At 63.9% G+C, this 100044-nt stretch carries 102 protein-coding genes and 3 pseudogenes (1 of these 105 running past the window's edge); 51 read left to right on the top strand and 54 right to left on the bottom strand.

What is annotated here, in order from left to right; genetic code table 11:
- Nucleotides 1-97: 97 nt before the first annotated feature.
- Nucleotides 98-469 (bottom strand): annotated as a pseudogene (locus GRS80_RS20970) (helix-turn-helix domain-containing protein); the annotation flags it as partial.
- Nucleotides 470-551: 82 nt separating this feature from the next.
- Here GRS80_RS20970 and GRS80_RS21120 point away from each other — a divergent pair.
- Together GRS80_RS21120 and GRS80_RS12330 are read left to right on the top strand one after the other, a co-directional pair.
- Nucleotides 552-713 (top strand): annotated as a pseudogene (locus tag GRS80_RS21120) (hypothetical protein); the annotation flags it as partial.
- An 18-nt stretch (nucleotides 714-731) separates the two neighbouring features.
- Nucleotides 732-2126, top strand: coding sequence for an ATP-binding protein (locus GRS80_RS12330; RefSeq protein WP_343161552.1), 1395 nt, complete (start codon nucleotides 732-734; stop codon nucleotides 2124-2126).
- Nucleotides 2127-2461: 335 nt separating this feature from the next.
- On the opposite strand, the gene GRS80_RS12325 is transcribed toward GRS80_RS12330, so the two are convergent.
- The 7 genes from GRS80_RS12325 to GRS80_RS12295 form a co-directional block, all read right to left on the bottom strand.
- Complete coding sequence (locus tag GRS80_RS12325) at nucleotides 2462-3607, bottom strand: ABC transporter permease (protein WP_160047793.1); 1146 nt, start codon at nucleotides 3605-3607, stop codon at nucleotides 2462-2464.
- Nucleotides 3607-4269: an ABC transporter ATP-binding protein gene (locus GRS80_RS12320; protein ID WP_160047792.1), complete on the bottom strand. Its 663-nt coding sequence runs from the start codon at nucleotides 4267-4269 to the stop codon at nucleotides 3607-3609. Before GRS80_RS12320 ends, GRS80_RS12325 begins: the two co-directional genes overlap by 1 nt.
- Nucleotides 4266-5447 (bottom strand): hypothetical protein, encoded by a 1182-nt coding sequence (locus GRS80_RS12315; protein WP_200840375.1) that lies wholly within the window; start codon nucleotides 5445-5447, stop codon nucleotides 4266-4268. The genes GRS80_RS12320 and GRS80_RS12315 overlap by 4 nt, the downstream gene beginning before the upstream one ends.
- A 173-nt stretch (nucleotides 5448-5620) precedes the next feature.
- A complete protein-coding gene (locus GRS80_RS12310; RefSeq protein WP_160047791.1) occupies nucleotides 5621-6709 on the bottom strand; it encodes a hypothetical protein in 1089 nt (362 codons plus the stop codon).
- Nucleotides 6710-6938: 229 nt separating this feature from the next.
- Entirely contained in the window at nucleotides 6939-8624 is a 1686-nt protein-coding gene (locus GRS80_RS12305; RefSeq protein ID WP_160047790.1) for an AarF/ABC1/UbiB kinase family protein, read from the bottom strand.
- 66 nt (nucleotides 8625-8690) lie between these two features.
- The gene (locus tag GRS80_RS12300; RefSeq protein WP_149083125.1) at nucleotides 8691-9083 is read right to left on the bottom strand and encodes an Hsp20/alpha crystallin family protein; all 393 of its coding nucleotides are present in this window, start codon (nucleotides 9081-9083) and stop codon (nucleotides 8691-8693) included.
- Between the two features lie 73 nt (nucleotides 9084-9156).
- Nucleotides 9157-9531 (bottom strand): hypothetical protein, encoded by a 375-nt coding sequence (locus GRS80_RS12295; protein WP_160047789.1) that lies wholly within the window; start codon nucleotides 9529-9531, stop codon nucleotides 9157-9159.
- Nucleotides 9532-9717: 186 nt separating this feature from the next.
- Between GRS80_RS12295 and glp the strand changes: the two genes are divergently transcribed.
- A complete protein-coding gene (gene glp / locus GRS80_RS12290) occupies nucleotides 9718-11043 on the top strand; it encodes a gephyrin-like molybdotransferase Glp (protein ID WP_160047788.1) in 1326 nt (441 codons plus the stop codon).
- A gap of 29 nt (nucleotides 11044-11072) precedes the next feature.
- Here glp and GRS80_RS12285 read toward each other — a convergent pair whose 3' ends face one another.
- The 5 genes from GRS80_RS12285 to GRS80_RS12265 all read right to left on the bottom strand — a co-directional run bounded on the left by GRS80_RS12285 (nucleotide 11073) and on the right by GRS80_RS12265 (nucleotide 14047).
- On the bottom strand, nucleotides 11073-11486 hold the full coding sequence (locus tag GRS80_RS12285) for an SHOCT domain-containing protein (RefSeq protein WP_160047787.1): 414 nt from the start codon (nucleotides 11484-11486) through the stop codon (nucleotides 11073-11075).
- 303 nt (nucleotides 11487-11789) lie between these two features.
- Nucleotides 11790-12134 (bottom strand): hypothetical protein, encoded by a 345-nt coding sequence (locus GRS80_RS12280; RefSeq protein ID WP_160047786.1) that lies wholly within the window; start codon nucleotides 12132-12134, stop codon nucleotides 11790-11792.
- Nucleotides 12127-13029: a hypothetical protein gene (locus tag GRS80_RS12275; protein WP_160047785.1), complete on the bottom strand. Its 903-nt coding sequence runs from the start codon at nucleotides 13027-13029 to the stop codon at nucleotides 12127-12129. The genes GRS80_RS12280 and GRS80_RS12275 overlap by 8 nt, the downstream gene beginning before the upstream one ends.
- Nucleotides 13030-13049: 20 nt before the next feature.
- Nucleotides 13050-13715 carry a TetR/AcrR family transcriptional regulator gene (locus GRS80_RS12270; protein WP_343161551.1) on the bottom strand — a complete coding sequence of 222 codons (666 nt, stop codon included), beginning with the start codon at nucleotides 13713-13715 and terminating at the stop codon, nucleotides 13050-13052.
- Nucleotides 13716-13768: 53 nt separating this feature from the next.
- The gene (locus GRS80_RS12265) at nucleotides 13769-14047 is read right to left on the bottom strand and encodes a hypothetical protein (RefSeq protein ID WP_149083141.1); all 279 of its coding nucleotides are present in this window, start codon (nucleotides 14045-14047) and stop codon (nucleotides 13769-13771) included.
- Nucleotides 14048-14211: 164 nt separating this feature from the next.
- Here GRS80_RS12265 and GRS80_RS12260 point away from each other — a divergent pair, with 164 nt between their 5' ends.
- Together GRS80_RS12260 and GRS80_RS12255 are read left to right on the top strand one after the other, a co-directional pair.
- A complete protein-coding gene (locus GRS80_RS12260) occupies nucleotides 14212-14601 on the top strand; it encodes a 30S ribosomal protein S6e (protein ID WP_149083132.1) in 390 nt (129 codons plus the stop codon).
- An 18-nt stretch (nucleotides 14602-14619) separates the two neighbouring features.
- Nucleotides 14620-15057 (top strand): hypothetical protein, encoded by a 438-nt coding sequence (locus GRS80_RS12255; RefSeq protein ID WP_160047784.1) that lies wholly within the window; start codon nucleotides 14620-14622, stop codon nucleotides 15055-15057.
- Nucleotides 15058-15278: 221 nt separating this feature from the next.
- Here GRS80_RS12255 and GRS80_RS12250 read toward each other — a convergent pair whose 3' ends face one another.
- A complete protein-coding gene (locus GRS80_RS12250; protein ID WP_149083134.1) occupies nucleotides 15279-15767 on the bottom strand; it encodes a helix-turn-helix transcriptional regulator in 489 nt (162 codons plus the stop codon).
- Between the two features lie 477 nt (nucleotides 15768-16244).
- Between GRS80_RS12250 and GRS80_RS12245 the strand changes: the two genes are divergently transcribed.
- From GRS80_RS12245 to solA, 3 genes are all read left to right on the top strand, one after another.
- A complete protein-coding gene (locus tag GRS80_RS12245) occupies nucleotides 16245-16673 on the top strand; it encodes a DUF5807 family protein (protein WP_160047783.1) in 429 nt (142 codons plus the stop codon).
- A gap of 92 nt (nucleotides 16674-16765) precedes the next feature.
- The gene (locus GRS80_RS12240; RefSeq protein WP_343161550.1) at nucleotides 16766-17167 is read left to right on the top strand and encodes a hypothetical protein; all 402 of its coding nucleotides are present in this window, start codon (nucleotides 16766-16768) and stop codon (nucleotides 17165-17167) included.
- A gap of 36 nt (nucleotides 17168-17203) precedes the next feature.
- Nucleotides 17204-18334, top strand: a complete 1131-nt coding sequence (gene solA, locus GRS80_RS12235; RefSeq protein WP_160047782.1) for an N-methyl-L-tryptophan oxidase — start codon at nucleotides 17204-17206, stop codon at nucleotides 18332-18334.
- A 17-nt stretch (nucleotides 18335-18351) separates the two neighbouring features.
- Here solA and GRS80_RS12230 read toward each other — a convergent pair whose 3' ends face one another.
- A complete protein-coding gene (locus GRS80_RS12230) occupies nucleotides 18352-19269 on the bottom strand; it encodes a TIGR03571 family LLM class oxidoreductase (protein ID WP_160047781.1) in 918 nt (305 codons plus the stop codon).
- A 114-nt stretch (nucleotides 19270-19383) separates the two neighbouring features.
- Nucleotides 19384-20040 (bottom strand): helix-turn-helix domain-containing protein, encoded by a 657-nt coding sequence (locus GRS80_RS12225; RefSeq protein ID WP_160047780.1) that lies wholly within the window; start codon nucleotides 20038-20040, stop codon nucleotides 19384-19386.
- A gap of 115 nt (nucleotides 20041-20155) precedes the next feature.
- Here GRS80_RS12225 and GRS80_RS12220 point away from each other — a divergent pair, with 115 nt between their 5' ends.
- Complete coding sequence (locus GRS80_RS12220) at nucleotides 20156-20365, top strand: DUF2892 domain-containing protein (protein WP_160047779.1); 210 nt, start codon at nucleotides 20156-20158, stop codon at nucleotides 20363-20365.
- A gap of 218 nt (nucleotides 20366-20583) precedes the next feature.
- Here the strand turns inward: GRS80_RS12220 and GRS80_RS12215 are convergent, their stop codons facing one another.
- Nucleotides 20584-22551: an aconitate hydratase gene (locus GRS80_RS12215; protein ID WP_160047778.1), complete on the bottom strand. Its 1968-nt coding sequence runs from the start codon at nucleotides 22549-22551 to the stop codon at nucleotides 20584-20586.
- Nucleotides 22552-22771: 220 nt separating this feature from the next.
- Between GRS80_RS12215 and GRS80_RS12210 the strand changes: the two genes are divergently transcribed.
- From GRS80_RS12210 to GRS80_RS12180, 7 genes are all read left to right on the top strand, one after another.
- Nucleotides 22772-23254, top strand: coding sequence for a deoxyuridine 5'-triphosphate nucleotidohydrolase (locus GRS80_RS12210; protein WP_160047777.1), 483 nt, complete (start codon nucleotides 22772-22774; stop codon nucleotides 23252-23254).
- 164 nt (nucleotides 23255-23418) lie between these two features.
- Complete coding sequence (locus GRS80_RS12205) at nucleotides 23419-23973, top strand: metal-dependent hydrolase (protein ID WP_160047776.1); 555 nt, start codon at nucleotides 23419-23421, stop codon at nucleotides 23971-23973.
- Nucleotides 23974-24257: 284 nt separating this feature from the next.
- Nucleotides 24258-24722: a copper resistance protein CopD gene (locus GRS80_RS12200; protein WP_149082306.1), complete on the top strand. Its 465-nt coding sequence runs from the start codon at nucleotides 24258-24260 to the stop codon at nucleotides 24720-24722.
- A gap of 417 nt (nucleotides 24723-25139) precedes the next feature.
- Nucleotides 25140-26306, top strand: a complete 1167-nt coding sequence (locus GRS80_RS12195) for a BMP family ABC transporter substrate-binding protein (protein WP_160047775.1) — start codon at nucleotides 25140-25142, stop codon at nucleotides 26304-26306.
- Between the two features lie 53 nt (nucleotides 26307-26359).
- A complete protein-coding gene (locus GRS80_RS12190; protein ID WP_160047774.1) occupies nucleotides 26360-27937 on the top strand; it encodes an ABC transporter ATP-binding protein in 1578 nt (525 codons plus the stop codon).
- Nucleotides 27934-29064 (top strand): ABC transporter permease, encoded by a 1131-nt coding sequence (locus GRS80_RS12185; protein ID WP_235019722.1) that lies wholly within the window; start codon nucleotides 27934-27936, stop codon nucleotides 29062-29064. The genes GRS80_RS12190 and GRS80_RS12185 overlap by 4 nt, the downstream gene beginning before the upstream one ends.
- Nucleotides 29061-30074 (top strand): ABC transporter permease, encoded by a 1014-nt coding sequence (locus tag GRS80_RS12180; protein ID WP_160047773.1) that lies wholly within the window; start codon nucleotides 29061-29063, stop codon nucleotides 30072-30074. The genes GRS80_RS12185 and GRS80_RS12180 overlap by 4 nt, the downstream gene beginning before the upstream one ends.
- 132 nt (nucleotides 30075-30206) lie before the next feature.
- Here the strand turns inward: GRS80_RS12180 and GRS80_RS12175 are convergent, their stop codons facing one another.
- Nucleotides 30207-32981, bottom strand: coding sequence for an ATP-dependent helicase (locus tag GRS80_RS12175; RefSeq protein ID WP_160047772.1), 2775 nt, complete (start codon nucleotides 32979-32981; stop codon nucleotides 30207-30209).
- Nucleotides 32982-33062: 81 nt separating this feature from the next.
- Nucleotides 33063-33305 (bottom strand): annotated as a pseudogene (locus GRS80_RS12170) (phosphoesterase); the annotation flags it as partial.
- Between the two features lie 184 nt (nucleotides 33306-33489).
- Here GRS80_RS12170 and GRS80_RS12165 point away from each other — a divergent pair.
- From GRS80_RS12165 to GRS80_RS12150, 4 genes are all read left to right on the top strand, one after another.
- Complete coding sequence (locus GRS80_RS12165) at nucleotides 33490-34041, top strand: phosphohydrolase (RefSeq protein ID WP_160047771.1); 552 nt, start codon at nucleotides 33490-33492, stop codon at nucleotides 34039-34041.
- A 154-nt stretch (nucleotides 34042-34195) separates the two neighbouring features.
- A complete protein-coding gene (locus GRS80_RS12160) occupies nucleotides 34196-35875 on the top strand; it encodes a sensory rhodopsin II transducer (protein ID WP_160047770.1) in 1680 nt (559 codons plus the stop codon).
- Nucleotides 35872-36579, top strand: coding sequence for a bacteriorhodopsin (locus GRS80_RS12155; RefSeq protein WP_343161549.1), 708 nt, complete (start codon nucleotides 35872-35874; stop codon nucleotides 36577-36579). The genes GRS80_RS12160 and GRS80_RS12155 overlap by 4 nt, the downstream gene beginning before the upstream one ends.
- A 173-nt stretch (nucleotides 36580-36752) precedes the next feature.
- The gene (locus tag GRS80_RS12150) at nucleotides 36753-37487 is read left to right on the top strand and encodes an MBL fold metallo-hydrolase (RefSeq protein ID WP_160047769.1); all 735 of its coding nucleotides are present in this window, start codon (nucleotides 36753-36755) and stop codon (nucleotides 37485-37487) included.
- A 39-nt stretch (nucleotides 37488-37526) separates the two neighbouring features.
- Here the strand turns inward: GRS80_RS12150 and GRS80_RS12145 are convergent, their stop codons facing one another.
- The gene (locus tag GRS80_RS12145; RefSeq protein ID WP_160047768.1) at nucleotides 37527-37874 is read right to left on the bottom strand and encodes a hypothetical protein; all 348 of its coding nucleotides are present in this window, start codon (nucleotides 37872-37874) and stop codon (nucleotides 37527-37529) included.
- Between the two features lie 248 nt (nucleotides 37875-38122).
- Here GRS80_RS12145 and GRS80_RS12140 point away from each other — a divergent pair, with 248 nt between their 5' ends.
- Both GRS80_RS12140 and GRS80_RS12135 read left to right on the top strand, forming a co-directional pair.
- Nucleotides 38123-38824: a phosphoglycerol geranylgeranyltransferase gene (locus GRS80_RS12140; RefSeq protein ID WP_160047767.1), complete on the top strand. Its 702-nt coding sequence runs from the start codon at nucleotides 38123-38125 to the stop codon at nucleotides 38822-38824.
- A gap of 81 nt (nucleotides 38825-38905) precedes the next feature.
- On the top strand, nucleotides 38906-39547 hold the full coding sequence (locus GRS80_RS12135) for a helix-turn-helix domain-containing protein (protein ID WP_160047766.1): 642 nt from the start codon (nucleotides 38906-38908) through the stop codon (nucleotides 39545-39547).
- An 84-nt stretch (nucleotides 39548-39631) separates the two neighbouring features.
- On the opposite strand, the gene GRS80_RS12130 is transcribed toward GRS80_RS12135, so the two are convergent.
- Nucleotides 39632-40411, bottom strand: a complete 780-nt coding sequence (locus GRS80_RS12130) for a Sir2 family NAD-dependent protein deacetylase (RefSeq protein ID WP_160047765.1) — start codon at nucleotides 40409-40411, stop codon at nucleotides 39632-39634.
- Between the two features lie 74 nt (nucleotides 40412-40485).
- A complete protein-coding gene (locus tag GRS80_RS21115; protein WP_343161548.1) occupies nucleotides 40486-41115 on the bottom strand; it encodes a helix-turn-helix domain-containing protein in 630 nt (209 codons plus the stop codon).
- A 265-nt stretch (nucleotides 41116-41380) separates the two neighbouring features.
- On the opposite strand from GRS80_RS21115, the gene GRS80_RS12120 reads away from it, so the two are divergent.
- The gene (locus GRS80_RS12120; RefSeq protein WP_160047820.1) at nucleotides 41381-42736 is read left to right on the top strand and encodes a cytochrome P450; all 1356 of its coding nucleotides are present in this window, start codon (nucleotides 41381-41383) and stop codon (nucleotides 42734-42736) included.
- 120 nt (nucleotides 42737-42856) lie between these two features.
- On the opposite strand, the gene GRS80_RS12115 is transcribed toward GRS80_RS12120, so the two are convergent.
- Entirely contained in the window at nucleotides 42857-43333 is a 477-nt protein-coding gene (locus GRS80_RS12115) for a cupin domain-containing protein (RefSeq protein WP_160047764.1), read from the bottom strand.
- A 138-nt stretch (nucleotides 43334-43471) separates the two neighbouring features.
- Here GRS80_RS12115 and GRS80_RS12110 point away from each other — a divergent pair, with 138 nt between their 5' ends.
- The 8 genes from GRS80_RS12110 (at nucleotide 43472) to GRS80_RS12075 (ending at nucleotide 53869) form a co-directional block, all read left to right on the top strand.
- Entirely contained in the window at nucleotides 43472-43738 is a 267-nt protein-coding gene (locus GRS80_RS12110; protein WP_149082290.1) for an antitoxin VapB family protein, read from the top strand.
- Nucleotides 43739-44110: a type II toxin-antitoxin system VapC family toxin gene (locus tag GRS80_RS12105; protein ID WP_149082289.1), complete on the top strand. Its 372-nt coding sequence runs from the start codon at nucleotides 43739-43741 to the stop codon at nucleotides 44108-44110.
- 54 nt (nucleotides 44111-44164) lie between these two features.
- The gene (gene aspS / locus GRS80_RS12100) at nucleotides 44165-45469 is read left to right on the top strand and encodes an aspartate--tRNA(Asn) ligase (RefSeq protein ID WP_160047763.1); all 1305 of its coding nucleotides are present in this window, start codon (nucleotides 44165-44167) and stop codon (nucleotides 45467-45469) included.
- A 477-nt stretch (nucleotides 45470-45946) separates the two neighbouring features.
- Complete coding sequence (locus tag GRS80_RS12095; RefSeq protein ID WP_160047762.1) at nucleotides 45947-47935, top strand: AAA family ATPase; 1989 nt, start codon at nucleotides 45947-45949, stop codon at nucleotides 47933-47935.
- Between the two features lie 65 nt (nucleotides 47936-48000).
- Nucleotides 48001-48837, top strand: a complete 837-nt coding sequence (locus tag GRS80_RS12090; RefSeq protein ID WP_160047761.1) for a pantoate kinase — start codon at nucleotides 48001-48003, stop codon at nucleotides 48835-48837.
- 78 nt (nucleotides 48838-48915) lie between these two features.
- Nucleotides 48916-51819, top strand: a complete 2904-nt coding sequence (locus GRS80_RS12085) for a DUF1508 domain-containing protein (protein ID WP_160047760.1) — start codon at nucleotides 48916-48918, stop codon at nucleotides 51817-51819.
- A gap of 131 nt (nucleotides 51820-51950) precedes the next feature.
- Entirely contained in the window at nucleotides 51951-52727 is a 777-nt protein-coding gene (locus GRS80_RS12080; RefSeq protein WP_343161547.1) for a 4-phosphopantoate--beta-alanine ligase, read from the top strand.
- 152 nt (nucleotides 52728-52879) lie between these two features.
- Entirely contained in the window at nucleotides 52880-53869 is a 990-nt protein-coding gene (locus GRS80_RS12075) for a linear amide C-N hydrolase (protein ID WP_160047759.1), read from the top strand.
- Between the two features lie 126 nt (nucleotides 53870-53995).
- On the opposite strand, the gene GRS80_RS12070 is transcribed toward GRS80_RS12075, so the two are convergent.
- Nucleotides 53996-54649, bottom strand: a complete 654-nt coding sequence (locus GRS80_RS12070) for a hypothetical protein (protein ID WP_160047758.1) — start codon at nucleotides 54647-54649, stop codon at nucleotides 53996-53998.
- A gap of 138 nt (nucleotides 54650-54787) precedes the next feature.
- Between GRS80_RS12070 and GRS80_RS12065 the strand changes: the two genes are divergently transcribed.
- From GRS80_RS12065 to GRS80_RS12055, 3 genes are all read left to right on the top strand, one after another.
- On the top strand, nucleotides 54788-54970 hold the full coding sequence (locus GRS80_RS12065) for a hypothetical protein (RefSeq protein WP_160047757.1): 183 nt from the start codon (nucleotides 54788-54790) through the stop codon (nucleotides 54968-54970).
- A 144-nt stretch (nucleotides 54971-55114) separates the two neighbouring features.
- Nucleotides 55115-56095, top strand: a complete 981-nt coding sequence (locus GRS80_RS12060; protein ID WP_160047756.1) for a tyrosine--tRNA ligase — start codon at nucleotides 55115-55117, stop codon at nucleotides 56093-56095.
- Nucleotides 56096-56139: 44 nt separating this feature from the next.
- Nucleotides 56140-57078 carry a biotin--[acetyl-CoA-carboxylase] ligase gene (locus tag GRS80_RS12055; RefSeq protein WP_160047755.1) on the top strand — a complete coding sequence of 313 codons (939 nt, stop codon included), beginning with the start codon at nucleotides 56140-56142 and terminating at the stop codon, nucleotides 57076-57078.
- Between the two features lie 81 nt (nucleotides 57079-57159).
- On the opposite strand, the gene GRS80_RS12050 is transcribed toward GRS80_RS12055, so the two are convergent.
- Both GRS80_RS12050 and GRS80_RS12045 read right to left on the bottom strand, forming a co-directional pair.
- The gene (locus GRS80_RS12050; RefSeq protein ID WP_160047754.1) at nucleotides 57160-57642 is read right to left on the bottom strand and encodes a universal stress protein; all 483 of its coding nucleotides are present in this window, start codon (nucleotides 57640-57642) and stop codon (nucleotides 57160-57162) included.
- 82 nt (nucleotides 57643-57724) lie between these two features.
- Nucleotides 57725-58753: an amidohydrolase family protein gene (locus tag GRS80_RS12045; protein WP_160047753.1), complete on the bottom strand. Its 1029-nt coding sequence runs from the start codon at nucleotides 58751-58753 to the stop codon at nucleotides 57725-57727.
- A gap of 144 nt (nucleotides 58754-58897) precedes the next feature.
- On the opposite strand from GRS80_RS12045, the gene hisH reads away from it, so the two are divergent.
- On the top strand, nucleotides 58898-59560 hold the full coding sequence (gene hisH / locus GRS80_RS12040; protein ID WP_160047752.1) for an imidazole glycerol phosphate synthase subunit HisH: 663 nt from the start codon (nucleotides 58898-58900) through the stop codon (nucleotides 59558-59560).
- 40 nt (nucleotides 59561-59600) lie between these two features.
- Here hisH and GRS80_RS12035 read toward each other — a convergent pair whose 3' ends face one another.
- Nucleotides 59601-60257, bottom strand: a complete 657-nt coding sequence (locus tag GRS80_RS12035; protein ID WP_160047751.1) for a hypothetical protein — start codon at nucleotides 60255-60257, stop codon at nucleotides 59601-59603.
- 255 nt (nucleotides 60258-60512) lie between these two features.
- On the opposite strand from GRS80_RS12035, the gene GRS80_RS12030 reads away from it, so the two are divergent.
- Nucleotides 60513-60920 (top strand): hypothetical protein, encoded by a 408-nt coding sequence (locus GRS80_RS12030; RefSeq protein WP_160047750.1) that lies wholly within the window; start codon nucleotides 60513-60515, stop codon nucleotides 60918-60920.
- A gap of 73 nt (nucleotides 60921-60993) precedes the next feature.
- Here the strand turns inward: GRS80_RS12030 and GRS80_RS12025 are convergent, their stop codons facing one another.
- The 3 genes from GRS80_RS12025 to GRS80_RS12015 form a co-directional block, all read right to left on the bottom strand.
- Nucleotides 60994-61350: a hypothetical protein gene (locus GRS80_RS12025; RefSeq protein WP_149082273.1), complete on the bottom strand. Its 357-nt coding sequence runs from the start codon at nucleotides 61348-61350 to the stop codon at nucleotides 60994-60996.
- Between the two features lie 124 nt (nucleotides 61351-61474).
- Nucleotides 61475-62827: a hypothetical protein gene (locus tag GRS80_RS12020; protein ID WP_160047749.1), complete on the bottom strand. Its 1353-nt coding sequence runs from the start codon at nucleotides 62825-62827 to the stop codon at nucleotides 61475-61477.
- An 89-nt stretch (nucleotides 62828-62916) separates the two neighbouring features.
- Entirely contained in the window at nucleotides 62917-63531 is a 615-nt protein-coding gene (locus GRS80_RS12015) for a hypothetical protein (RefSeq protein WP_160047748.1), read from the bottom strand.
- A gap of 126 nt (nucleotides 63532-63657) precedes the next feature.
- Between GRS80_RS12015 and GRS80_RS12010 the strand changes: the two genes are divergently transcribed.
- A complete protein-coding gene (locus GRS80_RS12010) occupies nucleotides 63658-64779 on the top strand; it encodes a tRNA (guanine(26)-N(2))-dimethyltransferase (protein ID WP_160047747.1) in 1122 nt (373 codons plus the stop codon).
- Between the two features lie 62 nt (nucleotides 64780-64841).
- Nucleotides 64842-66113 carry a YihY/virulence factor BrkB family protein gene (locus GRS80_RS12005; protein ID WP_343161546.1) on the top strand — a complete coding sequence of 424 codons (1272 nt, stop codon included), beginning with the start codon at nucleotides 64842-64844 and terminating at the stop codon, nucleotides 66111-66113.
- A 108-nt stretch (nucleotides 66114-66221) separates the two neighbouring features.
- Here GRS80_RS12005 and glnA read toward each other — a convergent pair whose 3' ends face one another.
- Complete coding sequence (gene glnA, locus GRS80_RS12000; RefSeq protein ID WP_160047746.1) at nucleotides 66222-67577, bottom strand: type I glutamate--ammonia ligase; 1356 nt, start codon at nucleotides 67575-67577, stop codon at nucleotides 66222-66224.
- A gap of 126 nt (nucleotides 67578-67703) precedes the next feature.
- On the opposite strand from glnA, the gene lrp reads away from it, so the two are divergent.
- Nucleotides 67704-68165, top strand: coding sequence for an HTH-type transcriptional regulator Lrp (gene lrp / locus GRS80_RS11995; RefSeq protein WP_149082267.1), 462 nt, complete (start codon nucleotides 67704-67706; stop codon nucleotides 68163-68165).
- A 57-nt stretch (nucleotides 68166-68222) separates the two neighbouring features.
- Here the strand turns inward: lrp and GRS80_RS20420 are convergent, their stop codons facing one another.
- From GRS80_RS20420 to GRS80_RS11985, 3 genes are all read right to left on the bottom strand, one after another.
- Nucleotides 68223-68363: a hypothetical protein gene (locus GRS80_RS20420; RefSeq protein ID WP_200840374.1), complete on the bottom strand. Its 141-nt coding sequence runs from the start codon at nucleotides 68361-68363 to the stop codon at nucleotides 68223-68225.
- Nucleotides 68364-68600: 237 nt separating this feature from the next.
- A complete protein-coding gene (gene thsB, locus GRS80_RS11990) occupies nucleotides 68601-70259 on the bottom strand; it encodes a thermosome subunit beta (RefSeq protein ID WP_200840381.1) in 1659 nt (552 codons plus the stop codon).
- A gap of 218 nt (nucleotides 70260-70477) precedes the next feature.
- Nucleotides 70478-71233, bottom strand: a complete 756-nt coding sequence (locus GRS80_RS11985; RefSeq protein WP_160047744.1) for an SOS response-associated peptidase — start codon at nucleotides 71231-71233, stop codon at nucleotides 70478-70480.
- Between the two features lie 110 nt (nucleotides 71234-71343).
- Between GRS80_RS11985 and GRS80_RS11980 the strand changes: the two genes are divergently transcribed.
- From GRS80_RS11980 to citZ, 5 genes are all read left to right on the top strand, one after another.
- A complete protein-coding gene (locus tag GRS80_RS11980) occupies nucleotides 71344-71814 on the top strand; it encodes an RDD family protein (protein ID WP_160047743.1) in 471 nt (156 codons plus the stop codon).
- Nucleotides 71815-71913: 99 nt separating this feature from the next.
- Nucleotides 71914-73212, top strand: coding sequence for a histidine--tRNA ligase (gene hisS / locus GRS80_RS11975; protein ID WP_160047742.1), 1299 nt, complete (start codon nucleotides 71914-71916; stop codon nucleotides 73210-73212).
- 211 nt (nucleotides 73213-73423) lie between these two features.
- Entirely contained in the window at nucleotides 73424-73786 is a 363-nt protein-coding gene (gene sepF / locus GRS80_RS11970; protein ID WP_149082262.1) for a cell division protein SepF, read from the top strand.
- A gap of 172 nt (nucleotides 73787-73958) precedes the next feature.
- The gene (locus GRS80_RS11965; RefSeq protein ID WP_160047741.1) at nucleotides 73959-74612 is read left to right on the top strand and encodes a helix-turn-helix domain-containing protein; all 654 of its coding nucleotides are present in this window, start codon (nucleotides 73959-73961) and stop codon (nucleotides 74610-74612) included.
- Between the two features lie 169 nt (nucleotides 74613-74781).
- Nucleotides 74782-75930 (top strand): citrate synthase, encoded by a 1149-nt coding sequence (gene citZ / locus GRS80_RS11960; protein ID WP_160047740.1) that lies wholly within the window; start codon nucleotides 74782-74784, stop codon nucleotides 75928-75930.
- 53 nt (nucleotides 75931-75983) lie between these two features.
- On the opposite strand, the gene GRS80_RS11955 is transcribed toward citZ, so the two are convergent.
- Both GRS80_RS11955 and GRS80_RS11950 read right to left on the bottom strand, forming a co-directional pair.
- Entirely contained in the window at nucleotides 75984-76304 is a 321-nt protein-coding gene (locus GRS80_RS11955) for a hypothetical protein (RefSeq protein WP_160047739.1), read from the bottom strand.
- The gene (locus GRS80_RS11950; protein WP_160047738.1) at nucleotides 76301-77359 is read right to left on the bottom strand and encodes a hypothetical protein; all 1059 of its coding nucleotides are present in this window, start codon (nucleotides 77357-77359) and stop codon (nucleotides 76301-76303) included. Before GRS80_RS11950 ends, GRS80_RS11955 begins: the two co-directional genes overlap by 4 nt.
- Nucleotides 77360-77554: 195 nt before the next feature.
- Between GRS80_RS11950 and GRS80_RS11945 the strand changes: the two genes are divergently transcribed.
- Together GRS80_RS11945 and ilvA are read left to right on the top strand one after the other, a co-directional pair.
- Entirely contained in the window at nucleotides 77555-77959 is a 405-nt protein-coding gene (locus tag GRS80_RS11945; RefSeq protein ID WP_343161556.1) for a gamma-glutamylcyclotransferase family protein, read from the top strand.
- Nucleotides 77960-78398: 439 nt separating this feature from the next.
- Complete coding sequence (ilvA, locus tag GRS80_RS11940) at nucleotides 78399-79610, top strand: threonine ammonia-lyase (protein ID WP_160047737.1); 1212 nt, start codon at nucleotides 78399-78401, stop codon at nucleotides 79608-79610.
- Between the two features lie 56 nt (nucleotides 79611-79666).
- Here the strand turns inward: ilvA and GRS80_RS11935 are convergent, their stop codons facing one another.
- The 14 genes from GRS80_RS11935 to GRS80_RS11870 form a co-directional block, all read right to left on the bottom strand.
- Nucleotides 79667-80545: a hypothetical protein gene (locus tag GRS80_RS11935; RefSeq protein WP_160047736.1), complete on the bottom strand. Its 879-nt coding sequence runs from the start codon at nucleotides 80543-80545 to the stop codon at nucleotides 79667-79669.
- Nucleotides 80542-81576: an ABC transporter ATP-binding protein gene (locus GRS80_RS11930; protein WP_200840380.1), complete on the bottom strand. Its 1035-nt coding sequence runs from the start codon at nucleotides 81574-81576 to the stop codon at nucleotides 80542-80544. The genes GRS80_RS11935 and GRS80_RS11930 overlap by 4 nt, the downstream gene beginning before the upstream one ends.
- Nucleotides 81577-81647: 71 nt before the next feature.
- Entirely contained in the window at nucleotides 81648-82538 is an 891-nt protein-coding gene (locus tag GRS80_RS11925) for an ABC transporter permease subunit (protein ID WP_160047735.1), read from the bottom strand.
- A 107-nt stretch (nucleotides 82539-82645) separates the two neighbouring features.
- Nucleotides 82646-83626: a 3-isopropylmalate dehydrogenase gene (leuB, locus tag GRS80_RS11920; RefSeq protein WP_160047734.1), complete on the bottom strand. Its 981-nt coding sequence runs from the start codon at nucleotides 83624-83626 to the stop codon at nucleotides 82646-82648.
- A 204-nt stretch (nucleotides 83627-83830) separates the two neighbouring features.
- Nucleotides 83831-84136, bottom strand: a complete 306-nt coding sequence (locus tag GRS80_RS11915) for a hypothetical protein (protein WP_160047733.1) — start codon at nucleotides 84134-84136, stop codon at nucleotides 83831-83833.
- Between the two features lie 141 nt (nucleotides 84137-84277).
- Nucleotides 84278-85498: a hypothetical protein gene (locus GRS80_RS11910; RefSeq protein ID WP_200840373.1), complete on the bottom strand. Its 1221-nt coding sequence runs from the start codon at nucleotides 85496-85498 to the stop codon at nucleotides 84278-84280.
- 437 nt (nucleotides 85499-85935) lie between these two features.
- Nucleotides 85936-86577, bottom strand: coding sequence for a 3-isopropylmalate dehydratase small subunit (gene leuD, locus GRS80_RS11905; RefSeq protein ID WP_160047732.1), 642 nt, complete (start codon nucleotides 86575-86577; stop codon nucleotides 85936-85938).
- Nucleotides 86574-87995, bottom strand: coding sequence for a 3-isopropylmalate dehydratase large subunit (gene leuC / locus GRS80_RS11900; protein WP_160047731.1), 1422 nt, complete (start codon nucleotides 87993-87995; stop codon nucleotides 86574-86576). The genes leuD and leuC overlap by 4 nt, the downstream gene beginning before the upstream one ends.
- Nucleotides 87992-88291: a hypothetical protein gene (locus GRS80_RS11895; protein WP_160047730.1), complete on the bottom strand. Its 300-nt coding sequence runs from the start codon at nucleotides 88289-88291 to the stop codon at nucleotides 87992-87994. The genes leuC and GRS80_RS11895 overlap by 4 nt, the downstream gene beginning before the upstream one ends.
- Nucleotides 88292-88296: 5 nt before the next feature.
- A complete protein-coding gene (ilvC, locus tag GRS80_RS11890; protein ID WP_160047729.1) occupies nucleotides 88297-89355 on the bottom strand; it encodes a ketol-acid reductoisomerase in 1059 nt (352 codons plus the stop codon).
- A complete protein-coding gene (ilvN, locus tag GRS80_RS11885) occupies nucleotides 89348-90025 on the bottom strand; it encodes an acetolactate synthase small subunit (protein WP_149083098.1) in 678 nt (225 codons plus the stop codon). The genes ilvC and ilvN overlap by 8 nt, the downstream gene beginning before the upstream one ends.
- The gene (gene ilvB, locus GRS80_RS11880; RefSeq protein WP_160047728.1) at nucleotides 90022-91845 is read right to left on the bottom strand and encodes a biosynthetic-type acetolactate synthase large subunit; all 1824 of its coding nucleotides are present in this window, start codon (nucleotides 91843-91845) and stop codon (nucleotides 90022-90024) included. Before ilvB ends, ilvN begins: the two co-directional genes overlap by 4 nt.
- Before the next feature lie 320 nt (nucleotides 91846-92165).
- Nucleotides 92166-93374 carry a 2-isopropylmalate synthase gene (locus GRS80_RS11875; RefSeq protein ID WP_160047814.1) on the bottom strand — a complete coding sequence of 403 codons (1209 nt, stop codon included), beginning with the start codon at nucleotides 93372-93374 and terminating at the stop codon, nucleotides 92166-92168.
- Nucleotides 93375-93741: 367 nt separating this feature from the next.
- Entirely contained in the window at nucleotides 93742-94335 is a 594-nt protein-coding gene (locus GRS80_RS11870) for an AsnC family transcriptional regulator (protein WP_160047727.1), read from the bottom strand.
- 142 nt (nucleotides 94336-94477) lie between these two features.
- Here GRS80_RS11870 and GRS80_RS11865 point away from each other — a divergent pair, with 142 nt between their 5' ends.
- Nucleotides 94478-94933 carry a ferritin-like domain-containing protein gene (locus tag GRS80_RS11865; RefSeq protein ID WP_160047726.1) on the top strand — a complete coding sequence of 152 codons (456 nt, stop codon included), beginning with the start codon at nucleotides 94478-94480 and terminating at the stop codon, nucleotides 94931-94933.
- 262 nt (nucleotides 94934-95195) lie between these two features.
- Entirely contained in the window at nucleotides 95196-95489 is a 294-nt protein-coding gene (locus GRS80_RS11860) for a DUF5779 family protein (RefSeq protein WP_149083093.1), read from the top strand.
- A 32-nt stretch (nucleotides 95490-95521) separates the two neighbouring features.
- Here the strand turns inward: GRS80_RS11860 and GRS80_RS11855 are convergent, their stop codons facing one another.
- A complete protein-coding gene (locus GRS80_RS11855; protein WP_160047725.1) occupies nucleotides 95522-96205 on the bottom strand; it encodes a VOC family protein in 684 nt (227 codons plus the stop codon).
- Nucleotides 96206-96317: 112 nt separating this feature from the next.
- On the opposite strand from GRS80_RS11855, the gene GRS80_RS11850 reads away from it, so the two are divergent.
- Nucleotides 96318-96995 (top strand): hypothetical protein, encoded by a 678-nt coding sequence (locus tag GRS80_RS11850; RefSeq protein WP_160047724.1) that lies wholly within the window; start codon nucleotides 96318-96320, stop codon nucleotides 96993-96995.
- Between the two features lie 165 nt (nucleotides 96996-97160).
- On the top strand, nucleotides 97161-97583 hold the full coding sequence (locus GRS80_RS11845; RefSeq protein ID WP_149083091.1) for a hypothetical protein: 423 nt from the start codon (nucleotides 97161-97163) through the stop codon (nucleotides 97581-97583).
- Nucleotides 97584-98006: 423 nt separating this feature from the next.
- Here the strand turns inward: GRS80_RS11845 and GRS80_RS11840 are convergent, their stop codons facing one another.
- On the bottom strand, nucleotides 98007-98216 hold the full coding sequence (locus tag GRS80_RS11840) for a ribbon-helix-helix domain-containing protein (RefSeq protein ID WP_141466254.1): 210 nt from the start codon (nucleotides 98214-98216) through the stop codon (nucleotides 98007-98009).
- 98 nt (nucleotides 98217-98314) lie between these two features.
- On the opposite strand from GRS80_RS11840, the gene GRS80_RS11835 reads away from it, so the two are divergent.
- The gene (locus GRS80_RS11835) at nucleotides 98315-98644 is read left to right on the top strand and encodes a hypothetical protein (RefSeq protein ID WP_160047723.1); all 330 of its coding nucleotides are present in this window, start codon (nucleotides 98315-98317) and stop codon (nucleotides 98642-98644) included.
- A gap of 6 nt (nucleotides 98645-98650) precedes the next feature.
- On the opposite strand, the gene aglJ is transcribed toward GRS80_RS11835, so the two are convergent.
- Together aglJ and aglM are read right to left on the bottom strand one after the other, a co-directional pair.
- A complete protein-coding gene (gene aglJ / locus GRS80_RS11830) occupies nucleotides 98651-99664 on the bottom strand; it encodes an S-layer glycoprotein N-glycosyltransferase AglJ (protein ID WP_160047722.1) in 1014 nt (337 codons plus the stop codon).
- A gap of 88 nt (nucleotides 99665-99752) precedes the next feature.
- Nucleotides 99753-100044 carry the 3' end of a UDP-glucose 6-dehydrogenase AglM gene (gene aglM / locus GRS80_RS11825; RefSeq protein ID WP_160047721.1) on the bottom strand. 1016 nt of this gene lie beyond the right edge of the window, so the window shows 292 of its 1308 coding nt (coding positions 1017-1308); its start codon lies off the right edge, out of view — the gene reads right to left on this strand; it ends in the stop codon at nucleotides 99753-99755.

Genomic DNA, 100044 nt, shown 5'->3' with positions numbered 1-100044 from the left:
AGATCGTCCTCACTGAGGTGACGGACGATCTCTTTTTCTTGTCCCGCCATTACCCTACCAACTCAAAGCATACCTAAATCTTCTGTGAACCACTAAAGTCGATCTCGTCGAGGGTCACGAGTTCGTCGGCAAGGAGGTGCAGCGTCCAGCGAGCGTGTCCTTCTGGTGGTTCGCTACAGGCGAGTCTGATGAGATGAGCTTCGGCCTTGCCATCCATTTTGACGTCGTACTCGCGGTCGGGCTTGCGGCGATGAATCGCCGCGAGCCCTCGCTCGGCATACGCTTTGCGTGTGTTGTAGGCGGTTTTCCAGTGACAGCCGACGTGCTCACTGATTTCCGAATCAGTGAGCCCGTCATCTGCCTTCAGGAGAATCCGCGCACGGGTGTTGTCCTCAGATTTGCGTTCACCGGTTGAGATGAACCATTCCAGCGTTCTGCGGTCTTCGTCGAAAAGATCGACAACGTGCATCTTCGCGCTCATTCCTGTAGATAGGTGGCAAGAGAGCTTAAACTAGTAGATCAGCGGTTGAAGCTACACTGAGGAGCGGTTCTCTGGCCCAGAGTTGCTCGCCAGCCACAATGTTGTCAGCGGTATCAGCGTTATCATTGGATCAGTTGATGATCCATGGGGCGTTTTCGGAATCCACACAGCCGAGAAGCGGGAGTTTACGGAACACGACGCGAACTTCGTCAAGAGCGTTGCCAACGTGCTTGCCTCGGCTATCGGGAATGTGGAAACACGGAGCGAACTCGAGGAGATGAACAGTCGGATCTCGGACGCCATCTATTCGTTGAACGAAAACTGGGAGTTCACGTATCTCAATGACCGTGCGAAAGAGTTGATCGATTTCACTGGCGAAGGCCTCGTCGGTAATCACGTCTGGGACACGTTCAAGTGGGCGGCCGATTCGACACTCAGAACAGAGTACGAACGAGCGATGGAAACGCAGGAACCGACCTCGTTCGAATTGTACTATCCCGACCCACTCGAGACATGGTTCCAAATTAACGTCTATCCGTCTGAAACGGGACTCTCGGTCTACTTCCGTGACATCACAGAGCGAAAGGTGCGCGAAGCGGAGTTCCGGATGGTCGTAGAGAACATCGAAGAGATTATCTGGATCAGTGATCCCGAGACGATGGAATACCAGTATATTAGCCCGTCATTCGATGATATCTGGGGCGTCAGTCGGCAGCGACTGTACGATGATCCGAGTTCATATGTTCAATGGGTCCATCCGGACGACCGCGAACGCGTCCGCACGAACTTCAATAACCTTCCAGACGAACCGTTTGACGAGACGTTTCGAGTCGTCCGACCGGACGACGAGATTCGGTGGCTCCGCGTCCGCGGGAAACGTGTCGAAAACGACGAGGAAATCGCTCGAGTGATTGGAATCGGTCAGGACCTCACCGAGCGTAAAACATACGAGCGCGAACTCAAAGAATCGAACGAACGACTCGAACAGTTCGCCTACGCAGCCAGCCACGACCTGAAAGAGCCCTTGCGGATGGTTTCGAGTTATTTGCAACTTATCGAGCGCCGGTATGCTGCCGAACTCGACGAGGACGGTGAAGAGTTCCTCGAGTTCGCGATCGATGGGGCCGAACGCATGCGCGGGATGATCGAGGCCCTGCTCGAATACTCGCGGGTGGAGACACAGGGTGATCCGTTAGAACCGGTCGATTTGGATCGTCTTCTCGAGGACGTACAGAAGGACCTCCAGATACAATTCGAAGAGAGTGACACCACTCTCACATCCGATGATCTGCCGTGGGTCAATGGTGACGATAGCCAGCTACGTCAGGTCCTCCAAAATCTGTTGAGTAACGCGATTACGTACAGCGGAGATAATCCACCAGAGATTCACGTTGAGGCCACTCGTCACGGGAAGATGTGGAAGATCTCAGTTCACGATGAGGGTGTCGGCATCGACCCTGCTCGGCAAGATCGCGTCTTCGAAGTATTTCAGCGGCTTCACAGTCAGGAAGAACATTCCGGGACTGGAATCGGCCTGGCACTCTGTCGGCGCATTATCGAACGGCACGGGGGTGAGATATGGGTTGAGTCCGACCCCGGCGAGGGAGCAACGTTCTCGTTCACCCTTCCACCAACCAATTCATGAACGCTGTTTCCAAAGCCCGCCATCCTGCATTCGCGCGTTCTATTTAGCACGTCTCGCTTGATCTATCCTGTAGCTGGGAGAATTAGCGTGCAAGATTCAGAGCGTATCGTGAACGGTTAGTTCAGTCCGAATGGGACGAGCAGAACGAGTCGTTCTACGACACCCTCGATACGGTCTGCTGTCAGTCAGTACTGCCGCACCCGGGACCAGTTTTTCGGCTGTGGCAGGATACAGATACAGCAATCCGTACGACCCAACCCGCTCGCACGCCGTGGGGCGAGTAGCGACGGGAAGCGGGTTTCCGGACTCGAGCGGCGACCTCGGTCGAAATGGGGTCAGCCCCGCAGCGCTTCGACCGGTCTGTCGTTGGCCGCCTTCCAGGCGGGGTAGAGACCGCTCAGCACGCTGGCGACCACCGCGAACAGGAACCCGTACAGGAGATACTGGGAGCTCTCCCAGGCGAAGACCGCCGTCGCGTCGCCGACGAGCACGTGGAAGATCAAGAGCCCGACGGCGAGCGAGCAAAGCGCCCCGAGTGCGCCCCCGAGCACGCCGATCAACAACGCCTCGGCGAGGATCATGCGAAGCACCTCGCCCCGGCGGATGCCGACGGCCCGGAGGACGCCGATCTCGCCCCGGCGCTCGATCGTGCTCATGAGCATCACGTTGAGGATGGCGACGCTCGCGACGACGAGCGAGATTGAACCGATGCCGAGCAACGCCAGGTTGAGCGTGTTCATGAACGAGCCGATCTCCTCCTGGACGCCGGCGTAGCTCGTGACGCTCAGTTCCTCGTCGGTTCCGTCGTTGAACCGGTCCTCGAGGCTCGCCGCGATCTGTTCCGCGTGATCGCCGTCCTCGGCGACGATCGTCACCGAGTCGTAGTTGTCCTGATCGGAGAGCGCCGCCGGTGGTAACACGATCTCGCTCCCTATTCCGCCGAAGCCGCTCCCCGATTCGACGTATCCCAGAATTCGATACAGTTGGCCGTCGAACTCGACGGGATCGCCTTCCTCGAGGTCGAGTTGAGCCGCAGTTTCGGCGTCGATCAACGCCCCGGAGCGAAGTCGATCGGGTGGCTCGCCATCTGCGGTCTCGTAGAGCACGTCGGCCTCCGAGACGGCGGTCACGCTCACGAACGCCTCCTCCCCGCCTCTCGCCTCGAGCGTCGTGTAGTTCGATTTCTGGGGAGCGACCTCGGCGGTGCCGGCGATCGCGCGGATCTCCTCGACCTGAGTGGGGGTTACCCCGTCGGTGTCGCTGTCCTGGCCGTCGGAGACCGTCACTTCGGTCGTCAGATCCTCGAGGTCCGCCGTCGCCTGGTACTGGAGCGCCGCACCGGCCATTCCGAGCGACGCGATCGCGATGACGCCGATGACGATCCCGAGCGTCGCCAGCGCAGTTCGAACCCGGCTTCGGCCGAGGTTTCGCCAGGCCATCAGCGCGCTGGGAAACCGCCACAACAGATCGGCGACGCCCATCACTGGATCACCCCGTCGACGATTCGAACGACGCGATCGGCGTAGTCGACCAGCTGCTCGTCGTGGGTTACCGAGACGATCGCGACGTCTTCTTTCTCTTTCAGCCGGGTCAGTTCGTCGAGGATCGTTCGCCCGGTGTCCTGATCCAGATTTCCGGTCGGCTCGTCGGCCAGCAAGATATCGGGTTCGTTGATCAACGAGCGCGCGATGGCGACGCGCTGGCGCTGCCCGCCGGAGAGCTGGTCGGGCGTGTGATTCAGTCGATCCTCGAGGCCGACCCGGGAGAGCAGGTCGACTGCCCGATCACGCCGGTCGACCGACGTATCCCACATCGAGGGGAGTTCGACGTTCTCGGTGGCGGTGAGCATCGGCAGGAGGTGAAAGTCCTGGAAGACGAAGCCGATGCCCGACCGGCGCTCCTCGGTGAGTTCGTCCTCCGTGAAGTCGGTCACCTCTCTGCCGTCGAGTCTGATCGTTCCCGCCGTCGGCGTATCGAGCAGCCCGATCATGTTGAGCATGGTGCTCTTGCCGGAACCGGAGGGGCCGATCACCGTCACCATCTCGGCCCGGTTGGCCTCGAAGTCGACGCCTTTCAGCGCGTCGACGGTCTCGGTTCCGTTCTCGTAGCGTTTGAGCACGGACTCGAGTTCGATGACGCTCATTCGCGGTTCCAGACGTAGTAGAGGCTGCCACCGACAGCGACGACGATCACCAGCCCGATCCCGAACAGCCCGACGAAGCCGAAGAGGCCGGACGAACCGCCGCCTTCAGCCTGTGGCTCCGACGTCTGTGCGCGTTCGCCCGTCGCCGCCGCCTGGCCGGGATCGACGCCGACCTCCTGGACCGTCGTCACCCGTTCGTCGTCGACGATGTAGGCGATTTCGACGGGAACCGTCGAGGCGTTCGACTCGAGGCTCGCCTGCAGTTCGAACGTCGCGAACTCGCTGGCGTCGATCGAGCCGATGAAGTAATCGCCGCCGCCGGAGCCGGGGCTTACGTCCCCTTCGTCGGGGATCCGAACGAGGACGGATTCGGTGTCCGTGTTGCCGACGTTCGCGGCGTCGCCGCGGATCGTCACGCCCTCAGCGGTCCGCGTCGTTTCGACGCCCGTGAGGTGGATCTCGCCCTCGACTGGCTGGTCTACCGTCCGAGTCGTGGCGGTTTCGTGGTCGTCGCCGGCCGCCACGTAGGCCGCGGTGAACGTCACCTCCTCGTCGGCCAGGTCGTCGGTGTCGAAGCGGACGGTCCTGCTGGATTCGGGATCGATGTCGTGCACCGGCCGCCGGTCGACGACCTCCCCGTCGACGGCTGCCGTCACCTCGACGTCGGAAAACTCGACGTTCCCGTAGTTCGCTAGCTCGACCGTCGTCCCCGACTGGTTCGTCGGCGAGTCGACCGAGAGATCCGCCCTGACCGCCGGATCGGCGACGTCGACCGAGACGGGATACTGGTAGCTCTGTCGGGTCTCGGAGTCGTCTTCGACGACGACGTGGACGGTCAACGTCTTCGTTCCGGGTCGGTCGAAACTGGCTGTCAGTGGGACCGAGACGGATCCGCCGGGGCCGATCGAGCCCACGTTGTCGACCCGTCCGTGGGTCTCCGCACTGCCGTCAGTTCGGACGTAGACGTCGGTCACGTCGACCGGCCCGCTACTGCTCTCTAAGTTCGCAATCTCCGTTTCGAGCGTGACCTGTTCGCCGGTCGTCGGCTCCTCCGGTGAGACGGTTACCGACGAGACCTGGACGTTCGACTGAGCCGCGACGGTCGCGACCGCCGCCCCTGCACCGAGAGCGATCACGAGAACCACGGCGAGAGAGATCGTCGCTCGAGAGTGATTCATCTCAGCGACCTCCACAGATACCGCCAACTGCGATCGAAGTTCGCTTCACGTACTCGTCTACATGAAATTCACCGAACATCAATCTACTGTTCTTCCAACAGCTTTCGGCCGGATCTCGACGGCAGACGTACTCCGGCCGATCCCACCATCGGCCACGAACGTTCGGATTCGCGTCAGTCCGCCGTCCAACGAAAGCCAGCGAGATCAGCAGGCGGCTCGAGCGGGCTCGCCGGCAGTCCGTCCTCGACGCTCGGCTCGTTGTACACCCCTGGTGCAACGTCGTTGGGGCCGTCGGGATAGCACAGCGAGGCGAGCATCTGGAGCTGACCCCGGCCGACGTCGAGTTCGAACTGACCGCCGCCGTAGAGTCGGATGTCGCGCTCGTCACAGTAGGTGATCGTCTCGAGTAACGACTCGACCGAGCCGAATCGAGAGGGTTTGACGTTGAGCCAGTCGGGCTCCCAGGGGAGGTCCTCGACGTCCTCGAGGCCGTGGATCGGAGCGTCCCACGACGTTCGCGACCGCACGTCGGGATCCTCGAACAGCGGTTCCGTCTCGGGGGTCAACGCCGGATCCTCGAGTACGGCGTCGGGAAACGCCTTGATCACCCGCTCGTACAGGTCGGGATCGGCGGGGACGTCGACGTCTGTCCCCTCGTATTGTCCCTTGAGATCGAGGATACGAACGGCATCTGCGCCGACGGTCTCGGCGATCGACTCGATCAGTTCCTCGTCCCACGATGGCGTCGGATCGAGTTTGAACTCGAGGGTCGGAACGCGCTCGGACAGCGCCTCGAGGCGGTCGACCGTCGGCGGATCGCCCAGACGTGTACTCGCGACGAACGTCACGGGCTCGAGCGAGCGCTCGAGACGGCTCGCGAGATCGGTTCCGGCCTGCCGAAGCGCGAGGTCGAGCGCGGCGCTCTCGACGCCCCACCGGCGGTAGTTCCGGAATTCCTCACGGTCGAGTGGCCCCGCCGGGAAGAGGTCGACGTCGGCCAAGTGCGCCGAAAACGACTCGATGGTGTACTCGCCGGTGAGATCGGGGAGACCGGTCGACGCCAGCGCGTCGTGGTGGTCGGCCTCGTAGGTGACGTCCTCGCCGATTCCCGTCGAGCGGTCGTCTGTCGATTCGTCGGCGGGTCCGGAGAGACTGATCACCGTCGTCACGCGAGTGAAGCCGCTCGAGGTGTCGCGCGACCGCCGCTCGGTCGAGACGGACTCGATCTCGAGGGGCAGGTCGGCGATTCGGTCGTAGTCCATGCGACGTCTTCACGGGCCAGCGAAAAGAGCCTTCGTGGACTGTCGGCAGTCGATGCCGGGACGACCACGATCGGAGGGCGGTTGCGTAGGAAACGGACAACGGCGATCCGTATCAGAACAGCGGTGCGTACCCAGCGATCTGTATATAGTACTTCGACAAGCGTCGACTGCAGGGTCGACTCGGACCACACCACCGAATTCGACCCTGCAGTGCAGGCTTGCCAAAGCACTAGTCGTTGCCGCGCTCGCGTTGTCGCATGCTCTGGCGGGTGAACTGCGGTTTCACGCGGGTCGACCGCCTCGCTCGGAAACTCCGGTAGAGCAAGACCACGACGACGAGCGAGAATCCCGCAGCGACGACGACCGCCCGCGGGGCCTCGAGGGCGTAGAGGACGCCCATCGAGAACAGCGACATCGTGAGCAACATGCCGTAGATCAGTCGTTTGGCGAGCTTGTCGAAGACGTTCTCGGAGTCCTCGACGCCGATGCGGACGTAGAGGTCGTCGCGATCGAGCCGGTCGAGTGCACGTTCGGCCTTCGGCGCGATCCGCGTCAGCGACTCGCCTGATCGCCGGATGTTCTCGCCCGTCTCGGAGACGTACTGTCGGATGGACTCCTCTCGGTACCCCTGTTCGGTGAGGTAGTCGGTCGCCGTCGAGATGAAGTCGAAATCGGGATCGAGGGTGACACAGACGCCCTCGACGACGGTGGCGACTCGAAGGACGAGCGCGAGGTTCTTCGGCAGTCGGAACGGGAAGACGTAGATCGAGTCCTCGATCTGGCCGACGATCTGGTTGACGCGGTACTGTTCGACGTCTTCGCCGCGGGCGTCCTGGATCGCGATCTCCATTACTCCGGCCATCGTCGCTCGATCCGCGTCGGGACTCAGCGTACCGATCTCGACCAGGGCATCTAGGATCGCGTCGATGTCCTGGTTCGCGACGGCGACGTAGAACTCGACGATCTTTCCCTGGATGAACTCGTCGACCCGCCCCGACATACCGAAGTCGTAGAAGACGATCGTTCCGTCGTCGGTCACGGCCAGGTTGCCGGGGTGAGGGTCGGCGTGAAAGACGCCGTCGTCGATGATCATCTGGAGGTAGGATCGCTCCAGGTTCTCCGCGACCTTCGTCCGGTCGATCCCCCGGCGCTCGAGTTCTTCGACGTCGTTGATCTTCGTCCCCTCGATGTACTCCATCGTGAGCACGCGCGAGTTCGAGTACCCCTCGACGACTTCTGGGATGAGAAACCGGTCGTCACCGGCGAAATTCGACCGGATCTCTGTCAACATCTCGGCTTCGCGCTCGTAGTCCATCTCCTCGCGGATCGTCTTCGAGAACTCCTCGGCTACGTTCTCGAGCGAGAACGAGCGGGATTCGTCGACGAAGTACAGCAAAATCGGGAGCGACCAGTGGATGACCCGAAGGTCGGCCTCGACGAGTTCCTCGACGTTCGGTCGCCTGACTTTGACCGCGACCTCTCGAGTGCGTTCGCGTTGCTCACGGGTCGCCGTGATCTCGTCCGGTCCCGTGGTCTCGACCGGGTTCCCCGGGACCGCTTGGCTGTCGATTCGCGCGTAGTACACCTGTCCGAGACTGGCACCGCTGATCGGTTCGGTGTCGAACTCGACGAATCGCTCGTCGACGGGACCCAGTTCCGCCTCGAGTACCCGTTTCGCGTCCGGCCAATCGGCCGGCGGCACCTCGTCTTGCAGTGCCGAGAGCACGTCGATGTATTCCGGCGGCAGGACGTCCGGTCTGGCCGAGAGCAACTGGCCGAGTTTGATGAACGTCGGTCCGAGGGTCAGAAGCGACTCGAGCAGGACTTCGGCGCGATGGCGGTGGGTGGCGTGGTCGACCTGGCGCGATCGACCGAACAGCAGGAATCGGCGGCGATCACGGGCGTACGCGAGCAACAACGGGAGAAACTGCCACGCGACGAGGACGAATCGCCTGTACGCGCGAACGAAGACCAGCCTGGGTCACCTCGGTTCGTCTCGGTGGTCGTCGGAATCCTCGTCGCTGTGCTCGACGACGTCGATCGTCGTCTCCGGCGACTCGCATTTGGGGATCGTCACCTCGAGGACGCCCCGTTCGACGGCGACGTCCGTCTCGCCCCCGCGGGCGTCCCGCGGGAGCGGAAGATCGACGTCGACGAACAGCGACCGATTCTCCTCGAGGTAGCGAAACTCCCCGGGGAGGTCTTTCTCCCGGTGAGCGTCGACAGTGAGGCGACGGTTCTCGACCGAGACCTCGAGCGAGTCGGCAGTGATCCCGGGCACGTCGAGAACGACCAGGTACGCGTCCTCGCTCTCGAGCAGATCGAAGAAGACGTCCTCGGAGAGGTCCCGCAACGCGTCGCGGAGCGCTGACATGCGTACACGTTCGAACGCCGATACGAAAAAGGCCGCGGTACCGGCGGATTCGTGAGCGCTCGTCGGACGGCGCTTACAGATCGAGCGTTTCCGTCGCGACCGCACCGAGCAGGGCGAGACAGACGAGGATCATCGCACTTTGGGAGACAGTCGCGACGACGGAGTCGACGCTGCCGCCGGTCATCAGCGCGATCGCGTCCGGGACGACTCGAGCCGAGCCGAGGATGCCGAGGACGGCGAGTGCGCCGATGCCGTAGACGGCGACCTGTCCCCGGCCGAACTGCCGTCCCACGACGCCGAGCACCACGATGAGGACGCCAAAGATCGCGGGGATGAGCGCGGTGACGCTCGCGAAGTCGGTGACGACGTACGCGCCGACGCCGAGGGCGACGAGAACCACACCGAGGGCGATGCCGACGGTAGACGTGAGCTGACCGGACGTATTCATACGACGAGTTTCACACTCGTTGGCGAAATTCTCTTTGGTCGACCCGTCGAAGGCGCTCCGTTCGGACCGCTTCCCCGTGGCTTCGCTCCTCGAGTAGCGGATCGCACCGAGCGTGTGTCTCGAGTCGTGCTCGGCGACGGGGAACGGTCCCCTACGCTTTTGCCGTCGGGCGACTCGAGTGAGCGTATGAAAGGAGCCGACCGCGAGCGCACGGAGGCCGGGTTCAAGGTTCGGACGCCGGTCGACGAGGCTCGCCGGATTCTACGGGACGCGATCGAGAACGGCGGAGCGACCGGCGGCAACGGAGCTGCCTGCCCGGTCGGAACCGAAACCGTCGACGTCGAGCGAGCCGACGGGCGGGTGCTCGCGACGGACGTCGAGTCGTCCCGGAACGTCCCCCACTACCGGCGAGCGGCGATGGACGGCTACGCGGTCCGGGCTGCCGACACCTTCGGCGCGAGCGATCGCTCGCCGGAGATTCTCCGGATCGCCGATGGCACGGGAGCCGACGCCGCCGTCGAACCTGGCACCGCAGCGCGCGTCCACACCGGCAGCGCACTCCCCGAGGAGGCCGATGCCGTCGTGATGATCGAACGGGTGACCGAACTCGAGGCCGCGGGCGAACTCGAGGTCGAAGACGCCGTCGCCGGGGGTGAGAACGTCGCGCCGATCGGCGAGGACGTCGAGGAGGGCCAACCGCTGTACGAGTCCGGACATCGCCTGCGACCCTCGGATCTCGGTCTTCTGCGGTCGGCGGGCTACGCTCGCGTGCCGGTCGCCTGCCGGCCCACCGTCGGCGTCGTCCCGACTGGCGAGGAACTCGTCGCCGGCGACCCCGGTCCGGGCGAGGTGATTGAGACCAACGGCCTCACCGTCTCGCGACTGGTCGACCGGTGGGGCGGTCGGGCGACCTATCGCGACGTCGTCACCGACGACTCCGACTCGCTTCGGGTCGCCATCCAGCGCGACCTGACGAAAGATATCGTCGTCACGACCGGCGGCTCTTCCGTCGGCGAGCGTGACCTTCTGCCCGAAGTAATCGACGATCTGGGCGAAGTGCTCGTCCACGGCGTCGGCCTCAAACCCGGCCATCCCGTCTGTCTCGGGATCGTCAAGGGGACCCCCGTCCTCGCACTCCCCGGCTATCCGGTCGCCTGCATCGTCAACGCCGTCCAGTTCCTTCGGCCCACCGTGCGGTGGCTCGAGGGGACCGTCCCCGATCCCCACCCGACGACCCGGGCTGTTCTCGATCGGAAGATCCCAAGCGAGCCTGGGAGCCGGACATTCGCCCGCGTCCGACTCGAAGGGCGTGCGGACGAACGACGCACAGACGAACACTCGAGCGACGAGGGAGACGAGCCGCTCCACCGCGCGATCCCGACGCGAGCCAGCGGCTCTGGCGTCCTCTCGTCGGTCGCGCTCGCGGACGGCTGGGTCGTCGTCGACGACGAGCGCGAGGGGATCCCCGCGGGGGAGACCGTCGCCGTCGAACACTGGGAGCCGAACACGTAGGCGACAGAGTGTCCTGGATCGCCTCGCGGTCAGCGTCGGTCGAACTCCCGAGAGTCCGACCGGGATCGCTGCCGATCGATGCCGTCGTCCTCCTCGAGCAGGTAGTCGAGTTCGCGCTCGAGTTCCGCCTCGTCGATCTCGCCGTCGACGTAGCGAGACCGGACGCGGGTTTCGGGATCTGGCGGGGCGGCCTCCCGGTCGCGGTCCTCGAGCGATCGGCCGATCGGGGTGGAGTCGACGCTGTGCTGGTCGTCGTCCCCGCTGAGCAACGTGTACAGTCCGTACGCCGCCAGCGCGATCGCACCGAGGACGGCGGCCGTAACGAGCACGGAAACGACGAGGGAGACGACGGTACTGATAATCGTCCAGGCGACGAAGAGGGCGATCACGCCGAGCAGGAACAGACCCAGTCCCTTGAGGAGGAACGTGCTGAGGCGGCCCATACGTCCCGTTCGAGCGGCGGACACAAAAACGCCCCGCGTCTTCGACCGCCGCGGGGGTCGCTCTCGAGCGAAAGCGGCTACTCACCACCGTCTCGATCGAGCGGGTGCTCGGGGTTCGAACCCCGACTCGTCCGGATCGTTGTCGTTCGGTATCGGTGATCGATGACCCCATCCGAGCGATCACCGGTACAACGCGACACCAATCCGTATCCGGTTTGCTGTCCCGGTGGACCGACCCAACCGCGATCCAGATGGCGGTTTCGCCGGCACTGACGGAGAGCAGACCATATCACGGCGTCGGGTTCATGAGCCGTTCGAACGCGGTTCGTCGGGGGAGCCGACGGTCGTCTCCGTTCGTTCGGTCAGACTGATGAGGTAGACGTCGAGCACACAGACCAACAGGACGGCAAGCGGGACGGCGACGTCCACGTACTCGACGCTCTCGAACTGCAAGGCGGTGACGACGAACGGTTCGCCGGGTTCGAACGCGCCGGTGAGGGTGCGCGCGCTCAGAAACGCGAGCGCGAGGACGTAGAGGACGAACCAGATCGCCCCACGCTTCCACCGGCCGAGGTAACAGTGACCCAATCCGGCAGCGATCGCCGTCAGCGGGTACGCGAGCCAGATCGGCCGCGTGAGCTCAGCCATCGACGTCAGCTACGTGCTCGAACGGAATGCGCGTTGCCCTTTCGAGACGATCGATCGGATCGCGGCGCTCGTGGCTACCCGCCGACTCGTCTCTCCCGCGCCGGAGGGACTCGATCGCCGTTCGAGCGGTCTCGAGGTGGTCGATCATCGGCGGCTGTGTCCCGTCGGGGTGGCCGACGTCGTTCCGGTCGTCGCTTCCGTCGGCGCGCCACCGGTCGGTGGAACCGGACAGCGTTCGAACAGCAGCGGTTCGTACCTCGTCGCGAACCGACGGCGTTGCGGTGAGTGCCTCGGTCAGCGACCGGGCGTAGCGTTCGATCGCGGATCGCGTCTCGGCAGTCGCGCCGACGGCCGTCGTTCCGAGCGCCGCCGCGGTTTCGGCGAGTGAAACGTCGGGGTGTCGCGACGCGTCCGACCGAGACGTAGCTGGAGCCTCGATCTCCGGGTTCAGCGAGAAAAACCCCGTCGCGATCGCCGTCGATCCATCGACGAGCGTTCGGTACAGCTCGAGCGCCCGGCGGTCGGAGACCGGTGTTTTCCCGATCGTCGTGTACGCCGAAGCGTGGAGGAAATCACTTGCCAGGATCGCGGCGTCTCGATCGTTCGCAGTCTCGTATCGGTCGTCCACGAGGAGTGCGAATCGAATCGAAACGTATCCGTCGAACGAGTAGATCGCTTCGGAGACGGGCCCGAGGGCGTAGTCGCCCCGATCGTCGACCCTGTCGTCGTCGAAGCTCCGGGCGACCTCGCCGGCGAGCGTACAGAGCGCAACCGAGAGACATCGGTCGCGGGTCGGCAACGAGTCGGCAACGATCGCCCGAACCGATGGCGGGAGATCTCGGAACGATCGCCCGTCGTGATCGGGGCGGTCGTGTATCGTCGTGTAGTCGCTCATGATAGTGGGAACCGTGATAGTCAGGGGTCGTCCCCGGTCGCCTCGGCGTTCGAATCGGAATCGATCTCCGACGGCGATTCCGTCTCGACCGGAAAGTCGGCGCTTTCGGCCAGCAGTTCGTCGAAGATGCGTGCGACGAGCGCGGCGCGGACCTCGTCGAGATACGCCTCGCGCTCGAGCGTGAGCTGTCGGATCCGCGCGCCGTCGATCGCTGCGATCAACAGTGCAGCCGTCCGTTCGGGATCGTGGTCGACGAACGCTTCGGTGGCGATACCGTCCTCGAGGATTCGCTCGAGGGCGACGCGGAGCCGCTCGTCGCTTCGCCGAAGCTGTTCGCGATACCGATCGTTGTGCGGTGCCTGGGTTCGCAACTCGAGCATCGCCGTATGAAACGACTGTAGATCGCCGTCGTCGGCACCATAGAGGTACCAGTCGACGAACAACGCGAGCCGTTCGACGGGATCGGCAGACTGGAATTCGGTGATCCGTTCGTCGACCATTTCGAGCAGATAGTCGAGGAAATCGACGACGAGATCCTCCTTCGAGTCGTAGTGATAGAACAGAAGCGACTTGCTCTTGTCAGTCTTGTCGGCGATATCCTGTGCCGTCAACTCGGTGTAGCCGTGCTCGCACAGCGCCTCGTAAGTCGCGGTCATGATCTCCGCTCGAACGTCCGGATCGGTCACTAGCTGACCCATTGGTCAGGCACGGATAAAAGTCGTTTCGTTTCCCTGGCCTGTCACTTGCGAAACTGACGGATCCCAAACTGCCCGTACTCGCCGTAGGCGACCTCGAGCGACCCAATCCACCAGTTCCACCGCTCGGAGGGGGTGCCGTCGGGCGCATCCGACAGCTCCTGGACGACGATCGCGGTCGTCAGGGGGACGCCGACGTCGTCGGCGTAGGCACCCGAGTCCGCGAGGTCGACGGCCTGACGGACGACGACACGCGCCTCGCCGTCAGTTCCGCCGAACTCCTCGCACAGTCGCCTCTCGAGGCGGTCGGGATCGATGAACACGCTCGTGAGTAGGCGGGCAACGTACTTGACTGTTCGAGTCGCTGGTGTCGGTCTCGAGACGGCCACGCCCGCCGACAAGAGATCGTTCGGCCCGCCAAACGGGGCGTCCCCGACCGTCGAACTGAAACGATGTTCTTTTGAGCGCCGACCGTCTTCCGTCGGTCATGGCAAGTTTCACTGTCGTCGTCGGCGACCCTGAGTCGGGGTCGTCCTACCAGCTCGAGGCGGAAGAACAGGACGCGAATCGCTTCATCGGCCGATCGATCGGCGAAGAGGTCGACGGCGGTGCGGTCGGACTCGACGGGTACACCCTCGAGATCACCGGCGGCTCGGACGACGCCGGCCGTCCGCTCAACGGCGACGTTCAGGGGCCAAACCTGACGGAAATCCTGATGGAAGGGCGCCAGACCGGATACCGCCCACAGCGCGACGGCGAGCGCCGACGAATCACGGTTCGCGGTGGCGAGGTTTCCAACGCCGTTGCACAGATCAACGCCTCGATCGTCGAACGTGGAAGCACCGACGTCGACGAACTCCTCAGCAGCGACGAGTAATCCCCGTTCTCCCCGCTTATGGCAGATCGAATTTCGAGTGACCATCCCGCCGTGCGGACGGTTCGAGCGACGTGTACGGAGACGACGACCGGAGTCCGACTCGACGTCCCGGTCGACGGGCGCGACGCGTTTCCGGTCGACGATGTCGTTCGGTTCGTGATCGATCGTGACCGGCTGTTCGGTCGCGTCGAGCGCGCGCTGACGGGCGAGGAGCTCTCGATTCCCGGCGTCTACGAGACGCCGGATGTGGCCCGCGACCCCAGCGGTGGGGTCGACCGGCTGACCGCGTGGGTCGACGACTCGAGCGTCCGAGTCGGCGGATCGGTCCTGATCGACGTTATCGAGCCGGAGTTTCTCTACGGGCTGCGAGAGCCGGGTGAGACGACCTACTACGACGCCGTCGAACCACCAAGTGATTCGCTAAGCGAGATCGCGAGCAATCTCGAGGACTCCTGATACGGACTGGACGAGTCCGTCCCAGTCGGTCAGCGATCGACCGACAATCAGACGGATTGCTGTACCGATCTACCGGCACGCTCGCAGCCTGTCCCGCGATTGCATCGCAAACGACTGATACGGATTACTGTAGCGATTTACCGGTGAGACCGCCGTCCGGGTCGCGGTCTCACCGGAAATGATCTACAGTAAACCGTATGAGAGCAGTCCGTCCGAGTCGCTTAGTACCGCGAGAGGTACGCATACATCAACAGACCGAACGCCAGGTGCTGGATCATCGACCGCTCGAGCGTCGATCGAACGAACTCCTCGTCGGCGACCGAGTACTCTTTCGTTCGTACTTTCGCGTGCATCGACAGTACGTCTTCTTCCTCTAGGTCGTGCAGGGACGGATAGATCGTGCCAGGACTCAGTTCGGTTTCGAAAAAGCGGGCGACATCCGAGATCAACTGTTCGCCGTGGGACTCCTCCCGAAAGGCGATAAGCATCAGAAGGATCTCCTCGACGTTTTCCTTGACGATCGCATCATCGAACCGAACCTCGTCAGTTGGTAACGCACCGTCAACTTCTGACAGTAGCTCGTCGAACTCACGCTCTACCTGATCGGTCGCACCCGACGCGTCGAGCGAGTTCGATTCCGACGTTCCGTCCGTACTCGCCCTCGAGAGTTCCTCGAGAACGGTTTCCGTAGTAGTTGCATCCTCTCGCATTGACGATCACTGCAGGGGGTTCCGCGAGTGGGCGTTCACCTGCCGCCGATAGCACACCGTCGGCGACCATGTGACATGATCCCATCCACGACTACTGGATTTCTGGACCTGGCAACTATTAAACGACAGGGAACCAACCGTACCGAAATTCGATAAATCAATCGAGTTGCTACGAGACAATAACGAAAGATGGGGTGATGGTCGGACACAGCAGCCGAATCATCTACCAAAATAATTCATACATCTTATATATGCCAATATTATTGCGTGTGTGGCCAATAGTATGCTGGGATTGGGAAACAATATAATACTTTTGGCCGAACGAGATGGTACTTTTCACTCGCAACTCCGAGCGGTAATGGCACTGTGCGTCGAGACCTGACCGAACGTCGGCCGTCGGTTCCGAACCACTCCCGATCTGGTATCGGGGCCGACGCGAACGACGCCCTTTTTCCGCCTCGGCCGGCAACCACGACTATGAGTACACCTCGTGAGGAGTTTCTCGCCGGCGACAGACCCGACGATGTCGCGCTTTTTCTCTCCGAATCGTACGTCTCCGACGACCGATTAGCCCGGTTTGGAACCGACGTCGACGGCGGCGTACTGATCGTCGTCGACGGCGAACGCGGACGAAGCGCCTTTCACGCGGCGACAGGGACCGGGGCGATGGAGTTCGCACAGTCCGCAATGAGCCTCGAGGGTGAGATCGCCGACGACCTCACGGGCGGAGACTGTCCGGAAGCACCGGACGACGACGATCACGTCCCGCAGTTCGTCTTCGCGTTCACAGAGGAGCAAAACGAGGACGTCGGTGGGATCTACGCCGACGGTGACGTGATCCACACCTACGCACAGTGTCGGTGTGGCACGGCGTACTCGGACCGCTGGAACGTCTCCCAGCAGTAGCGGGGAGTGGATCGCCGACGCTCGCCGCTTCTCGAGGGCCGGTGGACGTTGCCGGCCCAGGAATCAGTATCCCGTCGATCGAGGCGACACACGTGAGTCCCAATCCAGACGACCTCGAGTTGAGCGAACCCGAACGGGAAGCCTTACACGACCTACAGGTTGGAATCGAGTACGTCCACCGGTCGTACGGCTCGTTGCTCGAGTTTCATCACCAGCTCGGTCACGCGATGGACCGCATGAGCCACGCCAAGGACGCCCTGCGGGCGGCGGGCCACGAGGAGTGGGCCGACGAACTCAGAGACGACCATCTTCCTGCGGGAGCGGTGAGCGACCAGTGGACGTTCGAACTGGTCGAGGAGTTCTCGACGGAGTTTCTGGCCGACGTCGACGCCTTCGAGGACGAGGTGCGCGAGGAGGTGGCCGACGGAGTTGACCACGTGACCGAACGCCGGCAGAAACGGCGGCTTCGCGAACGCGCTCGCCGGGACGAGTAGGCAAGGGTTTTCGAGGGGCCGGACGTATGCCCCTCCATGAGCGAACGGTACGACGTGATCGTCCTCGGCGTCGGCGGCATGGGGAGCGCGACGGTCGCCCACCTCGCCGACCGCGGTGTCGACGTCCTCGGGCTGGAGCGATACGACATCCCCCACAGTTACGGCTCCTCGCACGGCCTCAGCCGGCTCTTTCGACTCGCGTACTTCGAACACTCGGCGTACGTCCCGTTGCTCCAGCGCGCCGAGGAGCTGTGGCAGGACCTCGAGGCAGATCACGACAGCCAGCTGCTGTACCGAACCGGTTCGATCGACGCTGGCCCCGAGGGCGACGCGCTCGTCGAGGGCTCGAAACGCTCCTGTGAGGAACACGACCTCGAGTACGACCTCCTCTCGAGTTCCGAACTCACCGACCGGTTCCCCGGCTACCGGTTACCCGAAGGGTACGAGGCGGTCTATCAGCCCCAGGGTGGATTTTTGCGCCCCGAGGAGTGTACCGTCGCCCACGTCAACCGCGCCCACCGCGACGGGGCGACGATCCGCGCCCGCGAGCGCGTCGTCGACTGGCGACCGACCGACGGCGGCGTTCGCGTCGAAACCGACCACGGTGCCTACGAGGCCGACCGGCTCGTGATCACCGCGGGCGCGTGGGCGGCGCGGTTCGTCGACGAACTCGAGGGTGTTGCCGTTCCCGAGCGGCAGGTGCTCGCGTGGCTCCACCCGACCGAACCCGACCAGTTCGATCCCGAGCGGTTCCCCGTCTGGAACCTTCAGGTTCCCGAGGGGCGGTTCTACGGCTTCCCCGTCTTCGGCGTTCCGGGGTTCAAGTTCGGCCGCTACAACCACCGCGAGGAGACCGTCGATCCAGACGCCTTCGAACGCGAGGCGACACAGGCCGACGAGCGTCTCCTCCGGGAGTTCGCCGAGGAGTACTTCCCGACCGGGGCCGGACCGACGATGCGCCTCCAAACCTGTCTCTTTACGAACACACCGGACGACCATTTCGTCCTCGATACGCTTCCCGACCACCCCCAGGTCGCAGTCGGCGCGGGCTTTTCGGGCCACGGCTTCAAGTTCGCCAGCGTGATCGGCGAGATTCTCGCCGACCTCGCACTCGAGGGGGAGACCGACCACGACGTCGACCTGTTCTCGCTCGACCGGTTCGACTGATCGCGGTGAACTGACGCTCAGAACTCCCCGACGATGTCGTCGGCAAACGTGGACAGCGCCCGTTCGCTATCCTCGTCCTCGAGTCCGACGATGACGTGATCGAGCCCGTAGCCCTCGAGTCGGGCGAAGTACTCTCGGAACCACTCGACGCCCGCCCGATAGCCGAGATGCAGGTGTTCGGGCTCGGCGGTCGGATCGTCCGCAAACGCCACCCTGACCGCGATGACGAACGGCTTCGCCCCTGCGAGCTCGCGCCAGTCGGCGATGTAGGACTCGAGTGTCGATTCGGGGAGGTGATAGAACAGCCACCCGTCGCCGTTGTTCGCGATCCACTCCCGGCTCTGGCGGGCGTTGCCCGTCGGCAACATCGGGAGGGTTTCGGTCGTCGGCTTCGGAACGACGTCGAGGTCGCCCTCGAGCGATCCCCACTCGCCCTCACGTTCGGGATACTCTTCGCGCCAGCACGCGCGTATCGCCTCGAATCGCTGGCGAAACGCCTCGCCCCGAGAATCGGGGTCGACGCCGAAGGCCGAATACTCGGGGTCACGGTCGCCGGAGGCGACGCCGAGGACGAGCCGACCCCCGGAGAGCCGGTCGACGGTCGCCGCCGACTTCGCGACGTGGATCGGATGCCGGAGTGGAAGGACGACGCTCGAGGTGCCCAGAGCGACGTCCTCGGTGTTCGCCGCGACGTGGGTGAGCCATGGCCAGGTATCGAACGTCTGGCCCGCGTCGCCGAATCGCGGCCAGTAGGTCGGGACGTCCCGCGCCCACAGCGCGTCGAAGCCGACCGACTCGGCGTGTTTCGCGAGCCGAACTTCGGCGTCGACGGCCGGCCTCGAGCGATTCGCGTCAGTCAGCGGAAACCCCGCGCCGAAGGTCAGTTCGTCCGGCTCGAACAGGCGGCGGTAACCGGCATTCGCGTGACTCGACATTCGCTCGAGCTATCGGCTCCGTTCACATGACGCTGTCCGTTCGTCCGATTGACGACGTAACCGAAAACACATCGTCCTCAGAGACAGCGATACAGGGGACGCGCTCGGAACACGTCACTGCTCGAAGAGCATCGAAAATACCCGCGACTCGGCTTTCTGTAAGTGTTCCGCGGCGGTCGATGTCGCACAGTCCAGTTCGTTCGCGACGTCTTCGATAGTCGCACCGCGAGGAGTATCGAAGTACCCGACAGCCAGCGCGACTCGTGCGGCCTCGCGTTGTCTCGCCGAGAGCGTCCCGACGACGGTATCCTCGACCACCGGCCCCGTTCCGACGGCTTCGACCGTGACGTCTACTCCCTCGGGGACACCCTCGATCGCGGCCTGAATCGCGCCGTCCGTCCCGACCAACGTGAACGTGCTGCTTCCATCGTCGTGACACTGGATCGGAGGAATCGTCAGGACGTTCTCGCGGATGAAGTTCTCGAACAACAGCCGGGCAGGAGTGGACCGATCGGCGGCCAGGAAACAGTACGCCTCGTCGTCACCGTTCGGGAACAACTCGGCGTCACGGACGTTCGCGCCGTCCTCGAGTGCACGGCCGAGCCGCCGATAGTCGCCACGAACCCAGAGTAAGAAACCGGCAGGTGGATCTGCCACGTTCCAGTTGACGATCCGCACGTACGAAAGATACGACGCCTCCCGGGTGAGAAGACGGTAAACGGGTGGCAAATACTCGTCCGGCGGCGATATCGTGATTCGAACCCGTTTCATATTCGAGACAATTCGGTGATGGCACAAAAGCTCCCGGGAGCATTCAACGGAGGGTATAAATCCGGCAGAAGTATTCGGCAGAATCGACTCTTCCTCGTGGAACGAATCGCCACCCATGCGAACGAATCTGGACGAAATCGGACGAATTACTCGTGGAGCCGTCGGAATCTGGCTCGTCGCTGTCGCAATCTCGGCGTACCGGGCAAAGCGACGAACCACTGCAGCGATCGCGGGGATCGCTGGACTGGGATTACTGCAAAACGCCGTCACTGGGTACTGTGGTGGAAATCGACTGTTCGGAATCGATACGACGGAGGACGAATAACGGGACGACGGAGATTTGCGTACCGTTCGCTACGCTCGCGGCACGTTCGACAGACCGCGGAGGACGCGCTACCGTGTATTGAACGCCGTTCAACCGGAGCGGACACCGCGAGAACAACGAACCGATTGCGGGAGTTGAACCGCTCATCGAGAGCGCTACTGTCAGAAAAGTCGCAATCGGAAGTCAACCGGGTCGTCCCGATCGACGTTCGTCGACGGTCAGTCGTCGGCGGTCGCGGCGCCGCTCTCTTCGGCCTGGTCTTTCGTCCAGGCGAGTTTGCCACCGGCCGCGAGGATGTCGCGTTCGCGCTCGGAGGCGTCGAGCGTTGCGGTGTACTCGTCGCCGTTGACGCGGACCGTGAACTCCTCCTGGCCGGAGGTGACGGCGTCGTAGACGTCGTCGACGATCTCGATCTCGTCGCCCTGGTCGATGTTCTCGTAGGTGTCCTCGTCGATCGTCAGCGGGACGATCCCGAAGTTAAAGAGGTTCGCGCGGTGGATCCGGGCGAAGCTCTGGGCGAGGACGCCCTCGATACCGAGGTACATCGGACAGAGCGCCGCGTGCTCTCGCGAGGAGCCCTGGCCGTAGTTCTCGCCGGCGACGAGGAAGCCACCGTCGGCCTCGAGTGCGCGCTCGGCGAACGTGTCGTCGACGCGAGAGAGGGTGAACTCGGAGAGTTTGGGGACGTTCGACCGGTACATCAGGATGTCCTGGGTCGCGGGGATGATGTGGTCGGTCGTGATGTTGTCCTCCATCTTGAGCAGCGCCTCGCCCGCGACGTCGTCGCCGAGCTGGTCTTTCAGCGGGACGTCGCCGATGTTCGGGCCCTTGATGAGTTCGTCGTCGACGGCCTCGTCGGGTGCGATGAGGTCGGTCTTCGAACCGTCGTACTCGTCGGGGAGTTCGACGCCGGGGTCCTCTAAGTCGCCGAGTTCCTCGGCGAGGTCACGCGGATCGACGATTTCGCCTTTGATCGCCGCGGCGGCGGCGACCTCCGGCGAACAGAGGTAGACGTTGTCGTCTTCGATACCCGACCGGCCCTCGAAGTTACGGTTGAAGGTTCGAAGCGAGACGGAGTCCGAAGCGGGCACGTGACCGATGCCGATACACGCACCGCAGGTGGCTTCGGAGAAGTTGACGCCGGCGGCCATCATCTCGGCGACCCACCCCTCGCGGGCGAGCATCTCGGAGGCCTGCTTGGAGCCGGGCGCGACGATCGTCTCGGTCTCCATCGAGGTTTCACGGCCCTCGAGCATCTTCGCGACGGGGAGGATGTCCTCGTAGCCGCCGTTGGTACAGGAGCCGACGATGACCTGCTGGACGTCCTCGCCTGCGACCTCGCTGACGGGGACGACGTTGTCGGGCATCGACGGCTGGGCGATCAGTGGCTCGAGATCGGAGAGGTCGACGACGATCTCGTCGTCGTACTCCGCGTCGTCGTCCGGCTGAATCTCGACGTACTCGTCGCCGCGACCGACGCGCTGTAAGTAGTCTTCGGTCTGCTCGTCGGTCGGGAAGATCGAGGTCGTCGCACCGAGTTCGGTCCCCATGTTGGTGATCGTCATCCGCTCGGGTGCGGTGAGCGTCTCGACGCCTGGGCCCGTGTATTCTAAGATCTTGCCGACGCCGCCTTTCACGGAGAGCCGTCGGAGCAACTCGAGAATGACGTCCTTCGCGGTGGCCCACTCGGGGAGTTCGCCCTCGAGGCGGACGTTGACGATCTCTGGCATCTCGATGTAGTAGGGGGCACCGCCCATCGCGACGGTGACGTCGATCCCGCCAGCGCCGATGGCGAGTTCGCCGAGGCCGCCGGGGGTCGGCGTGTGGCTGTCCGAACCCAGCAGCGTCTTGCCGGGAGCTGCAAAGTTCTCGCGGTGAACGTTGTGGCAGATGCCATTTCCGGGGCGAGAGAAATGTGCCCCGTACGTTCCGGCTGCAGAGCGGAGGAAGCGGTGGTCGTCCGTGTTCTTAAAGTCGAACTGATACGTTTGGTGGTCACAGTATTGAGCTGCGATTTCGGTCTGGACTTCGTCCAGTCCCATCGCTTCGAACTGGAGCCAGACCATCGTTCCGGTCGTGTCCTGTGTGAGCACCTGGTCGATCTCGATTCCGATCTCCTCGCCGGTCTCGAGTTCTCCTTCGACGAGGTGATCGTCGAGAATCTTTTCGGTGAGAGTCTGTCCCATAGCGTCCGAGACTCGGCCGTCCGTCCTGATAAATCCAGCGTGTTACTGTGGGGATCAACCGTGTTAATTCCGCCGAGGGCGATAATTGTCGCGGAAATTTCGTCATCGATCCAGACAGTTGTCGAGCGATTCACTACATTCGTTATCGATTACCAAACAGCCCGCGTTCGCGGCGAAGCGGTTGCTTTTTCTCCGTCCATCCGGTCTGAGGAATACGATTATGTTTCGCTCCGGTGCGTTCGTCGCCGATCACGTCTCGTCGATCGAGGAAAACCAGCTCCAGCCAAACGGCGTCGACCTCACCCTCGATGTCGTTTTCGAGCAACTCGAGCCGGGACGAATCGGTCGCGACGGCAAGGAGATCGGCGACCGCGTCGCCCGCCCACTCGAGGAGCTCGAGCAGAAAGATCCTGACACCTACTACCTGCCGAAGGGGGCGTATATCGCCCGCTACAGCGAACGGATCGAGATTCCGGAGGGGCACGTCGGCTTCGTCTATCCCCGGTCGTCGCTGATGCGTAACTCCTGTATGTTGAACACGGCAGTCTGGGACGCCGGCTACGAGGGTCGCGGCGAAGGCTTGCTGCAGGTCCACCACGACATCCAGATCGAACGCGGGGCCCGGATCGCCCAGCTCGTGTTCGCCGAGGCGAATCACGAGGGCATCTACGACGGGAGTTACCAGGGCGAGAACCTCGAGTAGGCGGTTCTCGCTCCTAAACGATCGGTCTCGGAGTCGCCTGCAACCTGTTCGTGACGAGGATCCGCGAGCGAAGCTCGGAGGTGACGGCCTTCCTGACCGATCGCGGCGGGTGAGACCGTTTTTGTATCCCGGCGACGAGGAGTCGATATGACCGGTGACTGGCTATGATGGCGACTACTCACGTCTTTGCCGCGCTCGTAGTCGTCGCGCCGGTCGCCTACGCCCATCCCGAACTCGGAACCGCGCTCGCAGCCGGGGCGATCCTCGGCGGACTCGCACCGGATCTCGACCTCGTCCTGGAGCACCGCCGGAGCTTCCATTTCCCAATTTCCGGCCTCGCCGTTGCCGTTCCCGCGGTTATGATCGCTGCTGTCTCTCCCTCGAGTCTCGCCGTCGGCGTCGGGGCGTTTGTCGTCGCAGCCTGGCTCCACGCCGTATCCGACGCGATCGGCGGCGGTCCCGAGATGGACCCGTGGAACGATCGATCGGAACGAGCAGTCTACGATCACGTCCGCGACCGGTGGATCCGACCTCGCCGCTGGATCAGGTACGACGGCGCACCCGAAGACGCCGCCGTCGCAGTCGCCCTCGCGATTCCGACGCTGATCGTCTTCGACGGCTGGACTCGGACACTCGTCGCCGCCGGGATCGCAGTCTCGCTCGTCTACGCCCTCCTCCGGCGGCGTCTGGTTGCGTGGACGCCGGACTGGCTCGAGTGACTGATACGGATTGCTGTCACGATGTACCGGCGAACCCGCAGACTGATCGCGGGTTCGGCGGTACTGACTGATACGGTCTGCTGTAAACCGTATGACACGGATCGGTGGAGCGTTGTACCCGTAATCGACCGGACGGGATCGACGATCACCGATACCGAACGACCGCGGTCGGTATGACTCTCTCGACCGGGACTCGAGGCGACCGCGAACGGTCGTAAACGTGGCTCGTTCTCACTCGAGTGAAAGTCGGAACTCTGATACCATCCCTCTCCAAGCCAACCCGTATGGTCGATACGTTCCTCGCGCAGACGGCACACCTCGTGTTCGCCGCGATCTGGGCCGGTAGCGTGTTCTACGTGGCGTTCGTCGTGTTACCGCTCGCTCGAGACGGCGCGTTCAACACCACGCGTCCGCTCGAGGGTATTTCGAGGAAACTGACGACGATTTCACGCGTGAGCGCGCTCGTGTCGTTGCTCACTGGGGGTCACCTCGCTGGCACGAGGTACACCAGCGAGAGCCTCCTCAATACCACGAACGGCCAGCTCGTCATCGCGATGGTCGTTCTCTGGCTCGTTCTCGCGGCGCTCGTCGAGATCGGCGCGAAGCGACTCGAGGCCGGACTCAACGGAAAGAAGCTCCGTGAACCGGCGAGTGACGTGCTGGGACTGTACCGGGCGGCCGCAGTCGTCGCGATCGCGTTACTCGTCGTCGCGGGCGCGATTACGACGAATCTCGCGGCGACGATCTAAACGGCAAGGCGAGTTCCCCGTCCCACCGCGGATCCGGGTAAAGCGCGTCACTCGGCCCGAAGCGCGTTCGGATTATCGGAGTATATGCTCTCGTTACTGCTACTTGATCGCTCCGTTTCTCGTGTTGCTCCTGGGGGAGAAGACAGACTGCCTGTAATTAGTTAATCACATACTGGAATCAGTATGTAGCGAGCGGATAACTAAAAATAGAGAATACTATCGTGAGCAGAATGTAACGGAGTAATGAACACCGAAAGGAATTGAGTTCTATTTGTAGAGAGTTCAAAAGCTGTATTTTTCCACAGTTCTAAACTGAGTAGCCACAACCAACAACTGACAGAATTGGGTCATATAGTAGAAAAGATTGCAATTATATGAGTAAATTTATAGTGTAATAGGTCTTCTGATGAGAACGTAATGACACCAGACCACAAGGGTGCGAAGTCGTCGCGTGGGGAACGGACGAGTCTGAACCGACGGACGGTACTCGCGTCCGGCATAACGGTCATCGCTGGGACGACGGTCGCTGGCTGTGTTGGCAACGGCAACGGTGACGGTAACGGTGACGGTAACGGCGACGGCAACGGTGACGGCAATGGCAACGGCAACGGTGACGACGCCGAGACGAACGTCGCGATCATCTCGAGTCCGGCGGGATTCGACGACAACGCGTTCAACGACAACGCCGTCGAGGGGCTCGAGGAGGCGTCGAACGATTTCGACCTCGAGTACACGACGATCGAAGAGACCGAGGAAGCCCAGTACGAGTCGATCCAGGCCGACGCGGCCCAAAGCGGCTACGACCTCATCGTCTGTGTCGGTGACAACCACACGGACCCGCTTCACACCAACGCCGAACAGTATCCGGACCAGAACTGGATGCTGATCAACAACGTGATCGACGGCGCGGACAACGTCTCGGGCTGGATCGAGATGAACAACGAGATGTCGTTTCTCGCCGGCGTCGTCGCGGGCGTGATGACTCAGGAGGAGTTCGCACACGAGGACAGCGAGACCAACCCGGACGAGTCGGTCGTCGGATTCGTCGGCGGCGAGGACATCCCGCTGATCAACGCCTTCGAGCAGTCCTACATCGAGGGCGTCGAGTGGGTTAACGACGACGCGGAGGTGTTGACCGGTTACGGTGGAAGCTTCTCCGACACCGGTGCGGCGAGCGACGTTGCCGAATCCCAGATCGACGACGGTGCGGACATCGTCTGGCACGCGGCGTCGGCCGCGGGTGCCGGTGCGTTCTCGGCGGCACAGGACAACGACCGGTTCGCACTCGGGGTCGACGTCGACCAGTCGGTCACCGAAGAGCAGTACCAGGACGTCATCCTCGGCTCCGCGGTCAAAGCGCTCAACGAGGCGACGTACGACGTCTCCGAGGCCGTCGTCAACGGCGACTTCGAGAGCGTCGTCGGTGAACAGAACCTGAGCATCGCCCAGGGGAGTATCGACTTCGTCGTCGGCCAGGCGTTCGACGGCGAACTGCCCGACGCGGTCGAGCAGAACTTAGAGGACGCGAAAGACGGGTTCGAGAACGACGAGATCGAACTCACCTGCGGCCCGACCAGCTGCTGAGGGCGTCGCCGTCTTCAGTTTCGTATTTATGAGTATACTTCCGACGGAGGACAATGACGACGAGTAACGTACCGCCAGCGGTTAGACTCGAGGGAATCACGAAGCGATTCGGCGACGTGGTCGCCAACGACGACGTCGGCTTCACCCTCGAGAAGGGGTCGATTCACGCCGTCCTGGGCGAGAATGGATCGGGGAAGACCACCCTGATGAGCGTACTCTACGGCCTGTACGATCAGGACGAGGGCGAGATCGTGATCGACGGCGAACCGAAAACGGTCGAGTCGCCTCGCGACGCGATGGCGGCGGGGATCGGGATGATCCACCAGCATTTCCAGCTCGTCGAGACGATGACCGTGCTCCAGAACATCGTCCTCGGCCACGAGCCGACCGAGAACGGGCTGGTCGACGAGTCGGCCGCCAGAGATGACGTCGAAGAGATCTGTTCGCGATACGACTTCGATGTCGATGAGTTCCTCGACACACGCGTCGAGGAGCTCGATCTCGGCGCCCAACAGCGCGTCGAGATCGTCAAAAGTCTCTACCGGGGTGCCGAAATCCTCATTCTCGACGAGCCGACGGCGGTGCTCACCCCCCAGGAAGTCGAGAGCCTAATGGCCGTCATGAACGATCTTCGGGACGACGGCCGCTCGTTGATCTTCATCTCACACAAACTCGACGAAGCCCTGGGAATCGCCGACGATATCACCGTTTTACGGGACGGGGAGGCGATCGGCACGGTGCGGGCCGAGGACACCGACGAACAGGAACTCGCACGGATGATGGTCGGTCGGGAAGTGCTGTTCGACCGACTCTCCCGGGAGGCGGAGCCGGGCGATCCCGCACTCGAGGTCGAGGATCTGTGGATGTCCGGTGACCGCGGCCGCGAGCAGGTCCGCGGCGTCGACCTCACCGTCCGCGAGGGCGAGATTCTCGGCATCGCCGGCGTACAGGGCAACGGCCAGAGCGAACTCGTCGAGGGAATCACCGGCCTCAGATCGGTCGACGACGGCTCGATCCGACTCGGCAACGAGGAGATCACCGACCGAAGCCGACGGGCTCGGATCGAATCCGGAATCGCCTACATTCCCGAGGATCGCCAGACGGAGGGGCTGGTCCAGGAGTACTCGCTCGTCCGGAACGCGTTGCTCGGAAACCAGACCGTCGAACCGTACGCGACCGGCGGGCGGATCGACTGGTCGGCAGTCAAAGACCACGCCGAGGAGATAATCGAGGAGTTCGACGTCCAGCCACCCACGGCCGAAAACGACGCGGAATCGCTCTCCGGCGGCAACCAACAGAAGTTCATCGTCGGCCGAGAGATCGGACACGATCCAGACGTGATGATCGCCGCTCATCCGACTCGAGGCGTCGACATCGGCTCGATCGAGTTCATCCACAACCGGCTGATCGAACTCCGCGAAGAGGGGCTCGCGATCCTCGTCGTCTCCTCGAAACTCGAGGAGATCCAGAAACTCTCCGATCGGATCGCGGTCATGTACGAAGGTGAGTTCGTCGACGTCGTCGATCCCGAACGCATCACCGAGGAGGAACTCGGTCTCCTGATGACTGGCGGGAGCCTCGAGGACGATACGACCGAGGAAACTGAAACCGATACGGAGGCACAGGCATGAGTAGCGGGGTCGGCCGACTCCGCACAGGACTCGACCGTGCCGCCGCGAAGATGCTCGATGCGACCGTTCTCGAGCGGATCGGGATAGCGATCGGATCGACGGCACTAGCGTTACTCATCGGGTTGGTCATCGTCGCAGCCTCTGGATACGATCCGATTCAGTTCGCCAACCAGCTCGTCGTCGGCTCGTTCGGCAGCGAGCGAGCGATCGCACGGACGCTTCGGTACTCGACGCTGTTCGTGCTCGCTGGCGTCTCAGTTGCCATCGCGTTCCGTGCGGGCGTGTTCAACATCGGCGTCCAAGGACAGTTCATCGTGGGCGGCTTCGCGACCGTCGTCTCGATCGTCTCGCTCGCCCCGTATCTGCCCGACGGGACGATCGGTGGGGTCGCGTTGATGGTGATTGGAACGATCGCCGCCATCGTCGCCGGTGGCCTGTATGCGGCGCTTCCTGGCGTGTTGAAAGCCTACGGTGGCGCAAACGAGATCATCACCACGATCATGCTGAACTTCATCGCCATCGGCTTCGTCGGCTGGCTCGTTGCGGGTCGATTCGGCGATCCCGAGGCGACTGCAACCAGAACCGAGCGCATGCCCGATACCGTCGGCTTCCCATCGGTCGTCTTCGACGATCCCAACCTCTCGATCGTCGGTATCCTCGTTACGGTCGTCGTCGTCGTCGTCGTCGCCGCCGTGATGACCCGGACGAGTTTTGGCTACGACATGGTGACCAGCGGCTATCAGGAGTCGGCCGCGACGTACTCCGGCGTCGACGCCAAACGGATGATTGTCTCGACGATGACGTTCTCCGGAATGGTCGCCGGACTCGGCGGTGCGATCTTCGCGATCATGATTCAGGGCTACTTCACCGACCCGTCCGGCATCGGCAACTACGGCTTCGACGCCATCGCCGTCAGCCTGCTCGCGGCGAACAATCCCCTCGGGGTCGTTCCGGCGGGCCTGCTGTTCGGCGGCCTCGAGTCCTCGAGTTCACACATCCAGATCAACAGCGACGTTCCCGTCCAGCTCATCGACGGTATCGTCGGGCTGGTGGTCCTGTTCGTCGCCGTTCCCGAACTGTTCCGGATGATCGCCCGGCGAACCGGGCTCGGGGGTGAGTCGCGATGAGCGTCGCCGACTACGCCCAGCGGGAGCGCGTTCAGCTGGCCGGTGCCACGGTCGTCGCACTGCTCATCGCCGCCGCGGTGTTCACTTTCGTCTTCGACATCGCCCTCGAGCGACTGCTTACGGTCGGCTTCCTGACCCGATCGCTCGAGATGGCGACGCCGATCGCACTCGCCGCGATCGGTGGTCTCTACGCCGAGAAAAGCGGCGTCTTCAACATCGGCCTCGAGGGGTTCATGATCTTCGGGGCGTTCAGCGCCGCGGCGACGATGTACCTTCTCGGCGGAACCTCGCCGAGCCAGCTCGACGTCTGGCTCGCGATCGCGATCGCTGTCCTGATCTCGGCGATCCTGACGGTGTTTTTCGCCGTCCTCCTGATCCACTTCAAGGCGGATCAGATCGTCGCCGGCCTCGCGGTCTGGTTCCTCGGCCTCGGATTCGCCCCGTTTACCGCGGCGATCATCTGGGGGAGTCGCTCGAGTCCGGGCCTCGAGAGCATCAACCCGCTGGCGTTCGGCCAGTCGCCGCTGGTCGTGCTCACGGTGATCGTCGTCCTGGCGTCGTGGGTGTTCCTCTACCGAACGAAGTACGGGTACTGGATCCAGGCCGCCGGCGAGAATCCCGAGGCGCTGGATACCGCGGGCGTCGACGTCAACCGGGTTCGGTACGCGACCGTGATCTTCTCCGGCGCGATGGCCGGCCTCGGCGGCGCGGTGTTGCTCGCTCACGCCGGCAACTTCGTCGGGACCGGCGAGACGATGGTCGACGGACGGGGCTGGATCGGCATCGTCGCCTACCTGTTCGGCAACTACAACCCGATCGGCGCGGCGGCCGCAGCGTTGCTGTTCGGCGGGCTCGACATGTTGAACGTCCAGTTCCAGACGGTCGGCATCGAAGTCTCCGCGCGACTGGTCAACCTCCTGCCGTACGTCGCTGTCATCGTCGTGCTCACGGCGTGGGGGAAGACCCGGATGCCTTCGTCGGTCGGCGAGCCGTACGAGAGCGAGGACTAGCCTCCTTTTTCTCCGAATCGACTCTTTCTGTCCGTCCGAGGTGGGCGTCCATTCGGTTGACGGTCCGGCGGCTGAACCAGAATCCGATTCACCGAGGGCCTCGAATCGAGAGAGGCAACGATCGGCCCACCGTCACTCGAGGGACTCGGAGCTGAGTCCCCGTAGCGAATCCTCGCCGATCTCCTCGAGAACGTGATCGTGAAGCGCCTGTAACGCGGCGCTTTCGTCCTCGGCGAGCACCACGTCGCTGGCCGACAGCGTCGCGAGGCCGAACGCTCGCGGGGTCGGCGAGTCGAGTAGCCGGCGCTCGAGGTCGAGCTCGCCCGCCTCCAGCGCGGCGACGATCCCCTCTATCTCGGCGACGTTGAGCTTGTCCTCGAGAATCTCGCGGTAGGTCTCCTCGATCACGGCGAACTCCTCGAGATCCTCCGCGAAGCCGAGTAACATCTCACTCGAAACCTGCTGTTCGCTCGCGGACTTCTCGTAGCCCTTGTACCGTTTGAGGATCATCAGCGATCGGGTCGCGTTGATCCGAAAGTACCGCTGGAGGAGGTCGGTTCCCGACAGCGCCGCCCGAAGCTGATCGCGGATGTCCTCGGCGTCCAGGTCCTCGAGAATCCCCTCGAGGTCGACTTTTCGATTCAGCGGCATCGAGAGCACGAAGCCGTTGTCGGCGACGGCGACCTGAACGTTTGCGGTCGCCTCCTGGGCACACCGGTAGGCGAGCAGTCGGGAGAGACCGTCGTTGACCCTGCGTCCGTACGTCGAGTGGACGTAGTACCGGCGTTCGTACTCCTCGCGGTCGCGTTCGACCTCGATCGCCAGCCGATTGAGTGTGCTCACGCTCTCGGGGCCGGCGTACCGGAGCTGGTACTCGAAGAGGCGGGCGATCGCCCGCACGCTGTCGTCGTCCAGCGGGAACTCCCGGAGCCAGGCGCGAACCCGTGGCGGGCCACCGTCCTCGTAGTGGGCGAGGAGTTCGTCCTGGAAGGCGAGGATCTCACACGCGAGGTCGTACGATAGGGGCAGGCGCTCGGAGTACCACGATGGCACGGTGGGCCGGGCGCTCGTGCGGTCGACGTACACCTTCGAGCCACGGCGATAGCAGTACTCGAAGTGGTCGCCGCCGAGGACGAAGACGTCTCCCTTCTCGATCGTGTCGAGGTACTCCTCGTCGAGCTGGCCGACCCACTCGTCGCCCGCCCGGGTGTAGACGTCACAGCTGAACGAGTCCGGAATCGTCCCGATGTTCGTCATGTATATTACCCGCGCGAGCCGTCCACGCTTGCCGATCAGGGGCTCACCCACCGGAAACTCCTCGTAGTGGTACTCGCCGTCGGGTGGGTCGTTCTCGTCTCGCCAGATCTTCGCGTAGACGTTTTTCTCCTCCAGTCCGGCGTACTCGGCTGTGAGATAGCGCGCGAGCGACTCCCACTCCGCCTCGCCGTACTCGCGGTATGGGTACGCACGCCGGAGAACACCCGTGACCTCGGACTCGGGACGGATCTCGGCGATCGCCATCCCGTAGACGTGCTGGGCCGCCACATCCTGGGCGTTCTCGGGGATCGAGACGCTATCGACGAACCCCTCCTCAGCCTTCTTCATCATGACGGCACACTCGAGGAGTTCGTCCCGATCGAGGGCGATCACGCGACCGGTCACCGTCTGACCGACCCGGTGGCCGGCGCGGCCGACCCGTTGGAGCATCGCGGCGACCGATTTCGGGGAGCCGACCTGGACGACGAGATCGACGTGGGGCATGTCGATCCCCAACTCGAGGCTCGTCGACGTCGTCACGACGTCGAGATCACCGTCCTTGAGTCGGCTCTCGACGTCCTGACGGACGTCCTTCGAGAGGCTGCCGTGGTGACAGCCGGAGTTCGTCTCGTCGTAGGCGTCGAACCGGTCGCGGAGGTTGTGCAACACGCGTTCTGCGCCCGATCGCGTGTTCGTGAAGACGATGGTGTTGGTGTGGTCCTGAACGTGGTCGTGGAGCATCCGATAGAAGTGCTCCTGGACGACGTCACGAGGCGTGTTGACGAGGTCGTCGGTCGGACACTCGAGTCGGAGATCGAACTCGCGGGCGAAGCGGGCGTCGACGATCTCGTACTCTCTTGGCTCACCGCTTGGCTCCGTTCGCCCAACCAGGAACTCCGCGATCTCCGAGAGGGGTTCGATCGTCGCCGAACAGCCGATCCGCGTGATCTCGCCGTCGGCCATCGCCTCGAGTCGCTCTAAACTCACCGACAGGTGGGTGCCCCGCTTCCCGGAAGCAAGGGAGTGGATCTCGTCGACGATGACGTACTCCACCGTGCGAAGTTTCTCGCGGAATTTGGGAGAGTTGAGCAAGATTGCGAGCGTCTCGGGCGTCGTATTCAGGATATGAGGCGTCTCCTCGAGCATCTTCTGGCGGTCGCTCTTTGCGGTATCGCCGTGACGGATGGCGTGGCGAATCTCTCCCATCTCCGCGTCGTCGTCCCGGTTCGAGACGATCGACTCGATCCCCTCGAGTGGCATCTCGAGGTTCCGGTGGATGTCGTTCGCGAGCGATTTCAGCGGCGAGACGTAGAGACAGTACACCGAGTTCTCGAGGCCGTCCTCGTTCGCTCGATCCTTTCGATGCAGATTATTTATAATTGAATTGAAACTTGCGAGCGTCTTCCCGCTGCCAGTCGGCGCACAGATGAGCGTGTTCTGTCCCTCATGGATCGTCGGGATCGCACCCCGCTGTGGCGGCGTGAAAAAGCCGCCGTTCTCGGGAACGAACTCGCCGAACTCCTCGAGCCACCACTCCCGGACCGCGGGTTCGAGCAGGGAGAAGACGTCGCCGTCTTCGATCTCGACGGCGGCCGGATCGAACGGGAGGTCGTCCGAATCCGGCAACTCGAGGTCCTCGATCCCGGTCATCGTCCCCGTCTGGGCACCCGGCGGGTAAGAGGGTTTGGACAGCGTGGTGAAAGTGGACGAGGCGAGACAGGGCGGGGATCACTCACCCGTCGCGCGCAACTGCCTGAACAGGTCGGGATAGCGCTCCGTCAGGAACTCGAACTTCGCAGGGCCATCGATTTCGGTAACCTCCCACAGGCCGAACAGATCGCCGTTGATTACCAGTTCCACGTTCTCGTCGGTCGCCTCGAGACGCTCGAGAAAGTCGATCTCACCGAGCTGTTCGTCACCGCCGATGTGAAGATCGCTGATCACGTAATACACGGGGTCGGCGTCGTCGACCATGGCGTCTGCTGTTCAACACCGGCACGTATCGTGGTACACCACGGACTGGACGACCCGTACTGCCGGACAAAACCCCGACACTCCTCACGGGAGGACACCCCGAACGGAGGCCACTTTCCGACGGGTCGGTTCCGGAATCCCACGAACCCGAATCGATTTGTCGGTCGCTTTCCCAACGGCTGGTATGGCGAACGAACAGTCATCGAGTGCGATCACCACCTACTCGGGAGTTCGGTTCGACCCACTCGAGCCGGCTCCCGACCGGATTCGGTTCGAGGACGTCGCTCACGGTCTCTCACAGACCTGTCGGTTCTCGGGACAGAGCGCGTTCTTCTACACGGTCGGGACGCACTCGCTGTACGTAAGCGACGAGCTCGCGGGCGAGTACGGCCCGCGGGTTCAGCTATACGGCCTGCTCCACGACGCGGCCGAGGCGTACATTACCGACCTACCCCGCCCGGTCAAGCGGCGGGTCGACGAGTTCGGCGCGATCGAAGATCGCGTCCTCGAGGCGACCTGGGAACGCCTCGGCGTCCGACCGCCGACCGACGCCGAGTGGACCGCGGTGATGGACGCCGACGATCGCCTCTTTCGGTACGAGGCGACGTCGCTGTTGAACGGGTTTCAGCCAGCGGAGCCGGCGACTCTCGCGTACGATCTCGAGCCCTGCGTCCCGAGCGAGGTACGTCGTCGGTTCCTCGAGCGAGTCGAGTACCTGCGCGACGAACTCGAGTGAGACGCCAGGAATCGGGCGTTGTCGCCGGCGTCTCTCGATTTCGCGAACCGGTACCGAAGCGTGTTGTCACCCACGAAGGGAACCGACGAACGCCGGGCAGAACCCCAACTAAGTGGCCACTACCGTTATGATGCAGTGATCTTCACCGTGGTGCATGACCGTTAGGAAGACCTGGTTTCCCGACCGAGTTCGTCGGAGTTACACGGCGAAACTCGGGGCGATCTTCGCGCTCGTCGTCGGTGTGACGATCGCGTTCGGAGCGGTGGCGTACCTCGAGGTCGCCGCTGCGACCGAGGTGGGCGCATCCGCCGTCGCCGAACGCTCGACGTCCGCAATCACCGGGCTAATCGTGTTGACGGTGATCAACCTGGGATTGGTCGCAGCGACCGTCGGCGGAAACACCGCAGCGTCGCTCTCATCACTGTCAGCGACAGCGACGCGGATGGGCGACGGCGATCTCGACGTCGATCTGACGAGCCGCCGGGCCGACGAAATCGGCGACCTCTACGACTCCTTCGACGAGATGCGCCGATCGCTTCGCTCGTCGCTCGAGGAGACTGAACGCGCCCGCGAGGAAGCCGAAGAGGCACGGGAAAGCGCAGAAACGGCTCGGGCCGAGGCCGAGGCAGCCAGGCGAGAGGTCGAACGGGAACGCGAACGGCTCGCCGAGGTGAACGACTCACTCGAGGCCGACGCCGAGCGGTTCGGAAAAGTGATGGCCCGGTGTGCAGACGGCGACCTGACGGCACGGATGGGCGGGGAGGGCAACACCGAAGCGATGGCCTCGGTCGCGACGTCGTTCGACGAGATGATGGACGGGATCGAATCGCTCGTCGGACGGATCGGCCAGTTCGCGGACGACGTCTCGGATGCCAGCCAGGACGTCCGGTCGAACGCCGAGCGAGTGATGGAAACAAGCGAGGACGTCAGCGAGACGATCACCGAGATATCCGAGGGGGCAGACACCCAGACAGAGCGGATCCAGACGATCGCGATGGAGATGGACGACATCTCGGCGACCACCGAGGAGATGGCCGCCAGTGCCGCCGAGGTGGCGAAGACGTCCCAAGAGGCATCGGCGGCGAGCGAGAGGGGTCTCGAGACCGCCGAGATCGCGATCGCAGAGATTTCGGACGTCGAGCGACAGACCGACGCAACCGTCGGGGCGATGGAGACGTTACACGAGGAGATTCAGCAGATCGGCGAGGTGACCGACATCATCGCAGAGATTGCCGATCAGACCAACCTGCTCGCACTCAACGCGTCGATCGAAGCCGCTCACGCGGGCAACGGCGGCGAATCTCGGGGCGGAGACGGGTTCGCGGTCGTCGCCAGCGAAGTAAAGTCGCTCGCCGAAGAGACGAAAGAGGCCACCACCGAGATCGAAGCGTCGATCGACCGCATCCAGGATCGAACCGAGACGACGGTCGAGGACGTACGCGAGACGAGCGATCGACTCTCGCGAGGCGTCGAAACCGTCGAGGAAACGGTCGACTCGCTCGAGCGGATCGTCGAGGCCGTCGAAGAGGCGAACACTGGCATCCAGGAGATCAGTACGTCGACCGACCGCCAGGCCGACTCCGCCGCACAGGTCGTGAAGATGGTCGACGACGTCGCCGAAATATCCGAGACGACCGCGACGGAGGCGAACGAGGTTTCGACGGCCGCGGAAACCCAGTCGACGGCGGCACGGAAGGCCTTCGAGCGAGTCGACACTCTCTCGGCGGACGCGTACACGTTGCTCGAACTCCTCGACGGAATTTGCGTCTCCCACGGGGCGGGCGAGACGAGCGGACGGACTCGAACGGCGAAAAACGGGAGTGAGATCGCGTGATCGACACGACCACGCTGTTCTGGTTCGGTGCGCTCGGGATGGGGGCCGGAACGGCTGCGTTCGTTCGGGGCAGCCTGTCCGGGGATACGAGCGACAGCCGATACTACGCGATCCTCGCCGCAGTCAGCCTGATCGCGGCGATCGCGTACGCACTGATGGCTCTCGGAATCGGCTGGCTGCCGGTTGGCGACCGGATCGTCTTCGTCCCCAGGTACGTCGACTGGCTACTCACGACGCCGCTGTTGCTCGCGTTCCTCGGACTGCTTTCGGGAATTGGTCGGCGGGAACTCGGCCTCGTCGTCGCCGTCAACACGGTCGTGATGGGCGGCGGGCTCGCGGCGGCGCTTCTCTCCGGGGCAGCCCGGTTCTGGCTGTTCGGGCTCGCTGCGGCCGCGTACGTCGCGTTGGTGTATCTGCTGTTGGGTCCGATGAGCGAGCAGGCGAGCGAACGAGGTCCCGCCGTCGGTTCGCTCTTTGGGAGTCTTCGGAACCTCACGGTGGTCCTCTGGTCGGTGTACCCGATCGTCTGGTTGCTCGGTCCCCCGGGGTTCGACCTGCTGACGCTCACTGTCGACGTCATGCTCGTCACCTACCTCGATCTCCTCACCAAGGTCGGGTTCGGACTGATTGCACTCAACGCGGGAGCGACCATCGAGACCGAGTTGGGTGCGTCGGTTCCGGCGGAATCGTCCCGACCGTCCTGACGGAACTCGATCACTGCGTTGCTCTCGAGCCCGGACGTGCACCCGTGGTAAGGCGACTGTGACTGTCCGGCGCGTTCGCTGCTCCACCGGTTCGCTACCCACAGCCCCCCGTCGTTTGCACCGACGAGCCGGCCAGCACAATCCTTTTTCCCGGACCGGGCCCACGCTTTCGCATGCGCGTCACCTTTCTCGGAACCGGCAGCGCAATGGCGACCGGCGAGCGCTTCCAGACGGGAATTCTCGTACAGGAAGACGGTCGGACCCTCCTCGTCGACTGTGGCTCCGGCGTACTTCACCGTCTCCAGCAATCGGGCGTCGGCTACGAGACCGTCTCGAGCGTCTTGCTCACCCACCACCACCTGGATCACGTCGCGGACTTGCTCCCGTTGATGAAAGCCCGCTGGCTGGCCGGCGAAGAACACTTAGAGATCGTCGGCCCCCAGGGAACGAAGGGGCTAATCGACGGCTTGCTCTCGGTCCACGAGTACATGCAGGAGAAACTCGAGTTGCGGGTGCGCGAGGTCCATCCCGGCGGGTTCTCCGTCGCCGGCTTCGACGTCTCGGCCTACGAGACGCGTCACTCGCTTCCCTGTCTCGCCTACCGATTCGACGACCGATTTACGTTCAGCGGCGACAGCGAGGCGTTCGCCGGGCTGGCGAACTTCGCCGACGAGTCGGCGATCCTCGCCCACGACTGTTCCTTTCCCGACGACGTCGACGTCTCGAACCACCCGACGCCCGAACGGCTGGGGACGGCACTCGCGGGGACGGATATCGGCCGGGTCTATCTGACGCATCTCTACCCACACACCGACGGTCGCCACGAGGAGATGCTCGAGTCGATCGGTGTCCACTACGACGGCGACGTCAGGTTCGCCGAGGATCTCACGACGATAACGGTCGAATAGCCACGGTACCGGCCGAGTAGTGTCGAAAACCGGAGCCGCCTACCAGCGTTTCGCGAAGACGTTCTCAGCCAGCCACCGGGCCGTCGGGCTCCACCCGTTCTCGATACCGATCTTGCGGTCTCTGACTATATCGAGAACGATACAGACCGGGACAGCGAACTGTCCCGCGAGGACGGCGATCCGCGGAGTCGCCCCCACTGTGACGTACCCGACGAGCATCGCCACACCGCCACATCCGATAGCGATCCAGCACCCGAATAGGGCCCTCGAGAGAATAGGGGCCCGGTCGATCTCTTCGCTCGTGAGAAGAAGGTAGTCGAATCCTTTCAGTACCGATGCGAATAGCATCGTTGCGCTGACTAACAGGATGAGGGAACCGTCACTCATTGTTCGTCCTGCCGATTTGCATCTCGACTGATCGGTTGCGTGTATTTTTCATGGGGATATATATTTGCACGATCTCGATCGTCGTTCTTGGTACGAGATCGCGCTACTGTGGCGCCACAGCGGTGCAGTACGTCGAAAGGCCCACCGAGTCCAACCCCCGTTTCGATGGCGCAGTACGCCGGTCAGTCCGTTCCGGTTCTGTCGGCCGTTTCGTAGCGCTTTTGACGGTCCTCGGGTAACGGAGCGGTATGACTGCCCCCTGGGACGACTGGAATCACATTTTGAAGATCGATCCGGACAAGGACCTTCCCGAGGGGACTACCTACGGCGACCTCTGTGCGACCGGCACCGACGCGATCGAGGTCGGCGGAACGATGGGGATCACCGAGGAGAACATGGAGGCCGTCGTCGAGGCCTGCGCCGAACACGACGTTCCACTCTACCAGGAACCCTCAAGCCCCGACGTCGTCATCGACAACGAGGCACTCGAGGGGTACCTGATCCCGACGGTGTTCAACGCCGGCTCGCCGTTCTGGATTACGGGCGCCCACAAGGAGTGGATCAAGATCGACGACGGATTCGACTGGGATCGGACGGCGACGGAGGCGTACATCGTGATGAATCCCGAGGCTGACGTCGCGACGTACACCGAAGCAGACTGTGATCTTGGGCCCGACGACGTGGCCGCCTACGCAACCGTCGCCGAGCGGATGTTCGGCCAGGAGATCGTCTACGTCGAGTATTCGGGAACGCTTGGTGACGAGGGAGTCGTCCAAGCGGCGAGCGAGACGACCGACGAGGCGACGCTGTTCTACGGCGGCGGAATCTACGACTACGACTCGGCGTATTCGATGGCCCAGTACGCCGACGTGATCGTCGTGGGCAACTTGGCCCACGAGGAAGGGGTCGGGGCGGTCCGCGAGACGGTTGAAGCCGCTCGCGACGCATAACTCCTGGTGATAGCCGATACACGCTCTGAAAAAGCCGATTTGGCCTAAACGGTTTTGCGTCTCCGGAGACCAGACCGAGTCATGAGTCTGCTCGCGGAGTTCGAAGCGACCTCCCCCTCGCTGGTCCTCGGACCGACGCTCGATGCGTTGCCGTCGCTCACCCTCGAACTCGAGCGACAGTACGCGCTGGACCCGGATCGTCCGATCGTGTTCTGCTGGGCACGATATCGCGACCGCGACCGTCTCGAACGGAAACTGGACGACGACGAGACGATCGACGAGTTCGACCGACTCGTCTACAGCGGCGACCAAGCGCTCTACCGGATTCGACGGAGCGACTCGGACGTGATTTCGGCCTATCGTCAGTGGGTGGCGGCCGGCGGTGAGTTACTCGACTGTCTTGGATCCGAGGGTCGGTGGGAAGTCGAGATGCGGTTTCCGGACCGCGAATCGTTCGCGGAGTACCACACGTTTCTGGAGAGCGAGGGCGTCGAGTTCGAACTCCATCGCCTCGCCGAGGCGGCCCGTCGTGCTGGCGAGCCGAACGCGCTCACCGAGTCACAGCGAGAGGCGATCGTTCTCGCGTACGAGCGCGGGTTCTTCGACGTGCCGCGAGAGACGGACCTCGCGACGATCGCCGAGATGCTCGACATCTCCACGCAGGCCGTCAGCGAGCGACTGCGGCGAGGACAGGGGCGACTGATCGACGAACACGTTCTGTAGCGATCCTCGAGCCGATCCTGTACCGATTCCGCGTGAGACGAACCGTACCGACTCCTCTCGAGACGGCCCGAAGATCGGAACGAGTTAATCGACGGATTCGACCAGCTCACGGAGTCGGGGGAGTGCCTGCGTCACGTCCTCACGGAACACGACGTCTGCGACGCCGTCGCAAGGAGTCGCCTCGAGGTTGACGATCCCTACCGTCGCGCCGGCGTCGGCCGCGAGCCGCGGGAGCGAGGCGGCGGGTTCGACGACGAGCGACGAGCCGATCGCGAGGAAGACGTCGGACTCGCGCGCGAGGGACCTGGCGCGCTGGATGACGGCAGCCGGGAGCTGCTCGCCGAAGAGGACGACGTCGGGTTTGAACGCGCCACCGCACTCACACCGCGGTGGCAACTCGCCGTCTTCGGCCCGCCCGAAGATCGGATCGGCGTCGCGGCGCGTCCCGCAGTCGACACACCGAACGCGTCGGGCGTTCCCGTGCAGTTCGAGGATCGCCGGATCGCTCTCGGCGGCGGTCGACTCGAGTGTCTCGCCGTGGAGTCCGTCGGTGTTTTGCGTACAGATCGCCCGGAGTGGACCAGTTTGGCCGAGCGCGGCGAGTGCCTCGTGGGCGGCGTTCGGCTCGTAGTTCCCGCCCAACAGTTCCCGCTGGAGTTCGATGCGGTCCGCCCAGAATCCCTCGGGGTCGCGCTGAAATCGACCGTAGGTGAACTGTCCCTGGTCGAATCGGTCCCAGACGCCGTCGTCGCCGCGAAACGTCGGAACACCCGACGGAGCGGAGATGCCGGCGCCGGTCAGCGCGACTGCCGAGTCCGCCGGTCGGAGGTCGGTTGCGAGTCGCTCGAGACTCGTCTCGTCCATACCGGAGCGTGGGCGTCAGTCGGTAAAAACAGGGAGGTCGACCGGCGATCGGGATGTCGGGACAACGGCCCTCGTCAGCCGCGTCGGTACGATGCCGCCAGCTTCCCTTCGATCCGCTGGAGGTGCTCCCCGACCGTTCCCGCCGAGATGTCGAACTGGTCGGCGAGTTCGCGGTGGGTCGTCTCCCGTGGAATTTCGTAGTATCCCTCCTCGAACGCGTGGTCGAATAGCTCCCGCTGGCGGTCGGTCAGCGACGGCGAGAACCGTGTCGCGTCGGGTTCGTACCCGCTCAGCCGCTGGAGGTCGAGGTCGACGCCGTCGGGGAGATCGGCCGCCGCACGCTGGATCGCGCGACTCGTCCCGAGGACGCGGATCTCGAGGGCGCGGTCGTGGCCCTCGGCTCCGACGAACGTCATCGGCCAGTCGACGACGATCTCGTGTTCGCGAAGGATCGCCAGCAGATCGGTCATCCGGCCGGCAGTCCGATACTGGACGGAGGCGATGCCGCGACCGTCCCCCCCCCGCCACGTCGAACTCGAGGACGTCGGGAACCGCCGCGAGCAGTGTCCGAGCCGCCTCGAGATCGCCGCGAAGCTCGAGCAGTTCGGTACACAGCCGGTCGTGGATCGGGTCCAGGTGACGAATCGACTCGAGAGAGACCGCTTCGCTGCGCGCGAACGCGTCGTCGACCTCGTGGAACTCACCCGCCGTCCACGTCAGTACGACCGTCGCGACTCTCACGGTCGACCACCAGCGGTTCGAACGAGAGCGGCGAGTGATCGATCCGGTCGAGACACGGGGAACGCTCGGTTCGGCCGAGATACGACGGGCAACCACGCGAGCGAGCGACCGATCGGAGACCGCTCGAGCGCCGAGACGAGAGCCATGCAGAGACTCCCACTGCTAAATATAAATATACCTCGTATGATCGGGTACAGATGGAGGAGGCTGGCTGTGCTCTACTCGAGCATGAGCGACGGCGAACCCCTTGTGGACGGCCAGCCACCGGGTCCCGACGGACTGCCGGTTCTCGGCAACCAGCTCGCGTTCCTCCGCGAGCCCTACGAGTTCATGACCCGGACGGCCCAGGAGTACGGCGACGTCGCCTACTGGGAAGATCCCGGCGGTCCGATCTACCAGCTCAACCACCCCGAGTACATCGAACAGGTTCTCGTCCAGCGAAACGAACGCTACGTGAAGGGGGCTCGGTTCCAGAACGTCCTGCGACCGATCACCGGCAACGGAATCCTGAACAGCGAGGGAGCGGTCTGGCGGCGAAACCGCCACCTGATCCAGCCCGCGTTCCACCCCGATCGGATCCGGGAGTACGCCGAGATGATGACCGAGTTCACCGACAAGGCCCTCGAGACGTGGAAGGCGGGCCAGACCCGGGACGTCCACGAGGACATGATGGAGGTAACTCTAAAGATCGTCGCCCGCGCGCTCTTCGGGGCGGACGTCGACGAGCACGTCCACGCAGTCGGCTCGGCACTCGAGGAGTTCATGACGGCCACGGAGAGTCTCGCCCACTTCGTCCTCCCGCCGTCGGTTCCGACGCCCGCCCGACTGCGGATTCGACGCGCCCGCGAACGGCTCGACGAGGTGGTCTACGCGCTGATCGAGGAGCGGCGGGCGAACCCGACCGAAAACGACGTCATCTCGAAACTGCTCCAGGGCAGACCGGACGCGACGGCAGGGAACGCGTCGTCGATGTCGACCGAACAGATCCGCGACGAGGTCGTGACGCTGCTTCTGGCCGGCCACGAGACGACCGCGCTCTCGCTGACGCTGACGTTCTACGCGCTCGCGAAGAACCCGCACGTCGAGGAGCGACTGGTCACGGAACTGGAGGAGGTGCTCGACGGACGACTGCCGACGATGGACGACCTGTCGAAACTCACCTATACCGAGCGCGTCGTCAAAGAGTCGATGCGGCTCTATCCGCCGGTGCCAGGGATCATCCGCGAGCCGGTCAAACCCGACGTGATCGCCGGCTACGAGGTTCGCCCTGGGTCGACAGTCAGGATGCACCAGTGGGTCGTCCACCGCGATCCACGGTGGTACGACGACCCGCTCGCGTTCCGTCCGGAGCGCTGGACCGACGAGATGGAAGCCGACCTGCCGAAACTGGCGTACTTCCCGTTCGCCGCCGGCCCACGTCGGTGTATCGGCGATCGCTTCGCGATGCTCGAGGCGCGGCTCATTCTCGCGACCGTCTACCAGCGGTATCATCTCGAACTCGTTCCCGGAACCGACCTCGATCTGCGGGCGACGATCACCGCGCGGCCGAAACACCCGATACCGATGACGGTTCACGAGCGCTGACGGAATCTCGTCCTCTTTCCACGAACTCCGGAGGAACTCATACGGTTTACTGTCGATCAGTTCCGGTGAGACCGCGACCCGGACCGCGGTCTCACCGGTACATCGCTACAGCAATCCGTATCACTCCTCCCAGTAGTCGACGTCGTCGTCGGTCCGGTAGTACCCCGAGACCGTTCGCTCGTCCCGACCGCCCGGCGGGGAGCCGGCGTAGACGCCGATCTTGTCCATCTCGGGGTAGACCGTGATGTCGGGCTCGTTCATCGTCGACACCATCAGGTATCGCAGGGGTGTGTCGCCGTCGTTGACGATCTGGTGGGCACCCTCTTCGGCGGTCGGAAACGCCACGAAGTCGCCCGCCTCGAGTGACGTCTCCCCGTCTTCACATCGGAGTACGCCCTCGCCGTCCAGGACGAAGACCGCCTCGTCGTTTCCCGTGTGGTAGTGGTAGGGCCAGGACCGTTCGCCCGGCGGGAGTTCGTAGAGGCTACAGCCCAGGCCGTCGGCGTCGGCGGCCTCCGAGAGCTGTTTTCGCCGGAATCTCGATTCGCCGCGGTCGTACTCGGTCCACTCGAGGTCGTCCTCGTTGATCGGATCCATGTGCCGGGGTGGTACTCACGGGGTGGAGAAAAATTCGGGTGACGACGCGGCCGGGTATCCGTTTCCCGAACGAGCCGGCGTTACACGAGAGTTTGACATAATACACATATACACAGAACCATATATACAGATACACAGATGGGAAGTAAGACGATCAGCCTTCGCGACGAAACGTATCGGCGGCTTCACCGGGAGAAGCGCGACGGTGAGAGCTTCAGCGATGTCGTGGATCGATTGCTCGTCGACGACGAGGAGAACCCGCTTCGCGAGCTGATCGGGCTCGTCGACGACGATGAACTCGAGTGCGTCCGTCGCGAGTCAGCCGAGTTTCGAGACGACATCGGCTCGCGGTTCGGGGATACGGATTCGACTCGAGAAGAGGACAACGAGGATAGGAGGGCGTAGATGGTCCTCCTGGACAGTTGTTTCTTTATCGATCTCTTCGCCGAAGACGCCGGTGCAGTCGCGAAGCTGGAGGAGTTCGACTGGCGAGACGCGTCCGTGGCGACGCTCACGGTGACAGAAGTTGGGCGTGGGATCGAGGGATCGAACCGCGACCGATTCGAATCGATCGTCGACCGGATAGACGTCCTACCGTACGGATTGCCAGAGGCGAGGCGTGCAAACACCGAACACCGTCGACTCCAACGAGAGGGCCGAGCGATTGGAGCGGTTGACGCGATGATCGCAGCGACAGCAATCGAAGCCAACAAGACCGTCGTAACACGCAACGTTTCCGAGTTCCGACGAACGAACGCTTCGGTGACGCCGTACTGAACGCGACGAGTCCGAACGGTTGCGCTTAAGTTTCGGCTACGAGAACCGGGTTGTATGCAGGATAGAACCTACACGGCAGACGCCGAGCCAGGTGACGACGTCACCGTCGCCGGCTGGGTCCACGAGATCCGCGATCTCGGCGGCATCGCCTTCCTGATTCTCCGGGATACGACCGGCAAGATCCAGATCAAATTCGAGAAAGACGAGATGGACGATGACCTCGTCGAGACCGGGCTGGGCGTCTCTCGAGAGAGCGTCGTCTCGGTGTCGGGCGCAGTCGAGGAGGAGCCGCGCGCGCCGACGGGCGTCGAGGTCACGCCGGCGTCGGTCGAGGTCGTCTCCGCGGCCGACCCCGAACTGCCCCTCGATCCCTCGGGGAAAGTCGACGCCGAGATCTCGACCCGACTCGACAACCGGACGCTCGACCTCCGGAAGGACGAGGTGCAGGCGATCTTCGAGATCCGCGCCGAACTCCTACGTGCGGTCCGCGAACGGTTCCGCGAGTTCCACTGTACGGAGATTACGACGCCGAAGATCGTCGCCACCGGAACCGAGGGCGGCACCGAACTGTTCCCGATCACGTACTTCGGCGAGGAGGCCTTTATGAACCAGTCGCCCCAGCTGTTCAAGCAGCTGATCGCGGGCTCGAACGTCGAGCGGGTCTTCGAGATCGGCCCGATCTTCCGCGCCGAAGAGCACAACACGCCGCGACACCTGAACGAGGCGACCTCGATCGACTTCGAGGGCGCGTTCTGTGACGAACACGACGCGATGGACGTCGCCGAAGGGATCGTCACAGCCGGCTACGAGGCGATCGCCGAGAACTGCGAGGCGGAACTCGAGGCGCTCGGCCTCGAAGAGGAGTTCGAGGTACCCGAGGGTGAGTTCCCCCGTCTCTCCTACGAGGAGGCCATCGAACGGATCAACGCGACGGGCGAACTCGACGAACAACTCGTCTGGGGCGACGACCTCCCCACCGAAGGCGAGAAGGCGCTTGGCGACGACGTCGGCGGCCACTACTTCATCACCGACTGGCCCAGCGAGATCAAGCCCTTCTACATCCAGGACCACGACGACGACGAACAGCTCTCGACCGGCTTCGACCTGATGCATCCACGGATGGAACTGGTCTCGGGTGGCAAGCGCGAACACCGCCACGAGAACCTGATCGAGGGCTTCGAACAGCAGGGACTCGACCCCGACCAGTTCGAGTACTACACGAAGATGTTCAAGTACGGCATGCCGCCCCACGCCGGATTCGGGCTCGGTGGCGAGCGCCTCGTGATGACGATTCTCGGTCTCGAGAACATCCGGGAAGCTGTGTTGTTCCCGCGAGATCGCCAGAGATTGAGCCCGTAGGGCGAAATATCTGGGAGCCAGCGAGACGACCACAGGGAGTCTCGCCGGACCGACAGCGGCTGTCGCCGTAGGCGACGCCGTGGCCCGTCGAGCGGGAGCAGGGAGGAGCTTTGCTCCGACCGTGTTCCCGCGAGATAGTCAACGTCTGAGCCCGTAGGCGAAGACGTTGAGAGCCAGCGAGACGAGCGGTGCGTGGTTCGAGTGTAACGAGAACCACGACGGCGAACGGCGAAGCCGTGAACGAAGGGAGTCTCGCAGGACCGTCAGCGCCTGTTGCCGCGGACGAGGGTGCGACCACTGGGAGCACCCTCGAACCAACGAGCGAAAGCGAAGACGCCACGATTTTTCGCGTGACTCGACGAGCGGTTGATCTCGCCGTCGAATCGTCAGCTCGTCGTCCGACTCGAGCGAGTGGGCCACGAAAACGTACCAGACGGATCAGAAGCATTTTGTTGGACTAAAATCATATCGATTCCAATGAGATATTTGCTCGCCGTCGCCCAGATCGGGCCCTCGAGCCCGCTTGTGCCGAGTGCGAGTACGTTTCTGGTGTTCGTGCTCACGTTCGGGGCCCTCGCGGTCGCTCTTCGGACGGTCTCCTGGATGGTGGCCGTCCAACTCGATCGGCTGGTGCTCGGAGTCACGTACGTCGTCGGCGTGCTGGGATACGCGCTCACCGGCGACCTCGCGCTCATCTTCGCACCACCGACGGCGACGCTCGGGTGGATGCTCGTCGGTCGATACGTCGGCGACTCTCCTCGAACGCCGCGTCAGTCCGGGGGCGACGGCCCCGTCCGCCAGCCTCGAGGCGGGGACGGCAACGACACCGGACTCGAGGCCGACCAGCTCGATACGGAGCCACCGGGACACGACTTCTCGGACGTCGGCGGGATGGACGAACTCACGGACACCCTCCACGATCGGGTGATCGATCCGCTGACCCGTCGGGACGTTTACGACAACTATGGGATCGGGGCAGTCAACGGCGTCCTCTTCTACGGGCCGCCCGGCTGCGGGAAGACGTTCGTCGCGAGTGCGCTCGCGGCTGAAACGGGCTACAACTACGTCGAGGTCTCCCCGACGGACGTCACGAGCAAGTACGTCGGCGAGGCCGCCGACAACGTCGCGACGGTGTTCGAGGCCGCCCGCGAGAGCGAGCCGTGTCTGGTCTTCATCGACGAGATCGACGCGATCGCGAGCGATCGATCGGGTCGGATGGCCGTAAGCGAACAGCAGATGGTCAACCAGCTGCTGACGGAACTCGAGAGCCAACACGATTCCGAGATCGTCGTCTTCGCGGCGACGAACTACCTCGAGGACGTCGACGACGCCATCCTGCGGTCGGGCCGGTTCGACGAGCGCATCGAGGTGCCGCCGCCGGACCGGCAGGCCCGCCTCGAGATCCTGCGGCTCGAACTCGCGGACGCGCCAGTTTCGGAGACCCTCTCGCTCGAGGCGATCGCGGACGCGACCGCGGGCTACGCCTCGAGCGACGTTTCGTTGCTCGCCACGGTGGCGATCCGCCACGCGATCGCCGACGAGTCGCCGGTCGAGCAATCACACCTCCAGCAGGCCGTCGACGAGACCGACACCAGCATCCCGAACTGGCTCGACCGGTACGAGGACCGGTTCGACGAGGACCTCGGCCGGTGGTCGTCGGACGATCCGGTCGCGTTCGACGATCTGGCGGGGATGGACGACCTCGTCGCGGAACTCGAGCGGCGGGTACTTCAGCCGGTACGCTATCGCGACGGCTACGAGCGCTACGACGTCGATCCGGTCGACGGCGCGTTGTTGTACGGTCCGCCGGACGCGGGCAAGAGTTCGCTCGCGCGATCGATCGCCGCGGAACTCGGGCGGCCGATCGTCGAGGTGAGCCCCGACCGGTTCCACAGGGAGTCCGTCGACGATCCGGCCGACCGCGTCGCGGAGCTCGTCGAGGACGCGCGTTCGACCGCCCCGAGCGTGTTGGTACTCGACGACGTGGACGAACTCGCGCCCGAGTCGGGCGGTTCGCGGGCGACCGCACGCGTCGCGGCCCGACTCGAGTCGCTGTTGCCGACGCTCGAAGAGGACGTTTTCGTCGTGGCGACGGCGCGAGCGATCGAACGAGTCGACGTCGACGTCCTCCACGCGGGGGCGTTCGACGAGCGACTCGAGGTGCCACCGCCGACCGGGGAGACGCGCGTCGCGATCCTGACCGACGGACTTCCGGATCGGTTCGTCGCCGAGACCGTCTACGGCGACGCAGTGGCGGAGGCGACGGACGGGTTCAGCATCCGTGACGTTCGCTATCTCGCGGGACGCGTCGCCCGCGACGCCCTTCGAGAAGAAACGCGGATCACGACCGACGGAATCGTGGAGACGGCAGACGAGATCGAAGCCACCCTCGAGGAGTGGCGCGGTTCACGGACCGGCGGACTCACGCCGGAGGCGGTTCCCGACGGGAGCGGTCGGGGTCGCTGATCACACTGGCGCGGTGTCGAGTACTGAGCGAACAGTATATAATGGGCGAGTCGCAAGGAACGCCAATGGGTGAGGAGGCGACGGCGTTCGTTCCCGGGCACATCACGGGTTTTTTCAGCGCACATCCGGACGAGGATCCGACGAAAGCTGGCTCTCGAGGGGCCGGGGTGACGCTCACCGACGGCGTCGAGGTGACGGTCGAACGCGTTCCGGAAGGGACAGAACCCTCCGTCGTCCTCGATGGTGAGGAGACCGAGATCGAACCGGTCTCGACCGTTCTCGAGACGCTTGGGGTTTCTGCCCGCGTCGAGGCGCGCTCCGAACTCCCGCTCGGGGCCGGGTTCGGTGTCTCGGGCGCGACGGCACTGGGGACGGCCCTCGCGGCGAATCGAGTGTTTACCTGCAAACTCTCGTTCAACGAACTGGTGACGGTCGCCCACGGCGCAGAGGTGCGGGCCGGCACTGGACTGGGTGACGTCGTCGCCCAGGCCCGCGGCGGCGTGCCGATCCGTCTCGAGCCGGGGAGCCCGCAGGTGAACAAGCTCGACGCAATACCCGCTCGAGCGCGCGTCGAGTACGTCTCGTTCGGCGAACTCTCGACGCCGGAGGTGCTCGCTGACGACACCGAACGGCTCACGCAGGTCGGGACGGAGGCACTATCGAAGCTGGTCGAGGAGCCGACGCTCCTCTCGTTTATGTACGCCTCGCGGGCGTTCGCTCGCGAAACCGAGTTACTGACCGAACAGGTCGCACGAACCATCGGCGACGTCACCGACGCGAACGGACAGGCCTCGATGGCGATGCTGGGGAACACGGTCTTTGCGCTCGGAACGGGGCTCTCCGACGCAGGGTACGACCCGAACGTCTGTGCGACTCACCCGGCCGGTGCGATGTTGAAGTGACGATTCGTGAGGTGATTCTCGGCCAACACGTGGCCATAAACTTATTAACTAACGTTCTAGTTATGCCTTAAGTTTGCGATGACATCTCGACTGAAAATACACCAGAACCTGTTCCGACTCTACGAACACTACGTCGGCGAACCGGACTCGAGTTCGGACGTCTACGGCTACTGGCTGTTCATTCTCGGCTACTTGGTTGCGGCCGCAGGCGTCCTCGTCTTCGTCGTCAGTTACGCAGGCGACACCGGTTCGTACTACCTGATCAGAATATCGACAGTTATCGCCGGAACCGGTGGCTCCATCGGATTGTTCGGGCTCGTACTCATGTTACCGGTCCGCAAGCGAGCCATCCAGGCGAGCGTGGTCGGCCTGGTAATCGCTCTCGCCGGGGTCGTGTTCTCCGCGGCGGCGTATCCGTATCACTGGCGCGGACACGGCATGGATCTGACCGTCGAAGGGATCGTGATCACGTCCATCGGCGTCGGAACGCTCGGCGGCGTTGCCCTTCTCGTCCCCGTCGTCACCGGTCAGCGGGGGATGTTCGTCGAGGAGGAAGGACAGACCGAAGATCCGCCGATTCTGACGGGTGACGCCCTCGAGGGTGCCCAGTTCGCCGTCTTCCGAGACGAGGAGGGCGACTGGAGGTGGCACGTCCTTCACCTCGAGGCGCTCGCGGGGAGCGTCGAGAGCGCCGTCACCCGCCCGGAGGCGACCGAGGGGATCGAACGCGTCAAGTCCCAGATCAGCTCCGCGGGGCTGATGGAGCTTACGACCTCGGCGTTTCGCCTCTACGAGGATCGCGACGGCACCTGGCAGTGGACGCTCGCCCGCGAGGACGGGAGCGTCGTCGGCACCTGTTCACGCGAGTTCGATCAGCGCGACGACGCCGAGGAGTCGGTGAGCTTCCTCAAAGATCGTGGACCCGACGCGGACGTCATCGAAATCGAGGGTGCGGCGTTCACCTACGTCGAAAAGCGCGACCGGTGGTACTGGCGGCTCATCGACGACGAGCGGACGCCGCTCGCGACGGGCGAGGCGGGACACCGGAGCCAGGAACGCGCCGAAGACGCCGCCCGGACGTTCGCACAGCGGTTCGAACGCGCCCGCGTTCTCGACGTCGACGGCGTCGGAGCCGAACTCTACGAACGAAACGACAGGTGGAGTTGGCGGCTCGTCGACAGCGAGGACGACGTACTCGCAACCGCTTCCGAGGAGTTCGACGCCCGACGCGACGCGGAGGCGGCCGTCGAGGCGCTCCTGCCGGAGTTCGGCTCGGCCTCGATCACCGTCGCGGGCGAGCCGAAACACGAACTGTACCAGACGGGCGAACAGTGGCAGTTCAGGCTCGTCGACGAGACCGAACGCGTCGTCGCCCGGAACCCCGATGCACTCGAGGAGTACACCGAGGCGAAGCGGCGAACCGAACAGTTCACCGACGGGGCATACGTTGCGGACGTCGTCGAGATCGAGGACGCGGAGTACGAGGTCTATCCCGCCGGCGACGGCCAGGAGTTGACGTTCGACGAGTCGGACGACCTTCCGGCGAGGGCGGACGGGCAGGAGGCGACCGCAGACGGCGGCGTGGTCACAGAGGAGGCCGACGAGGACGACCGCCCGGAGTGGAACTGGCGGCTCGTCACCGACGACCGCGAGGTCGTCGCCGCGAGCAACGAACCGCACGCGGATTCCGAGACGGCCGCGACGGCGATCGAGCGCGTCCGCCAGCAGGCGAGCGAGGCCGATCTCATCGAGTTCGAGAACGCGGCGTTTCAGGTGTACGAAGCCGACTCCGGCGAGTGGCGCTGGCGGCTCATCGACGAGGACGGGACGGTTCTTGCCGACAGCGGCACGGAACACACCACTCGAACCGAGGCCTCTCAAGCGATGATGACGCTCAAAGAGCAGGCGCCGGAGGCCGAACTGCTCGAGATCGAGACCGCCGCCTTCGAACTGTTCGTCGACGACAACGACGAGTGGGGCTGGCGACTCATCGACGAGGCCGGAAAGCTCGTCGCCGAGGATCCGGCGACACACCCAACGCGCGAGGCGGCCAGTGCCGCGATGGATCGGCTGCTCGAGCACCTCGATTCGGACGTCAGGACGATGGACGCACCGATCTTCCAGCCGTACGTCGACGAGGATTGGCACTGGCGATACGTCCTGCCCGACGGCGAGATCGTCGCTGTCGACGCCGAGGCGTATCCGACTCGCGACGACCTCGCCGACCAGTTGGGCGACGTCCGCGAGGCCGCCGCGTCGGCGAAACGGTACATGATCGGCGAGGTCACAGCCCAGCTGTACGGCACCGACGAGTGGCGGTTCCGACTGCTCGATCGCGACCGCGAGACGATCGCCGACTCGAGTGACTCGTACGCAGACCGCGAGGCCGCGCGGGAGGCGGTCACGACGATCACGGACCACGCCGAGGACGCGCCGGTGTTCACGATCGAGGACGCGGTGATCAGACTCGAGAGCGCCGACGACTGGACGTGGACGCTCGTCGACCGCGAGCGTGAGGCGATCGGCCGGGCCGCCGAACCCGTCGCAAGTAAGGCCGACCTGACATCGCGGGTCGAGACGGTCCGACAGCTGGCCCCGCGGGCCGGACGGGTCGACTTCGACGTTGCCTCGTTCGAACTCGTCGCCGGCGAGGACGAACGCTGGCACTGGCGGCTCATCGACGAGAACGGCCGATCGGTGGCGAGTGGCTCCGAGACGTACGCGACGCCCGAGGCGGCCCGCGAAGCGGTCGGGGACGTTCGCGGCCTGATCGAGGCCGCGAGTATCCTCGAGATCGACAGCGTCTCCTTCGAGTTGCACGCGGCCGAGGACGACGACGGCTGGCTCTGGCATCTGATCGACGAACACGGGACGACGATGGCCGAGAGCACCCAGGTCTACGAGAACCGGACCGACGCCCGCGAGGCGATGAACAGCGTGAAAGCGCAGGCACCGGACGGCTGGATCACGTTTACCGACTGATTCGGACGGACTGCTGTAACCGTTTGCCGCCGCACCCGGAACCGGTCCTTCGGATGTGGCGATAACGATTACAGTAAACCGTATCAGAACGGATCGGTCTGCTTTTTATCGCCGCCCGCCAGTCGTCTCTCGTGAGCGACTACGACACCGTCTCCGCCGAGGTCGAACACGAAGAGGAGATTCCGGAGGACCATCCCAGATACCAGGACCTGCTCACCCGCCACCGGATCGAGAATGGCGTCGAGAAGGGGATCACCCACCTCCAGGGGATGCACGCCGAAGGCCGGGGCAGTGCCTTCGACTACCTGCTCGGCGAGGAGACGATTCCGAGCGCCGACGAGGCCGAACGCGTCGCCGCCGCCCACCTGTTGCTCGCAGACCAACCCGTCCTCTCGATCAACGGCAACGTCGCTGCGCTCGTTCCCAGCGAGATGGTCGACCTCGCCGACGCCACGGGGGCCGACCTCGAGGTCAACCTCTTCAACCGCACCCCCGAGCGTATCGAGGCCATCGCTTCCCACCTGCGCGAGCACGGCGCCGAGGACGTAAAGGGACTCGAGGCGGACGCCCGGATTCCGCGACTCGACCACCAGCGCGCGAAGGTCGACGCCGACGGCATCTACGACGCGGACGTCGTGGTCGTCCCGCTCGAGGACGGCGACCGCGCCGAAGCGTTAGAGGAGATGGGCAAGACCGAGATCGTGATCGACCTCAATCCACTCTCGCGCTCGCCCCAGGTCGCCGACGTCCCGATCGTCGACAACATCATCCGCGCGGTGCCGAATATGACCGACCACGCGCGGGATCTGGCGGACGCGGGCGAGGCGGACCTGGAGACGGTCGTCGAGGAGTTCGACCGGGAGGCGGCGCTCGAGGCGGCCGAAGAACGGATTCGAAACGGGCTGTGAGCGTTCGTCCGTCGGGGACGTCACTCGTCGCGAGGAATCTCTCGCCGTTCGTGTGAAACGTTTATCACGTCGATCGGTGTCCGAACAGTGGATATGCTCCGAGTAGTCACACGCTCGAGAACGACAGCCGCACTCGAGGAGGCCGACGACTGATGTGTACGCGATTGGTCTACGTCGGCGACGGCGACCGCGTGCTCACCGGTCGGTCGATGGACTGGAAGGAGGACATCGAGACGAACGTCTGGGCGCTCCCGCGTGGGATCGAACGCGACGGGGCGGCTGGCCCGAACTCCGTCTCCTGGACGGCAGAGTACGGAAGCGTGGTCGCGAGCGCCTACGATGTCGCCACGACCGACGGAATGAACGAGGCGGGGCTGGTCGCGAACCTGCTGTGGCTCTCCGAATCCGAGTATCCGGAGTGGGACGGCGACGAACCCGCGATGTCGATCTCGCTGTGGGCGCAGTACGTCCTCGACAACTTCGTCACCGTGGTCGAGGCGGTCGAACACATGCGTGAGGAGGAGTTCGTGGTCGTGACCGATCAGGTTCCGGGCCAGGATCGGCTGGCGACGCTTCACCTCTCGCTGTCGGATGCGAGCGGTGACAGTGCGGTTCTCGAGTACGTCGACGGCGAACTCGTGATCCACCACGACCGCGAGTACCGGGTGATGACCAACTCGCCGACGTTCGAGAAGCAACTCGCCTTGGCCGAGTACTGGGAGGAGATCGGCGGGACGGTCATGTTACCCGGGACGAACCGGCCGGCCGATCGATTCGTGCGGGCGCGCTTCTACGTCGACGCGATTCCGCAGGTCGAGGACCGGCGGACGGCGACCGCCGGCGTCTTCAGCGTCGTTCGGAACGTCTCGGTCCCGTACGGGATCACCACGCCCGACGAACCCCACATCTCTTCGACGCGCTTGCGGACGGTCGCCGACCACGACGACCTCGTCTACTACTTCGAGTCGGCGCTGATGCCCAACGCGTTCTGGGTGGAACTCGAGGAGATCGACTTCGCGGTCAGCGCTGAGGCCCGGAAACTCGACCTCGGTCCCGACCAGTCCACCACGTACGCCGGCGACGTCTCGGATCAGTTGGTTGCCTCGGAGCCGTTCTCGTTTCTTGAGGCGGCCGCTGACTAACGCGCTGTCGACGGTCACCGGCGTGGACTGACCGTCATCCCGTCCTCATACGGATTGCTGTACCGTGTTACCGCTGAAACCGCAGACGGGTCGCGGGTTCGGCGGTACCGACTCACAGTAACCGTATCAGTCCCAGTCCGCGATCCGCGGCGACACCGCGTCCCGCTCGCCGTCGCGGTCGATCTCGAGGTCCTCGTCGCCGTCGACGAACGGCACCCGCGACCTGACGGTGCCGATCGCTTCCTCGACTCGATAGTACGAGATCGAGAGATACTCGCTGAGACGTCGTGAAAGCGAGTGGTCGATCTCGTAGTCGACGCCTGTCCCCTCGAGTTCGTCGCCCTCGTAGCCCGTGAGCCAGCGTCGGGCCAGTTCGACGCCTTTCTCTGCGTCGTAGCCGCGGGCAACGTAGTGTTTGTAGGGATGGCGGATCCACGAACACTCCCAGTGGGCGTAGACGTCGACGCCCTCGGCGTCCTCGAGATCGTGGAGGACGACGTGAAGCTGGTGGGAGGCAAACGGTGACGGCCGCCACACCCACGATCCCTCGGAGGTGTTGCCGTCCATCCGAACCTTCAGTGAGGCGATCGGGTTGCGCGAGAAGCCGAGTTCCTCGAGGATCGCCTCGATCGTCTCCTCCGAACAGTGTGCAGTGAGCGCGTACTCCTCGGCAGTCGTGTGGCTGATCGCGTAGCCGTCGAAACTCCCCTCGAGCAGGTAGTGGACCTGTGGAAGAAAACTCCGGCGGACGGCGTTGACGACATCCTCTGTGTAGCCCATCTCCCAGACGGAAGCCGGCCGCAGGTATATGCGTTCGGCCAGCAATGATCGCAAGCGCGTTCGAGCCGACAGTGATCGCGGCAGTCGTGAGTGGCTCGGGCCAAACGGTTATTTTCTCGAGGTTCGAATCGGGGACCAATGGGACGACTCGAGCCACCGTGTCTGCGATCGGAACACGCCTCCCGTGGCGCGGCGGAGGGAGCGAAACTCGGCGGCAAAGTGGGCGGCGTCGCCGGGCCCGCCGGCGGTGCGGTCGGCGCTGGCGTCGGCGCGGCGACCGGCTACCTCGCTGGAACGGCTCGCGACCGCCTGCCGTTTTGAGACGGTCCGCTGTCAATTCCACTGCAACCGCAGGACGGTTGCGGTCCCACCGGTACATCGGGACAGCAATCCGTATGGGGCAATCGGGACGGTCGCACAGTTCACAAAGTCATAAATCCGTCCGCTGATTCCACTCGGGTACCGATGGATACCTACGAGCTGATCACGCGAAACGCCGAGGAGGTCGTCACCGACGAGGAGGTGCGCGAACTCGCCGACGATCCGGCGGGAAAACGCGTCTACGTCGGCTACGAACCCTCCGGCGTGCTCCACCTCGGCCACCTGCTGACCGCGAACAAGCTCATCGATCTCCAGGAGGCGGGGATGGAGGTCGTCGTGTTGCTCGCGGACGTCCACGCCTACTTAAACGGCAAGGGAACGTTCGAGGAGATCCGCGACACCGCCGAGCGGATGAAAGCCCAGTTCGTCGCCTACGGTCTCGACGAATCGAACACGGAGTTCGTCTACGGCTCCGAGTTCCAACTCGACGAGGAGTACACCCTCGATCTGCACGAACTGGAACTCGCGACGACGCTCAACCGCGCCCAGCGCGCGATGGCCGAAATCGCCGGCGGCGAGACCGCGAAGGTGAGCCACGTCGTCTACCCGCTAATGCAAACGCTGGACATCGAGTACCTCGATCTCGACCTCGCGGTCGGCGGGCTCGACCAGCGCAAAGTTCACATGCTCGCCCGCGAGGAACTCCCCGAACTCGGCTACGACGTGCGACCGGCACTTCACACTCCCATCGTCGCCGACCTCGAAAGTGGCGAGGGAAAGATGTCCTCGAGTCAGGGCATGACGATCTCGATGGAAGACTCCACGGAGGATCTCGAGGAGAAGGTCAACTCCGCGTTCTGCCCGCCCACACGCGATCCCGAGGGCGACCTCGAGAACCCCGTCCTTGAGTTGTTCGAGTACCACGTCTTCCCACGGTTCGACGAGATCATCGTCGAGCGTCCCGAAAAGTACGGCGGCGACCTCACCTACGAGGAGTACGAGGCTCTCGCTGCGGATCTCGAGTCCGGCGAACTCCACCCCGCCGACGCGAAGGGAACGCTCGCGAGCTACCTCGACGAACTGATCGCGCCGGGACGCGAGAAGCTGCGCGAACTGCGCTCCTGACGGATCCTCCCGATTGAAGTGCGAGCGCCGCCCTCTCGAGACGTATGAACGAGACGCGACGCGCAATTCTCGAGCGGATCGCCGACGGGCCGGTGTCGGGACCGGACCTCGCGGCGAAGTTCGAGATCTCTCGGACAGCCGTCTGGAAGCACATCGAGGGGCTTCGGGACGCCGAGTTCGAGATCGAGAGCGGACCGGACGGCTACGAACTGGTGTCGGCCGACGCCTACACAGGACCGGCCGTCGAGTACGGACTCGAGGCACCGTTTACCGTCGAGTATCACGACGCCGTCGCGAGCACGAACGAACTCGCACGGGAACGGGCCGTCGACGGCGCGGCGAACGTCGCCGTCCTCGCGGACGAACAGACCGGCGGCCGCGGACGACTCGAGCGCGAGTGGAACTCCCCGCCTGGCGGCGTCTGGGTAAGTATCGTCACTCGGCCGTCGATCGCACCGGTACAGGCCCCCCTCTATACGCTCGCCGCGGCCGTGGCGACGGCACGGGTAGCTCGAGAGGCGGGCGTCGACGCACGGATCAAGTGGCCCAACGATGTAGTGATCCCGGACGGCGACGACGGCGACTACCGGAAACTGGCTGGTATTCTCACGGAGATGGAAGGCGAGACGGACCGGATCGAGTGGCTCGTCGTCGGCATCGGTGTCAACGCGAACCTGGACGCCGGCGACCTCCCAGAGGGTGCGACCAGCGTCCGCGAGGAGGCAAGCGACGTCGACCGGCGTCGGTTCGTCCAGCGGTTACTCGAGGAGTTCGACCGGCTCCGCAAGGATCTCGAGCGGATCGTCCCCGCCTGGCGGGAGCTCACGCTCACGATCGGTCAGCGGGTCCGGGTCGATCGAGCCGCCGGCGATGTGGTCGGCGAGGCCGTCGACGTCACCGACACGGGTGCGCTCGTCGTCGAGACCGACGACGAGCGGGTGACGGTCTCGGCGGGGGACTGCGAACATCTCCGGCCGGTTTGATACGGGTTGCTGTACCCGAAGTATCGGTGCGATTGGAGGACAGGGCGCGGTGGACGTCTCACTGCCTGCTGTCCGATAGCATCACTCCACGGTGACCGGAGATCGATCGGTGCCCTCCCGTTCCTCGACGGTCTTTGGGTTCACGTTGACGGTCAGGACGGGGACGCACGCACTTCTGACGACGCGTTCGGTCACGCTCCCGAGCAAGAGTCTGTCGATGCCGCCCCGACCGTGGGTTCCCATCACGACCAGGTCGCAGGTATCCGGCGTCGCCTGGTCGATGATGACGCGGCTCGGAGAGCCCTCGAGAACGGCCGTCTCGACCCGAACGCCGTCGGGTGCGAGATCTTCGACGCGTTCGACTGCTGTCTGCCCCTCCGCGCGGAGCGCGTCGCTGATCCCCTCCCACGCGGTCTCCATCGGCAGCCCGCCGTAGCCGGCCGCGTTCACGACGTAGACCGCTCGGATCGCCGCGTCGTGGAGCTCAGCGAGCTCGAAGGCGTACTCGAGCGCGTGCTCGACCTCCGACGATCCGTCGGTCGGGACGAGGATGCAGTCGTACATCGTGCTATATGTTCGCATAACACGCACAACTATAATAAGGTTATCGTGCGCGGGACGACTCACCAGACAGCGATGGTCGTCGTCACGCCGACGGCGAGAGGACGACGTTCGCCACGTCGTCGACGCCTGCCCGCCGAACGACGGCCCGGACCGGATCCCGGACGCCGGCGAGATTGGCGGAGTCGCCGTCCAGGACGAGCATGCGCGCCTCGTACCCCGCCTCGAGCAGACCGTACTCGAGGCCGGCGATCTCGGCACCGTTGATCGTGGCCATCCGGAGGATTTCGGGAGCGGATAGCTCGGAGATCTTCGAGAGTACCGCCATCTCACGGAACATCGACGGCGAGTTCAACATCACGTTGTCCGTCCCGAGCGCGAGCGTCGTTCGCTCGGCGAGTTCGGAATACGGCGAGAGGCCAACGTCTGTGACGAGATTCGAGCGCGGACAGACGACCACGGGCACCTGCTGGTCGGCGATCCGCTCGAGGTGACGCTGTTCGGGGTGAACGACGTGGACGAGAAACTCCGGCTCGAGGTCGAGCGCCGGGTCGATGTCGCTCGCATCTACCTCGCCCGCGTGGATGCCGAACGGTTTCTCCGCCTCGCGGGTCGCCTCCCGGTCGCGGTCGAACGTCGCGTCGTTCGCGCCGCTCGCGCCGAACCCGTCGCCCGCCTCCATCGCCTCGATCGAGCCGCGGGCGAACGCCAGCGCGTCGATCTCGAGGCCCTCGGCGGCCTCCCGAAGCATCTCGATGCCCGGAACGTCGCCCTCGCGGAAGTCCAGGTGGGCCGCGGTTCCGCTCTGGTGCATGAATCGAAGCGACGTCCGCATCGCGTCGACGAGTTCCGCCCGGTCGGCCCCCCTGAGCAGGCGGTGTTTCAGCCCGTCCGGCGGCGCGACCAGTTCCTCGAGCGTGAGCCCTCGGCCGGCCTCCTTCGCGATGGAGTCGCCGATGTGCGTGTGGGCGTTGACGAACGCCGGGACGATAATGTTCGAACTCTCGACCGACTCCTCCTCGATCGCCTCGATTCTGCCGCCGTCGCCGACGACGATCCGGCCTTCGACGGCGTCGAACTCCCGCCCCCGAAGGATCGTTCCGGTCAGTTCCATACCAGTGGGTTCGTGGACGTCCCCTTCAACCGTTCGGCGTCGCTCGAGGAGATCCCGACGACACCCCATCGTCCGCGGGAGACCACAGGTGGCCGTCGTTGCGCGAAGGGCAACGCACTTGACCGCACCGCGTCGAGTACTGGTATGAGCATCACCACGTCAGACAGCGAGGACGCCCTCGCCTCCGTGGTCGTCGTCGACTACGGGCTCGGAAACCTCAGAAGCGTCACTCGCGGGCTCGAGCGCGCGGGCGCGAACGTCGAGATCACCGACGATCCGGACGCGTTCGCCGACGCCGACGGGGTCGTTCTCCCCGGCGTCGGCGCGTTCCGCGAGGGCATCGAGAACGCAGATCACGTCCGCCAGGACCTGCTCGAGGTCGCCGAGAGCGGAACGCCGTTGTTTGGCATCTGTCTGGGCATGCAGATGCTGCTGACGACGAGCGAAGAGGGCGACAACGAGGGCGAGTCGGCCGTACAGGGCCTCGATCTGATCCCCGGAACGAACGTGCAGTTCGCGGAGGGGCAAAAGGTTCCACACATGGGCTGGAACGAGCTGTCCGTCGAACGCGAACACCCGCTGGTCGAGGGAATCGACGGGGAGTACGCCTACTTCGTCCACTCCTACTACGCGGTTCCCGACGACGGGGCCGCGACGGTGACCACGACCGACTACGAACGCGAGTTCGCCTCGATCGTCGCGAACGAGGACGGAACCGTCTTCGGAACCCAGTTCCACCCCGAAAAAAGCGGTGAGACAGGGCTGCGGATTCTGCGGAACTTCGTGGACATCTGCGCAAACGCGTAGTGGACCGTCCCACGCCGGAACGCAACAGAACTTTCGGTCCTCACTCCAGCGTGAGCGACCACGGCCCCGCGGCCTCGACCGTCACGAATCCGATACTGTCGAGATTGAACGTCGTCTCGCCGTCGAACTGGTCGAGTTCGTTGAAGACGAGTCCCGGAAACCGACCCCCATGCGGAAGGATTTCGACGATGAAGTTTCCCTGGCCTTCGTGCGTCCCGTGAGCCTGCCCTAATCCCTCGAACTGAAACGGACCGTCCCACGCCGCCGAGTCGCCCTCGAGTTCGACCGGTAACGACTCCGCGTCGTCCTCCTCCGGATCCGGTTGTCCAACCTCGAGCGCCCAGGCGCCGTCGGCGTCGATATCTACCAGATACCTTCCCGTGTCCGTGAGCACACCGGCGGCACCATCGTATGCACCAATCGTATTAACCAGGAGTTGGCTACGGCTGTCGTCCGTGGGGATCAGTTCGACGACGAAGTTCGATTCGCCGTCGTGAGTCGCTTCCGCGATCGTGACGCCGGTCTCGAGATCGAACTCGTCAGTGACGGTCGCACCCGTCCCGTCGAATCGATGTGACTCGGAGATCGCTTCCAGTTCGGTATCACGCTCCTGGCTCGAGGCAGTGATCACACTCGACGGCCCCAGGATCGAAACAGTCACTGCGGTACTGGCAGTGAGGTAACGACGGCGGCGCATACGGGAGAGTCTGTGAAGAGAGCACATTAAACGCCATTCACACGAGTGCTGAAGCTCCAGTATTCTGCCATTTCGAGATCAGTTGTCGCGAGTTATCGTTCAGTAAGGACGTCCTCTGCAGCCACGAGAGCTAGAGACCTCCAAATTCTGCGAACCGTCGTCCCGACGGAGCGACGTGCAGTCGAGTCAAAGCGGTTAACTATCGAGGGACAGCCGAAGCCAACAGTTATTGATCGGCCGAGAGAACGCCGACGTATGTCTCGGCGACAGCGGCGAATCAGCCTCCTCGTCGGCGTGGTGTTTCTGGTCGTCTTCGCCTGGTCGTTCCTGGCCAGCCTCGAGGTGATCCTCGAGGAGCTTACATCGCCGACGGGTGTGGCCCTCGTCGTCGGCGGTCTCGCGATGGCACTCGGCGGACTCGCGTTCGTCATCGGTGGCCTCACGGAACGGGTGTCGGTCGGCGGAATCGTCCTCGAGTGGTGGCAGTTCCAGAGCCTCGGGTTCGTCTGTCTCGGCCTCTACATGGCAGTTTCCGGGCTAGCACAGCCGTCGCTGTCGCTGTTTGGAATCGCAGTCCTCCTCGCGGGAGTCTCCTTCCTGGGGTTCGGTGCCTATCGACTCCACGCCGGCCCGCCGACGGGCGACGCCGAACTGTCGGTTTGAGCTCGCAGCGACGTCGAGACCTGCTCGAGCACCGCGAGTGATCGAGTGTGGCGACGGACGGAGTACGGTCGACTCACAACAGTTCGCGGACGTCCGAGTACCACATGTCGTGGTAGTCGACGTGACCAACTCGGCGGGCGATCGCCACCGCCAGCGCGTGCCAACACAGTTCGGTCGGATCGTCTGGATCGAGATTGTACTCGCTGTCCTTGCAGGTACAGCCGCCGTCCTCGACGATGTACTCGTCGTCGTAGCCGACGACGATCGTAAAGTCGCGGTAGGATTTTACCCGGCCTTCGCCGACGGCCTCGATCGCGCGAACCCCGCGATCACCGTGAACCGTCGAGATACACTCGACGATCTCCGGCGTCAACTCGCCGGCTTCCTCGAGGTCGGCCTGCCAACGCTCGACGGGGTTCGCGTTCGACACGTCCGTGACTGTGTGCCGAACTGTAAAATCGGTTCGGTTGTCGTCACCGCAATCCAGCGATAGTCGAGGGGCTGATCGCAACGGCTCGCGACGACAATCCGGCGAACGCGTTCCACCGGGGCCGTCACGGAAGTTGTGAAACGAACCAGTCGGTCGTCTCGGGCACCGTTTTCGCCCGCGCGGCTGCGAGCGAATACTCCGCAACGGCGGCTACTGCGGCACGATCAGACCGGTGGGAAACGTCTTGTTCCAGCCGCCGATCGCCACTCCGTACGCCCGTTACCGCGCTGTCGAGTTCGTACTCGAGGAGGTATCGATCGGGCGACTCCGCTCGCGCGGACTCGATCTCTTCGATCGCTGCCGCCTTCACCTCCTCGACGTCGTCCGCGTCCGACGGCCTGTCGAGCGCGTCCGTCCACTCCGGCGACTGGAGCGCCTCGAGCGCACGGAACGTATTTTCGACGCTGTAGACGCCGAGGAGTGCGCTCGCGGGCCGACCGTCGGCGAGGGACTCCTCGGCGCGGTCGATCCCCCCTCGAAGTTGCCAGACGGCATCGTCGCCGATTCGCTTCCGGGGCGTCCCGTCGACCGGTTCGTCGAACACCGATTCGGCCGCTTCCCGGCGGTCCTCGGGTATCTCCTCGAGCCGTTCGCCGACGTCTGTGAGAAGCGCGCTCGCGGTGGTCTCGAACGCGTCGTCGAACGTCCGGTCCCCCACCTCCGCCTGGCGCTCGAGGAGGTACGTCGCTTCCTCGAGCGAGACCGCGGCCCACTCGGCCCGGTAAGCCAACTCGCCGACAGCTTCGACCGTCGACCGGCCCGGTGCCGGTTGGCGGGCGTTCTCGAGAAACCGTCCGGTGGCGTCGAGCCGGCGTTCGATCCGTTCGAAGACGACGGCGACGTGGGCCGAATCGTCACCCACTCGCGTCAGCTCCGCGTCGACGGTCGACAGCTCCGCCTCGAGATCCGCGAGTCCGGTCTCGACGTCCTCGGGGGTTCGACCGGCCGTCGCGGCGGCGTATGCGCCCTCAGCTCGCGCGGCGTCGCGACGACACCCCCGGAGCGTCGACAGGCGCGCGAGGTTTGTCGGCCGGTCCTCGAGCGCCTCGAGTCGTTCCACGGCGGATTCCCGTTCTCGCTCGACGTCTCGCCGGACGGCTTCGTTCGGAATCTCGGCCTCGAGCGAGGATGGAATCTCCGAGAGCAGCGATTCGGCGCGGTCGACCCACTCGTCGACGAACGCGTCGGCGATCTGGACGGGAAGCTCCTCGTGGTCGGATGGGCGCTCGATCTCGGTGATCGCGGCCAGTTCGTCTTCGTCGGCGTCGACCGGGGGTGGATCGTCGGAATCCTCGGACAGGACGGAGAGACAGCCGGCCGATACCGCGCTCGCGAGCGCGGTGCCCGTCGCGCTTCCGACGGTCCGGAGAAATCGCCGACGCGACCGGTGTCGGTCGTGAAATCGGTCCGTCGTCATCGACGATCACCGTCCTTGACGTCGGGATGATCCGGCGGCAACCGACAGTTGGAGCGCCACCCGCCGCCGAAGCCGCTCGGACGCGAGTCCTACGCGATCGGGACCTCGATCATCGTGACCTGCATTCGTCGGTCGTCGACCGAACACTCGACGTCCGGATCGCGCTTCGCCTGACAAAACTGGACGCGAACCCCGTCGCCGTTCCGGTGTTCGACGTACTGGAGGGCGTTCCGGTAACAGGCGGAAACCTCCTCCTGAACGAGCAATCCGGTGGACTCCTCGTAGTCGATCCCGCGGAGGAACGAAAGCGGATCGTCGGGGTCGCCACCCGGTTCGTTGGACGTGTTCTCGTCCGGCTCGCTCGAGCCGTTGGCGTTCGTCTCGCTCGAGGCGTTGCCGCCCCTCTCGATCGAGGCACTTCCATCGACCTCGAGCGGTTCGGCCCGGAACTCGAGGGCGTCGACGTCCTCCTCGTCTGTAACGTACGGTAACCGCGAGGACGAGCCGTCCTCGTAGGCGACGACGTCCTCGTCGGTCGGTTCGAACCCCACCGTCTGGACGTCGACGCCGTCGATCACGTCGATTTCCTCGTCGGGTTCGTCAGCGGAGGAGGGATCCGACCGATCGCGCTCGGAACAGCCCGCGAGGACGGCGAGCGTCCCGGCCGCGGCCTGGAGGGTACGGCGGCGAGTACGGGAGGGCATACCGATTATTCCGGACAGATTCGGTAAGTATCTTGTTCTGTTGGACCGGCGCGGGAGACCGGCTCGCTATCTCGAGCGACAGTCCGAGATCACGTCGTTTTTCGCCCTCGCCCGACGAGAGGACGTATGCGCGTCACCGAGGGCGGGGTCGAACTCGAGGTTCCCGGCGAGCAGACCGAGGGCATCGAGGAGTCGGTCTTCTACAACCCGCGCCAGGAGCTGAACCGGGATCTGACGATCGCGACGCTGCGGGCCTTCCGCGAGCGTGAAGAGCGCGCCGAGAGCTACCTCGACGCGATGACGGCGAGCGGCGTCCGCGGCGTTCGAGCCGCGGCCGACGGCTGGGACGTCACTTGCTGTGATCTCGAGGAAGACGCCGTTGATCTCGCCCGGGAGAACCTCGAGCGAAACGACCTCGCCGCTGAGGCCCGCGTCGAGCATCGGAACGTCAACGCGCTCGCACACGACGAGGCGTTCGACGTGATCGACCTCGATCCGTACGGCTCGCCGATGCCGTTCGCCGACGCCGCGTTCGCGCGCTGTCGGGATCTGGTCTGTGTCACCGCGACCGACACCGCGCCGCTGTGTGGCGCACACTTCAACAGCGGCATCCGCTCCTACAGTGCGGTTCCCCAGAACACCGACTACCACGCCGAGATGGGCGTCCGGACGCTGCTCTCGGCGCTCGCGCGCAGCGCCGCCCGCTTCGACGTGGGCGTCGAGCCAATCTTCAGCCACGCGACGAGTCACTACGTCCGGACGTACCTCGAACTCGACCGGAAGGCGAGCGCGGCCGATGCCGCCTTAGAACATCTCGGCTACATTTCTCACTGCGAGGACTGTCTCTACCGCGAGGCCGAACACGAACTGATCGCCGATCCACTCGAAACCTGTCCCGAGTGCGGTGGCGAACGCGTCCTCGTCGCCGGCCCGCTCTGGCTTGGCCCCTACCGCGACCCCGAGTTCGTCGCCGCGGTCCGCGAGGAGATTCCGGACGACTTCGGTACCGCTAAAACGGGCCGGGAACTCTGTGACGCACTCGAGGCCGAACTCGACCGCCCCACGCATTACGACCAACACAAACTGTGCAAGAACTGGGGACTGCCGGCCAACGCCATGGACGAGTTCCTCGCCGACCTGCGGGCGGCGGGACATGCGGCCTCGACGGCACACTACGGCGGCACGACGTTCAAAACCGACGCGGACGTCGGCGAGATCCGCGAGGCGACCGAAGCGAATCTCGTCTGAACACGTTCCCTCGCTGAGAGGGTGCCACCCGCTATTTGACCGTTCCGCACGTCTAGTCGCCCGTGATCGATCTCGGCGACGCTCGTGAGTTCGGAACGCGACTCTTCACCGTCGCACAGACCCAGCAGTTGACGCTGCTTGCGGCCGGAGTCGCCTTCTACGGGTTCATCTCGCTCGTCCCACTCATGTTGCTCGCGCTGGGGGTTGCGGCGTCGATCGGCGGCGAGGCGCTCGCGAACCAGCTGACGGCCGCCGCGAGCGACGTGTTGACGCCCGCCGCCCAACAGCTACTCGCGGAGACGGTACTCGACGAGACGAGTCGCCAGGGCGCGACGGTGATCGGCGCGCTCGGTCTCCTCTGGGGCTCCAGTCGCGTCCTCCGGGGGCTCGATCGCGCGTTCTCGCAGGTGTACGGCACCGCGGGATCGAAGTCACTGCTCGATACCTTCTGGGACGCGACGATCGTCTTTCTCTTCATCTCGCTTGGTCTCGGGATAGTCGCCGTCTTCGAAGCGATCCTTCGGTTTCTGCCGGTGATCGAACTCGGCCCGTTCGGACCGCTGCTCGTGTTGATCGGACTGATCGTGACCTTCCTCCCGCTGTACGTCGTCTTTCCGGACGCGGACGTCGGCATCGTCGAAGCGTTGCCGGGGACCGTTCTCGCCGCGATCGGGTGGCTCGTTCTCTCTCGGGCGTTTGCACTGTATACGACGTTTGCAACCGGCTACGTGGTCTACGGCGCGCTGGGGGCCGTCTTTCTCGTCTTGATCTGGTTGTACGTTGGCGCGATCATCCTTGTCTTCGGCGCGGTGCTCAACGCCGTCCTCGCCGGCCGTGAACTGGATCGGCAGCTACAAAGTCCCGGCCCTCGACAGGTCGAGACAGAAGCGATGACCGACGACGACACTGGTGCCGACGAGGGGGGCACGCAGGAACGCTCGAGCGAGCGGACGCGGGACCGATCGGGCGATCCCGAAGCGCTCCGGGAGGAGATCGAGCGTCTCCGGGATCGCGTCGATACGTTCGAGGACAGCGTTGAACGACGAACGGTCCAGCGTGACTCCCTCGAGGGCGACCTCAAGCGTTACGTCCGGCGGCGAATTCGTCGCGGGCACGCCCGCGACTGGGGCCCCTACATCGTCTTGCTGTACGGGACCATCCTGGCACTCGGCGCGTTCTACTATCTCGAGGGGATCTGGGCAATCCTCGCGATGTTCGTCGTCTGGACGTCGACGCTCGGCGTCTACGTCCTGATGTTGTTGTTCGGTGCCGGCATCGCCCTCCTTGATGTTCCCGGCCGAGTCCGCGATCTGATCGGCGACCGTCGATCCTGAGTACGACTACGTTCTACCGAACGAACCGCCTCGAGTACGCGTGACGAAGCCGTCGGCTGCTGGTTCCGAGCCGACCGAAAAAACGGATGCCAACCGAGAAGACTGCGTCTAGAACGTCTCGAGGTAGCGGTCGAGTTCCCACTGGGAGACGTCGACGAGGTAGTCCTCGAACTCCTGGGATTTGGCCTCGATGAACTTGGGGCCGACGTGTTCGCCGAGGGCCTCGAGAATGACCTCGTCCTCTTCTAAGGCGTCGACGGCCTCGCCGAGGTTCGACGGCAGCGTCTCGATGCCGTACTCCTCGCGTTTCTCCTCGTCGAACTCGTAGATGTTCTCGCGAACCGGGTCGGGGCACTCGAGGTCCTTCTCGATTCCGTCGAGACCCGCGTGGATGAGCGCCGCCAGCGCGAGATACGGGTTACACGATGGGTCGGGGAAGCGAGCTTCGATGCGCGAGGCCGCCGGAACGCGTGCGGCGGGCTTGCGGATCAGCGCCGAGCGGTTGCGGTCGGACCACGCGACGTAGACGGGTGCCTCGTAGCCGGGGACGAGGCGTTTGTAGCTGTTGACCGTCGGGTCCGCGACGGCCGTGATCGCCGGCGCGTGCTCTAAGATGCCCGCGAGGAACGAGTGTGCGGTATCCGAGAGGTTGAACTCGTCGTCCTCGTCGTGGAAGGCGTTCTCGCCGTCCTCGGTGAACAGCGAGAGGTGGGTGTGCATGCCCGAGCCGTTGATCTTCGGGATCGGTTTGGGCATGAACGTCGCGTGGAGGTCGTGTTGGGCGGCGATTGCACGGACGACCGTACGGAACGTCGCGACGTTGTCGGCCGTCGAGAGCGCATCGTCGTACTCGAAGTTGATCTCGTGTTGGCCGCGGGCAACCTCGTGGTGGCTGGCTTCGATCTCGAAGCCCATCTCCTCGAGTCCGTAGATGATGTCCCGGCGGACGTCGCTTGCGAGGTCTTTCGGTGCGACGTCGAAGTAGCCGCCGTGGTCTCCGGTTTCGGTCGTCGCGTAGCCGTCCTCGTCCTCCTCGAAGAGGAAGAACTCGGGTTCTGGCGCGGCGTTGACGTCGTAGCCCATCTCCTCGGCGCGGTCGATGGCGTTTTTCAGGACGCGGCGTGGGTCGCCCTCGAACGGTTCGCCCGTATAGGTGTCGTAGACGTCACAGATCATCCGACCGGCGGCGCTGTCTTCTTTCTGTCTCCAGGGCAGAACCGCGAACGTCTCCGGGTCGGGAACCAGACGCATGTCCGATTCCTGGATGCGGACGAAGCCCTCGATGGAGGAGCCGTCGAAGTAGATGCCCTCGGCAAACGCCTTCTCGGCCTGGCGCGCCGGGACTGAAACGTTCTTGACCGTTCCGAGAATATCGGTAAACTGTAGACGGAGGAAGTCGACGTCCTTTTCTTCGATTTCGTCGAGTACCGCCTGTTCGGTATCGCTGATGTTTCCGCTTGTCATCTTTCTCGTCGTGCTATCCAAGCATCTCCCCTACTAAAACACTGCTGATCCGAGCAAATCTTCCTTGGTGCTCCCGGAATTGTATATTCGTAAATTTCTAAAGGGTCGGGTGAGAGAGTACATGTGATGACGTACGAAAATCTCGATGCAAAACTAGTGAATGCACTTCTCGGGGACGGCCGAGCGAGTCTCCGAAGTCTCGCCGAAGAACTCGATGTCTCCGTGACGACCGTCTCGAATCACCTCTCTGACCTCGAGGACGAGGGAGTAATCGAGGGCTATACACCCCGATTGGATTACGACGCGGTCGGCTACGACGTCACCGCTGTCATCCAGTTGCAAGTCGAAGGAAACGCATTACCCGACATCACCGATACGCTACGCGAACACCGGCAGATGATCAGTGTCTACGAGGTTACCGGCGACTACGACGTGATCGCCATCGGGAAGTTCAAGGACACAGACGGGATGAACGACCAGATCAAGACGCTGCTTACCGATCCCGATATCAAGGCGTCGAACACCAGCGTCGTCCTGAACGCCGTCTCCGAAAACGAGCAGTTCGAACTCGACGTCGACGACGCCTGATCGCGACCCCATTTTCCACGAACGGTTTCGAGAGGCCGGGATCGAGAGCCCCGACACTCACCGGACGTACAGTATGACGATACCGAGAGCGAGCAACACGAGTCCCCACCACAGCGAGTCGCCGGGGAGGAGCTTCAGGAAGAGCGTAACGATACCCGAAGTGAACAGCGACCAGCCGATCGTCGTTCTGTATGCCATACTCGACGTACACTATCGAGACGGATAGCTCTTGCACGCCGTATCAGTACGGCGACTGATCTTTCAGACGGTTCTCGCGACCGATCCGCAAGACCTCACTCGAGGACACGAACCCCCTCCGTCTCCGGGGAGCCGTTCCGTGAACTGATCGCCGTAACCGGGACGGGAACGCACAAAAAACAACGGTCGTCGGGCCGAGAGCCGGTTCGGTCGGTAACGTGGGCGTGTTGGCCGGCGTTACATCATGCCGCCCATGCCGCCGCCCATACCGCCCATGCCGCCAGCGCCGCCGGGTGCGCCGCCTTCTTCGTCGCCGCCCTTGTCCGTCGAGAGGTCGCCGGCGGAGATGATGTCGTCGATCTTGAGCACGAGGTTCGCGGCCTCGCTGGCGGAGGTGACCGCCTGCTCTTTGGCGTGGGCCGGCTCGACGACGCCCGCCTCGAACGTGTTCTCGACGTCGTTCGAGAAGACGTTCAGGCCGGCAGTAACGTCGCCGTCGTCGTGGGCCGCACGCAGGTCGACGAGCGTGTCGATGCTGTCGAGGCCCGCGTTCTCGGCGAGCACGCGCGGGACGAGCTCGAGCGAGTCGGCGAAGGCCTCGACGGCCAGCTGTTCGCGCCCGGAGACGGAGTCGGCGTAGTCACGCAGACGCGAGGCGAGTTCGACCTCGATCGCGCCGCCGCCGGCCAGCACGCGCCCGTCGGAGACGGTCTGGGCGACGACGTCGAGTGCGTCGTTGATGCCCCGCTCGAGTTCGTCGACGACGTGGTCGGTCGAGCCACGAAGCAGGAGAGTGACGCCGTGGGCACCCTCGCCTTCGACGTAGAACAGTTCGTCCTCCTCGTCGCGAGTGACGTCGCCGTAGCCGAGGTCCTCTGCGGTTGCGCTCTCGAGGTCCGAGACGATCGAGGCGCCGACAACTTCCTTCAGGAACTCGAGGTCGGACTTCTTCGCGCGGCGGACGGCGAGAATGCCCTCCTTCGCGAGATAGTGCTGTGCGAGGTCGTCGATCCCCTTCTGACAGAAGACGACGTCGGCTCCGAGGTCGACGATCTGGTCGACTTTCTCCTTGAGCTGTTCTTCCTCACGGTCTAAGAACTTCTGGAGCTGGTCCGGATCCGTCACGGAGACCTCGGTGTCGACATCGGTCTCCTCGACCTCGATAGGCTGGTTGAGAAGCAGGATGTCGGCGTTCTCGGCCGCCGCCGGCATGTTGTCGTGGACGGGATCCTTGTCGACGATGCCGCCCTCGAGCAGATCCGATTCGCCGGCGCTGCGGCCGGTCTGGGTTTCGATGTTCAGGAACTCGAGATCGACGACGTTCTCACCGTCGGCGTTCTCGACGGTGACTGCGCGGACCGCGTCGACGATCAGCTGGGAGAGGTGTTCTTTGTTGACCTCAGCACCTTTTCCGGTCATCGACGTCTCGGCGACCGAGCGAAGCAGGTCCTCGTCGTCGGTGTCGACGTCCTGTGCGATGTCATCGATCTCGGTACGAGCCTGCTCGCTGGCGAGGTGGAAACCCTTGATGATCGCCGTCGGGTGAATGTCCTGTTCCAAGAGATCCTCGGCGTTCTTGAGGAGTTCGCCCGCGATTGCGACGGCCGTCGTGGTGCCGTCGCCTGCTTCGTCCTCCTGGGTTTCAGCGACCTCGATGATCATCTCGGCCGTCGGGTTGTCGATGTCCATCTCCTGGAGGATCGTGACGCCGTCGTTGGTGATGGTGACCGACCCCATCGAGTCGACGAGCATCTTGTCCATCCCTTTCGGGCCGAGTGTCGAGCGGACGGCCTCAGCGACCGCACGGGCGGCACTGATGTTGTAGTCCTGCGCGTCCTTGTCCTTGACGCGCTGGGAGTCCTCGCTCATCACGATCATCGGCTGTCCCTGCTGCATTCGCTGGCTCATAGTCGACCGATCATTGATTGCCCTTCTACATAAATGTGGCGTTATACTGGAACGGAGCACAGTAACACGTTTGATCGAAAACGAGGGGAAATCGCCGTATAGCGCCGTACTCCCCGGCTACTCGATCGAAGGGATCGTTCCGAACGGAGCCGATTCGGAACCGAGGTCGTTCGCCATATTTAAGTATCTCTGGGGGGGGGGGGCGGTCACGTCTCGACCGGATCGACGAGTGACCGGTCGTCGACGGACGGATCGTTGACGGCCGTCGAAACCGGATACGCTCGGAGCTCGTCGTCCGGGTACGGTGTGAGGACGTCCCGAGGATCGTCGCCGGTGAGCCACCGTCGCTCGTCGTCGGGCTCGAGGATGACCGCCATCCGGTGGTGAAGGTCCGCGACGAGGCCGTTCGGTTCGGTCGTCACGACGGTGAACGTCTCGAGTGGCCCACCGGTCTCGTCCTCGAGATCCGCGCCGCCACCGAACGCGTCGAGACCGGTCTGGGTCGCGTCCGACGTCGGCTCCCGCCGCGTCCACAGCCCCGCCATCGAGAACGGGCGATCGTCCTCGAAGGCGACCCGGTACGGTCGGTTTCCGTCCGGTGTTTCGACCCACTCGTAAAAGCCGTCGGCCGGAACCAGACACCGACCCGCCGCAGGCGTCTCGAGCGAGCCGCCACTATCGGCGGCGGCGGACGGCGATCGACCACCGTAGGCGTCGCGAAAACTCGGTTTCTCGTCGATCGTCTCCGCTCGTGCGTTGATGATTCCGTCACTGTCGTCGGCCCACTCGGGAACGAGCCCCCACTCGAAGCGCTCGAACGTCTCGGGCGTTTCGTCCGTGATCACCGGGAGGCGCTGGCTCGGTGCCGCGTTGTACCGCGGCGAGACCGTCCAGTCGAACGACGCGCCGAACCGATCCTCGAGGTCGTCGGGCGGAGTAAACAGCGAGTAGCGTCCGCACATACGAACTCGTACGCGACGGTGGACCAAATCACTGTTCCGGGGGTTTGCGTTTCACTTCGCGCCGCCGGATCGGAATGTATATACTGTTCGTGTCGCTCGACTATCGTATCATGCTCGAGCGCCATCCACGCCCCGTTTCTGGGACGGAAGACGAGGTTCTCGTCGGGCGAATCGGTGCGTACGTCGTCGATTCGATCGTCGTCTTCGGCGGGATCGTCTTCCTGTTCGCGACGACCGCGATCGCATCCACGTTTCTCCAGACCGTCTCGAACGCCCTCTCGACGCTGATCGTCTTCGTCGGGATCACGGCGGTGTTCGTCTTCTTCATCTACTACTTCTTCATGATGGAGGGACATTTCGGTCGGACGCCAGGCAAGGCGTTGTTCGGACTCGTCGTCGTCAAAGAGGACGGATCGAAGTGTACGATGGGTGCTTCGGTCGTTCGGAATTTCCTCTGGCTGATCGACGGAATTGGCTTCTGGCCACTCGTCGTCGCGGTGGTCTGTTTTTTCACCACCCGCAACCAGCGGGTCGGCGATATGGTCGCGAAAACCGTCGTCCTCCGGGCGAAACGGGAGTGACCAAACACCAACGAGCCCGACAGCACCGCCCCGGATCGAACGCGCGGTCCCCGTCCGCGAACGAAAGGATAGAAGTTCGCCGTTCCCGAACGGACGGTCATGTACGACCGAATCAAGGGCTTTCGTGACTTCTACCCCGGCGAGATGGCCGCCAGGCGGGCGACCATCGACACGCTGGAGGACGCCGCACGACGGTACGGGTTCCGCGAGGTCGCCACGCCGGCCCTCGAACGCGCCGAGCTGTGGACGGACAAAAGCGGCGACGAGATCGTCGAGGAACTGTACTCCTTCGAGGACCAGGGTGGACGCCACGTGGCGATGACGCCGGAACTGACGCCCACCGTCGCGCGGATGGTCGTCGCCAAACAACAGGCGCTGTCGAAGCCGATCAAGTGGTTCTCGACGCGGCCGTTCTGGCGCTACGAACAGGTCCAGCAGGGCCGCCAGCGCGAGTTCTACCAGACCAACGTCGACATCTTCGGCTCTTCCGAGCCCGAAGCCGACGCCGAGATCCTCGCGTGGGCCGCAGACGCCCTCACCGGCCTCGGACTCACCGGCGACCAGTTCGAGTTCCGAATCTCACACCGCGACGTCTTAGGCGGCGTCCTCGAGACGTTCGACGCCGACGTCGACGTCGACGACGCCATCCGCGCCGTCGACAAATCCGACAAACTCGAGACTGCGGAGTACCACGACCTGCTGATCGGGGCGGGGCTGTCGGCCGATCAGGCCGTCGAGTTCGCCGACATCGTCTCCGGCGGCGATCTCGAGGACGTAAAAGCGTTCGCCGACACCGAGCGCGTCGACGACGCCGTCGAGAACCTGCAGGCGGTGCTCTCGGCCGCCGAGGACTTCGGCGCTCGCGAGTACTGTACGATCTCACTCGAGACCGCCCGCGGACTGGACTACTATACGGGCGTCGTCTTCGAGTGTTTCGACTCCACCGGCGAGGTTTCACGGTCGATCTTCGGCGGTGGCCGCTACGACGACCTGATCGAGAGCTTCGGCGGCCAGCCGACGCCCGCCGTCGGCGTCGCCCCCGGCCACGCGACGCTTTCGTTGCTCTGTCAGCGAGCGGGTGTCTGGCCCGACGAAGAAGTGGCGACCGACTACTACGTCCTCCAGATCGGCGATACGCGGCCGGAAGCGGCCCGGATCTGTCGTGATCTCCGCGAGAACGGACACGTCGTCGAGACCGACGTTGCAGGGCGATCGTTCGGCTCGCAGTTGAACTACGCCGACTCGATAAACGCCGAGACGGTCGTCATTGTCGGCGAACAGGACCTCGCAAACGACGAGGTGACGATCAAGGACATGGAATCGGGCGACCAGACGCAGGTGCCGGTCGAGAGGTTCCCCGGCGACACGGAGCGACCGACGTTCGCCGATTTCGACTGATACGGATTGCTGTAACGGTTTACCGGTGAAACCACAGACGGCTCGGGGTTTCGCCGGTAACGATTTACAGCAGACCGTATGAGACGGGTTACTCCTACCGTTCTATTGTGCGGACTCGAGATTCGGCTCCGGTCACGCGCCTCGGATTTGTCGACACTCGTGATTGTGTCTGACGTAAGAACTATACTCGCCGCGACAGTGGCTTCTGGCAATGGGAATTATGAGCAAGATCATCGGCGGTGATCAGACACGGACCGCCGAGGATTACGTCGAACTGGACCTCGACGACGTCGCGGCGGACTCGGCCGGCGCGAGCATGCAAGTACATATCGCCGAGGTTGGCGGACAGGCCGACGCGATCGACATCAAGGAGGCTGTCTACGACGGCGATATCGTCATCGCCGACGTGACGCGGCTGCGGACCAAAGACAGCACAGTCGAGCATATCGTCGACGAACTCCGACAGGTCGCCCAGGAGGTCGACGGCGACATCGTCCGCAAAGGCGACGACCAGATGATCATCACGCCGACCGGTATCCGGATCAGTCGCGAAAAACTCGGCCAATCGTTCTGAGCGAGCAGTCACGGTAGAACGGAAGCCGTCGGTGCCGGCCGCTCTGGCGCTCTCGAGTGACTCGCCGAGCGCAACCGCTCCAGGGCGGGGTCGGCTGTCCTTCGGGACCGTACTTTCACCGACTGGGAATTCCCGTGGGACGTTATCTCACGGGCCGTCCCTACGAATACGTATGACTGGATTTCGTGCAACCGTGGCGGTCTCCGACCCCGAAAGCTGTCCCGTCGCAGGCGTCACCGCGACCACCGAGGAACCGGCGGAGTCGGTAACCTGGACGCGAGCCGGCGGCGAGAACGACGATCGCGTCGTCGAGGAGTTTACGCTACCAACCGACAACGATCCATCACCGGACGACGTGGAGACCGATCTCACGCCGATCCAGGCGAACGAACACGAGACAGTGTATCGGTTCGAACGCGAACACGATGTCGGCTGTGCGTGTGAGATCGTCGAGGAGTCCGGGACGCCGGTGTCGTCGGTCAGCGCTCGAGACGGGGCGGTGCTGTTGTCGTTTCGAACGCTCGAACTCGAGGAGCTCGCCGCGATCGTCGACGGACTTCGCGAACGCTTCGAGGGCGTTCTCGTCGAGGAGCTCACGGAAGATCCAAGCGGCGAGTCGGTCGACCCGGTCATCGTCGATCGGGGCGCGCTGACCGACCGGCAACGAGAGATCCTCGAGACGGCCCACGAGATGGGCTACTTCGAGTACCCGAAAGGGGCGAACGCGACGGACGTCGCGGCCGAACTCGGCGTCGCGCGATCGACGTTCACCGAGCATCTGGCCGCTGCCCAGACGAAGCTCATGGACGCCTTTCTTGAAAAATAACGAAAACGAGGGCCCGTCGTGGGCGAGAAGTAGACGTTCGCGAAATTCTTAATCGAATACGTTCTGTCAGTCGTTCTTCCGACCGCTGGTAAACGCATACATCGGACGTGTTCGGCCGTGAGGGCGGACAAACGACAATACTTTTCCATCGGGATGCGAAACTTCGAGTATGGTTGACGACCTCAGGAAAGGACTGGAGGGGGTTCTCGTCGCGGAATCGGAACTCAGCTCCATCGACGGCGACGAAGGTCGACTGATCTATCGCGGCTATGCGATCGAAGACCTCGCGCGCGGTGCGAACTACGAAGAAGTCCTCTACCTGTTGTGGCACGGCCACCTGCCGGATGAGGACGAACTCGAGGCGTTTACGGCCTCCCTGGACGACGAGCAAGCGGTCAGCGAGGACGTCCTCGCGACGATGGAGCGACTGGCCGACGCCGAGGAACGACCGATGGCCGCCCTCCGGACGGCGGTGTCGATGTTCTCGGCCACCGAACCCGAAACCGACGCCGACCCCGCAGACCTCGAGGCGACGCTCCGAATGGGTCGACGGATCACCGCGAAGATTCCGACCGCGCTGGCCGCGTTCGAGCGCTACCGGATCGGCGAGGAGCCGGTCGATCCACACCCTGACCTGGGGCTTGCGGCGAACTTCCTCTACATGCTCACCGGCGAGGAACCCGACGACGTTGCGGCCGAGACATTCGACCAGGCGCTCATTCTCCACGCGGACCACGGGCTGAACGCCTCGACGTTCACTTCGATGGTGATCGGTTCGACGATGGCCGACATCTACAGCGCCGTCACCGGCGGAATCGGGGCGCTCTCCGGGCCGCTTCATGGCGGCGCGAACCAGGACGTCATGGAAGTACTGTTCGAGATCGACGAGAGCGATCTCGACCACCGCGAGTGGATCGAACAAGCGATCGAAGAGGGACGGCGTATCCCCGGCTTCGGCCACCGCGTCTACAACGTCAAGGACCCACGGGCACGAATCCTCCAGGAGCGAAGCGAGGAACTCGCCGAAAACGGCGACGACCGGTGGTACACGTACACCACCACCATCGAGCAGTATCTCACCGAGGAGAAGGGGCTCCCCGAGAAGGGGATCGCTCCGAACGTCGACTTCTACTCCGGCTCCGTCTACTACCAGCTCGGTATCCCGATCGACATGTACACCCCGATCTTCGCGATGAGCCGCGCCGGCGGCTGGATCGCCCACGTCCTCGAGTACCAGGATGACAACCGGCTCATCCGCCCCCGCGCCCGCTACACCGGATCGGAAAACGAGGAGCTCGTCCCGCTCGAGGAGCGGTAACGGTCGTCTACTGCCCGACGAACGTTCGGTTTCGCCGCGACAACCGCCAGTCTTCAGGAACTCAGTTCTCGAACGAGAAGCGAGATACCGACGAGCGATCCGAGCAACACGACTAGGTTGAACGCGGCGTGGATCAACGGCTGGTATCGTGGCTCGACCCAGAGGTCGATCGTGGCGGTCACGCTCCCGTAGAACCGGAACAACGCGTAGACCGCGAGCAGGGAGCAGACGACGAGCGCCCCCCAGGCGAGAAATCGCCTGACGTTCCCCGGGCGGAGTCTCGAGCGGTTGCTCGGTTCAGGGTCGGTTCGCGAGTGGGGACGGTCCTCGGGCGATTCGACCGGTGCGTCGGATTGTGGTGTCGTGTCAGTCATCGTTTCCTCCGTACGAGAAGCAGTGCGATCGCCACGGCGGCCGACATCGCGGCCGTTGCGGCGCCGAATCCGGGAACTTCGTCGGCGTCGTCCGCTTCGTCGTCCCGGTGTGGAGCGTCGGGTGCTGTGTCCGATGCAGTCGTCTCGAATCCGCCGTCGTCCTCGAAATCCGCGGCCGAAAACGTACTCTCGACGTCGGTCTCGTTGGCCATCACCGACTCTGGGCGGAGATCGGCGATCGCACGGTCGGTCGCCACGATCGTTCCATCGAGCCAGAGGACCGCATCGAGGTAGTAACGGTACTCGTCGGTGACCTCGAGCGTCGTGGTCGGCGTCGCCGTCTCGCCCGACTCAACGGCGGAGAGCGGAACGGTTTCGGCGTCGGCGACGACGTTCGAATCCGCTTGACGGGCCTTCACCTCGAGTTCGAGCGAGTCGGCAGGGTCGTCAGCGGTGTTGGTCAGATAGCTCGTTACCTCGAGTGTCGCTGTCTCCCCCGACGTCGACTCGACGGCGTACTCGATTGCAGGGACGGACTCGAAGGCGCCGCCGTACTGGTCACCGAAGCGGTGGAACTCGAGTCCGGTGTCGGCGTAGGCAGGCGTCAGGGCATCGACGCCGGAGACCCGGTGCGTCGCGGACTCGGTTCGCTCGCCGTCGACGTAGACGAACGTCTCGATCTCGTAGCCGCCTTCCCGGGGGACGTCGACCGTTCCCGACACCGCCGTCTCCGAGCCGGGCTCGAGCGTGCCGACCTCGCGTTCTGTCGTGTCCTCGACGAGGCCGGTGTCGGTATCTGTCGCCCGGTGGACGATCGTCACGTTGTCGACGGGAGCGCCGTACGCGGTGAGATAGGAGTCGACGGCGAGCGTCGCCGTCCCACCCGAAATCTCGTCGGCGGCGATCGTCACCTCCTGCAGGGACGCGTGTGATTCGACCGACGCGCCCGTCTCGGGGTCGTCGGGGTCCGCGACGGCACCGGCGAGGAGGAGGGTCGTCAGGGCGGCGACCGCGACCACCACTGCGGCGATCGCGAGCGCGTACTCGCGGTTCATGTCTCCTCGACTCGAACGATCGGATAAGTGCTTTGTGTAACTTTCCGTGAACGAAGCGCCGGGACGAGTTCGATCGGACAGGGGTGGTTCATCGAGGTAGTCGAAGACGGTCGATCGACGGACCAGGACAGTCGAGAGCGACCCTCGATCCGAAACGGCGTAACCGAGAAGGGGAATCGACGCGAACCCGAAGCCGTGTACGTCTTCGTCTACGGAACGCTGACCGATCCCGTGCGGGTCGAGTCGGTGGTCGGCGACGGCCGGTGCGAGTTCGACGGGCCGGCGACCCTCGAGGGACTCCACCGCGTCGAGGGGCGATACCCGACGCTCGCCCCCGGTGGCAGCGTCGACGGTCGACTCCTTGACGTCGATGACGCCGCCCTCGAGCGTCTCGATCGGTACGAGGGCGTCGACACCGGACTGTACGTCCGACTCGGCGTTCCCCTCGCTGACAGCGACGCGTCGGTTCAGGTGTACGTCGGTCGGCCGGATCGGTTGGGTCTCGGTGAGCGAGTCGAGTGGCCCGACGAAGCCACTTTCGCTGTGCGCGTCCGGACGGCACTCGAGCGGTCGAACGGTATGGTACACCGGCGCGAATGACGACCGTCGTTCGGCCGTCTGACGCGACGAGTATCGGAGCGCAGTCTTGCGATTACACTTTCACTCTGGAGGGATGGGTTTTATATGCTCGGCGTTCCCCTCTACACTCGCACGTCACACGCCGTGCATCCCTGTATTCCCTACCGTGCTGTCCGTTCGACAGCGCGGTTTATACCGACGGCCGCAACGGGGTCCGGGCTTCGACAACCTGTCACACGGAGTACCGTCCCGATCGACCGGTGCGACCGCGATCAGTCCTGCGGTCGCATGGAACTGACGGACAGGTGACCGTATCATACGGGCCGCGAGAGGTCTGTCCCGATCGATCGTAGACCGTATCAGTCGGGCCCGATCGACGACCCACGTCCGTCGGTGCCGCCGTTTCGCTCGTCGAGTGACAGCCGCAGTCTATTACGGTCAGCGGTGAGTACCCGGAGATATGCTCGAACTCTCTGACGTACTCGAGGCCCACGAACGGGTGCGCGAAACGTCGCGACACACCCCTCTCGAGCGCTCTCACACCTACTCGGCGATGACCGGAGCCGACGTCCACCTCAAACTGGAGACGTTCCAGCGAACCGGTGCGTTCAAGATTCGCGGGGCGACGAACCGGATCGCGACGCTCTCTGAGTCACAGAAAGAAGTCGGCGTCGTGACGGCGAGTGCGGGCAACCACGCCCAGGGCGTCGCGCTCGCGGCGACGCGGGTCGGCGTCGACTCGACGATCGTCATGCCCGAACACGCGCCAAATTCGAAAGTCGAGGCGACTCGCAGCTACGGGGCCGAGGTCGTCCTCGCGGGAACCGACTACGCCGAGGCAGCAGAACGCGCCCACGAGATCGAACGCGAAGAGGGCCGAACGTACGTCCACGCATTCGACGACGAGATGGTGATGGCGGGTCAGGGAACGATCGGCCTCGAGATTCTCGAGGACTGTCCCGACGTCGAGACGGTCGTCGTCCCCATCGGCGGCGGCGGGCTAATCAGCGGGGTTGCAACCGCCGTCAAGGAACGCAACCCAGACGCGCGCGTCATCGGGGTTCAGGCGGAGGGGGCCTCGAGCGCCGCGTCCTCGCTCGAGAAGGGCGAACGCGTCACGATCGACGGCGTCCACACGATCGCCGACGGGATCGCAACGCGCTCGATCGGCGAACGGACGTTCGAACACATCCGTGAGCACGTCGACGAAGTCGTCACCGTCTCCGATCCCGAGATCGCCGTCGCGACGGTCTACCTGCTCGAGCGCTCGAAGACGCTGGTCGAGGGAGCGGGCGCGGTGCCGCTCGCGGCGCTGCTGTTCGACAAATTCGCCTACGAGGACGACGAGACGATCGTCCCCGTCCTCTCCGGCGGGAACATCGACCTCAACACGCTCACCAACGTCATCGTCCGCGGTCTCGTCGAGACCGGCCGCTACCTGAAGATCCGGACCGTCCTCTCCGACCAGCCCGGCGCGCTGGCTCGACTGCTCGAGATCTTCACCGCCCACCGGGCGAACATCTACGCCATCCACCACGACCGGACCTCCCGCGACGTCGAGATGAGCGACACCGAAGTCGAGATCGACCTCGAGATGCGCGGTCCCGACCACGTCGAGGAGTTCCTCGTGGATCTCCGGGAGGCCGGGTACGAGGTCGACGTGCTGGTCTGAACGGACGCTATCACCCACGCGGGCTCGATCCCGTCGAATCACCGAACCCCGTCGAGTTACCGAAACGGGATCCAGCTTTCCGCCTCGATTTCGATCTCGGTCGACGGAGTGAGGCCGGTTCCGTCCAGCCTGCTCCCGTCGTCATACTCCTCGTCGCCCTCCTCCTCTTCGCTCCCATTGCCCTCGTCGTCACCGTTCTCGTCGCCCTCCTCCTCTTCGCTCGCACCGCCCTCGTCGTCGCCGGTCTCGTCCTCGAGAGCCGAATCCTCGCCCTCGTCGGCTGAACCGCCGTCGTCGGTCGTCTCCTCGCCGTTTTCTTCCTTCGGACGGCGATATCTGAGGACGTGATCGTCGCCTAACCGACCCGAGAGCTCGTACGTTCCGTCTCGCACGACCTCGTCGCCGGGGACCTCGTACCGGAACGAGAACGACTCGTCGGGGAAGAGCGTCATCACCAGCTCCTCGCCGTCGAGGCCCATCCCGTTCGGCCGCACGTCCACGTGGGGACTCTCCTCGTACTCGTCGCTCCAGAGGTAGATCCACGTCTCGCCCGGGTGGTCCTCCGGCTCCGCGCGCAACTCGAGGGTGCCGAAGGGGCGAATCCCCATGCTAACCAGTTCGATCGCCTCGTCGTCGACGTTTTGGACGGTGAGTTCGATTACCCCGGGAGAGTCGACGCGGATTTCGGGATCGACGACCTCGAGGTCGAACGAGATCGGCTCATTCTCGACGGGCTCGCTCGAGGCACGGACGATGGCGTACTCCGTATCGGCCATACAGCCGGCGAGTGCGGTGGTCGACGCGGCGACGGCTCCGAGCACCGTCCGGCGGCGGAGTGTGGATCGTGGAGGACGACCGTCGGCGCGATCCTCGTCGCCTCCTCGCTCGGCGGCGTCATCTCGGTCTTCGCCCGGTCCACTGGGGCCAGCAGTCACCGCAGTCCACCCCCGGACGCCGCTTCGGTCTGTGCGACGAAGATCGACTCGACGGAGGGCTCGTCCACGTTCGTCCGCGTGACGGCCATCCCCGATTCTTCGACCGCCGCGATCACGTCGTCGTGGCTCTCGGCTGACTCGAGACGGACGACCACCGTATCGGCGACGGTCGCAGTCGCGGTTCCGGCCGCCGACGCTGGTTCGCCCGCAACATCTGCTGAGGACGATTCGCCCCTCACGGGGGACGTTTTAGCCTCCCCAGACGTCACCCCGGTGCTCGAGGGGTCCCCGTCCATCGAGACTGACGCGTCGACGACGCCGGAGACGCCACTCGCCGCCCGGCGGGCGCGCTCGACGTCGCCGTCGACGACGAGTTCGAGTTCCGTCGTCACCGGCGCCTCCGCGCGTAACTCCTCGAGGGTTCCCTCCGCGACGAGTTCGCCCTCGTGGAGGATGCCCATTCGATCGCAGACGAGTTCGACCTGCCCGAGGACGTGACTCGAGAAGAAGACCGTCGCGCCGCGCTCGTTCTCCGCGTGAGCGATCTCGCGGACCGTCCGGACGCCATGGGGGTCGAGTCCGGAGAACGGCTCGTCGAGGATCAGCAGATCGGGGTCGCCGACCAGCGCCATCGCGAGCGCGAGGCGCTGGCGCATCCCCCGGGAGTAGCTTCCGGCGTCGTCGTCGATCGCATCCGCGAGGCCGACGCGCTCTAATAGCTCCCCGGGATGGTCGTCGGCTCCCTTGGTGTCGATGACGAGCCGCAGGTGATCGCGGGCGGTCCGGTTCTCGTAGACGCTGAAGCCGTCGGAGAGGATGCCGACGCGCTGATGCACGTCGACGACGTCCGCACGCGGGTCCAGTCCAAGTACGCGGATCGATCCCTCGGTCGGCCTGACGTAGTCCATCAGGAGATTGATCGTCGTCGACTTCCCGGCCCCGTTCGGCCCCAAGAATCCGTAAATCTCGCCGGACTCGACCGTAAGCGAGAGATCCTCGACGGCCGCCTCCGAGCCGTAACGCTTCGTCAGCCCGTCGGTTTCGATGACCGGTTCGTCGCTCGTCTCGGCAGCCGATTCGCCGTCCGAATCGCTCGAGGAATTCACCCGAGATCGCCCCCGTCGAAGCGGTGGTAGGCGATCGACAGCGAGGTTACGATCCAGGCGACGAGGATCACGATACCACCCGCCTCGTGGAGGTACAGCGGGGCGGTTCCAGGATCGAACGCCTCCCCGACGGCGAGGGCGTTACTGCTGTGGCCGGGTCGCAGGACCGAGATTGCACTCGAGTGGTGCCAGGCGGAGTTACCGGCGTCGAGGATGCCGTTCGTCGCGACGTTGTACGCGCCCGTCGGGGAGAGCCGGTCCATGAGAAACAGTCCACCCTCGGCGGGCGGATCGTACGGGTTGACCGGAACGCCGGTGAGCCGCGAGTAGATCCCCGGCACGAACATCTGCCAGAAGATCTCGAGGATCAAGATGAATCCGATAAACAGCGTCGCCGCCGCCGTCGTCGTCCGGCGGACGATCGCCGAAACCGAAATCACGATCGAGACGAGCGCGAGGAAATAGAGCGCCGTCACCGCGAAGACGGCCAGATACCGAAGCGGCGAGAACAGGCCGTACTGGACCACTCCGGCGACGGTGACGATCCCGAGAGCGAGAAACGCCGGGATCGCGATGCCGGCCAGTCGGCCGACGAGCTTTCCAAGGAGAATTTCGCCTCGAGTCAGCGGCAAGCCGAGGAGAAACTTCAGGCTTCCCGAGGCGCGCTCACCGACGATCGATCGGTAGCCGAGGATCACCGCGGCGATCGGGACCACGATTCCACCGGCGAACTGAAGGAAGCCGACCGTCATGTCGGGACCGAGTTCGTTCCAGACAGTGTAGGAGGGGCGATACGTCCAGAGAAGGAGGACGAGCGCGAGCAGCCAGACGCCCTTCGACCGGAGGAGGGCCCTGGCTTCCTCGCGCGCGAGCGGGTACCATCGCATTACCACCCAGTCATCAGCGGACCGTAATAAAGGAAATCTATCGTTCTCGAGGTCAGAAATCGACTCGAGATCGCCGGGTTCGGCCGACAGCGGTCGGAAATTACCCGCTACAGACGGTCGACGATCGCGTTCGTCACGTCCTCGGTCGAGGCGTCGCCGCCGAGATCCGGCGTTCGTGGTCCGTCCTCGAGGACGCCCTCGACGGCGTCACGCACGCGCTTTCCTTCCTCGTCGTGGCCGAGGTGCTCGAGCATCATCGCGGCGGAGATGATCGTCGCCGCGGGGTTCGCGATGCCCTCACCGGCGATGTCGGGTGCGGAGCCGTGGACGGGCTCGAACAGGCCGCGCTCGGGGCCGATGTTGGCGCTCGGGAGCATGCCGAGGCCGCCGACGAGACCGGCGGCCAGATCGGAGAGGACGTCCCCCGCGAGGTTCGGACAGACGACGACGTCGAACTGGCCGGGGTCGAGACAGACGTGGGTCGCGAAGGCGTCCATCAGTACCTCCTCGGTCTCGACGCCGCGTTCGTCGGCGACGGAGACGACCGAATCGCGGAACCGGCCGTCGGTCTCGCGCATCACGTTCGCCTTGTGGGCGACGTGAAAGCCGTCGTAGCCGTTGTCCTCGACGAACTCGCAGGCGAACTCTGCGAGCTGCTCGGAGGCCGAAGACGTGACGACGCGGGTCAGCGTCGAGAGGTCGTCGCTCAGCCGGTCCTCGTGCCCGGAGTAGACCCCCTCCGTATTTTCGCGAAGGAAGACGAGGTCCGTCTCGGGGCGCACGGCGTCGACGCCGGGGTACACCGTCGCGGGTCGGACGTTGACGAACGAGTCGACGGCCTCCCGAAGCGGGAGGATGACGTCGGCCGCCGTCTCACCCACCGCACCGAACAGCGTCGCGTCCGTCGAGGCGACGAGGTCGTACGTGTCCTCGGGGAGCGCCTCGCCGGTCTCCGACCGCACGTAGTCGCCCGCCTCCGCCTCCTGAAAGGCGAAGTCGACTTCGAGGGCCTCGAGGACCTCCACTGCTGCAGGCGTCACTTCCTGGCCGATGCCGTCGCCGGGGATAACGGTAATCTCCTCAGTCATGCCCGAACCTCTACCCCGGGCCGAAAAGAGGGTATCGATGTCTCGGGGGTGCGGACGAGACGTCGGCCGCGAGAACGAGCGGAGGAACGGGCCGAAGACGACGACTGGGATCCGGAGTTTCCCATACGGTCTGCTGGACGTCGTTTCCGAAACGACCGCGACTCGTTCTTCGATCGCACCGGCACGTCGGAACAGCAATCCGTATCAGTCACCCATCGCGGCGACGAGCAGCCGGAGGTTCGTGCCGAACTGTGTCACCAGCGCCCGCGGGAATCGCCGTCTCGCTCCCTCGAGTGCGTCACGAAGCGCCACCTCGGCGTCCTCGAGAACGCCCTCTCCGTGGCCGAAGAGGATCCGCTCGGGCTCGAGGGACCAACACCGGCCGTGCTGGCCCCTGATACTGACTGCTGTAAGTCCGTACCAGGGCAACCGCGCCTCGCCTTGCGGTTGCCCCGGTAAATAGTTACAGCAATCCGTATGATTCACGAGCGAGAGTGCAATGACTTTCAACGAACACGATAGTCGTCCGACGAGCCGACCGGAGAACCGTTATCGAGCTCCCTCGATCATCCTCACTTCGTCGGAACCGAGACCGATCACGACAAACGTGTACGTGTGGTCCACGCAGCTCGCTCGACCGACTCGAGACGACTACTTACACCGTTTCCTGTATCTCTCGTACTCGCATTTCGTGCGTTCGTACGCGCGCTTTTTCTTCCGGACCTCCGATTTCTTCGCGCGTCCTTTCTCGTATTTCTTTTTGACCTTCTCGTACTCGCGTCTCTTGCGTTTGCACGCACGCTTTTTCTTTCTGTATCGCTTGCCCTTCTTTTTCTTCGGCGGCTTCGGGGGTTTCGGTGGCACCTCCGCACACGGCGCATCGGACGCCTGTATATTTGTGTCGAACAGTGTCTCGCTGTCGTAGAAGACTCGCAAGTACGAGGGATCGAGGTTTCCGGGGAGCGGAATCACGGCGACACCGTCCGCGTCGACGGGCACATCGTACGTCTCGACGATGTCACCAACGAAGGTCACCTCCGCGGAGAGGATGTCACCTTCAGGGACGTCCGTCGTCGTGATCGTGATCGCGTCGCAGGTCACCTCGAGATCGTCGATAACCGGTGGGGTCGGCGTACATGGAGCGTCCTCGGCGACGACCTCCTGGTCGTCGAGAACGAGGTCGCCGAAGGTGATAACGAGATTCGTCGGATTGAGATTCCCGGGCAGGATGAACGTCGCGGTGTTGTCCTGGACCTCCGCCGTGAACGTCTGCACCGATTCCTCGCCATCGGCATCGAGGAATGTCACCTCCGCGGTCAGTTCCTCCCCATCAGGGATGTTCATCGTGGTGACGAAGATCTCCTCGCAGGTCACTTTGAAGTCCACGAGCGCGGGCTGGGGATCGTCGGGGTCGCACTCGTAGAACGTCACGTTGCTGATGTCGGGCGAGCCCGGCGGGAGACAGAACGTTGTGTATGGCTCTCCCTCATCGTCTACGACTGGGGCGACGTAGCAGTTCAGTCCCGCTTTGAGCGTGACGTAGTCCGCACCCTCGGGAATCTCGTCGGGTGTGAAACACTGGCCCGTCAGTCCGGTGAACAGCGGGAACAGTGGACCGACCTCGTCGCACTCCGGTTGCGCTTCGACGCACGCGATGCACTGTTGGACCTGCGGTCCGGGTGAAAACGTTCCGCAGAACTCCGCTATCACGCTCCCATTGTTATTCTGTTGGGGTGTAGCTTGCTGTGCCTCCGCAGACGTCGTCGAGAGCCATCCTAATCCGACTGCACTGGTTGCGCCAGCCGCAGCAATCCCTTGCAAGTACGATCGCCGTTTGAATCTACCGTCAGCGTTATCTTCATCGCTTCGCATACAAGATTCTCAACCAGTATCTATCGCTATTGTTAGTCGTATCTTGAAAATCAGGATAGATGATTGCCGTTCAGAAGGGACCTGCTCCCAGTTTGTAATCTCTACCTACGAATCGCACTCTAACGCTACCGATCCTACCCCTCAGACTGACACCCCAAAGTACACGGCTACCTGTGGGTTCGTTACTACCTACTCTATTTAATTAGTAAGTTGTCCGTACCGCTGGTCACGCCACAATACGGCTTCAGAAGCCCCTTCACGGGATGTACCGAAGGACGCGGTGGGTCCGGTTTATATCGATCTGAGATTGTTCTGTTACCCTCGGTTTGCAACGGGCCCCTTCGCGTTACGAGCTTGTACGCCGTATACAGAAAATAATTCGTTTAGGAAAACTGTACGATGACCAAAACTACGCTCGAGCGGGTCGAGAGACGAGCCTACTCCGCGTCGGGGATCTGACGCTCCTCGACGTACGGCAGTTCCTGGGCTTTCTTTCGGACCTCGCCGGCGTTTGACTTCATCAGCGCCGTCGTGTCCCAGACGCCCTCGACGAGCGCTTTCCGCTGGGCGTCGTCGACGGTGACGTCGATCGTCTCTCCCCCGTACGTGACGGTCTCGGCTTCGACATCGATCTCGAGTTCCCCGTCGGGGTTCTCGTCGACCCACGCCTGTAGCTCTTGGATGGTCTCGCTGTCGGCGGTGACGGTCGGGATGCCGAGTGCCAGACAGTTGCCCGCGAAGATTTCGGCGAAGCTCTCGCCGATGAGCGCGTCGATCCCCCAGCGCATCAGCGCCTGCGGGGCGTGCTCGCGCGAGGAGCCACAGCCGAAGTTGCTGTTGACGACCATCACCGACGAATCCATGAACCGCTCTTCGTTCATCGGGTGCTCCTTGGGATCGTCGTTCTCGTCGAAGCGCACGTCGAAGAACGCGAACTCCCCGAGGCCGTCGAACGTGACGACCTTCATAAAGCGAGCGGGGATGATCTGGTCCGTGTCGATGTCGTTGCCACGGATTGGAACACCAGAACCGGAGACGTACTCGACCTCCGGAATCTCGACGTCGTCAACGCCGCTCATACGGTGGTCACCTCCTTCAGGTCGCGTACGTCAGTCACTTCGCCTTCGAGCGCCGCCGCGGCGACCATCTGCGGGTTCATCAGGACGGTTCGACCGTCCTTCGAGCCCTGGCGGCCGACGAAGTTTCGGTTCGAGGAGGAGGCACAGGCCTCGTCGCCCTCGAGTTGGTCCTCGTTCATGCCGAGACACATCGAACAGCCGGCGTTTCGCCACTCGAAGCCGGCCTCCTCGAAGACGTCTTTGAGGCCCTCCTCCTCGGCGGCCCGCTGGACACGCTGGCTGCCGGGAACGACGAGTGCACGGACGTCGTCGTGTACCTCCCGTCCCTCGACGATACCTGCCGCCCGACGAAGGTCGGGCAGACGGGCGTTCGTACACGAGCCGAGGAAGGTGACGTCGATCTCGTAGCCGTCCATCGTCTCGCCGGGTTCGACACGCATGTGTTCCTGGGCGCGTCGGGCGGTGTCCTGTTTGTCCTCTGGGAGGTCCTCCGGGGCCGGAATCGGCTCCGTGATACCGATCCCCTGTCCGGGGGTCGTCCCCCAGGTGACGACCGGCTCGAGTTCGTTCGCGTCGATCGTGACGACGTCGTCGTACTCCGCGTCGTCGTCCGACCGGATCGACTCCCAGTAGGGTTTGAGCTCGTCGAACTTCTCGGGGTTCGCCTGGAAGTAGTCGGTCTCTTCGAGCCACTCGTAGGTGGTCTCGTCGGGGTTGACGTAGCCCGCGCGAGCGCCGCCCTCGATCGACATGTTACAGATCGACATCCGACCTTCCATGCCGAGACTCTCGATGGCGGAACCGGCGTACTCGTAGACGTAGCCGACGCCGCCTTCGGTGCCGAGTCGGCGGATGATCTCTAAGATGACGTCTTTCGCCTCGACGCCGTCGCCGAGTTCGCCGTTGACTTCGATCTTGCGCACCTTCTGTTTCTCGAAAGCGAGCGTTCCGGTCGCGAGCACGTCGCGGATCTGGCTGGTGCCGATCCCGAACGCCAGCGCGCCGAAGGCGCCGTGCGTACTCGTGTGGCTATCGCCACAGACGATCGTCTTGCCCGGCTGGGTAATTCCCTGTTCCGGACCGACGACGTGGACGATCCCCTGATCGCCAGAGTCGGGGTCGGAAAAGTCGATCCCCGCCTCGCGGACGTTCTCCTCGAGTTCACTCATCATCTCTTCGGCCGCGTCCTCCTCGTAGGGGCGGGACTGATCGGCCGTCGGAATGATGTGATCGACCGTCGCGTGCGTGAGTTCGGGGTAGGCGACCTCGAGGTCGCGTTCCTCTAGCATGCCGAACGCTTGCGGGCTGGTCACCTCGTGGATGAGGTGAAGGCCGATGAACAGCTGATCCTGTCCGGTCGGCAACTCGGTTACCTTGTGGTTCTCCCAGACCTTGTCGTACAGCGTCCTCTCACTCATTCGTCGGCACCTACGGGTTGTTTCCCGCGTTCGAAGACGCGGTTTGCGGTCTCCGCGTCGTGTGGCGGCGTGTGATCGACGCTCGCCATCGTTCGCTCGCGCTGTTCGTCAGATCCCGCATCCGTCGCTTTCGATCGGTCGCCGTCGGATCGGCTCTCCGACGGGGATCGTTCGCCGCCGTCGGTGGCGACGACCGGACCGCGGGTGAACAGGCGGCCGGCCGTCTCCCCGGTGTGGGGGTTGGTGTGGCTGATATCGGCCATCGTTTCTCGATCCGTATCCGTCTCTCGTGTCATCGTGGTCACTCGTTGGCTTTCACGCGTGTGCGTTCGTCGTCAGATTCGGTCTCCTGTTCACCCTCTTCCCATGCGAACAGCGCACGGAGTCGCTCGCCGACCTCCTCGATTTCGTGGTCCTTCTCGGCCTGGTTGAGCTGGGTGTACACCGGCCGGTTGGCCTGGTTCTCGGCGATCCACTCGGTCGCGAACTCGCCGTTTTGAACCTGCTCGAGGACCTCTTCCATGTTCTCGCGGACGTGGTCGTCGATCACGTCGTCGCCACGGGTGAGGCCGCCGTACTCGGCGGTGTCGGAAACCGAGTCCCACATCGCGCCGAGTCCACCTTCGTACATCAGATCGACGATGAGCTTCATCTCGTTCATGCACTCGAAGTAGGCCATCTCGGGGCTGTAGCCGGCGTCGACCAGCGTCTCGTAGCCGACCTTGATGAGTTCGGCGATACCGCCACAGAGGACGGCCTGCTCGCCGAAGATGTCGGTCTCGGTCTCCTCGCGGAACGTCGTCTCGACGACGCCGGCGCGGGTACAGCCGATCCCCTTGCCGTACGCCAGCGCACGTTCTTTCGCGTCGCCGGTGTCGTCCTGGTAGACCGCGAGCAGTCCCGGCGTTCCCTCGTCGTTCTCGTAGTTGCGCCGAACGAGGTGTCCCGGTGACTTCGGCGCGATCATCGTCACGTCGACGTTCTCGGGCGGCTGGATCTGATTGAAGTGGATGTTGAAGCCGTGGGCGAACTGCAGCGTGTTCCCCTCCTCCAGGTTGGGTTCGATCGCGTTCTCGTAGACCGTCGGCTGGACGGTGTCCGGAACGAGCACCGAGATCACGTCCGCCTGGGCACAGGCTTCCTCGGGCGTCTCGACGGTCAGTCCGTCTTCTTGTGCCGCCGCCCGCGAGGAGGAGTCCTCGCGGAGGCCGACGATCACGTCGACGCCGCTCTCGTGGAGGTTCAGCGCGTGTGCGTGGCCCTGGCTTCCGTAGCCGAGGACGGCTACCGTGGTGTTCGCGAGGTACGATTCGTCGACGTCGTCGTCGTAGTAGATCTCAGTATTGAATTCGTCAGTCATCGGTCTGTGTTTGCGTATAGGTTTGTGCTTGGTTCGCCGTCTCGGCGGACGATACCTCGGTGGCCGACCCGGGGCCGGCCGTCTCGGCAGTGCCGCGGGCGAGCGCCGTCGTTCCGGTCCGAGAGATCTCTCGGATGCCGAACTGACTGAACGTCTCGATCGCAGCGTCGATCTTCTGGCGAGCGCCCGTCACTTCGAACGTCGCTGTTTCCGGACTCGAGTCGACGGTTTTTGCGCCGTACATATCCGCGACGGCGGCGACCTGGTCCGGTCGCTCGGCGTCGACTTTCACGAGCGCAAGCTCTCGGCGCATCGCGTCGGGTGCAAGTTCGCGGACGCTGATAACCGGCACCAGCTTCCGCAGCTGTTTCTTGATCTGGTCGATCCCCGGGTCGGGTTCCTCGACGACCATCGTAATCCGAGCGCGGTCCTCGTCGGTCGTCGGTCCGACGGTGAGGCTCTCGATGTTGAACTGCCGTCTCGAGAACAGCCCCGAAGCCTCGGCGAGCACGCCCGGTTCGTGTTCGACCAGTGCCGAGATGACCGTGCGTCGTGGCTCGTGGGTTGCCTCGACTTCGGGGTCGATGCGGATTCCCTGCTCGTTGCGCCGGCCGGCTGGCGTCGGTCGCTCCTCCGGTGGCGGCCCCTCGAGTCCACGTTTCGGACTCATAGCTGATCCTCCGTCAGGGCGAACTGGCCGTTGTCGCCGCCGCTTGGCACCATCGGGTAGACGTTGGCCTGTGGGTCGATGTGGGCGTCGATCACCGACGGTCCGTCGTAGGCGATAGCCTCGGCGATGGTGTCGGCGACATCGTCGTAGTCGTCGATGCGGTACCCCTGCGCGCCGAACGCTTCGGCGAGCTTGTCGAACTCGGGCATCCAGCCGTAGTCCGATGCGGAGTGGCGTCCTTCGAAGAAGGCGTCCTGCCACTGTCGGACCATGCCAATGTACTCGTTGTTGAGCACGACGACCGTGATGTCTAAGTTCTCGCGGACGGCCACGGAGAGTTCCTGCAGCGTCATCAGGAACGAGCCGTCGCCGTCGATACAGACGACCTCCTGGTCGTCGTCGGCCGCAAACCTGGCCCCGATCGCTGACGGGAGGCCGTACCCCATCGCGCCGAGACCGTGACTCGAGACCCACGTTCGAGGTTCGGTGTAGGTCCAGTACTGGCAGGCCCACATCTGGTGTTGGCCGACACCGGTCGTGACGACCGCGTGGTCGCTCGTAGCCTCGTCTAATGCCTCGACGACGAACTCGGGCCGGACCGGTTCGTCCTTGGGGGCGTCGTAGGCCATCGAGTAGTCGGATTTCCACTGCTGGCACTGGGCGCGCCACTTCGTCGCCTTGGGCGACGAGTCGACGGCCTCGGCCAGTTGGGAAACGACCGTGTCGGCGTCGCCGACCAGCGGGTAGTCGGCGTGGATGTTCTTCGAGATCTCCGCGGGGTCGATGTCGACGTGGATGACCTCCGCGTCGGGGGCGAACGTCTCGATACCGCCGGTCAGGCGGTCGTCGAAGCGCGTCCCCACCGCGATCAGCGTGTCACAGTGGGTGATCGCCATGTTGGCGTAGCCGGTGCCGTGCATCCCCGCCATCTCCATGGCGAGTTCGTGATCCTCGGGGAACGCACCGATCGCCGGCATCGTCGTGATGACCGGAATCTCGTGTTCGATCGCGAACTCCCGGCAGACGTCGGTGGCTTCGCCCTTGATGACGCCGCCGCCGAGTAACATGGCGGGCCGGTCGGCGTTCTCGATCCGTTCGGCCGCCGCCGTGACGATCTCGGGATCGGCCCGTTCTTGGACCTCGTAGGTGTCGGGCACGCGAGGATCGTCGGGTTCGCGGTCGGTTTCGGCGTTCGTAACGTCTTTAGGGAGGTCGACCAGGGTCGGTCCGGGTCGGCCCTCGCGAGCGAGCGCAAACGCCTCGCTGACGTCGCTTCCGACGCGGTCCGGCTCCGACGAGAAGGTGTTGTCCTTCGTCACCGGCGTCGTGACACCGACCGTGTCGGTCTCCTGGAACGCGTCGTTGCCGACGAAGTCGGTCGCGACCTGCCCCGTCAGGGCGACCAGCGGATCCGAATCCATATCGGCGTCCGCGATTCCCGTCACGAGGTTGGTCGCGCCCGGACCCGAGGTGGCGAGACAGATGCCCGGCTCGCCGGAGACGATTCCGTAGGCATCGGCCGCGTGGGCCGCACCCTGTTCGTGGGCCATCGTCACGTGGTAGATCTCGGAGTCGTAGAGGGCGTCGTAGACGGGCATGATCGCGCCGCCCTGGACGCCGAAGGCGTACTCGACGCCCGCGTTCTCGAGTGCGCGGACGACGGCTTCCGCACCCGTCGTGACGGGCGTCGGAGTCGGTTCCGTGGTCGCATCGGAGTCGTGTTCGTCTGCGTCGTCGGCCGTCGACTCGTGTTCGTCGTGCTGTTCGTCGGGTTGGTGTTGTTCTTCTGGTTGTGTGACCGGTGAAGCGCGTTCGCTCATCGATTATCTCCCGCCGCTGTGCGGCGATCCGTTGGTTTCGGTTGTGCGTGTGCTGTCATTTGTTGTCTGCGTCGTCGCTTCGAAAACGGTGCGGACCTGAAACCGGAACGACGGAGTAAGAGTGAAGGGGCTAGACCGCCCCTACAATACGAATCGGAGCGAGCGCGCTGGTGCCGACCGTGCGAACGGGCTGGCGAGCGCGTCGGGTCATCGTTATTACTGTAGTAATGCCGAGGTTGATAACTGTTGTGAGTCTCTCCGCGCGGATTTGAACGCTGTAGCCGGCGCTCGCGAACGGTGGCAAACGGGGAGGCCATCCCTTAGATGCGCACCTCCTCCTGGCCCTGCCGGCGTTCGACGCCGGCCTCTTCGGCAAAGCGCTCTAAGTCGTCGACCGTAACCCGGCGCTTTTCCGCCCCGTAATCTTTGACTCGGCGGGTTACCGCTCGAACTTCCTCGTCGGTCGGATCGAATCCACACTCGAGAAGTCGTTCCCGGACCGAGTGGGTGCCGGTGTGTTTCCCCATGACGAGTCGGCGTTCGGCACCGACCATCTCCGGGGTCATGACGCCGGGTTCGAAGGTGTCGGAGTTTTCGATGACGCCGGCGGCGTGAATGCCGCTCTCGTGGGAGAAGGCGTTGTCACCGACGATGGGTTTGTTGCCCGGCGTCGGCATCCCGCTTTTCTCCTCGACGACCTCCGAGAGTTCGATGATACGCGTCGTGTCGATCCCAGTATCACACTGGTAGAGCGATTCGACGGACATCACGAACTCCTCGTAGGCGGCGTTGCCCGCGCGTTCGCCGATCGAGTTGACTGACACCTGCGCTTGGTCGGCACCCGCTTCGATGCCGGCCAGCGCGTTCGCGGTGGCCAGCCCGAAGTCGTCGTGGGTGTGGACGTCGATCCGGGCGTCGGTGCGAGCACTGACCTTCTCGATCATCGCCCGGAACCGACCCGGCGTGGCGACGCCACAGGTGTCGGGAATGTTGATCCAGTCGGTTCCTGCCTCGGTGACCTCCTCGATCACTTCCATCAGGAACTGTTCGTCGGTTCGCGTCGCGTCCATCGGCGAGAACATACAGATCGCTCCCGCGTCTTTGATGCGTTCGACCGACTCGACTGCGCGCTGTACGACCTCGTCTCGCGTCGCGTGCATCGAATCCTCGATCTGGACGTCGCTGGTACTCACGAACGTGTGTACCATCTCGACGCCGGAGTTGAGTGCCGCCTCGATGTCTTTGTCGACGACGCGGGCTAACCCGCAGGTCGTCGTCGACGTCGAGGATGCGATGTCACGAACGGCTTCGAACTCCGCGTCGGAGTTGACCGGGAAACCCGCCTCTATGACGTGGGTTCCCATCTCGTCCAGAATCGCGGCGATCTGCCGTTTGTCGTCGTACGAGAACGACGTTCCGGGCGACTGCTCGCCGTCCCGGAGGGTGGTATCGAAGACACGTGCTGACTCTATTTCGTCAGTGGAATCTAACGTGCCCTGGAAGAACTCGACCCCCCTGACTGGGATCAGAGGATGAGCTGTCTTGTGAAGACATTGTATCCGATTCGAGGCGCGACGACGTATATAAAACTACCGCTGTTTCGACCGTCTAGTGCCGTGATATGCCACCGCACGGAGACACACGCACTCAAAAATCGCAGTACATCAACGACCTTATATAATTCATATCCCCTAGTATCATATCCGCCCACTACCGGTTCTCCATTGCATCGATCTCTCTCGAGGATATTATTCGGCCGGTGAGTGGTCGAAACGCGCCCCGGTTCGTCGGCGCGCGCTCGCGACTGGACGGGCGGTCAGCCCCAACTTCTTCTCGGGCTAGTGTATTTCCGAACGTCCAATTCTCACTCTATATAGTGGGTGATCGGCCACTAATTCACTCGAGTGCGTCGCGGTGGGTTTCGTACTGGGTGACGTACCGATCCTCGCAGGACGGACAACAGAACGTCTTGAGTTCGCCACCGACCGTCGCCGTGACGCCGTCGTCGACGATTTCCTTTCCGCAGACGACACACTCGAGTCCGAACCCGGTTGCCGAGAGGCCGATCGTTCGGTCCGATCGTGCGAGCACCGTAACGTCGTAGCTCCGGACGAGTTCGAGGTTCAGTCCGGACTCGAGCCACGAGCGAACGTTCGTATTCGGGAGAGTCGCGTGGACGACGATGCGTCCGTCGACTCCCTCGAAGATGCCTTCGATCCCCTCGAGGTCCGTCGCCGCGGCGTAGACGTCGTCGACGGCCGTCGGAACGGGATCGAGGTCGACGAGAACGGGGCTCTCACCCCGGAGTTTCTCCCGGTCGACATCGATCGTAAACCCCTGGATGATCCCCTGGTCCTCGAGCCGTGAGATGCGATCGGAGACGGCCGGCGGCGTCAGCCCGACTTGTTCGGCGATCTCCTTGTACGGCCGTCGGGCGTCCTCGGTGAGGAGTTCGAGGATCTCGAGGTCCGTCTCGTCGAGAGTTCTCATGCCGGACAGTTGGAACGCCCGGAGTAAGAGTGTGTCCCGATTCGCGACGGCCGGTGCTGGATCTGACCCCATTCCGGTGGGCTCCGGCTCCCGGTCGCGACGTGTTAGCATTTTATCGCAGGTCGTGGTCGGACATACTGCGATGACGACTGACGAGATCACCGACCTCCTGACGGAGGCGTACGTCGACGAACTCGAGACCGTAATGAACTATCTGACGAACGCAATCGTCTTGGACGGCATCCACGCCGAGGAAGTCAAAGAGAGCCTCGAAGAAGACGTCCAGGAGGAACTCGACCACGCGCGCATGCTCGGCGAGCGCCTGAAGCAACTCGAGGAGTCGCCACCGGGCTCCGAGGCGTTCGAGGCCAGCCAGTCGAGCCTACAACCGCCCGCGGACACGACTGACGTCCGGTCGGTCATCGACGGCGTTCTCGAGGCCGAAGACGAGGCGATCGAGACCTACCGGGCGCTCGCCGACGCGGCCGACGACGCGAACGATCCGGTCACCGAGGACGTCGCGGTTGGCATCCTCGCCGACGAGGAGGCACACCTCACGGAGTTCCGGGGGTTCAGAAAGGAGTTCCCGACGGATTGATGGGTCTGCTGGCCGTCGGCGACGGTACAACCGCACCTCTCCCCGGGTTAGCCCCGGAGCAATCGGCGAACGGGACGCGGTTGTGCCGGAAGTAATTGACAGCAATCCGTATGATACGGACCGCGATGAGTCGGTACCGGTCGATCGCACGCCGGTCTGCGATCGCCGGCAATCAGTCATCGCAGACCGTATGAGTCCCCCCACGAGTGCGTCGAGGGTGGACAGAGGAACGTTTTTGCCACCGCGCTTCGAGACAGCCTGTATGAGCGATTTCGACCTCGACCTCCGGACGGTCGAGGAACACATCGACGACGAACTCGAGATCGAGGGAAGCATCGTCCTCGGCGTTCTCGACGGGACGACCTCCGACGACGAGTGGCTCGAGACGATCTCGAAGGGGAACGTGCTGATGCTGTGTGTCGACGGCGACGTCAACGAACTGGCAGCCGGCTTCGCACGAGACGTCAGGGAATCGGGCGGCAACCTCGTTCACTTCCGCGGATTTCTTCTCGTGACCCCGCCCGGCGTCGACGTCGACACCGAGCGACTCTCTTGATCCCGCTCGGTACCCATCACGGTTCGAGGTCGTCAAGAGTGGACGGTGAGAACGTGACCGTCGGGGTCACGAACGACGACGCGGTCGTCGGCCTCGGCGTCGACCGACCGGACGCGGTCGGAAACGGCCTCGAGGACGCGAGCCGGGTCGTCGGCCTCGAATCCCAGGTCGACGTGGACCCCGCCGCGGGCGTCGGCGAGACCGAGGTGGGGCTCCCAGAGTTCGAGTGCCATCGGTCCGTTCATCCGAACGCGTCGACGATCGTCCCCGACGTCCGCCGTCTCGAAGCCCAAGTCGGCGTAGAACCGTTCGGACCGTTCGAGGTCTTCTACCTCGAGGACGACCTCGAAGATACCGTCGATTCCCGGTCCAGCGACGCGTTGCTGGCCGAGTTCGACGCAGTTGCCGTCGGGGTCGTAGAGGTACACCGACGTCGCGGAGCCGAACTGGTGTTCCGTCAGATCGGCCGTCTCACCGAGTCGATCCACCCAGCCGTCGTACTCGTCGTACGGAATCGAGAACGCGTAGTGGGTGTGGAGTCCGCCGCGAGGATAGCTCTCCGGTCGCCGACAGACGAGATCAGTCTCGCCCGCCGCGAAGACGATCTCGCGATCACAGCGCGAGCGGACGTCCATCCCCAGCGTCTCGGCGTAGAACTCCCGTGCCTGCTCGAGGTACTTGACCTCGAGGGCGAGCCAGGCGAGTCGGGTGAGCATACCGACGGCTACTCGCGGTGTCATCATAGAAGCGTCGCCCACCGAGGGCGTCGGTGGGCCAACGGGCCTCCGTGTCGTACGTTTATACCGCGACGGTCCGTACCACGCACGTATGGCGTTTCGCGTCGACGAGCGGGCGACGGATTTCCAGGAGATCGATCGATACGACGGCGGCGTCGGCTGGATCGCCCATCCCGACGAGCAGATGGAACGTGCGAGCCACGCCCTCGAGGTCGACGGCGGGCTCTGGCTCGTCGATCCGGTCGACGCGGACGGGCTGGACGAGTTCCTCGCAGAGCTCGGCCCGGTCGCGGGCGTCGTCGTCGTGCTTGACCGACACAAACGCGACGCCGCATCGATCGCGAACCGTCACGGCGTCCCGGTCTACCTCCCGCGCTGGTTCGAGGGCGTCTCCGAGGAAATCGACGCCCCGGTCGCCCGATTTACCGACGAGATTTCGGACACCGGGATTCGGGCGTACACGCTCGTCGACAACCGATTCTGGCAGGAAGCCGCTCTCTACGATCCGACCGACGACACGCTCGTCGTTCCCGAATCGGTGGGAACCGCCGAGTACTTCCTGGCTGGCAACGAACGACTCGGCGTCCACCCGATGCGCAGACTCTCCCCGCCACAGGAAAGCCTCGGCGGGTTCGAGCCCGACAGAATCCTCGTCGGACACGGAACCGGCATCACCGATTACGTGACGTCGACACTCGAGCACGCGCTCTCCGGTGCTCGACGTCGAGCGCCCCGACTCTACGCGAAGGCGATATGGAACCTGCTGTAAGGCAGCCGTTCGTTCTGTCGTCCGCTCACATACGGGCGGACGAAGTCGTTCCATCGGAAACGTACACGGGATCAGCACCACACTGGAACGAGCGACGCCTCCGAACGAACGGCTGGCCCGGATCTTCGGGCATACAGCTAACTGTGAGCCGATCTTAGAGGGCGTATGGTCTACATCACGCGTGCGCTCGTCGACGTTCTCCTCGACCTGGCCAGCGACGCCGACCCGGATCGCGTGACGACCGGCGTCTCGGTAACGCCCGCCGGAGAACTCGAGGGGGCCGGCGGGGTACCACCCGAGACGCCCGTCTTCACCGACTTCTTCCTTCCCGATCCCGGGAACTCCGTCAACGCCGTCTTCGGCGTCGACCTGTCGACGCCGGCACGGCAGGCACAGGGTCAGTTCGTCTCACACCCTCTCCGGGAACTCGAGGTGACGAAACGAGACGATCTCGCACAGGTGATCTTCGTCGCCGTCCCGCCGTGGACGACCGACGACGATTCCTTTGGGGCGTTCGACCGCAACGGCGACCGCAAACCCCTGGAGATCATCGACGCACACCCACCCGAACAGTCGTTGTCCGACTGAGGTCGGCGAACGAACATCGGCCGACTCACCGTTCACCTAACTCTCTGTCCATCCACTTCCCCGTTCACGCGACTCTCACACCTACCTCCCCGTTCACGCGACTCTCGGTTCACCCGCCTCTCTCGACACGTGCCGTTCCAGTACCGGCTTCGGCGGCTCGCTCCCGCAGCAACCGCCGAACTCGAAAAACGACGAATCGGTGCGTGTTAGCTACTCGACGGGGTCGGAAAGCCCCCGTCGATGATTCGGTCGACGATTCCTCGGCTCGGCCGATCGTCCTCCTCGTCACCGTCGTCCGACGGGAAGCTCGGAACGTGTGGCATGACGTTCGACCTCCGTCACCGGCTACGGTCTCGAGGCGGAAAATAGCTACGTCGGCTCCCCCCAGGCGCGCGTGATCGGTTTCGAACGGCCCGTCACCGATCACTCGAGGTAGCCCAGCCCCCTGAGCTGCTCGGTGATCTCCTCGAACTCCGCCTCCGTGAGCTCACCCTGTTTCTGATGTTGGATGACGATGCTCCGAAGGAGAAACCTGACGAGATCGCTGGTGCTCTGAAAACTCGTCCCTTCGATCGTCTCGTCGACGCGCTCGGCTAAGTCCTTCGGAATCGAGACCGTGGTGTACTCGGTCATATACGGTACTCCGTCGCAGGACCCAAATGCGTATCGACAGCCGCGACACACCGTCGTGGTTCGTAGCGATTTTCATATCGGGGCCCGAATCGGACTGTATGGGTGTTCGGCCACCATCGAGCGGCGACGACGAGGAACCCGAGAGTATCGAGTTCGGTATCGCGGCTGTCGACGCACGCCTGAAGAGGTCCGACCTCTCCTTTCCGGCGACGAGAGACGACGTCGACGCGGAACTCGGCCACGAGCGGATTCCGTACAACGTCCACGGCCACGACGTCGCACTCGGCGAGATGCTCGCCGAGATCGAGACGGACGAGTTTCGCTCCCGTCAAGAGCTACTGAACGAACTCCACCATCCGTTCGAGGCGTACCGCAAGGAACACTCCGGCGGCGTCATCCAGCAGGTTCGATCGATGCTTCCGTTCTGAGTAGCCTCACTTCTCGTCCCGCTCGCGGGCCTCTCGGGTGATCTGCTCGAGGCGACGGCGCTGTTCTCGATGCAACGTGACGAGCATATCAGAGAGCACCCCGAACATGAGCAACTGGACGCCAAGAAGGATGGCAGCCGCGGACGCCAGCGCCAGAATTTCGTGGCCCACACCGTATTGGACCCACCGCCAGAGGACGTACGCCCCGAGGAGTCCACCGGCGGCGATTCCGGAGACACCGAGACTGCCGAAGTAAAACAGCGGGTTGTTCGTCTTCGCGAGCGAGTACAGCGCCAGGATGATCGTCCCGCCGTCTGTGATCGGGTGAAGGTTCGTCTCCGATTCCTCCGGCCGGGCGCTGTAGCTGACCGGAACGACCGTCGTGTCGACGCCGTGTTTCACACACTCGACGGCGAGTTCCGTCTCGATCGTAAACCCGTCCGAATCCAGCGAGAGTCGTTCGAACGACTCCGTCGTAAACGCTCGATACCCCGAGAGAATGTCGTCGTAGTCCGCCCCGTGGATAAACCGGAACGAGCGATTGATCAGCCGGTTGCCGAAGCCGTTCAACGCACGCATCGCGTCGTCGTCCATGTCGGCGAACCGATTCCCGATCACGTGCTCGTATCCACGAGAGAGGGGCTCGAGCATCCGTTCGGCGTCGGCTGGATCGTACGTTCCGTCGCCGTCGAGCATCAACACGTACGGGACGTCGATGTACTCGAGGGCTTCCCGGACCGCCTGTCCCTTCCCGTCGCCGGACTGGACGAACACCTGTGCGCCACGATCGCTCGCGATTTCGCGGGTGTCGTCGCTCGAATCACCGTCGACGACGACGACGTTCGTATAGCCGTGCTCGTAGAACCCGTCGATCACGTCACCGATCGTGGCCGCCTCGTCGAGCGTCGGGATGAGGACACAGACCTCCTCAGGCGAGATCTCGCGCGTCCTCGACTCGCTCATAGTGAGGACCTCCCCGCCGCGCTCGAGCGATTCCACGCGGCTCCCGTCATTCTCCATCGCCAGCCACTCGTTGGCGGGAGCGCAAAAGCGTACTGATACGTATATTCACAAGTTACCACGCGTTACATCGAATCCGTCGCCGGCCTCACCAGGTCAGTCCCTCGTACACCTCGAGTTCTTCCTCGTCGACGTCGATCCGCCGACCGTCGACGACGACCCGACGTGCCATCCCGTCGAACGAGAGGTCGTCGAACGCCGGCCAGTCGGTCGCGACCACCGCGCCGTCGGCACCGGAGAGCGCATCCTCGGCCGAGTCGGCGTACTCGACCTCGAGGTCGGGGTGGCGTTCGCGGACGGTCCCGATCGCGACCGGATCGTACGCGACTGGCGTCGCGTCTTGTGCACGGAGGTGAGCGATCACATCGAGTGCCCGAGAC

Source organism: Natrialba sp. INN-245 (genome assembly GCF_009807105.1).
In the GTDB taxonomy this organism is placed as follows: domain Archaea; phylum Halobacteriota; class Halobacteria; order Halobacteriales; family Natrialbaceae; genus Natrarchaeobius; species Natrarchaeobius swarupiae.
The sequence above is the reverse complement of the archived record's forward strand: the minus strand, read 5'-3'. Positions and strand labels throughout refer to the sequence as shown.

What these genes read in the sequence shown, in the direction of transcription:
- GRS80_RS12245 (WP_160047783.1), top strand. Translation starts at nt 16,245, where the DNA reads ATGAGTACACCTCGTGAGGAGTTTCTCGCCGGCGACAGACCCGACGAT.
- GRS80_RS12220 (WP_160047779.1), top strand. Translation starts at nt 20,156, where the DNA reads ATGCGAACGAATCTGGACGAAATCGGACGAATTACTCGTGGAGCCGTC.
- GRS80_RS12010 (WP_160047747.1), top strand. Translation starts at nt 63,658, where the DNA reads ATGCGCGTCACCGAGGGCGGGGTCGAACTCGAGGTTCCCGGCGAGCAG.
- GRS80_RS12300 (WP_149083125.1), bottom strand. Translation starts at nt 9,083, where the DNA reads ATGTCAGCGCTCCGCGACGCGTTGCGGGACCTCTCCGAGGACGTCTTC.
- GRS80_RS12075 (WP_160047759.1), top strand. Translation starts at nt 52,880, where the DNA reads ATGTGTACGCGATTGGTCTACGTCGGCGACGGCGACCGCGTGCTCACC.
- sepF (WP_149082262.1), top strand. Translation starts at nt 73,424, where the DNA reads ATGGGAATTATGAGCAAGATCATCGGCGGTGATCAGACACGGACCGCC.
- GRS80_RS12070 (WP_160047758.1), bottom strand. Translation starts at nt 54,649, where the DNA reads ATGGGCTACACAGAGGATGTCGTCAACGCCGTCCGCCGGAGTTTTCTT.
- GRS80_RS12045 (WP_160047753.1), bottom strand. Translation starts at nt 58,753, where the DNA reads ATGGAACTGACCGGAACGATCCTTCGGGGGCGGGAGTTCGACGCCGTC.
- GRS80_RS12205 (WP_160047776.1), top strand. Translation starts at nt 23,419, where the DNA reads ATGATGGCGACTACTCACGTCTTTGCCGCGCTCGTAGTCGTCGCGCCG.
- GRS80_RS12110 (WP_149082290.1), top strand. Translation starts at nt 43,472, where the DNA reads ATGGGAAGTAAGACGATCAGCCTTCGCGACGAAACGTATCGGCGGCTT.
- GRS80_RS12165 (WP_160047771.1), top strand. Translation starts at nt 33,490, where the DNA reads ATGGCGAACGAACAGTCATCGAGTGCGATCACCACCTACTCGGGAGTT.
- GRS80_RS12210 (WP_160047777.1), top strand. Translation starts at nt 22,772, where the DNA reads ATGTTTCGCTCCGGTGCGTTCGTCGCCGATCACGTCTCGTCGATCGAG.
- GRS80_RS11850 (WP_160047724.1), top strand. Translation starts at nt 96,318, where the DNA reads ATGGCGTTTCGCGTCGACGAGCGGGCGACGGATTTCCAGGAGATCGAT.
- GRS80_RS12090 (WP_160047761.1), top strand. Translation starts at nt 48,001, where the DNA reads ATGGGTGAGGAGGCGACGGCGTTCGTTCCCGGGCACATCACGGGTTTT.
- aglJ (WP_160047722.1), bottom strand. Translation starts at nt 99,664, where the DNA reads ATGGAGAATGACGGGAGCCGCGTGGAATCGCTCGAGCGCGGCGGGGAG.
- GRS80_RS12030 (WP_160047750.1), top strand. Translation starts at nt 60,513, where the DNA reads ATGTCTCGGCGACAGCGGCGAATCAGCCTCCTCGTCGGCGTGGTGTTT.
- GRS80_RS11985 (WP_160047744.1), bottom strand. Translation starts at nt 71,233, where the DNA reads ATGTGCGGACGCTACTCGCTGTTTACTCCGCCCGACGACCTCGAGGAT.
- ilvA (WP_160047737.1), top strand. Translation starts at nt 78,399, where the DNA reads ATGCTCGAACTCTCTGACGTACTCGAGGCCCACGAACGGGTGCGCGAA.
- GRS80_RS12325 (WP_160047793.1), bottom strand. Translation starts at nt 3,607, where the DNA reads ATGGGCGTCGCCGATCTGTTGTGGCGGTTTCCCAGCGCGCTGATGGCC.
- glnA (WP_160047746.1), bottom strand. Translation starts at nt 67,577, where the DNA reads ATGACAAGCGGAAACATCAGCGATACCGAACAGGCGGTACTCGACGAA.
- GRS80_RS12150 (WP_160047769.1), top strand. Translation starts at nt 36,753, where the DNA reads ATGCGCGTCACCTTTCTCGGAACCGGCAGCGCAATGGCGACCGGCGAG.
- leuD (WP_160047732.1), bottom strand. Translation starts at nt 86,577, where the DNA reads ATGAGCGGCGTTGACGACGTCGAGATTCCGGAGGTCGAGTACGTCTCC.
- GRS80_RS12145 (WP_160047768.1), bottom strand. Translation starts at nt 37,874, where the DNA reads ATGAGTGACGGTTCCCTCATCCTGTTAGTCAGCGCAACGATGCTATTC.
- GRS80_RS11895 (WP_160047730.1), bottom strand. Translation starts at nt 88,291, where the DNA reads ATGACACGAGAGACGGATACGGATCGAGAAACGATGGCCGATATCAGC.
- glp (WP_160047788.1), top strand. Translation starts at nt 9,718, where the DNA reads ATGAAAGGAGCCGACCGCGAGCGCACGGAGGCCGGGTTCAAGGTTCGG.
- GRS80_RS11950 (WP_160047738.1), bottom strand. Translation starts at nt 77,359, where the DNA reads ATGAACCGCGAGTACGCGCTCGCGATCGCCGCAGTGGTGGTCGCGGTC.
- GRS80_RS12120 (WP_160047820.1), top strand. Translation starts at nt 41,381, where the DNA reads ATGAGCGACGGCGAACCCCTTGTGGACGGCCAGCCACCGGGTCCCGAC.
- GRS80_RS12285 (WP_160047787.1), bottom strand. Translation starts at nt 11,486, where the DNA reads ATGGGCCGCCTCAGCACGTTCCTCCTCAAGGGACTGGGTCTGTTCCTG.
- GRS80_RS12280 (WP_160047786.1), bottom strand. Translation starts at nt 12,134, where the DNA reads ATGGCTGAGCTCACGCGGCCGATCTGGCTCGCGTACCCGCTGACGGCG.
- GRS80_RS12200 (WP_149082306.1), top strand. Translation starts at nt 24,258, where the DNA reads ATGGTCGATACGTTCCTCGCGCAGACGGCACACCTCGTGTTCGCCGCG.
- GRS80_RS12215 (WP_160047778.1), bottom strand. Translation starts at nt 22,551, where the DNA reads ATGGGACAGACTCTCACCGAAAAGATTCTCGACGATCACCTCGTCGAA.
- GRS80_RS12095 (WP_160047762.1), top strand. Translation starts at nt 45,947, where the DNA reads ATGAGATATTTGCTCGCCGTCGCCCAGATCGGGCCCTCGAGCCCGCTT.
- hisS (WP_160047742.1), top strand. Translation starts at nt 71,914, where the DNA reads ATGTACGACCGAATCAAGGGCTTTCGTGACTTCTACCCCGGCGAGATG.
- citZ (WP_160047740.1), top strand. Translation starts at nt 74,782, where the DNA reads ATGGTTGACGACCTCAGGAAAGGACTGGAGGGGGTTCTCGTCGCGGAA.
- GRS80_RS11910 (WP_200840373.1), bottom strand. Translation starts at nt 85,498, where the DNA reads ATGCGAAGCGATGAAGATAACGCTGACGGTAGATTCAAACGGCGATCG.
- GRS80_RS12320 (WP_160047792.1), bottom strand. Translation starts at nt 4,269, where the DNA reads ATGAGCGTCATCGAACTCGAGTCCGTGCTCAAACGCTACGAGAACGGA.
- GRS80_RS12130 (WP_160047765.1), bottom strand. Translation starts at nt 40,411, where the DNA reads ATGGACGAGACGAGTCTCGAGCGACTCGCAACCGACCTCCGACCGGCG.
- GRS80_RS12050 (WP_160047754.1), bottom strand. Translation starts at nt 57,642, where the DNA reads ATGTACGACTGCATCCTCGTCCCGACCGACGGATCGTCGGAGGTCGAG.
- GRS80_RS12055 (WP_160047755.1), top strand. Translation starts at nt 56,140, where the DNA reads ATGAACGAGACGCGACGCGCAATTCTCGAGCGGATCGCCGACGGGCCG.
- leuB (WP_160047734.1), bottom strand. Translation starts at nt 83,626, where the DNA reads ATGACTGAGGAGATTACCGTTATCCCCGGCGACGGCATCGGCCAGGAA.
- GRS80_RS11855 (WP_160047725.1), bottom strand. Translation starts at nt 96,205, where the DNA reads ATGCTCACCCGACTCGCCTGGCTCGCCCTCGAGGTCAAGTACCTCGAG.
- GRS80_RS12135 (WP_160047766.1), top strand. Translation starts at nt 38,906, where the DNA reads ATGAGTCTGCTCGCGGAGTTCGAAGCGACCTCCCCCTCGCTGGTCCTC.
- leuC (WP_160047731.1), bottom strand. Translation starts at nt 87,995, where the DNA reads ATGAGTGAGAGGACGCTGTACGACAAGGTCTGGGAGAACCACAAGGTA.
- aspS (WP_160047763.1), top strand. Translation starts at nt 44,165, where the DNA reads ATGCAGGATAGAACCTACACGGCAGACGCCGAGCCAGGTGACGACGTC.
- GRS80_RS12255 (WP_160047784.1), top strand. Translation starts at nt 14,620, where the DNA reads ATGGCAGATCGAATTTCGAGTGACCATCCCGCCGTGCGGACGGTTCGA.
- GRS80_RS12225 (WP_160047780.1), bottom strand. Translation starts at nt 20,040, where the DNA reads ATGAAACGGGTTCGAATCACGATATCGCCGCCGGACGAGTATTTGCCA.
- GRS80_RS12195 (WP_160047775.1), top strand. Translation starts at nt 25,140, where the DNA reads ATGACACCAGACCACAAGGGTGCGAAGTCGTCGCGTGGGGAACGGACG.
- GRS80_RS12015 (WP_160047748.1), bottom strand. Translation starts at nt 63,531, where the DNA reads ATGCCCTCCCGTACTCGCCGCCGTACCCTCCAGGCCGCGGCCGGGACG.
- GRS80_RS12295 (WP_160047789.1), bottom strand. Translation starts at nt 9,531, where the DNA reads ATGAATACGTCCGGTCAGCTCACGTCTACCGTCGGCATCGCCCTCGGT.
- GRS80_RS11980 (WP_160047743.1), top strand. Translation starts at nt 71,344, where the DNA reads ATGCTCGAGCGCCATCCACGCCCCGTTTCTGGGACGGAAGACGAGGTT.
- GRS80_RS11870 (WP_160047727.1), bottom strand. Translation starts at nt 94,335, where the DNA reads ATGAGAACTCTCGACGAGACGGACCTCGAGATCCTCGAACTCCTCACC.
- GRS80_RS12085 (WP_160047760.1), top strand. Translation starts at nt 48,916, where the DNA reads ATGACATCTCGACTGAAAATACACCAGAACCTGTTCCGACTCTACGAA.
- GRS80_RS12160 (WP_160047770.1), top strand. Translation starts at nt 34,196, where the DNA reads ATGACCGTTAGGAAGACCTGGTTTCCCGACCGAGTTCGTCGGAGTTAC.
- GRS80_RS11860 (WP_149083093.1), top strand. Translation starts at nt 95,196, where the DNA reads ATGAGCGATTTCGACCTCGACCTCCGGACGGTCGAGGAACACATCGAC.
- ilvB (WP_160047728.1), bottom strand. Translation starts at nt 91,845, where the DNA reads ATGAGCGAACGCGCTTCACCGGTCACACAACCAGAAGAACAACACCAA.
- GRS80_RS12035 (WP_160047751.1), bottom strand. Translation starts at nt 60,257, where the DNA reads ATGCGCCGCCGTCGTTACCTCACTGCCAGTACCGCAGTGACTGTTTCG.
- GRS80_RS12065 (WP_160047757.1), top strand. Translation starts at nt 54,788, where the DNA reads ATGGGACGACTCGAGCCACCGTGTCTGCGATCGGAACACGCCTCCCGT.
- GRS80_RS12315 (WP_200840375.1), bottom strand. Translation starts at nt 5,447, where the DNA reads ATGAATCACTCTCGAGCGACGATCTCTCTCGCCGTGGTTCTCGTGATC.
- GRS80_RS12115 (WP_160047764.1), bottom strand. Translation starts at nt 43,333, where the DNA reads ATGGATCCGATCAACGAGGACGACCTCGAGTGGACCGAGTACGACCGC.
- GRS80_RS12020 (WP_160047749.1), bottom strand. Translation starts at nt 62,827, where the DNA reads ATGACGACGGACCGATTTCACGACCGACACCGGTCGCGTCGGCGATTT.
- GRS80_RS11840 (WP_141466254.1), bottom strand. Translation starts at nt 98,216, where the DNA reads ATGACCGAGTACACCACGGTCTCGATTCCGAAGGACTTAGCCGAGCGC.
- GRS80_RS11965 (WP_160047741.1), top strand. Translation starts at nt 73,959, where the DNA reads ATGACTGGATTTCGTGCAACCGTGGCGGTCTCCGACCCCGAAAGCTGT.
- GRS80_RS11925 (WP_160047735.1), bottom strand. Translation starts at nt 82,538, where the DNA reads ATGCGATGGTACCCGCTCGCGCGCGAGGAAGCCAGGGCCCTCCTCCGG.
- GRS80_RS11865 (WP_160047726.1), top strand. Translation starts at nt 94,478, where the DNA reads ATGACGACTGACGAGATCACCGACCTCCTGACGGAGGCGTACGTCGAC.
- GRS80_RS12175 (WP_160047772.1), bottom strand. Translation starts at nt 32,981, where the DNA reads ATGACCGGGATCGAGGACCTCGAGTTGCCGGATTCGGACGACCTCCCG.
- GRS80_RS12180 (WP_160047773.1), top strand. Translation starts at nt 29,061, where the DNA reads ATGAGCGTCGCCGACTACGCCCAGCGGGAGCGCGTTCAGCTGGCCGGT.
- GRS80_RS12185 (WP_235019722.1), top strand. Translation starts at nt 27,934, where the DNA reads ATGAGTAGCGGGGTCGGCCGACTCCGCACAGGACTCGACCGTGCCGCC.
- GRS80_RS12230 (WP_160047781.1), bottom strand. Translation starts at nt 19,269, where the DNA reads ATGTCGAGTCACGCGAATGCCGGTTACCGCCGCCTGTTCGAGCCGGAC.
- GRS80_RS20420 (WP_200840374.1), bottom strand. Translation starts at nt 68,363, where the DNA reads ATGGCATACAGAACGACGATCGGCTGGTCGCTGTTCACTTCGGGTATC.
- GRS80_RS11955 (WP_160047739.1), bottom strand. Translation starts at nt 76,304, where the DNA reads ATGACTGACACGACACCACAATCCGACGCACCGGTCGAATCGCCCGAG.
- GRS80_RS12105 (WP_149082289.1), top strand. Translation starts at nt 43,739, where the DNA reads ATGGTCCTCCTGGACAGTTGTTTCTTTATCGATCTCTTCGCCGAAGAC.
- thsB (WP_200840381.1), bottom strand. Translation starts at nt 70,259, where the DNA reads ATGCAGCAGGGACAGCCGATGATCGTGATGAGCGAGGACTCCCAGCGC.
- lrp (WP_149082267.1), top strand. Translation starts at nt 67,704, where the DNA reads ATGACGTACGAAAATCTCGATGCAAAACTAGTGAATGCACTTCTCGGG.
- solA (WP_160047782.1), top strand. Translation starts at nt 17,204, where the DNA reads ATGAGCGAACGGTACGACGTGATCGTCCTCGGCGTCGGCGGCATGGGG.
- GRS80_RS12310 (WP_160047791.1), bottom strand. Translation starts at nt 6,709, where the DNA reads ATGGACTACGACCGAATCGCCGACCTGCCCCTCGAGATCGAGTCCGTC.
- ilvN (WP_149083098.1), bottom strand. Translation starts at nt 90,025, where the DNA reads ATGAGTCCGAAACGTGGACTCGAGGGGCCGCCACCGGAGGAGCGACCG.
- GRS80_RS12275 (WP_160047785.1), bottom strand. Translation starts at nt 13,029, where the DNA reads ATGAGCGACTACACGACGATACACGACCGCCCCGATCACGACGGGCGA.
- GRS80_RS11835 (WP_160047723.1), top strand. Translation starts at nt 98,315, where the DNA reads ATGGGTGTTCGGCCACCATCGAGCGGCGACGACGAGGAACCCGAGAGT.
- GRS80_RS11845 (WP_149083091.1), top strand. Translation starts at nt 97,161, where the DNA reads ATGGTCTACATCACGCGTGCGCTCGTCGACGTTCTCCTCGACCTGGCC.
- hisH (WP_160047752.1), top strand. Translation starts at nt 58,898, where the DNA reads ATGAGCATCACCACGTCAGACAGCGAGGACGCCCTCGCCTCCGTGGTC.
- GRS80_RS12140 (WP_160047767.1), top strand. Translation starts at nt 38,123, where the DNA reads ATGACTGCCCCCTGGGACGACTGGAATCACATTTTGAAGATCGATCCG.
- GRS80_RS12260 (WP_149083132.1), top strand. Translation starts at nt 14,212, where the DNA reads ATGGCAAGTTTCACTGTCGTCGTCGGCGACCCTGAGTCGGGGTCGTCC.
- ilvC (WP_160047729.1), bottom strand. Translation starts at nt 89,355, where the DNA reads ATGACTGACGAATTCAATACTGAGATCTACTACGACGACGACGTCGAC.
- GRS80_RS12060 (WP_160047756.1), top strand. Translation starts at nt 55,115, where the DNA reads ATGGATACCTACGAGCTGATCACGCGAAACGCCGAGGAGGTCGTCACC.
- GRS80_RS12190 (WP_160047774.1), top strand. Translation starts at nt 26,360, where the DNA reads ATGACGACGAGTAACGTACCGCCAGCGGTTAGACTCGAGGGAATCACG.
- GRS80_RS12250 (WP_149083134.1), bottom strand. Translation starts at nt 15,767, where the DNA reads ATGCGAGAGGATGCAACTACTACGGAAACCGTTCTCGAGGAACTCTCG.